This window comes from Paenibacillus sp. G34, assembly GCF_056856875.1.
This window is the reverse complement of the sequence record NZ_CM166469.1, coordinates 4,383,031-4,498,373: the sequence shown is the minus strand read 5'-3', so window position 1 is coordinate 4,498,373 and position 115,343 is coordinate 4,383,031. Positions and strand designations below refer to the sequence as shown.

Sequence of the window (115,343 nt, the reverse complement as noted above, 5' to 3'; positions counted from 1 at the left end):
TTAGACAAGGATCAGCCTATAGAGCTTTATTTGAACGAGGTTCGCAGCAAGCTGTTATCCTGCTATGAACATCAGCAATATCCATATGAAGCAATGGTTGAACAGCTCGATCTGCTCAGTGATTTGAGTCGTAATCCGCTTTTTGATATCGTCCTGAATTACATCAATATGGGTACGGATGAGCTTGAAGCCGGGACATTACAAGTTGAATCCTGGATGGATGGCAAGGTGGATGCCAAGTTTGATCAGACCTGGACGGTTGTTGAACACCAACAAAAGTATACGCTTGAGCTGGAATATCGTTCTGAATTGTTCAATGCCCAATCCATGGAGTTGATGATGAACAAGTTCCGCTATGTCTTGACTCAGATGGTCACAGGGGAGGTTGAGCGGGTTCGTCAGATCAAACTTACTGTGCCCGAAGAGGATGAATGGCTTTTGTTCGGCGTTAACGATAACCAGTTGCATTATCCGCGAGAGGCGACAATTCCTGAATTGTTTGAGGAACAAGTTCGACTACACGGACTGAAGACCGCACTGATTTGGGGAGAAGAGGTGTGGAATTACACTGATGTGTATGCTCTTGTTCAGAGGCTCGCATCCAGAATACTCGAACAAGGGGTGCAATCAGGCTCAAGTATTGCTTTGATCCTGGACCGCGGACCGATTCAGATGATCAGTATCCTTGCTACACTAACAGCAGGTTGTCACTATGTACCGATTGATCCGGCTTCACCGCCGGCACGAATTGAATATATTTTACAAGACTGCAATACGCCTGTTCTCTTGACTGAAGCCTCTTATGCCTCAACATGGAATTCTGTTGTTCCTTGTGTCATGATACCGTCCGAAGAACTGGCAACGGTTGTTTCAGGAGAGACTCTAGAGTCGGTAGTGCAGGTAAAGACTGCTGCTACGGACCCGGCGTATATCATCTATACATCAGGATCAACCGGAACGCCAAAAGGTACGGTCATGAGTCACCGCAACGTCATTAAAGTGATGAAGAAAAGCAATTTTGTGACGGTAGTGCCTGAGGATCGGGTGTTACAGGTATCCAATTACGCGTTTGACGGTTCGATTTTTGATATTTTTGCTTCATTAATGAATGGGGCTACCCTGGTACTCATTCCCAAAGAGATCATTCTTGATATGGCTCGTCTGGCGGCAGTGATTCGTCAGCAGCAGATATCCGTATTTTTCATCACTACATCGTTGTTTAATATGCTGGTTGATTGGGATGTTGAATGTCTGAAAAACGTTCGCAGAGTGATGTTTGGGGGCGAAGCCGCATCTGTAAGCCATGCGAATAAAGCACTTGCATGTGTAGGACCAGGTGTACTGTTAAATGGATACGGACCGACGGAAGCGACCTTCTTTGCCTCCTATTATTTACTGGAGCAAACAGAACCGTATACCGACTCGCTGCCTATAGGTAATCCACTGTCCAACACGGCCTTATATGTTCTCGATGAGGACATGAACCCTGTACCTGCCAATGTGCCAGGCGAATTGTATATTAGCGGGGATGCCGTAGGCATCGGATATCTGAACCGTGAAGAACTTACTTTAAAACATTTTGTAGATGATCCTTTCCGCCAAGGGGAACGGATGTACCGGACGGGGGATATCGTCAAGCGTTTACTCGATGGCAGTTTGATGTTTATTGAACGCTCTGATTTTCAAGTAAAAATCAGAGGTTTCCGAATTGAGTTATCGGAGATCCACAATTGTTTGGAGCGGCTTCCAGGAATTCGTGATGCTTTTGTAATGACAGCAACAGATGCATCTGGGAGTTTGTATGTTAGAGCATTTTATACGTGTGAATCTCATATTGAACGAACGGTTGATGATGTTCGAACAGAACTGCATAAAGGGCTGCCTGAATATATGGTACCTGCACAAATCTGGCGAATGGATCATCTGCCAATCAACGCTAATGGAAAAGTGGATCGTAAGGCTTTGTCTGATATGACAGAAGCACAGTCTGTGCCGACCGGTGAAGATTCTGCCCTGACAGATACGGAACGAACCATCCTTGCTGCCATGAGACAAGTGCTGAACAATCCTAACTTTGGCGTAACTGATCATTTCTTTCAGAACGGAGGACATTCGCTTAAAGCTATCGCATTTACGCAAGTTTTGTCAAAAGAAGGAATTGCCATCAGCGTGAGCGAATTATTCCAATATCATACAGCTAGAGCGTTGGCACGCTCCTTAAAAGGAATGGAATCATCAACGCTTTTATTGGAAGAAAGCCTGCAAATTCAGTCCCCCATCGCCAATCCCCAAGACATTACACTTCATGAGAAACAATTGGACAGCCTGGTATTACATGTCTTGAATAATTGTAATCAGGTTTCAAGTTTCATGGCGGGAACGCCTGTCATTGGTTGCTTCCCACTATCTCCAATTCAAAAAGCACATGCTTCTACAACTGCACGAGCAAGCGGTTTTACAACCATATTGGAGGGCAATTTAAATGAACTCACTGTGAAAAGACTGATTCTCGGGGTGATTGCCCGTCATCAGTTACTGCACAGCATTATATATGAGGAAGACACGTTACAGTGGCACCAGTGCGATTTGTTTGAAGCAGCCGATATGTTGCAACAGCTCATTCCGTATCTCGATGTTCGTCACTATACTCCTGCTACGCTGGAGAAAATGGAGCACAAACTAATTCAGTCTCTATTACACAGGTCGTATACACTGAATGGATTGCCATGGCGTCTGTGTATTCTGCGAACAGGAGATAAGGAGCACAAACTGATCTGGAGTTTTGACCACCTTGCCTTTGATGGTATGAGCGCCCAGATCATCAAGCAGCAACTTGAGTCCGCAATTGGCCGTAACCAGCTAGCCGGGATGAACGATACATCTGGTTCGTTGGAGGAGATACGGAAATACGAGGACTATGTAAACATGTTGTCTCGGGGGCCTGTTGGCGTTACGGAGCATGAACTGGAAGAGCAGTTTTCTATTCAGGCCTGGCAGCATGATAATAGCAATGTTATGGATCAATTGCTTATTACAGCAGGCCATTCATCGCCGTCAGCGCTGACTGTTGAACTACCGCGGACAGATACCACAGGTCAAGAGATCGAAGATGCTTGGTGGACCCATTTTAAATCTTTTGCCAGCATTCTTGCATCATATCTTGACATAAGTGAATTGCCCATTGCCCTGGTGCATTATGGCCGAGAGTATGGTCAAGAATCGTATTACGATCACGTTGGCGAATTCCTCGATCTGATTCCGATTCTTGTGCATGCTGACTTTACCCAGGAAGATTTGTTGCAGTACCTGGATTTTACGAAACGGCACAGCATTAATTTTATGGCACTGACAGATGATTCGGTCATGATATCCCCTTACTCAAATGTTCAAAAACAGTTGGTCGCAGCCTATAGACAGACGGGCCAGGAGCCAAGGAGGCTTATTTTGTTCAACTTCCAAGGCTTTATCTCCAGTGAGGAGAACATTCCAGAGCTTGAGCGGGTCGATATGACGGATTCTGAGCCGAGTCTAGCGTATATGGAATGGGTCATCCGATACGATGAAAATTGTGTTTACGTACATCTGGGCTGTCATGCAGGACTCGATATCGAGCGATTGAAGCAGCTGATGGAGAAGCAGATCGGCAGTGACGGGAATGTCAAAGTAAAAGTTCATAATGAGGCAGTGGAGGTGCAGCATGTCCAGTAAATCCATACAACGAGGGCCGGAGTTGATTGTGCAGGAGCATTATGCAACAGTTGCTGAACTTCTTATGTATATCGCTGACAAACATCCGGATAAGGGAATCACTTATATCAGTTCATCCGGCGAAGAACAGTTTGAATCGTATCCTGAACTGCTGAAGCAAGGACGTTTGTATCTCCAAGGTTTGCTTGAGAGCGGATTAGCCAAGGGGCAAGTCGTCATATTGGAAATTGATCATTCACAGCAGTTTTATCGTACCTTTTGGGCTTGCATCCTGGGCGGCATTATTGTCGCTCCGGTCAGTCCTCCTGCCTCGTGGGAGCCAGGCTCGGCTGGCCTGGAGAAATTCACGAAAATCTGGGGAATCCTTGGAAAGCCTGTTGTAGTCGTTGAAGAAGCATTTTTGCCAAAATACGAACAGCTTGCTGAGAGTCCGATTTTTGAGGGATTGAGTTGCGTTAGCGTCAGCAAGCTTCAGACAAGTTGTACACTTGCTGAAATAAGTCTGACTGCTCCTGAAGAGGTTGTATTCTTGCAATTTTCATCAGGAAGTACAGGTATCCCTAAAGGAGTACAGTTAACAAATCACAATATTATTGCGAACAGTATTGCGTGCAAAACGTTCCTTGGTGCTGAAGAAGGAGATAATGTGTTCACCTGGCTGCCTCATACACACGATATGGGAATGTTCGGGCAACATCTAACAACTGTCCTAAGCGCTGCTAATATGATGGTCATGTCTCCATATACTTTTGTACGATCCCCGTATTTGTTCCTGCGCAAAATTACGGAACATCAAGGGAAGTGGTTTTGCTGCACAAACTTTGGCTTTGAATGGATGGTTCAAAAGATTCCCGATTCCAAACTGGCGACGCTTGATCTGTCTTCGCTGCGCATGGCTTTAAACGGTGCCGAGCCGATATCGACCAAAGTCATTGAGCGCTTCGGTCAGAAATTCAGTTCCTGCGGTTACCGGACGAATATGATGTTCCCTGCTTACGGCATGGCTGAGGCAACCGTGGGTGTGTGTACCTGGAAGCTGGGAGAGGAACCTCGCATCGAACAAATATCCCGTAAAGTGCTTGTGCAGCAGGGAAAGGCAGTCCCAGTTGATGCTGATGCTCATGACCCGGCAGATCTGATTGAGTTTGTGCATGAAGGTTATCCCATGACGGGAATCCAGATTCGAATTGCCAATGAGCAGGGCGAAGTGGTAGATGAGCGCACGGTGGGTGAAATCCAGATTCGCGGGGAATCGGTGACTTCCGGATACTATAACCTGCCAGAAGTGAACAAGGAGTTGTTCGTGGACGGATGGCTTAAGACGGGTGATCTTGGTTTTATGGCGGAAGGCTCTCTGGTCGTAAGCGGACGAATCAAGGATATCGTATTTATCCGTGGACAAAATCATTACGCGCATGATCTCGAAGAGATTTTATATCACAATCCCAGCATCCCAAGAGGCAATCTGACGGTCGTGGGACATTTCAATAGCGTTTCTCAAACGGAAGAGTTGCTTGTATTTGTGAAATATAAATCGAGTACGCCGCAGTTCCTGGAAATCAGGCAGGACTTAATGGATCGGATGAGAGCCGGTCTGGGCATTGAGATCACTCATGTTCTTCCGATCAAGGTCATCCCCAAGACAACCAGCGGCAAAGTTCAGCGTTTCATGCTGAGAAACGAGTATGAGGGCGGCACATTTAACAAGGATATCGAGGCTATTGAAGACATGCTTCTTCAAAACAAACCGAAGTCCATTGCGGCTGCTGTTCATCCGGGTTCTTTGGAACAAGTGGTGCGGGCCGCATGGGCTGAAGTTCTACAAATACCTGTGCAGAAGGTTGCGGTTAATACTCCGTTTCTGGCTTTAGGGGGAAATTCCATTATTGCCTACCAATTACTTGATAAGTTGTCTGCACACATGGGGCGTGAACTTGGTCAGGAAGTGCTCGTTTTTGGCAGAACGGTACAGGAGATGGTGGAATATCTTCAGGAACTTCCCGAAGAGAACAGATCACTTGAAAAGGAAATCCGCTCGGATAATCAGCTGAATGTACATCGAGCGATTGCAATAACCGGCTTATCCCTTCGTCTGCCTGATGCAGATACCCAAGAGGAGTTCTGGGGCAATCTCGTTCAAGGTTTGGACAGTGTGGATCGGGTGAGTCTGGAACGGGCTACTCGTTCCAAGCGTCCGGATTGGGATGATTGGATTGGTGAATTAAAACATCCGGACACCTTTGACCATGAATTTTTTGAGATTCCATCGGAACAAGCTGTATTTATGGACCCGCAGCACCGCAAATTGCTAGAGGTTGCTTATGAGGCACTTGAGGATGCAGGCATGATTGTGGATCAGGAAGAGAAACGTGATGTTGGCGTATATGTTGGCATTAACCCCAGCTCCTACTTTGATCTTGTTGTGGACTATATGAATCGTAGTAAGGAATTCGAGGTGCACTCGCACGCGATGGTTGGCAACATGTCCAATATCGCAGCAGCATCCATTTCACACTTATACAATTTTACGGGTCCGGCGCTTGCCATCGATACAGCCTGCTCTTCCTTTCTCGTAGCCTTGACGCAAGCGGTAGCGGCGATTCAGGACAAGCGAATCTCTGGTGCAGTCGTAGGCGGAGCGAGCATTCTGGCAACACCTCATGTGCACCAGTTGTCGCGTAATGCAGGAATATGCTCTTCTACACAACATACCAAGGTATTTGATCAGGGAGCCGATGGTTCGGTTATTGGTGAGGGTGCAGTAGTTGTATACCTGGAGCCGCTAACAGAGGCAGTCCGAACGAATAAACATATCTATGGCCTGATCCGTGGCACAGCGGTGAATAACGATGGGTATTCGTTAGGCATTATGGCACCTAATCCTCAGGGGCAGTATGAAGTGCTACGTGCAGCATATAACGATGCCAATCTGAATCCAAAAGAAATTTCATATATCGAGGCACATGGATCAGGAACAAGAATAGGAGATCCCATCGAGGTAAATGCTCTACTCCGACTGTTTCAGGAGAAGGGATACGGGGAAGGAACTTCGATTGGTCTAGGCTCGGTCAAAACGAATATTGGACATTTATTTGCAGCATCCAGTGGTGCCAGTTTGGCAAAAGTTTTACTCAGTATGCAGCACAAGGAACTCGTTCCGAGTCTACATATGGATCAACCTAATCCGGCTCTTCGGCTGGAGCAGTCTCCTTTTTATATCGTTAATGAGCATAAAGACTGGACGGTACCCGAAGGGAAGACACGTAAAGCTGGGATCAGTTCATTTGGTCTTGGTGGCACGAATGCCCATATGGTGTTGGAGGAATGGAATGCACCGGCAGTTTGGGGAGCGGAGCCCGCAAGTGATCAATTGCTAACCTTCTCTGCCAAGTCAGAGCAGGCATTGCAGAAGCTGATTCATAATACCAAACACTACGTGCAAGAGCATCCTAATCTGCGACTGACAGATCTGTGCTTTACGCGCAACAGGTATAGAAAACATTATCGTCACCGTGCTGCTGTAACCGTAAGTGGTACCGGAGAATGGAGCCAGGAAGAGATGCAGTTTGGCTTCAAAACAAGAAGTCGAGCAGCCCGCGTGAGCATCATTATGGGAGGAAACAAGCTGGCTCAAGCTGATCAGGAATACTGGTTGAATCTGCTTGAATCGCTAGTGCGCGCTGTACCTTCCATCCAGGAGATTCGTGGCATTGATGACGGAGAACCAATGTTGTCGCAGTTGAAGCAGCAGGATCAGGTCGATTCTATCCCGACTTCGGATAAGAAGACACCCCTGCTCAGCAACAAAATAACATTCGGAGATATCCAGGACACGAGCTGCGCGATGCGCAATGCAGACATTGTTGTAGTGCTGGCTGCAGATGAAGCGATGAAACCGGCGGGAAGCACAGGCAAAGAGAGTTATATCCATCTGCCTGCAGCGACATCACTTGTTGTGGAAAAACAATTAGCCCTATTGCTGATGCAACTCTACGTGCGAGGCGCTTCACTGGATTGGGAACAGTTACACCCGGATGGATCTGGTCAGATCGTGCATCTGCCATCGCATCCTTTCGAGCCGCATGTCCATTGGGTAGATGTGAATCAGGGAACGGAGGTCTTGATATGACAAGAGAAGAGATTGAAAGATTTATCAAAGGCGAAATTGCTGCGGCACTGAAACAGGAGCCTGATGAAATTGATGAAGAGACAAATTTCCTGAAAATAGGTGTTTCTTCGGTTCAGGCGCTTAAGATCATTAATCGTACACGTAAACATCTGCAGGTGGATATTAGTCCTGTTGCGTTGTTTGAATACAAGACGATTGCAGAATTCGCTTCATATCTTCATGAATCGCTTCTTCAAGGGGAGGCAGTTGAATGATTGAACTGGATTCGAAGCAAGAACAAGAAATCCTTGAAGAAGCCGAGCTGTTTGCTGCTCGTGAGATTCGTCCGTATGCCTGGCAAATTCAGCAGCAGCAGTCCATTCCCCGTTCGTTGATTGATGCTATGGCCGAAAGAGGTTATTTGGCTGCATCGATCCCACATGAGTATGGGGGGATGGGGCTTGGCCCCAAAGCCTATGGACTTTTAACCGAAGTGTTTGGTAAAGCACTTCCGGCGGTTCGAAGCTTGTTGACGGTACATACTTCACTGGTGAGTGAAACTATAGTTCGTTTCGGATCACCTGAACAAAAGTCGTCCTGGCTGCCTAAGTTAGTCCGTGGAGAATGGATCGGAGCATTTGGTCTGACTGAGCCGGAGGTTGGATCGGATGCCAAAAACGTGCAGACCACTTGGCGGGAAGAAGCGGATTGTTATGTACTGAACGGAAAGAAAAAATGGATTACCTTTGGAAACGTAGCAGATGTGTTCATCGTTGTTGCCTCCCAAGAGGGCAGAAGTACAGCATTTTGGGTTGAACGTCAGTTTGACGGTGTCCAGACGCAAGCCATTGAGGGAGTAATGGTTGGCGGTGAGACAGGAATCGCTGAGATTGATCTTCATGAAGTTCGTGTACCCAAAAGCCATCTCATTGGGCGTATGCATGAAGGTTTTGAGTATATCGTAAGTGGCGCACTTGATCAGGGAAGATATAGCATCGCTTGGGCAGGTTTGGCGATAGCACAGGAGGCGCTTGACTCCATGGTAACCTATTCGCGTAAGCGGAAGCAGTTTGACCAGAAGCTTAGCCATTTTCAGCTTATTCGCGGCATGATTGGTGATGCAGTAACAAAAGTGCATGCAGCAAGAGCATTGTGTTTGCGAGCAGCCGAGCTTAGAGAGGCCAAGGCCCCGCAGGCTGTCATGGAAACAACGATTGCTAAATATTTCACATCCAAAATTGCAGTAGAAGTGGCTAATGATGCGCTTCAGGTTCATGGAGCCAATGGAATTAGCAGTGAGTATCCGGTATCCAGACTGTACAAGGAGGCTAAGATCCTGGAGATTATTGAAGGCTCCTCCCAGATGCAGCAGGAGATGATCTCACACTATGGGCTGAAAACCTATTACAAGCGTGGCGGTGGGCTATGACAATCTGCGCATTATTTCCAGGGCAAGGTAGCCAATATATCGGGATGTGCAGTGATCTCTTAAATAACGAATCGGAATCTCGGGTGATATTCGCTGAAGCAAGCGAAGTTGTCGGATTTGATCTGAGAACGTTGATTCTGGCAGGTTCCTTGGAGCAACTGACACAATCCGAATATGCTCAGCCTGCTGTACTTACAGCAAGTTATGCGTTGTTTGATTCCTTCGTTCGCCGGACTGGAATTACTCCAGATTATGCGATTGGCCATAGCTTGGGAGAAATCGCTGCCTTGGTGGCTGCTGGTGCATTAAGGTTTGCAGATGCAGTCCGGTTTGCGGCTTCACGGGGCGCTTTGATGCATCGGGCGATACAGGAGCAGAAGGGCAGAGCAGGCATTGTCGTTGATATGAGTCAAGCAGAACTCGAAAATGTCGTTGCAAATATCCGCAAGACTCATTACGTGACGATTTCGGGATATAACTCGCCTAACCAATTTGTTGTTGCAGGTGAGGCGGAAGGACTGCGTTTAATGGATGACATCGTGGATCAAGCCGGAGGGGAATTCATTCCCTTCCGCATGATGCCTATGAAGGCAGATGCGCCATATCATAGCGAACTGATGGAGTTTATCCAGCCTGAGATGGAAGCGATGGTATCCAAGCTTTCCTTCTCCAAGCCAGAATTTGCGATATGTTCCACAGTAAATGGAGAATTCATCCGAGCAGCAAATGATATTCCAAAGTTGCTGACGGCTCAGTTGTTGCAACCAATTCACTGGATTCAGGCTTTGGCACAAGTTCAACGTACGGGCGCAACGATTTGGATGGATGTCGGGCCAGGGCATAGTGTGAAAAATATGCTTGCTGAGTATGACAACTCAATCACTGCCTATTCGCTGGATGATCCGCAGGACCAGTCCAAGCTACTGGCAATATATGCGGCAGAAATTCAAACATACCGGGGAGGCGAAGCGTGATGATTACTACACATATGAGGGAGTATAACCAGCGGGTTAAACAGCATCTTCCTGGCGGTGTACATTATAATTTCCACCTTCCTTGGGAAGAGACACCACTGCACTTTACCCATGCTTCCCGAAGCAGGGTAACCGACATGAACGGTCGTGAGTATCTGGATCTTTATGCCCGTTTTGGTGCACTCATTGTGGGTCACGGCAACGAGGAATATAACGAGTGCCTGAAGGATACGATTGATCGTGTTTTGTCAGTAAGCCATTGTGATCTGGACGCTGAGGCACTGGAGTTAATCCATCAATATGTGCCTTCGGCTGAGATGATCCGCTTTGGGTTGTCGGGTACAGAAATTGTGCAAAATGCCCTCCGGCTTGCCCGCGCCTGGACAGGCAAGAACCGTTTTGTGCGTTTTGAAGGCCATTATCATGGCAATTCGGACAACATTATGGGAGGTAAAACGCCTCGGACAGGCTTGCCGGTACCTTCGGACTATCCTGGCGATATGAAGGGAACCCAGGGAAGGGCACGGGATATCATGGAATCCCAATCCTATCTGCTTCCTTGGAATGATGCTGTCCGTTTAGAAGAATTGTTTGCTGAACACGGTGATGACATTGCAGCAGTAATTATGGAGCCGGTTTGTGTAAACGGAGGCGGAGTCATGCCAGCTCCAGGTTATCTGCAAAAGGTCAGACAACTATGTGATCATCATCAGGTTGTGCTTATTTTTGACGAGATCATTACAGGATTTCGTATGGGACTTGGCGGGGCTCAGGAGATGTTTGGTGTTACGCCTGACCTGACCACGCTGGGCAAAGCGATTGCTGGCGGCGGTGTTCCCGTGTCTGCTCTAGTTGGCCGAGCCGATATCATGAAGCTGCTGGTGGACAAAAAAGTGATTCATGCAGGAACATTTAACGGTTATCCGTTAGGCACAGCCGCGGTGAAAGCAACACTCGAAATGCTGGGCCGCAATGGAGGAGAAGCCATGAACCGTATGAATCATCACGCCGAGATGATCCATGACATTCTGCGGAGAGAAGCAGCGAAGGCAGGGCTACCCCTTATTGTTCAAGGTCCGGCAGGTTGCGCATCCTATCATTGCTGCACTGAAGAGCTCAGCAGTACGGCTGATTATACGTTTGAATTGATGTCCTTTGATATTTTGTTGAACGGCAAGCTCGCGGAGCACGGCATTCTCGTATCTACACTCTCCCGCATGTATCCGAACATTATGCTGGACATGAAGGATGTAGCCTGGTTCAGTGAACGTGTGCCTGCGGCGATTGCTGAGATGAAAGAGATTTACGATGAGCTTGTCTAATGCCAGATCAACAGGGAGAGAGGTTAGGTATGCATAATCAGCTCATTGCAATCATTGGCGCAGGCGTTATGGGATGTGCTACAGCACTGGATGTTGCCAGAGCCGGATATCGGGTCGTTTTGCAGGATCATTCAGAGTCCGCAATAGCCCAGGCACCTGATGTCATACGACGTGAATACCGTTCGGCCTGTTTCTTGAAACGAGGATACGGCGAGGTAACACTCGATGTCATCATGGAGCGAATCACGTTCCAGATGCATGACGAAGGTCTGGAAGAGGCCAGCGTCATTATTGAAAATGTGACCGAAAATATAGAGTCCAAAAAAGAAGTTTATGCACGTTTGAGTCAAAAGGCCCGTCCAGATGCTCTTTACGCGTTAAACACAAGCTGTATTTCAGTAACCAAGCTGGCTTCCTTTTTACCTGATCCAAGACGCGCCATAGGTGTACATCTGATGAATCCGGTTCCGGTTAAATCGATGGTGGAGGTGATCAAAGGGCATCATACAACACCTGAGACAGAGCAAGAGATGGTGGCGTTTCTGGAGTCTCTCGGCAAAAATCCGGTCGTCATCGAGGATTTGCCGGGCTTTGTATCGAACCGGCTCTCTCATCTGTTAATGAATGAAGCAGCCTTTATTGTTCAGGACGGTATCGCGACAGCTGAGCAGATCGATACCATTATCAAGAAGGGGTTTAGTTATCAGATGGGGCCGCTGGAAACAGCAGATTTGATCGGTCTGGATACCGTCGTTCATTCGCTTAAAGTGTTGTACGACAGTTATCAGGATCCCAAATTCCGCTGTTGTCCGCTATTGCAGAAAATGGTGGATGCAGGACATTGGGGACGGAAGACGGGGCAAGGGTTCTATGCCTATTAACCAAAGGGAGGCATGTCCATGGAGCGGTTGAAGGATATCAAATGTATCGTATGGGATCTGGATCACACGATTTGGGACGGGGTCTTGCTTGAATCCGGGGAAGTTCAGCTCAGGGCGCGCATGAAGGAGGTGATAGAACAATTAGACCGCCGCGGCATACTACATTCCATTGCCAGTAAAAATGATGCAGGGCTGGCTTGGGCCAAACTTACTGAGTTGGGCATTGCCGAGTATTTTTTATACCCCGAGATCCACTGGGATGCAAAGTCCGTATCGGTTGGGCGCATTCAGCAAAATATCAATATTGGAATGGATGCCATCTTATTTGTGGATGACCAGCCTTTTGAACTGGAAGAAGTGAAAAGTGTACATGCAGACATCCAAGTTCTTCATGCAGATTACTATGAGACGATGCTGGATGATCCGAGACTGATGCCTCGATTTATTACGGCAGACTCTTCCCGTAGAAGGCAGATGTATCAGGCAGATACACTTCGAAAGCAGGCTGAAGAACAATATGAAGGTCCTTCGGAGAAGTTTCTGGCTTCACTTGGTATGAAGTTTACCATCTATGAAGCGACAGAGGATGATCTTCAGCGAGCGGAAGAACTCACGGTTCGTACCAATCAGTTGAATGCTACGGGGATCACGTATAGTTATGAGGATTTACATCAGTTGATGACTTCGCAGAATCACTTGCTATTGGTGTGTGAACTTGAAGACAAGTACGGAACATATGGAAAGATCGGGCTTGCGCTTATCCATAAGCAGCCGGATATATGGAGACTGAACATGTTGCTGATGTCATGCCGCGTCATGTCAAGGGGGGCAGGGAGTGTACTGCTTACTTATATCATGCGTGAAGCACAGCAACAGGGTAAGCAGATGCTTGCTGATTTCAGAGATACCGGTCGAAACCGGATGATGAATATCAGCTATCGTTTTGCTGGTTTTACACAGCTTTCTGCAGATCCTGACGGAAAGATTGTCTTTTCGCATGATTTGAAGCAGGTTGTGGAGTTTCCAGACTATATTGAAGTTTGTATGCCTGAAAGACAACATCAATAACAAGGGGGAAGAAAAGTGGATTATCGTCAGGAGATTCGAGAATTTATTGGAAACAACCTCACCATGGAACATGAGGACGCTCAAATTAGCGACAACGACAACTATTTTGAAATGAGATTTGTCAACTCACTCTTTGCCATGCGTTTGGTCGATTTTGTAGAGCGCAGATTCCAGATTGAGATTGGAAACGAAGATCTGGACTTGGCCAATTTCAGTACGATTAATCGGTTGCATGATCTAATTGAGAGAAAGCTTGCTGCGAAGGAGGTAGCACGATGATTACAGCAAATCAGCCATCTGTGCGTCCAATCGCGAGCCCTACAGCCAGTCCTTCCAATAAGTATATGTATCTGTTCCTGGCGATGTCATTTGGTACTTGCTACGGTATCGCTAGCTTGTTCATGTTCTTTCCTGATTTTATTGTACCCATCACTGGTGAACTGCATCTGATGCACCCGCTAGCCATGGTTGCTTTGTACTCTCCTTCCATTGCCGGATTAATTACATGTTATCTAATGGGGGGCAAAGACGCGCTAAAGGGCATGTTCCTGAAGCTGGTCCCGCGGAAAAAGGATCTGTTCTGGATTCCTGTGATTATCGGTATTTCCATCGTATTTGCTTCATCGATGCATTTTGGCTCCCTGCTATTCGGCATACCGGTTCCTGATCTGACATATAGTGTACCGGAAATGATCTGGCTCGGCATTTTGAACTTGTTCAAGGAGACAGGGCTCATCGGCGGTTTATTTGGATGGATTGGATTTTTACTTCCGTTCCTGCAAGGCAAGTTAAAAAACAATGTAACAAGCGGTCTAATTACAGGACTCCTGTTTGGACTATGGGTGCTTCCGGGATATCTGATTTCATCTTTTGGTACCTCAACCACATACATATATTACGTGGTGCAGCTTATGGCATTTATCGTATTTCAGAGCTATATCTTCAATGCTACCAAAGGCACGCTGTTATTTTACCTTTTGGCATTCTGGCTTGTGGCTACTGGAAGTCAAATCGATCTGTATTACTTCAATCCGCAAGTACAGATCATGCAGTTTTTCTTCTTCGTAACGTCGGCCATTATCATTCATATCATCTTTAAGCGTAAAAAAGTAGACACAACGCTCCAGACATTCCCTGCGTATGTTCTCGATGCGAAATAAAGCAATCAACGGTGGTGAAGATGGATGGCTCAGACATATCTTGAACGTCTGCAAAAGGGGCAGGGGAATAGGCAGGTAATCTGTTTTCCTTATCTGGGTGGACACTCTCGGAGTTTTTATCCTTTAGTGTCTCACCTCCTGGATACGGAAATATGGGCATTCACACCGCCCGGTCACGGGATGAATTCTGAAGCGCCTCTGGAACATATGCGGCAGCTTATAGACCTCTACACGAATGAACTGCTGCCTATAATCCAGCCTGGTGCAGTCTTGCTCGGACACAGCTTGGGTGGAATTACAGCTTATTATGTAGCCCAGCGTTTACAACAGGAGATTCCGGATGTAGCGAAAACATTGAGACTTGTGTTATCCGCCTGCAACACGCCTGCTGAATGTGGAATGAACCGTTATGATCAGATGTCCGATGATCATCTAATCGATCACCTCTTTTCCTATGACGGTTTACCCAAAGAACTCATCCACGAAAAAGAACTTTTGCATTATTTCATGCCTGTAATTCGGGCGGATTTTCGAATGCTGGAATCCGCAGCAACCCTTGAATGTCAACCTCTTTCACTGCCAGTGCTGTACCTGTGGGGAGAACGGGACAATGCCGTTCCCCTCCAGTCGGCGCTCAAGTGGGAACGTTATTTTGATGTACCGATGAAGCTTCAGACCATTAGAGAGGGTACACACATGTTCATCATGCACCAACCTTCAACGGTGGCGTATTACCTGACAAGCTTTATGACTCCAGAATTAGAACGACTGAACATAGTAGAGTAGATGAGAGGAGCCATGTTAGTTTATGCTGCTGAGAATGCTGAGAAACGACTTAATGAGGAAAAAAGGAATTACGGCTGCGCTGTTTATCTTTGTAATGCTTGCTGCATTGCTGGTATCTTCAGGTTCTCGAATGATCATGGAACTGACGAGTTCCATTCAGTACCTGTTCTCTGAATCGAAGACACCTCATTTTGTGCAAATGCACTCTGGAGAACTAGATCAGACCAAAGTAAACACATGGGCTGAAGGAAATGCAATGGTTGAGCAACATCAGATTGTCGAGATGGTTAACATCAATGGAGCCAACCTTTACCTTGGTGCAGAGTCGGAGAAAAATACCGTCATGGATATTGACTTCGTTACACAAAATCAGCAATTCGACTATCTGCTAAATCTGAACAGTGAGATTATTCAGGTTCGTGATAGTGAGATTGCTGTGCCCGTGTATTATTTGCAGCAAAATAAACTTAATATCGGTGACCAGGTTCGGATCAATAATGGGGCGTTTGAGCGTTCATATACCATTGTTGATTTTGTGCGTGATGCGCAGATGAATCCATCCGTAGTACACTCCAAACGTTTTATCGTAAGTCCGAGTGATCTGCAGCAATTAAAGCAGGGGGTCGGGGAGATGGAATATCTCATCGAGTTCCGTCTGCTGGATCCTTCCAAAACCAGTGAGTTCACCCAAGCCTATCAAAATGCAGGCCTGCCTAATGCTGGTCCGGTGGTGACGTATGGTTTGTTCCAACTGCTAAATGCGATGACAGATGGGATTATCGCGGCTGTCATTATTTTGGTCAGTCTGGTGCTGATTCTGATCGCAATGCTGTGTATTCGTTTTACCATGCTCGCGACGATTGAAGAGGATTACCGGGAAATCAGTGTAATGAAAGCAATCGGTATTGCGGAGAAAGATATCAAGCGTCTCTATCTTGCGAAATATGTGTTTATGGCAGGGGTCGCTTCCATACTTGGATACGTGGCTTCACTCGGAGTGAACCAGTTATTTGTATCGAACATTATGCTTTATATGGGCAAAGCACCGGCTACGTTGCTACATTTTGCTGTTCCTTTACTCGCAGCAGGTTTGATATTTGCGATGGTCGTCCTGTTCTGCCGGACGGTGCTGCGTCGTTTTCGTTCCATCTCAGCGGTGGAAGCCCTTCGTACGGGAAGTTTGGGAGACACAAAGATCACTCGCAATCGGTTAAGTTTGTCACGTAATCGCTGGTCTTCCGTACCTGTTTTTCTTGGGCTCAAGGATGTATTACAACGTGTTAAAATGTTCCGTTTATTGTTGTTTGTGTTCATCGTCAGCTCATTTATTATGATTGTGCCACTTAACTTTTTGAACACACTACAGGCTCCAAGCTTCATATCTTATATGGGTGTAGGGCAAAGTGATATTCGAATCGACCTTAGACACTCTGATGATGTAGAGCAACGTTATGCAAATCTCGTTAATCAAATTAAAAACGATGCAGATGTTAAGAAGTACTCGCCTCTCGTCACAAGCCAGTTCAAGATCCGTAATGCCGAAGGCAGCTACGATAACCTGAGTGTGGAGAGCGGAGATTTCAGTATCTTTCCGTTGTCTTATCTCAGCGGGAATGCACCGGCAACAGATCGGGAGATTGCTCTTTCAGATGCAAACAGCAGTGAACTCAAACTCAAAACGGGAGATCAGCTGACTTTGCAGGTAGGTGGTCAAGATCAGGTGATGACCGTCAGCGGCATCTACCAGGATGTGACAAATGGAGGAAAAACAGCGAAGGCACTGTTGCCATATAACAAGGATAGTGTGCTGTGGTATGTAGTCAGCCTGGATCTGAAAGATCGCAGTGTTATGGCTGCCAAAATTGCAGCATATGAGAAAGATTTCTCTCCAGCGCGTGTAACCGATCTTCAAGGATACTTGAATCAAACACTTGGTGGCACGATTCAGCAATTGAAGCTAGTGACAACACTCGCACTGACCATTGGCGTATTTATATCGATTCTAATCACCTCATTGTTCCTGCAGATGATGGTTGCCAAAGATAACAATGATATTGCTGTATTGCGAAGTCTCGGATTTGCGTTATCCAAGATCAAGCTGAAGTATGTGGTGATGTCACTTGCCATTCTGATTGTAGGTGTGGCAGCAGGTACAATCCTGTCCAACACACTCGGGCCAAAGCTTGTCAGCGGCATCATGTCTTCGTTTGGTGCTTCAGATATTGTGTTTGTAGTTGATCCGATGCAGGCATATGTATTATGTCCGTTGTTGCTGGCAGGAACGATTATTGTTACAGCTTGGATTAGTATTCAGTCGATTCGGGAAACTAGCATTTCGAAAATGATTGCGGAATAGGGAGGCATAACCATGACAACGATACTGGAAGCAAAAGATGTGAATAAATCCGTAGCGATTGGCGAGAATGAAGAACAGCGTATTCTGAAAGATATCAATCTTCAGCTGAAAAAAGGAGAGTTTGTTTCCATCATGGGCCCGTCTGGTTCGGGCAAATCAACCTTGCTCTATAACATCAGCGGTATGGATCAAATTAGCACAGGTAGTGTGTTTTTTAATGGCAAACAAATATCTGCATTTCCGGAGAAGGAACTAGCGAGTCTACGTCTGACCAGGATGGGTTTTATTTTTCAAAATATCCATTTACTCAAAAATTTAAATCTGCTCGACAATATCATTCTTTCGGCTTATCTGGCCAATAACAGCAACCGAGAGACTATTAATAACCGTGCCATGTCATTAATGAAAAAAATGGGGATCGACGAGCTGGCTGAGCATAACATTACCCAAGCTTCCGGGGGACAACTGCAGCGGATTGCGATCTGCCGGGCACTGATCAATAATCCGGATATTCTGTTCGGAGATGAACCGACTGGAGCATTGAACTCCAAATCTACAAACGAAATTATGGATATTCTCGGTGATATTAACGCAGCAGGAACTACGGTTCTGCTCGTGACACACGATGTCAAAGTTGCCGCCCGCTCGGAACGAGTGCTGTTTATGATGGACGGCAATCTGATTGCGGATAAAAACATCGGAAAGTATGACAAGGATAAACAGGATCTGAAGGCGAGAGAAAGTCGATTGGCACAATGGTTAACGGAAATGGGGTTCTAAACATAGAGCTTCATGACTAAAATAGACCGACAGTCGGTCGAGAAGTAATGGAGGACAGAATATGAGATTGATGAAAAATCCGGAGGAACGCAGAAACGAGATTTTGGATGCGGCCGAAATTCTGTTCGTGACCAAAGGGTACACCAAAGCAACAATTATGGATATCCTCCAGGCGTGTGACATCGCCAAAGGCACGTTCTATTACTACTTCCAGTCCAAAGAGGAGGTTATGCATGCCATCGTTATGCGTTTTATTATGAACGGCGAAGCGGCGGCGAGACGTGTCGTGGCAGATCCCGAGCTCAGCGCGCATGATAAAATTTTCCGCATCATTATGACTCAGAATCAGCCTGACGATCGGAAGCTTGGCGTAATCGAGCAACTGCACAGCGTGCAAAATGTAGAAATGCATCAAAAAAGTCTGGTTGAAACGGTTCTTCGTCTCAGTCCCATCTTGGCAGAAGTGGTGGAACAGGGCATTCAGGAAGGGGTATTCCATACCCCTGCTCCTCAGGAGAGTATTGAGTTTTTACTGGTTTCCTCGCAGTTTTTGCTGGATCAAGGTATTTTTCATTGGGAGGAAAAAGAGTTTCAGAAGAAGGTGAGGGCATTCAGTCAGATCATGGAACGGGTTCTGGGTGCCGAAAATGAAAGCTTTGCTTATGTAACTGAACTGTATTTTCCACATCAAGCTTAACAAGTAAAGGAGTCGTAACTATGGAACAAACTGCTCATAAATCGTTTGGTAAATTTCTTATCGTCTGGTTTGGTCAATTAATCTCGATGATTGGTATTGGACTGACTGCTTTCTCTTTAGGGGTGTACGCCTTCGAAAAAACAAATACGGCAACCAGCGTTGCGCTGATTACGTTATTCACATTTTTGCCGAACATTCTGCTTCGTCCTATTGGCGGTGTGTTGGCAGATCGATTTGACCGCCGTACGATGATGATCATTGGTGACCTTGGTTCTGCAGCCGGATTGGTTTTTATACTTTCCATTATGCTCACCGGGGATATCCAGCTATGGCATATCTATGTGGGTGTGGCGTTCAGTTCTGTATTCTCGGCCTTGCAAAGTCCGGCATACAAAGCATCAGCAACAGACCTGTTGGATAAAGATCAGTTCGCCAAAGGCAGCGGGCTTGTACAACTCGCGGAATCCTCCAAATTTTTATTTTCACCCATTATCGCAGGGATTTTGCTGAGTGTCACAACGATTGAAGTCATTATGATTATTAATATTGCGACGTTCCTGATTGCTATTCTAGCCGTACTGGTTATTCGCAAGAGCATGAAGGTGGAGCGAGAAGACAAAGAAGACCACAACTGGCTGACTGACATTAAGGAAGGCTGGAGAGAGGTCGTAACGAATAAAGGAGTGCTACTGCTCGTCATTATTATTTCCTTGGTTACCTTCTATCTCGGGTTTCTGGAGACGCTTATCGGGCCGATGCTACTTTCGTTTACCGATGCCAAAACTCTGGGAACGTTTCAGTCCGTTAGTGCGATCGGTATGCTGATTAGCAGCTTGTGCATCGGTATTTTCACCATGACGAAGAAATATGCAAGTGTGCTGGTTGCAGGTTTAGTAATGTGCGGTCTGGCTTTCTCGTTGCTGGGTGTTTCGACGAATATTTACTTTATTATCTTTGCAGGATTTCTGTTCCTTTCCTCACTGCCGTTTGTTAATATGAGCGCAGATGTATTGGTTCGTAACAATATTGCCAATGAAAAGCAGGGCAGAGTGTGGGGGATTATCGGTATCCTGTCCCAGCTAGGCTTCATTATCGCATACAGTTTGGCTGGATTTTTGGCGGACCATGTGTTTAATCCACTTATGATGGATGGGGGAGCGCTGGCCTCATCCGTGGGTCAAATTATCGGAACTGGGCCGGGCAGAGGCATCGCTTTGCTGTTTATCATTGCAGGCCTATTCGTTATCCTGATTGCGATTGTCACGTCGCGCCTGAAAATGATCAAATCACTGGAGCAAAGCAGTGATATCGCTTCACCTCCCGATGTGGGCGGACTTGCGCATGATTAATGTATTTTTCGTGTTGTAGGAAGCAAGATAGCCCTTGTCTGATCCGTGTATACCGTTCTTGACCTTAAACGGCGTACAGGTGGTTCAGACGAGGGCTTTTTTTTATATAAAAGCTACAATCCGGTCTAACCTTTCACTGCACCGGAAGTCAAACCTCCTACAATGTACTTTTGTCCGATGAGGAATACGATCAGAACTGGCAGCGAGGTGAGTATGATATCGGCGCTGACTAGATTCCATTTGGCGCTAAATTGTCCGAAAAAATTGTAAACCGCCAGCGTCATTGGCCACATCTCTACGGTGTTAAGCATATAGAGCGGCGCAGTGAACTCATTCCAGACACTCAGAAAATTCAGAACAAATACGGTAACCAGCACCGAGGTTAACAAAGGTACTATGATTCGAAGAAACAGCTTGATTCCATTGCAACCATCCATAATTGCAGCTTCATCCAGCTCTTTCGGAATGTTGCCCACAAACGCATACGTGATGAACAGGGAGATGGGAATGCCCATCGCGGTATAGAGCAGAATCATGCCTGCGTGGGAGTTGATCATCCCGAGTGATTTCATCACTTCCATGAGCGGAATATAGTTTAGTGGCAGTGTGATGCCCAGAATCAGAAAAAAGTATAAAAACTTGCTCAGTTTCGAATGATTGCGGGATAACGTGAACGCAGAGAACGCCACGACAAACACCAACAGCAGAGATGACACGCCCGAGTGCAGCAGACTGTTGAAAAAGGAACCTCCCAAGTGTCCTTGCTCATAGACGATTTTATAATTTTCAAACATAAATTTCTCGGGAAGCGTAAGCCTCAGTACTTTGGCCTCGGCGTCTGACTTGAATGAATTCAACAAGATAACAGAAAATGGAATCAGGACAACCAGACTTAATAGCCAGGCGAGTACATTTAACGTCAGAGAGATAATCTTTTTTCGAAACCGCATATCAGTATTCCACCTTTCGATTCATCAAACGAATGATGAAGAAAGAGATGATCGCCATGATGACAAAGAGAATGGTGGATAGCGCGCTCCCGAGCCCCCAGTACCCTTTGGCAAAAGATGAATAAACGGCCGTATTGATCACATCCGTAGCATTGCCCGGGCCCCCGTTTGTCAGAACGTATACCGCATCAAAGACACGCAGGCCATACGTAATATTTAGCACGGTGGCAATGGTGATGGTAGGCAGCAGCATCGGTATGGTAATACGGAACAGCTTTTGAATAAAGCCCGCACCATCGATGGATGCAGCTTCATAATAATCCCGTGGAATGGCGAGCAATCCCGCGATAAAAAGCACCATGATATACCCCATGCCTTTCCACGTATCGACAGCCATAATCGATGGCATCGCCCAAGTGAGAGAGCCCAGCCAGTTCTGGGCGAGTGCATCCAAACCGATGGAACGCAGTGTAACATTAACGAACCCGTTGTTCGGATCAAGCAGGCTTTTGAACACCAGACCTACAATCAGGAAGGAGAGGACTTGGGGCGAAAAGATAATCATCCGATGCCAATTGGCAGCTTTTACACCGCTGACCAGCAGCAGGGCAAGGAACAAGCCCAGAACGGTTTTGACGATGGAGGTAACCACCGTAAACAGCACTGTATTTTTAATGAAAAGCAGATAGGTCGGATCACCTGCCAGAATCGTGCGGAAATGTTCCAAACCAATAAAGTTTTTCTCCGAACTGTAGCTGTTCCAATCGGTGAAAGAATAATAGATACCCAGCAGGGCAGGAGCAACGATGAACAACAGATATAGTAAAATCGCTCCGGATGAGAAATACCAAGGGTAGATTTTGTTCGTATTCATAACCCGTAACACCAATCCTTCCTGCCAAACGGGAAGAAGCACCCCAGCGTTTGACCGATGGAGTAACTCCATTCCAGTTATGCATTTGTTTCCGAGATAACCTCCGGCTGTTACTGCCACTTCTCATCTTTCAGCACTTTGGCTTGTTCGGCGCGGCGTTTATCAATATTTTGCAGAATCTGATCAGGGGTCATCGCTCCCGCAAACATGCCTGACAAGTCTTTACCGATATCCATCCACTGTGGATCGATATATTTTACGGCAGCCTGCATGACGGTGCCCTTCTCATGATTTTTCTCATAATCAATGTAGTCCTGTGTCAGCTTCGGTTCGATCTCGGGCCAGCAGATCGTCAGATTTCCTTCGCCTCCATCAAACACCTGTTGCAGATGATCATGCTCGGTAATCCAGCGGAAAAACTTCAACACTTCTTCGGGATGTTTGCTGTTTTTGTTGCCAAACATGGCCGCTGAACCGCCGGGGTTCACACCAATCGTCTGATTGTCTCCCCATGGCATCACGAAGAATCCCATATTATCTTTCATCGCCGGATAGGCTTCAGAGACTTCCTTTTCCGTGCCCGGGGCCCGCAGCAGCATTGCAGCTTTTTCCTGTCCAAATGCTTCAATTCCTGCTTCTACTGTATTGGATAAAAAGTCTTTGCCGAAATAGCCAAGATCAGCAAATTCTTTCAATTGCTCGATAACGGTCTTCAATTGGGTCAAGTCTGCGACCTTCATCTCATTATTGTTCAGCTTTTCATAGGTTCCTGCGCCCTTCTGCTCATAGTTCGGCCCGGTCTCGAACAACGGTAGCACCTGATACCAGCCGCTCGCTGGAGCTTGATAGAATGGAATGATATCTTTATCTTTGATTTTCTGGCTAATTGCTTTGAATTCAGCATAGGTCGTAGGAGGCTCAATACCTAGGTCAGCAAAGATACGTTTGTTATAGTACACATACCAGATTTTCGTAGGGGCAAAAGAAACCCCGTATACCTTGTCATTATGACTGACGGTAGGCAAAATCTCTTCTGACATTCGTCCCGTAAACTCCTCATTGGTCAGATCAATTGCATTTTCTTCTGGTCTGACATTGGCTGGCATGCTCAGCGGGTCTACATCTACATTGAAAATATCAGGAGCCTCACCGGAAGCCAGTTTTACCTTGATCAGATCACGCCACTGCGCATCAGGAACCACCTGAAAATCAATTTTGACCCCGGTTTCCTGCTCGTATTCCTTCGCCATCGTCTGCATAATCCCCGTTCGTGGAATACCGGATTGGCTTGTGCCGAAGGTCAGTGTGACCTTGCCTGTGCCTTCCGCGTTTTTGTTCGAGTTGCAGCCAGCAAGCAGCAGGACAGAGAGAAGCAGCATACTTGTCATTGAAAAAAGAAATCGTTTTCTCATTTTGAACCTCCCTAAAATTCAATCATTTATGCACTTGCCGAAACGCTTTATGTAAGCGTATTCTTATGTGGATAACTTTACTTTGAATAACGAGTAGGCTCAATAGACAAAAGCGTTCTTCGAGGTGGACATTTTCGAAGTCATCGAAGATACGCAGATGTTGATAATGAAGACGGGGGTATGGAATTGCGGTATCGATTCAGAACATTACAACAGAGTTTGTTTGCGTATTATTCAGCGGTATTTATTACGTTTTCCCTTATTGTGGCTGGCCTGTTATATGTGTATCTCACCAGTGATATTCGTCATCGAAGTGAAGAGCAGCAAAAACAATTGGGGTTGTCCATTGTTAGTCATCTGGATCAGGAAGTTGTGAAAATGAACAATTTCTCCATGAATATCGTATATTCCAATCTGGTCAAGGAGCATTTCAGTCATTACTTGGCCCCGGCAGAGGGGGGTGAACGAACGATGACAAGTGACCCCTCGCTGTATAAGGACACGACTACACTAATTGATGTCATTATGGCGATTATTAGCAGCTCCAATACGGCCAAACAGGCTAACATTTACGATGTGAATGGAAAGATGCTGGGGGCGGGAGTATTCAACGGACAGCTTCCGGTAGATCTGAAGCAGCGCCCCTGGTATAAGGAAACCTGGGAACGGAGCGGCTGGCGTGTCATTCGTCTGTTACAAGGTGGTGCATTGCCCATGCCCACCGGGGAAGGGAGAACGGATCAACCCTATATCTCGCTTACACGGGTCTACAAGGACGGTAATTATGTCAGTCAGGGTGTCGTTGAAATTTTGCAGCTTGCCGAAGATCTATTCCAGTATTTGCACGAGCTGCAAGTAGGTAATAAGGAGCTTCGAGTCTATGTGCTGGATGAGCAGGATACCTTGTTGTACCCGCTTCCTTCAGCCACGTTAGCTGCTGATTCCTCTTCAGCTTCAGCTGATTATTCGGAAGAAATGAAGCTGATTCAACATCGTACATCCCCGCCTGAAACGATGCAGGAAGTCACCCATTCGCCTACGGGGTCAAGGCAGATGATGACGTATATGACATCCCAGGAAACCGGATGGACTGTTGTTGTCATGCAGTCCAAGCAGTCCCTTTTTTCCAATTTGAACCGGATGGCATGGATCTTTGCAGGTGCTACGCTAGCTACCCTGTTGATTATTTTGTTGTTTTCGTATCTGATCTCGAAAAGGGTTACCCTGCCGCTTCATCGGTTGCAGCGCATTATTCAGAAAACAGGTGAAAACGACCTGATGTCAGGTCAGGAGGCTGGTCAGTTGTTATTCAAGCTGGACCATCCTGCGTCCATCCGGGAGCTGGCAGAGCTGAATGATACCTTCATCCGGTTGAATCAGCAGCTTGTGCAGTCTTTTCAAGACCAGATGGCCATCAAAACCCGGGAGACAGAGGCGAGGTTGCTGGCATTGCAGTCACAGATGAATCCGCATTTTCTATACAACAACATTACCAATATAAGTATCATGGCGGAGGAGGGAATGAATAAACAGATCGTGGTGTTCTGCGATCATATTGCTTCCATGCTTCGTTATATTTCTACTTCTGGCATAAACGGCGTCCCGCTATCTCACGAACTTGAGTATTGTGAACGATATCTTGAATGTATGAAAGTTCGCTTTGAGGATGATTTACACTACGAGTTCTCGATCCCTGATGAGATGAAAGATATCCGGGTTCCGATGCTGATCATTCAGCCTTTGCTCGAAAATGCGATGAAATACGGTTTGAGTGATACGCTGCCATGGAAACTGCATATCACGGGTGAATTGCATATCGATCAGAAGACCTGGCAGATTCACGTTGAAGATAATGGCCCCGGCATGGAGCCTGAAACGCTTGCACAACTTGTGCATTATATCGATGAATCTCAGGAATGGGATCAAATGCCTCACCTTGAGATTAACGGGATGGGACTCAAAAATATCTGGGCTCGATTGAAGTTATGGTATGGTCCGGCAGCCAGGATGTGTATCGAAAACAAATCTACCGGCGGTGTCAGCATTCGTATAAGAGGTTCCATTCGAAAGGAGTAGGGTCGAACGTATGAATATGACGGTGAAATACAGAACCATAATTGTAGAGGATGAGGCGTTGATTCGTCGTAATGTTTCACGCAAGTTCAAAGAGCTGAATACACGGTTTGAAGTCATCGGGGAGGCGAGGAATGGTCAGGAGGCGTTGCAACTTATAGAACAGAATGTACCTGATCTGGTCATCACCGACATTCAGATGCCCGTGATGAACGGGCTTGAGCTGGCGAAATATCTTTATTTTGCTTACCCGCATGTTAAAATTGTCATCCTTAGCGGGTATCATGAGTTCGAATATGCACGGCAGGCGATCCAGTATAAAGTCGAAGATTATTTACTTAAACCGTTGTCGGAAGAACAGCTTCGTGCGCTACTGGATGCGATGGAGCTGAAGCTGGGAAGCGCTGTGGATTCATTGTCTCATGTAAGTATCGTGTTGGACGATCAGGTAAAGGCGGAAGATATTGCAGTGTCGGTCAAACTCTATCTCAAACAAAACTACATGCATGAGATTACATTGCAGGATATGGCAGCACAGATGCATTTTAGCGTAGATTATCTAGGGAAATGCTTTAAAAAGGTAACAGGGGAGACACCATTGAAATACCTGACGGGTCTGAGACTAAACGAGGCCAAACGTCTGCTTGCAGCGTATGAGCATATGGATAACAAAACCATTGGCGGAGCGGTAGGGTATGCGGATTCCCATTATTTTAGCAGGATTTTCAAAAACAAAACGGGTCTGTATCCGAGCGAATATCGGCAGCAGTGGCAGGTACAAAAAAAAGCTCTGTCCATGGATCAAGGCAATCCGGATGGGCTGAGCTGATTATTGCTGCAACGCTTCTTCGGTTATTTTGCGGATATCAAACGGGGAACGGTTACCTTCTTCAATGATATCAGGCAGAATGTGATTGAGGAAATAACGAACACAGTGGAGGTCGATATTTTTAATCTTGATCAATGCGTAGCGGTACATGACAATGAATTCTTTTTCCGTATTGCCGCGTTGCAACTCTGCAAATGCTTCATACACTTGGTCCATTTTATCAGCTACCTCAAGGATAAGCCCTTCCACGGAGTTGTCTTTGCCTTCGCGCAGTTGTCTGCGGAAAATATCTTGAAACTCAGGTGGGATATTCTCATGAATAAAATGGGATACCATGCCTTCTTCCACCTGTTGCAACATGGATCGAAGCTCCAGCGAGTAGTGTTTGACCGGTGTTTTGATATCACCAATGAAGATTTCGCCATAATCGTGGCTACTGGTAATTTCGTATAACTTTTTCCAATCAATGCTCACGCCTTGCTGTTCCTCGATGTCGGCAAGTGTCTTGGCATACTGTACGACTTTCCAGGAGTGGGCAGAAACACAATGTTCTTCGAATTTGAATTTGCCAGGAGTTCGAATGATACGTTCGAGGTCGTTCAGCGATCGAAAGTACGTATGGATTCCCATAGATGTGATCATCCTTTGCTAGTTTGGGTGGTCGATACACCGACTATACTGCTGTTATGTTAACCGGAGATTAAAGATGTATGCACCCTTTGTAAATTTGTAAAAGGAAGATCAAAAAGCCACGGGGGCTGAATCAGGTTCAGCATACCGTGGCTGTGAGATAAAGAACGATTGCCAGTAAAATTTCTTCATTTTAGTATCTATGTCTAATAGAAACGTAGGAACAATCATAACATTAAGCTTTTTTGCGTACCGGTGAAGTGTACCAATAGGCCATGCCGACAAACAGGGCGCCGCCGATGATGTTACCAAGTGTAACTGGAATCATGTTATGGAACCATCCAGCGAGAGAAATCGTATCCGGGTGGTTAGGCAACAGCCAAGCCAGGGACAGGAGTGTCATATTGGCTACACTGTGCTCATATCCGCTTGCGATAAAGGCGTACAGACACCACCAGATGAGAACCAGCTTGGCAATATCTTCTTTGGAGCGGGCAGACATCCAGATGGCCAGACATACGAGCCAGTTACAGAGAATGCCGCGGAAGAAGAGTTCAGTTACTGGAGCAGCCATCTTTTTGGCAGATACGACGAACAGCAGATGCTCCGGGGTAGCTGTTTTGAACAGGCCGCTTCCGACAATCAGCAGGCTGAGCAGGACGGCACCGATCAGATTGCCCAGAAAGACAAGTCCCCAGTTTTTCAGCGTATCATTTACGGTGGTCCGCCCGGCAAGTGTACTCATCGTGAAAAACATATTATTACCTGTGAACAGTTCCGATCCAGCAAAGATTACCAGCGTCAGGGCGAGTCCGAAGGACATGCCCATCAGCATCGTTTGCAGTGGTGAATGTGCCGCGAGCAACGGAGCCCCGATACTGAAGATCAGGATAATGCCAAGTCCCACATATGCACCTGCCATTAAGGCAGCGACCATGTAACGTGGCAAACTTGAATTCATCTGATCTCTCTTTTTGACGGCTGCTTCAATAATTCCTTCAACACTTGGTGTATACATCATGTTTTCCCCCATTAGTCAACATCAATCCGAATCCCCAATGTTACAGTAGAGCAGAGGTTATACAGCAATCCAGACCCGGTCGTTCTCCACTTTAACCGGATACATCTGCACTTGACCGTTGTCTGGTGCTTGCACCTGACCTGTTGTCAAATCAATTTTCCAGTCGTACAGCGGATCATAGAGATAGTGTCCAGAGACAATGCCTTCCGCCAGCGGCCCACCCTTAGGGTGGGGGTTATGGTTGTCAGCAGCAAAGATGGTGCCATCCGAAGCACGGAATACCGCAAGCTGAAGATCTTCGATCTCGACAACTCTGCCAATGCGTGGCAGAAATTCATCTATAGCTCCAGCCGGGAAATACGTGCCTGTTTGTTTGGTTGTCATCGTAAACCACTCCTTTTATATCCATTTATTTCTCTACTTGAATCCAACAACATATGATTTTGTTTATGGGCGAGCCGTAACTTCGATGCTATGGAACATTTTGCTTTGACCTTCTTCATCACGAATCGCTTTTTGCCATGGTTCTACCACTTGTGCAAGGGCAAACTCGATCCGTTCCATCAACGCTTTACGTTCCTCAACGTTATCCACAACAACCGAGCGGATGTGCTCTAGCCCCATGCGTTCTACCCATTCCGAAGTACGCTCCAGATAGTTACCTGTCTCGCGGTAATACTGCATGATAGCTCCGCACAATTCAATCAGTTCATCATCGGTTTTCACTTTGCACAGTGAGTCAGCGAGTCTTGCTTTGATCCCGCCGTTACCACCGATGAAGATTTCCCAGCCGCCATCATTACCGACGATTCCGATATCCTTCGTGCATGCTTCCGCACAGTTCCGAGGACAACCGTTTACAGCATATTTGAATTTGGCTGGCAGATCCAGTCGTTCGAATTTACGTTCGATTCTCTCACCCATGGCCATCGAATCCTGTGTGCCGAAGCGGCAGAATTGGGAGCCAACACATGTTTTAACCGTACGAAGCGATTTCGCGTAAGCGTAACCCGAAGGCATATCCAGCTCAGCCCATACTTTAGTCAAATCTTCTTTTTTGACACCGATGAGATCAAGACGCTGACCGCCTGTTACTTTAACCGCTTTGATATCGTATTTGACCGAAACGTCGGCGATCTTTTTCAGATCGGCTGGTGTCGTTACACCGCCATACATCCGAGGTACAACGGTGTAAGTTCCGTCTTTTTGAATGTTGGCATTCATACGTTCGTTAACAAAACGGGATTCTTTTTCATCCTCATGTGTGTCTGGATAGATCATGCCCAGATAGTAGTTGATGGCCGGACGGCATTTCGAGCAACCCTCAGGCTGGCTCCAGCCAAGTACGTTCATCACTTCTTTGCTTGTTTGCAAGCCTTTTTCCCGGATTTCAGCAACAATCTCATCCCGTCCGAGGGATGTGCAGCTGCAGATTCCCTGTTTGCCCCCGGCAGTGAAGCCATCTCCAAGCACATATTGCAAAATCTGTTCGACCACCGGTTTACATCCTCCGCAAGAGCGGGTTGCACCGGTGCAGGCTTTAATTTCATCAATTGTGGTAAGACCCTGATTGGTAATGACATCCACGATCGCACCTTTGGTTACGCCGTTACATCCACAGACGATTTCGTCTTCCGGCATTGTCTCAACAGAAGTTGTTTTTTTGTGACCGCCGCAGCCTGTACCCATAAGAGAACTATACAATTCATCTGTCATTTCCGTTTGGTTTTTGATCAGTTTCTGCAGTTCGGCAGAATCGGTAATGTCTCCGAAGAGAACGGCACCTACCATTTTGTTGTCGCGAAGCAGAATTTTTTTGTACGTTCGTTTCCAGTCGTCTTTTTGCGAAATCACGGTATGTTCCGGGCTGTCAATGAATTCACCAGTAGAGAAGACGTCTACACCCGAAATTTTTAATTTGGTGGATACAACCGAGCCTTCATACGGTGCTGTTTCGACCCCGCAAATATGTTTCGCAAGAATCATTCCTTGCTCAAACAGTGGCGCTACAAGTCCGTAACATACACCGCGATGTTCGTTACATTCCCCAACAGAGTAAACGTCTTTCAATGAAGTCTGCATGTAGTCATCCACGATGATGCCTCGGTTGACTTCGATACCACTTTCGCGGGCCACGGCTGTATTCGGTTTAATACCAACTGCCATGACTACAAAATCAACATTCAGCACAGAATCGTCGGCAAAACGAATGCCTTCAACCCGTTCACCACCCAGCAGTTCGGAAGTTTGGGCTCCCATTTTGAACTTGATTCCCTGACGTTCCAGTTCAGCTTTCAACATGGCCGAAGCCTGAGGGTCCAGCTGGCGTTCCATCAGATCATCCATCAGATGCACAACAGTAACGTCCATACCCAGTTGCACAAGTCCTTTGGCTGCTTCCAGACCTAGCAGTCCGCCCCCGATGACAGCTGCTTTTTTATATTCTTTTGCAGCTTCCAGCATGATATTGCAATCGGCGATATCACGGAAACCAACGACACCCTGCTTGTCATGTCCGGGTACAGGGAGGATGAAAGAACTTGACCCCGTTGCAATGATAATTTTGTCATACGGAGCACGGTGTCCATCTTCGGTTACTACTTCACGAGTCTCGGCATCAATGCGGGCAACCGTGGTTCCTGTGTGAAGCGTAATGCCGTAGTCCTCGTACCAGTGGAGATCATTAAGGACAATGTCATCCAGCGTTTTGCTACCTTCCAGTACGTAGGACAACATAATACGATTGTAGTTAGGATAAGGTTCTGTACCAAAAACCGTAATATCAAAGCGTGAAGTTAGTTTTAGAATTTGTTCCACCGTGCTGATTCCGGCCATACCATTACCGATCACGACTAATTTTTCTTTATTTCCGTTCATGTGTGTAGCCCTCCCTTGGATAAACCTGTACATTTACCAACATTTTTAATGGCTTATATTTGAATTATACATCGACTAACTCAATTGTAATGTGATTTATTTCACTAATTACGATAGATCATTCATATTAAAATAAGTGTGATGACCGTCACGAATGTAAAAATATTTTTCAGAAATAAGAAATACGAACTATTGTTCTTATATTACTTTTCGAGGTATGATCAGATTGGGGTCGGTTGCGTTCCCTATATTCTCGAAAGGACGTTTTTGCATCATGATGGGAAGATCCCACCTGATTATCAGTACAGGCGTTTCACTTTCAGTATTACAGCTGATGGGATTGCAGGTTACAGCTCCGGCAGTAACGGTAGCCCTGATTGGCTCATTGCTGCCTGATATTGATGAGCCTAATTCATTGCTGGTTTCTAAAGCCCTGCCGAGCAGTCTGATTCGGTTGCTGCAGACTATTCTTTTGCCTGCGGCTGTATTTGTGTATTTTTACGTACCCGCGAAACCGTGGAATTTGCTACTCGCCATATTGATTGGGCTTGTGTCGTTCCTGCCATCGCGCTCGCTGCGTAAAGTATTGATGTTTGCCATTGGACTGGGCTTGGTCTTTTATGGTCATGCTTTTGCTCCGTGGAATCTGATTGCAGGCAGCCTGCTTATGCTGTGCACGACACTTACACACAGGGGCTTAACCCATACCTTGTATGGAACAGCTGTTTGGACGGGGTTACTGTACAGTACAACGCAGCAGCAAGGCCCAGAAATTTGGGTAGCTGGAGGCTCCGCTTATGCTCTACATTTGATTGCTGATTCGTTGACCAATCGGGGGATACGGCCTTTGCCGCCGTTAAAGCTGCGCATCCGGGCAAACCTGATGAGTACGGGAACCAAGCATGGGGCAGTTGTAGAAAATGTCTGCGTAATTCTAACACTGATTTTGGCATGGTTTGCATTCTCGCCTTTATTTCTGTAGTGTAGGTAAATTTCCCGGGTTACGAATAAACGCCAGTCCAAGCCTTGGAACTGGCGTTTTTCATGATCTGATTGCTGTGGTATGTTTCTGATTTTATCATTACAAAGGTAAAGCCTTAGCCTTGTGATGGTGAATCTGTCAACGCGTCAATATCAGACGAGCCAAATACAAACAAAACGACCAAGATGACTACAATTAACAGCTCGGCAAATCCATTTCCGTCAAAGTCAGACATCATTCGAACCTCATTTCTTTGGCGTTAGGAGTTCATTCTTTGCTGGAAAGCACGTATGACGTCGTTAAGTGTCATATCGCCACCAATCTCATCCAGAAATTGCACCAGTTTGTCTTGATTGGACGGTGTAACTTTTTGCAGTGTTTTATATTGACCAACCAGTTCTACAACAAGAGTAGCTTCGCGAAACAAAGTCACCGCATCCACTCTTAATTTTCCGCTAACTAGAAGTGCTGCCACGATTAGCTCAAGATTTCTTCCTTTTATATTGCCACCCAAAAGGGAGTTTGCAGCATTTTGTTTTTTGGAACCTTTATTTGATTTTCCAGTCCTCCTCATTGCCATATAAAGGTCCCCCGCTGGTTGATGTGTTTAATATCTTATGTACTCCACTCCCGACATGTTCGAACAATTAATCTGTTTATATGTAATAGAAAAAGAGATACCCCGAAGAAAGATTCGATAAGGTATCTCTGTGTTTAAGCTCACAAAATTTTGTTCTATTCCTGGATCAAGCGTTATTGATAATGGTTTCCATCGTTGTGCGATCGAGACCCTTCACCAGTTTTACGATCAGCTCTTTGGCTGCATCATAATCATCCGTATGAATAATGGAAGAAGAGGTGTGAATATATCGGCCACAGATGCCAATGACGGTGGAAGGTACACCAATACCGCTCAAGTGAACCTGACCGGCATCAGTACCGCCTGGCGAGATGAAATATTGCATTTTAATCTGATTGGAGGAAGCTGTGTCCTGAACATATTCAACGATACCACGATGAGTGAACATGCCAGGGTCAAGTATGCGGAGTAATGCACCCTGACCGATATGACCAAAGGATTGCTTGTCACCTGTCATGTCGTTGGCTGCACTACAGTCCAGTGCAAAGAAAATGTCAGGTTGAATGAGATTCGCAGCTGTACGTGCACCGCGCAGACCCAATTCCTCTTGAACCGTTGCACCTGAATAAAGTATATTAGGCAACTTTACCTTATGGAGTTCTTCCATCAGTTCAAGGGCTAGTCCAACACCGTAACGGTTATCCCAAGCTTTTGCCATGATTTTCTTAGGATTGGCCATCGGTGTGAATTCACAGAGCGGTACGATTTGCATCCCCGGTTGAATACCCCACGATTCTGCCTCTGCCCGGTCATCTGCACCAATATCTAGATACATCGAATTCAGATCTACCGGTTTGTTGCGTTGGGATTCATCCAGCAGGTGAGTAGGTGTAGACCCGACAACGCCTGTAATCCGGCGCTCAGGTGTAATGATCTGAAGACGCTGTGATAGTACAGCCTGACTCCACCATCCACCCAGTGGACGAAATTTAACCATACCTGCTTCTGTAATACCTGAGGTCATAAAACCTACTTCATCAAAATGTCCGGCAACCATAACTTTAGGCCCAGATTCTTCTCCGCGCAGTACACCAAAAAGACTCCCCAGACGATCCTGTACAAATTCATCGGTATAGGCGGACATTTGCTCTTTCATCCAGCCGCGCAGCTCGCGTTCAAAACCGGAGGCGGAAGGGAATTCCGTTAACGTGCGGAACATGTCCAACGTTTTTTCGTTCATGTGTCAACAACTCCTCTGTTGATATGTAGATCAGCTCATAGTAGAACGGCTACTAGGCTGATGTCCTTTTTTCGTGCAAAGGACTTATTAACCACTGGTCACATTATAGTATGAACCTTGTACAAGTGATTGTCCATGTTTATGTTACGTTTTTAAGGCATGTTTTTTGTGGTTTTATTCAGGATTTTCCGTCTTTTCATCCGCTTTTGTCTCAGTCCTGTAACGGTCTGCTCGAATAAGATTATAAATGGGAGCCATATTCTTACGTAATCAGGCTGTCCGGTTAATGACGTTCAAGCTTAGGAAGGAGCCGAGATACAAGATGATGCCTCCTGAAGAAGGTAATGAGAAGGTGTTGTTCATTGTACTTTTTATTTTGCTCGTCATCATTCTTCTTTATTTATAGACTAAACAGGTTTTGAACCAATGAAGCGGCGCGATCTATATAACTTCCCCATCTCTTTCTCTTTGGAAACATATGCTGTCTCTCGCCGGATACATAACCTTCCCGATAATAACAAACAATGAATAGAAGTGCTCCACAATCGCCATTCAGCTATAACTGCAAACCATTCACATAAAGGAGGTCCTGTGCTTGCCAGAACAATCTGCAACTGGAAAGAAGAAAACTTCATCGCTGTCGATGGATGAGAAGGAATATAAAAAAGTCGCCAAAAAACATGAACCTTCACGTCCAATTTTCAAAAATTGTATCAAAGCTTTTCTGGTGGGGGGAACTGTCTGTTTGATTGGACAAGCGATCCAGGAAGCGTTTATGGCTGGGTTGGACATGACATCTAAGGAGGCTGCAAGTCCTACTGTCGCGGTCATGATCCTGATCTCCGTGATTCTGACCTGTCTTGGTGTGTACGACAAAATTGCGCAGTGGGCGGGAGCGGGTACAGGTGTCCCAGTCACAGGATTTGCGAATTCCATGTGCTCGGCTGCCTTGGAGCATCGTGCCGAAGGACTGGTGCTCGGTGTTGGAGCAAACATGTTCAAGCTTGCCGGCTCCGTCATTGTGTTTGGAGTCGTTGCAGCGTTTATTATAGGGATCGTGTATGCCTTTCTGGGATTCGGAGGTGGGCATCTATGAAACGGCTGGGCCGCCAGACATGGGAGTATGATCATCAGCCGCGAATTATAGGGAGAGCTACCGTTGTAGGGCCAGATGAAGGCAAAGGGCCGTTATCCTCTGATTTTGACTACATTTATGACAATCTTGAGATTGGTGAGAAAACGTGGGAAAAAGCGGAGAGGAAACTGCTTGAACAAGCATCCCAGCTAGCATTAGTGAATGCCAATCTCACCAAAGAAGAGCTGCATTATTTTGTTGGTGGCGATTTGATGAACCAGATTATCAGCAGTTCATTTTCGGCAAGGCAATTGGGTGCACCCTATCTGGGTGTATTTGGAGCCTGCTCCACCTCCATGGAAACGTTAGCGCTGGCTTCCATGATTGTGGATTCCGGTGCCGGCGACTACGTACTTGCCGGAACGGTAAGTCATAACTGCACGGTGGAGAAGCAGTTTCGTTATCCAACGGAGTATGGCTCGCAGAAGCCGCCTTATGCGCAGTATACCGTTACAGGCTCAGGGTGTGGTGTTGTTTCTCGCACGGGTGAAGGGCCGATTATTGCCAAAGCGACCATTGGACGGATCATGGATCTCGGTATCAAAGATCCCTTTAATATGGGAGCAGCTATGGCTCCCGCTGCGGCAGATACGATTATTTCTCATTTCAGAGATACCGGACTGGAACCTGGGTATTATGATTTGATTGTTACAGGAGATCTGGCATCTGTTGGCTTGCCGATTACCAAGGAGCTTTTGCATAAGGAAGGTATTCCAATGGAGCAGACGGTTTTCAACGATTGTGGACTGATGATCTATGATCGTGAGAAACAGACTCAAGTCGTTGCGGGAGGAAGCGGCTGCGGTTGTTCCGCTACCGTAACTTATGGACATATTTTGAACCGGATGCAAAAGGGTGATCTGAAACGAGTACTTGTGGTTGCAACCGGGGCACTTCTGTCTCCGCTCTCATACCAACAGGGTGAAAGCATTCCATGTATTGCACATGCTGTCGCAATTGAACAGGAGGGTTAAAAGATATGCAATTTCTCTGGGCTTTTATCGTTGGAGGTCTGATCTGTGTGATCGGACAGCTGTTGATGGATGGTGCGAAGCTGACACCTGCACATACGATGAGTACGTTAGTGGTGGCTGGTGCTGTAGCGGACGCATTTGGACTGTATGACCCTCTGGTGAAGTTTGCAGGTGCAGGTGCCTCGGTGCCCATCACGAGCTTTGGCAATTCATTGGTGCATGGAGCGTTGACTGAGCTGGAAAAAGAGGGCTGGATCGGCGTAATTACTGGTATCTTTGATCTCACGGCAGCTGGGATATCGTCGGCGATTATCTTTTCATTTCTCGCAGCACTGGTTGTTCGGCCCAAAGGTTAAAAATTAAATGAATCCAATGATAAGATGAGGCTTCGGATGAACATTATCCATAGCCTTTTTTTTGTCGTATTCATGCGTTAAATGCGGTGAATCAGACGACTGGAAACAAATTGTGAGTTCCTTCGAGTGTACTCGTGACACTAGATCATGTACAATAAAAGGAAATCTGTATGCTTTTTTAGGAGGTTAGACCACATGCCTGTGCGCAAAGAGTCGATCCAAATCATATCTGCAGTTCGTTCGAATCTGGAATCCTGCATTATGGGGAAATCCTTTGAAATTCAACTTCTACTCACAGCTTTGCTTGCAGGCGGACACGTTCTGATTGAAGACGTACCGGGAACGGGCAAAACACAGTTAATCAAAGCACTATCGAAATCCATGCGCGGGGAATACCGGCGTATTCAATGTAATCCTGATATTCTACCAAGTGATATTACGGGTGTTTCTGTTTTTCATCCTAAAGACGAGCGTTTTTATTTCCGACCAGGCCCGGTCATGACCAATATTTTGCTCGCGGACGAGATTAACCGTGCGACAACCAAAACACAATCAGCTTTGCTGGAAGTCATGGAAGAGCGCAGTGTAACCGTAGACGGTGACACTTACGATTTGCCACACCCTTTCATGTTATGCGCGACGCAAAATCCAATTGACTTTGAGGGAACATATACGCTGCCTGAAGCACAGCTCGATCGTTTTATGTTAAAGATCAGTTTGGGTTATCCTGACAAAGATATTGAAAAAACATTACTGAAGCAGCATCAATCGGGTCAGCCGGTTGATCGGCTTGAATCTGTCACTCATATGGATCAAATCTCGGCTATTCAGCAGGAGATCAAAGAGGTGTTCATCGGAGATCCTGTTATGGATTATCTTCTGGATGTTGTTCGCCACACCCGTACGCACCCGTCTGTATTACTGGGTGCTAGTCCAAGGGCGGCAATCTCTTTCATGATGGCGGTGAAAGCTTTTGCCTTCTTGCAGGAGCGAGACTACGTGCTGCCGGATGATGTGAAAACGATGGCTCCATATGTGATTTCTCATCGTATCGTTCTTCGTCCTGAATCCAGACTGGATAGCATGAGCTCAGAGGCCGTTCTGAATTCCGTATTACAACAGGTTCGTGTGCCTGTGTCGATGGGACAATAGTTCATGAGACCGCTTTTGACTACAGTCAATCGAGGCCTGCGCCACCCTCGCGTTTGGGGCATCGTAGTGGTGTGGATGTGCTGTCTGGCGTACGTTTTGTTTCAGGGAGGAAAGACCTCGCTTATGCTACTGTCCATGGTAACGCTACTCTGCCTGTATCTTGCGATTGCTGGATTCAGCGGCGTGAAAAGGGCTCAGGGCATACGTAGGCTCTCTTCCGGACAGGATCATGAAGAACTGCTTCACGCCGGTGATCAGGTTCAGGTGAAGCTGAGCTTGACCATTCCGGGTTTTCTCCCGCTTCCATATGTTGTTGTTCGTGAGATACTGCATCGGCACAATGGAGAAACATGGTCGTTTAAAGAAAGTCTGATTCCAAGTATGCGGGGTGCTGGTGAACTGTCGTTCCAAACACCTCCGCTTGAGCGGGGAAAGTATGTTTTTTCGGAAACAGAGTGTGCCAGCGAGGATATTTTCGGGCTGATTGAACATCGCGGAACATTTAAGGCACGCGGAGAGTTTCGTGTATTGCCTCGCACCGTGTTTATACCTTACTGGCAGTTGTATGATCGCAAGTCACGCTTGTCAGGGCCACAGACGGCCTTAACCCGTTCACGCAGGGAAACAACCCAGATTAACGGAGTGCGTGACTACGTGTATGGGGATCGCCTGTCTCGTATTCACTGGAATGCAACAGCCAAGACAGGCAATTGGAAATCTAAAGAGTTCGAACATGAGTCTGTGCCCAAAACAATCCTGGTCCTAGATGCACTGGCCGGAAGCTATCCGCACGGAGAAGCATTTGAACTGGCTGTTTCCACCACAGCGTCTTTGCTGGATTATGGTACAAGGGAACGAATGGGGATGGGGCTGTTGACTTTGTCTAACAAGTCTTCCTTCATGCCACCAAGTGAAAGTTTGATCGAGCGGCAGAAGATGATGCATCATCTCGTAGATATTCAGGACAATGGACAGGACGCTTCCCTACTTCCTGGAGTGGAGAAAATAGCCCGTCAGTTCCCGCAGGGAGCTTATTTTGTTGTCATCTCTCCACAGAAAGATGAAAAAATAATTGAATTGCTTCGCTGGGCGGATACACGTGGAATGACTCCATGTCACATCCTGATTGATTCGGCAGAATCCCGCCGAAGCGCTGAATGGAATGCCATGCTGCGCGGCAGGGGAACAAGATCATTTACCGTTGCCCACCTGCAGGAACTTCCAACGATTATGGGAGGAGGTTCGGTATGAACACCAAAGGACAAGAAAGCTTCGGGTTAAAACGATCCTGGTATCACGCGGCATCCTTGCTCTGGATATTTCTCATCGCTCTGCAGTGGATTTCATTTACTCAGGAATCCTGGTATACCGAGACGACTTCGCTGGTGCTCTGGACGCTGGCAGCGGTAAGTATTTTGGAAGTCATTCTCCCCTTCAAAGTAGTGTATCGAACGATAATCAAGGCCGTTGCGGTCTTATATATTTTGCATAAAACGTTGATTGATTACACGGTGTACATTCCTTACGGCTCGTTAACAGAGCGTATGGAGCAATTTATTGTGCATATGCCTCCATATATCTGGTTTTCCTTGTGTACATGGGTAATGTTGGAGGCGGCCCTTCGTCTTGTAAACTCTACCCGCCGCATTCTTGTTTTCTTGGGAGTTAATGTGATTTCAATGGGGATCTTGGATTCCTTCACACAGATTCCGCTGTGGGGTGAGATTGCCTGGGTGATGTTTGCTGGCATGGGCTGGCTCGTATGTCAGCACTTCCGTAACTATCAGCTGCAATACCCGCAAGGTTGGAAACGAATGATTCGGTATCCTTATAAAATACTGGCGAATATAGCTATCATTTTTTCATTAATCATTGTTGCCAGTGTGAACATGCCGGAAATTCCGCCAACCTTGACGGACCCGTACACGGCTTGGCGAAATTACACCGGAACATCCACGAGCCAATCGGGCAATGGGGTACTGGATATTCCAGCAGCTACAGAGTCGGGATACAGTCGGGAAGATAACCAGCTTGGCGGAGGCTTTAACTTTGATTACACGCCTGTAATGTCGATTACGACGAGTGATCGAAGCTACTGGCGCGGTGAGACACGTTCTGAATATACGGGCACGGGCTGGGATGAACCTGGACGTGCAGCTATGGAGAATGTGTCAGCCAATCAAGGCCTGGAAAATGAACAGGCTGGAAAAGTAAATACAAAACAGGTCACGCAGAAAGTGACAATGCTGAATGACACGGTATATCCGATTTTGTTTGGAGCGTATTCCATATCTCAAGTGAGCTCGGTCAACGGGGATGAGAGAGCTAGTCGTATGCTTTGGAATACGGAGCGTGCCGAACTTCACGTAGTAACATCGCGTCAACAGCCGCAGTATCCCAAAAACTATACGGTTGTATCCGAAGTGCCGATTATCGTGGAAGATGAGCTTCGTACCAAAACAGCAGATACTCTGTATTCAAGCAATCCGGCAGACGACAAGTATTTACAATTGCCTTCCCGATTCCCTGAAAGAGTAAAGGATCTCGCGGCCGAGGTTACAGCGTCTGCAAAAACACCGTATGAAAAAGTAGCATTACTGCAAAACTATTTACAACAAAATTTCAATTACACTAACAATCCGGATCTATCCCGAAAAGTAAGCAAGGATTTTGTAGAAGGGTTCTTGTTTGATATTCGTGAAGGGTATTGCGATTACTTTTCCACTGCGCTTGTGATGATGGCTCGGTCGGAAGGTATTCCAGCCAGATGGGTGAAGGGTTATGCACCTGGGCAGATGTCCCTTAACTCGGACTTACAGGCTCCTCGCCAGCCTGGTGCAACGATTGAAACAACGTACACGGTAACGAATGCAGATGCTCACTCTTGGGCAGAAGTGTACTTTGGCGAATATGGCTGGATTCCAGTTGAGGCAACCCCGGGCTTTGATATGCCTCTATTGACCGAAACACCTGAGGTTCAGCCTGCTGACCAGCCGGAAGAGCAGCCAGAGGAAGAACCTGTTCAAGAGGAAGAACAAACGCCTGCTCCCGAGCAGACGACTGCTGCCATTCCAACCTTTGTCATCTGGATTGCAGGTGCTGTTATCGCATTATGGGTAGCCTACATGTTCTGGCGTAACCGTCTTTCACTGCGCTTCTTACTGCTTCGCCTGCGTGCAGGCAGACCGCTGACACCTGAACAGAAGGTTCTGGCTGAGACGGGGCGCTGGATTCGTTATGCGAGAAAACGAGGTTTGACTCGTAGTGGGGACGAAACGCTTCGTGAGTCCGTAACTCGCTGGAGTCAGCTTAGACCATCCGCTCGAGCGACACTGGAAGAGTTACTGATGAAGTTCGAACAGACCCGTTACAGTCCGGCAACGGTAACCGCTGATGACTGGAAGGTTGTTTATCAGACGGCCTTGAAGCTGCGGAGGGAACTGAAAGCGGAACGGGCATAGATGTCGCCCGTCCCGTTTTTCCTTTTTTTATAATGATAAAAGGTGTTTGCATTTTCAGGAAAGACGGATTTGTGATATAGTGTGTCGTATGAAACTGAGGTGACTTCTTTGTTTAAAATGTTACTACCCAAGCTGCGTGTAGACACAGTTTTTGATATTAATCTGGAAGAGCTGTACGCTCAAGGGTATCGTGGAATCATAACGGACTTGGATAATACGCTTGTTGGAGCTAAAGCACCTGATGCCACACCCGAATTGATTGAATGGTTCGCGCGTGTAAAACAGGTAGGATTCCAGCTGATGATTGTGTCCAATAACAATCTGAATCGGGTGTCCCTGTTTGCGACTCCGCTAGATATCCAGTTTGTGCATAGTGCACGCAAACCATCGAATGTACCGTTTCGTAAAGCAATGAACATGATGGAGCTTGCTCCCGAGAAAACGATTGTTGTAGGGGATCAAATGCTCACCGATGTTTATGGAGGAAACAGACTTGGACTTTATACGGTCCTGGTGCTGCCGATTTCCATCGGAGATGAAGGCTTTATGACCCGCTTTAATCGGAGAGTAGAACGGATTGCCCTGTCGAATTTGCGTAAGAAAGGCTTATGGCTTGAGGAGGAAAAGAAGAAATGACAGAACCGCATAACGGCAATATTGCCGTAAGATGCAGTGGATGCGGCGTGAATCTGCAAACGGAAAATCCGGATCTGCCTGGATTTATTCCTGAGAAAGCACTTGATCGTGAACCGGTCATCTGCCAGCGCTGTTTCCGTATCAAAAATTATAATGAGTCATCATCTGTTACAGTAGATCAGGACGAGTTCCTTGCTCTGCTCAGCAAAATCGGGGATAAGGATGCACTCGTCATTCATATCGTTGATTTGTTTGATTTTGATGGCAGTATTATTTCTGGCTTGCAGCGCTTTGTCGGAAACAATCCGGTACTGCTTGCCGTGAACAAAACGGACTTGCTCCCCAAAGTAACCAACTGGAACAAGGTTCGGAACTGGGTGCAGAAGCAAGCCAAAGAACAGGGACTGCGAACGGTAGACGTTGTACTCTGTAGTGCGAAGCAAAATCAAGGATTCGACCGCCTGCTTGAGCTTGTGGGTACGCACCGTGGAGATCGGGATGTTTATGTTGTTGGCGGAACCAATGTAGGTAAATCAACATTGATTAACCGTTTGATTCGAGATTACAGCGATCTGGAGCAGGAACTGACAACATCACGTTATCCGGGAACAACACTGGATATGGTGAACATTCCGCTGGATGATGGAAAATATATTATCGATACGCCGGGAATTGTGTATCCATGGCGGTTCAGTGAGATTGTATCACGTAAAGATCTGGCTGCGATCATGCCGGAGAAACCGCTTAAACCTGCGGTATATCAATTGAATTCCGGCCAGACTCTGTTCTTCGGTGGTATGGCTCGGTTTGATTTTATCGAAGGTGATCGTCAATCGTTCACTTGTTTTATCAGTACTGCCCTGGACATTCATCGGACAAAACTGGAACGGGCAGATGATCTATACCGTGATCACCTGGGTGAATTGCTGTCTCCGCCAACGCGTGAGCACGCGGCCGAGATGCCGGAATGGACGAGACATGAATTCCGGATCAAACGTGGCAGTCAGTCGGACGTATTCATCTCTGGTCTGGGCTGGATCAAGGTTAACGGAGATAACGGTGCTCTGGTGGCTGTCCATGTTCCAAAAGGGATTCGGGTGCAGATTCGTCCTTCCCTGATCTAGTTTACAAGCATTCCATTCGAACAACGGATCAGATCGGAGGCGAATCGATGTCAGCAGAAAACAAGTTCAATTCTTCACTTCCTGTATTACTTGGGGTAATGGGTGACCCGATTGCTCATTCCAAATCCCCGGCTATGCATAATGCAGCTTTGCAGGCAGCAGGTGTGAACGGCATGTACATGTCGCTTCATGTGCGCCCTGATCAGCTCGAAGCTGCTGTTCGTGGCATTGTGGCATTAGGCTATCGTGGAGTGAATGTCACGATTCCGCATAAAGAACAAGTGATGCAATATCTAGATGTAATCGATGAAAGTGCTCGTTTGATCGGGGCGGTGAATACCATCGTGAACGAAAATGGCACGCTTACAGGTTACAATACGGATGGGATTGGATATGTGCGTTCTCTGAAGGAGGAAGCTGTTCCTCAGATCAAAGGAAAACGAATTGCTGTTCTTGGAGCAGGTGGCGCCGCAAGAGGTGTCATCTATGCCCTTGCACTCGAAAAACCCGAGCAAATCAACATCCTGAATCGTACAGCCGATCGAGCAATCACCCTTGCTGCGGATCTGCGTAGTTATGATTTAGGGGATATCTCCGGCAATGGCATGGAGGAGGCTCAATCTGCACTTGCCACAGCAGATATCGTTATTAATACGACTGCAGCTGGCATGCACCCACACATGGATGATGTGCCTATCGATCCTGCATGGATTCGTGAAGGGGCAGCCGTCAGTGATCTGATCTATAATCCGCTGGAGACCCGTCTGCTGCGTGAGTCACGTTTACGCGGATGTACCGTGCATGGCGGACTAGGCATGTTTGTTTATCAAGGAGCTGTCGCATTCGAACACTGGCTTGGCATTCCGGCTCCAGTAGGTACCATGAGGCAAGCGGTACTGGAGAGTTTTAAAAATAATAATAATTGAACGGTCAGATCCCTGAATCAGCTTCGCGCTGGACATGGGGTCTGCTCAATATAAGGAGTATGGAGTATTCATGTTAACTGGTAAACAAAAGCGTTTCTTGCGTTCAGAGGCTCATCATCTGACCCCTGTTTTTCAAATTGGCAAAGGTGGCACGAATGAACATTTGTTCCGTCACATCGAAGAGGCGATTGAGAAACGTGAACTGATGAAAGTACAAGTGCTGAACAACAATCTGGATGATAAAAATGAGATTGCAGCAGAGATTGCCCGTGAAACAGGCAGCGAACTTGTACAAGTGATTGGTAGTACAATTATCCTGTACAAAGAATCACGGGATAATAAACAAATCGAACTTCCAAGATAAGGAGAGTGGTGCGGGTGAAGATCGGCATCATGGGCGGTACGTTTGATCCGATCCACATGGGGCATCTGCTGGCAGCCGAAGCGGCGAGGGATTCGCATGCACTGGATGAAATCTGGTTCATGCCTTCCCATGTCCCGCCTCACAAACCTGGAGCAGGTGCAACAGGACAGCAGCGCCTCGAGATGACGGAAGCGGCTGTGAAGGATGCTCCTCAATATGAGGTTCTGGGCATTGAAATGGAACTTGGCGGCGTATCCTATACCATCGACACGATGCGTGAATTGTGGCGCCGTCACCCTGAACATGAATTTTATTTCATCATTGGGGCGGATATGGTGAATTATCTTCCCAAATGGGAAGAGATTGAAGAACTGGCGTCCAGATTGACCTTTATCGGTGTTGGACGCCCGGGCTTTCAACTACATCTTGATGATCTGCCGGATGCACTACAGAATCGGGTACTGCTTGCTGAAATGCCGCTTGTTGATATTTCTTCTACAGCCATTCGCAGACGTCTTGCGAGTGGACATTCGGTTCGGTTTATGATTCCTGATGCAGTTCATCAATACATTGTAGGGAGCGGTTTATATGGCACTAAGCCGTGAGGAATTAATCGAGGCTGTCTCTGCACAGATGCCCGCCAAACGCTGGAAGCACACGCAGGGTGTCATGGAATCTGCGGTTGCTTTGGCAGAAAAGTACGGTGCTGATCCGAAGAAAGCGGATATTGCGGCAATTTTACATGACGTGGCCAAATATTGGCCAGTAGCCGAGATGGAAGCCGTTATTCGTGATAACGGATTAAATATTGAACTTTTACAGCATGACAAGCAGCTTTGGCATTCGGAAGTGGGTGCCTTTGTAGCTGAACGGGATTATGGTGTGACCGATTCGGAGATTATTCATGCGATTCGGTGGCATACTTCAGGTAGGGTAGGTATGAGTCTACTGGACAAAGTCGTATGCCTTGCCGATTATATCGAGCCTGGGCGTGATTTCCCAGGGGTGGAGTATATTCGTGAGCAGGCTCAGCGGAGTCTGGAGGAAGGATTGATTGCGGGTTTTGATTCGACCATCAGCCTGTTGCTCTCCCAGCGCCGTGTCATCTATCCGCTCACGGTACTCTCACGTAATGATTTAATAGCACAATTATAGATTATGGAGGTTGGTTCATGACAGTATCATCGAAAGAACTTATGAACATGGTGGTTGCTGCCGCTGACGATAAAAAGGCATCGAATATTGTAGCTCTTGACCTGAACAATATCTCACTTGTTGCAGATTATTTTGTAATCTGCCATGGTAACTCGGATACACAGGTGCAAGCGATTGCTACAGAGATTCGCAAACAGGCTCACGCGGCTGGTGCGGTTATTAAAGGTATTGAAGGTATGGATTCCGCACGCTGGGTACTCATGGACCTTGGAGATGTCGTGGTTCACGTATTCCACCGCGATGAGCGCGAGTATTACAATATCGAGCGTCTGTGGTCTGACGCCAAAGTGGTGGAAACGGTATGAGTTTGATTGCAGGAACGGTCGTCTCGCTACCGGTTTCACGTGAAGTGTCTCCTTTTGGCTATTTTTTGACGACAGGATCGGAAGATGTATTACTTCACTATACCGAGTTGACTCGGGATATCAAGATTGGTGAAACGCTAGAGGTATTTGTATTTTTTGATACAGAAGACCGTCTGGCTGTTACGATGAAAAAGCCTTACCTTACGCTGGGTGAAATGGCTAAACTGGTCGTAGCTGATGTGCATCCGCGCCTTGGCTGCTTCCTGGAGATGGGTCTCGGACGCCAGTTGCTGCTTCCAATCCGTGAATTGCCTGAACTCGAAGAACTGCGTCCTCAAGTTGGGGATGAAGTGTTCGTGATGATGGAACATGACAAGCAAGGACGTTTACGCGCCAAATTGGCTGGTGAACGTGAACTTGCACCGCTTGCCTTCCACGCTCCAACTACATGGGTCAATGAGTGGGTTGAAGCACTGGTATACAAGCCACTTCAGATGGGGACGTTTGTACTCGTTGACGGGGGTGTACTCGGTTTTGGAGCGATTGGCATGATTCATTCCTCGGAGCGCAGTCATATGCTGCGTTTGGGTGAAAAGGTGAAATGTCGGGTTACGCTGGTGCGTGAAGACGGGCGTGTAAATCTGGCTATGACGCAGCGTAAAGAAGTTGGACGTAATGAAGATGCAGACAAGCTGCTTGCATTTATGAAAGAGCGTCCTATGGGCGGTATGCCGTATTCGGATGCTACACCGCCAGATATTATCAAACAACGTTTCGGCATCAGTAAATCGGCGTTTAAGCGTGCCCTGGGCAAGCTAATGAAAGATGGACTGGTGGTACAAAAGGAAAACTGGACGTATCTGTCCGAATCGGCGCCTAAACCAGAGCAGGAAGAGAAGTAGACCTGACGATCGATAACAGGGTACATCATTCATTAAAGTTAAATTCATTCATTCTGTACAACGTATAGTATGTTTTTATGAAGAGAAGCGGATGTATGATGCACCGATTTAGGTAAAGCAGGGCCAGACTGGGTGAACACCGGAATGGATGCCCTGCTTTTTCTTTGGATTTGATATCATTCGATAAGGAAAAATGAAATTGAAAGTGCGGTGCCGACATGTCTTACCGGAAATTTGCCTATGTTTACGATGAATTAATGGAAGATATGCCTTATCCGGACTGGATAAGGTTTGCAAGAACAGCCTGGGAACAGCATGGCATGCCTAAAAGTGTCGTTGAGCTTGGCTGTGGAACAGGTTCAATCACGATTCCGCTGGTGAACTCCGGCTTTGAAGTGACAGGTATTGATCTCTCCTCAGATATGCTGTCTGTTGCACGTAGCAAAATGGAAGCCACATCTCAGGGACATCGTTTGTACCGGGAAGGCAGTGTGCGCTGGGTGCAGCAGGATATGCGGGAATGGAGAGTGCCGGAACCGGTAGACTCGGTCATTTCGTTCTGTGATTGTGTGAACTATTTGCTGGAATCGGATGATGTGGTTCGTACATTTGAGCGTACGTATGAGATGTTGAAGCCGGGCGGTACGTTTCTGTTTGACGTACATCATCCGAATACACTGATTCGGTATGATGAGGAACAGCCTTTTGTGTTGGATGAGCGCTTTGTCTCGTATATTTGGACGTGTGATTTCGACCAGGAACGTTGTGAAATTGAACATCATTTGAGCATTTTCTCTCGCATGGATGGGGGAAGCAAGGATACCTATCAGCGATTTGAGGAAGTTCATGTGCAGCGTGCTTATGATCCGGACTGGATGAAGCTGGAGTTAAGCAAAGCAGGCTTTCGAGACGTGAAGGTGTATGCTGACTTTGAGTGGAAAGAAGCTGGGGAAAGCGCACAGCGGTTGTTCTACGTAGCCGTGAAATAGTATTCACTTATCATTAACAGGTTTGATTTATATTTATGATGATGAACTGTCCTTCTGCAGCATGCGAGTATGTTGCTAGGGGCAGTTTTTTTGAACAGATATGATATAAGGTATTGCTGCTTGAAGCAAAGCAAGCCATAATAAATAGGTATAGAAAGCGTTTTCTAAAGTGGATTTAATCTCACAATGGGAGGGGTACAGATATGGAAAGTACATATAAAACAAGATTGTCCAAAGAGCAGTTGGAGCAGATTATGAAGCATCATCTCGCTGTATCGATTCAAGATCATGAGGAAATGATTGAAGGCTGGGCAAACCAAGCTTATAAAATCACACTTGATGACGGACGGAAAGTTGTTCTTAAAATAGCACCTTTGGCTGCGACTAATCTGATGCGCTGTGAACAGAATTTAATGACGGCAGAAGTTGAGGCACTCCGGCTTGTTGCCGAACTGCAAGATGTCCCTGTACCCCAGGTGCTCGTTTATGATTCCTCGCTCCAGTTCGCACCGGCGCAATTTTTCATTATGGAATACATGTCAGGGAAACCATACAATCAGACCAAAACGCACTTTACTGCCGAGCAGCAGGAAGAGGTAGAACAGCAGTTAGGTCGTTACAATAAGCGAATCAACGAGATTCAGGGTGAACGGTTTGGTTATTTTTCCGGGAAAGACAGACAACGTGCCACATGGAGAGAAGCTTTCTTGATGTTAATGGAGGATATGCTCATGGATGGGCAAGAGGCGGAGGTTGACGTCGGGATTGATTACAACGAGCTAAGACGTCTGATCGAGGAGAGAGCGGATGCACTGGATGAGGTAACCGAAGCTGTTCTGATCAGCTGGGATTTATGGGATGGCAATGTGCTGGTGCAGGATACGCAGATTACGGGCATTATTGATTTTGAACGCTCGTTGTGGGCTGATCCGCTCATGGAGCATTATTTCAGTCATTTTAACTATACTCCAGGATTCCTCAAAGGATATGGACGTGAGATTACAACGGAAAATGAGCGAAAGCGCAGACGTTTGTATGATTTGTATTTTGATCTTGCGCTCCGGATTGAATGTGACTACCGTCATTATGATAACAAGGAGCATGTCGACGGGACAATCCAGAATCTGCAGGAGGGGATAGAACGTTTTCGGAAAAGCTAATCCGTAAACTGTTGCATGTGGTATGCAACAGTTTGTCATGTAAAAAGATGAAAGTGACGCGTCATATTGACTTTGAGCTTGCATTTTTATATAATGCTTCCTATATTGTATACATATTTCGATGATAAGGATCAGTAGTAAATGCTGTACATGACAGAGAGTCGGCGGTTGGTGCAAGCCGATTGACAGTATTTTGCGAACTCGCCTTGGAGAAATGCGGTGATTACAAAGTTCTATGCCTTGTGTGCAGAACTGGAAATCCGCATCGGTTAACCGCCGTTACAGGTCTAAAGGGAGTGGATGACGAAGCACGTTCATCCGCTAACTAGGGTGGTACCACGGGAATTCAACCTCTCGTCCCTAGCGCTGCAAACGCTACGGGATGCTGAGGTTTTTTTGTTGCTATAAATTGCTTATAACCTGAAGGAGGAATATAGATGAGTGAGAATCATCAGCCGAAGCACGGCTATCAGCCGCAAGTGATGGAGAAAAGTTGGCAGCAATACTGGGATGATAACAAAACGTTTAAAACAGGTGAGGACCCGTCCAAGCCGAAGTTTTATGCACTGGATATGTTCCCATATCCGTCCGGTTCCGGACTGCACGTAGGTCACCCGGAAGGATACACTGCAACGGATATCGTATCCCGTTACAAACGGATGCGTGGATATAATGTACTGCATCCGATGGGGTGGGATGCTTTCGGTCTGCCTGCGGAACAGCATGCACTGGATACGGGAGAGCACCCGCGTCACATCACATTCCGTAACATTGACAACTTCCGTCGTCAGATCAAGTCACTCGGATTCTCGTATGACTGGGATCGTGAGATCAGTACGACAGATCCTGAGTACTACAAATGGACACAGTGGATCTTTATTCAGCTGTACAATAAAGGTTTGGCCTATGTCGATGAAGTGCCGGTGAACTGGTGTGAAGCATTGGGCACAGTTCTGGCGAACGAAGAGGTTATTGACGGTAAGAGTGAACGTGGCGGACATCCGGTTGTACGTAAACCGATGCGTCAATGGGTACTGAAAATTACGGAATATGCGGAGCGTTTGCTGGAAGATCTGGAAGAGCTGGACTGGTCGGAAAGCATCAAGGATATGCAGCGTAACTGGATCGGCAAATCGACCGGAGCTGAAGTGGTTTTTGCCATCGAAGGCCGTGAAGAAGTGATTAAAGTATTTACAACCCGTGCAGACACATTGTTTGGTGCAAGCTTTGCCGTTCTGGCTCCAGAGCATGAATTGGTTGATGCGATTACGTCCGAAGAACAAAGCGAGGCAGTGAAAGCTTATCAGGAGCAGGCTGCGCGTAAGAGTGATCTGGAACGTACGGACTTGGCCAAAGATAAAACAGGTGTGTTCACAGGTGCGTACGCGATCAATCCGGTAAACGGGGCGAAGCTGCCGATCTGGATTGCGGATTATGTACTTGCTGGCTATGGTACGGGAGCTGTTATGGCTGTTCCGGGCCACGATGCGCGTGACTGGGAATTTGCGAAGCAGTTTGACCTGAATATCATTGAAGTTATCGAAGGCGGAGATGTTACAAAAGAGGCATATACAGGTGACGGCGGCCATGTGAACTCCGATTTCCTGAACGGGTTGAACAATGAAGAAGCTGGAGCGAAAATGATTGCTTGGCTCGAAGAGAACGGCAAAGGACAAGGGAAAACAACCTACCGTCTACGCGACTGGCTATTCAGCCGTCAACGGTATTGGGGAGAGCCGATTCCGATTCTGCATCTGGAAGACGGAACGATGAAGACAGTGCCAGAAGATCAATTGCCGCTGCTGCTGCCTGATATTGATCAGATCAAACCTTCAGGCACAGGTGAATCCCCACTGGCTAACGTGACCGATTGGGTAAATACAGTTGATCCGGAAACGGGCATGAAGGCTCGCCGCGAAACTAACACGATGCCACAATGGGCGGGAAGCTGCTGGTACTACCTGCGGTTTATTGATCCGCACAATGACAAGGAACTGATCTCACAGGAGAAACAGCAGCAATGGCTGCCAGTTGACCTGTACATTGGTGGAGCAGAACACGCAGTACTTCACTTGCTGTATGCTCGTTTCTGGCACAAGGTGCTGTATGATCTGGGTGTCGTACACACGAAAGAGCCGTTCTATAAACTTGTTAACCAAGGTATGATCCTGGGTACTAACAACGAAAAAATGAGTAAATCTCGCGGTAATGTCATTAACCCGGATGAGATTGTAAATGAATTTGGTGCAGATACACTGCGTCTTTATGAGATGTTTATGGGGCCGCTGGAAGCGACCAAACCTTGGAACGCAAACGGGGTAGAGGGAATGTATCGTTTCCTGTCCCGTGTATGGCGTCTGTTCATCAACGAAGACACAGGTGCGATCAATGAGAAAATTACGGCTGACGGCGGAACGGATGAGTTCAAACGGACAGCACACAAAACGATTAAAAAAGTAACGGATGATCTGGAGCATCTGCGCTTCAACACGGCGATCAGCCAATTGATGATCTTCATCAACGACGCGTACAAAGCAGAGACGCTGCCTCGCGAAGCGATGGAGAACTTCGTTCAATTGCTGTCACCTCTGGCGCCGCATATGGCAGAGGAACTGTGGAGTCGCCTTGGACATGAAGGTGGAATTTCTTACGTGGCTTGGCCTGAATACGATGAAACCATGACTGTGGATGCAGAAGTGGAAATCGTGGTTCAAGTGAATGGCAAAATTGTAACTCGTGCGACTATCGCGAAGGATCTGGATTCACAGGCAATGCAGGATTATACGATGGAACTTGCACCTGTGAAACAGGCGCTGGAAGGCAAGACTATTCGCAAAGTCATTGCCGTTCCAGGCAAACTGGTTAATATTGTTGCCGGTTAATTTCACTGGTACGAAACACCTCATCCAGTTTGACTAAATCTTCATCATATTTCTCATGTGTCGTGTGGATCAGGCTGTCAAATACGCCATCCAGATTATTTCTGAGCAGTGCAAGTGCCTGTGCGGTTATTCCGCCAGGTACGGCAACACGAGCCTGGAGTTCTTGCGGAGTATAACCTCCTTCGGTGAGCAGCTTGCCTGTTCCTAGTAGCATCTCACCGGCAAGAGCACAGGCATCAGCGCGTTTGATCCCTGTCAATCGCACAGCACTTTCAATCCATTGCTCCAAAAAGAAGGATATGAACGCAGGTCCGCAACTGGAGAAGTCGGATGTGATTCGGGTGCAGGCCTCATCTACTTGGTAGGGTTTGCCGATATGACTCATCAGGCCTTCCAGCACATTGCGGTCTTCGGCAGTCATTCGTTCGCCATGGATGAACAGGGTTGCTCCGCTGCCGACCTGGTGTGTAACACTGGGGATAACTTTGGAGACTTTGCAAGGAAGTGAAGATTCCAGATGGCGTAGCTGCACGGGGCTAGTGATCGACACAATTATGTGATTGGAATTCACAACTGGCAAGATGTCATCGATGACATGTCTGAATTCCAGCGGCTTCACACACAGGAAGATGATATTGCTGCGAATCACCGTTTCCCGATTGCTCTGTGATTCATGCAGCCCAGGGTAACGGAGGGAAAGCTGACGTACTTTCGAAGGGGTTCGATTGCTTGCAGCAATCTGACGGGGTTCGAGTGCACCGGATTGGATCAGGGCATAGATCAACAAGCTGCCCATGCTGCCGGTTCCGATAAATCCAACCTTCATTGGTTCAGGCCTCCTTTCATGCTTTACGGTAATGGCGCAGTATCTTCCCTCCATTGTATGCATGAGACGCTGGTCCACATGACATGAAAATATGTAACTGATATAAGCTAAAGAATTAACGGTTCGGAAGCACCGCCCGTGTTCGAAATGATCTCTATTTTGAATATGAGGGAGCGTGCGGAAGATGAGATGGAACAAAGCGATGTCCATTGCTGCAGCAGTGGTTGGAAGTATACTGATATTATGGTCGGGTAAAAGTGAACAGCCGCCTAGTGGCTGGGAACCGATGCTGCTCGGCGCCAAGCAGCCGACAAGTGAGCAGAGTCCCTCTGTTATACAGTCGGCTGCTTTGGTTACCGAGAATGTAGCTGATGCTGCGCCTAAAGGTGGGGTGAGCGAGAGGAAATTGGACGACGCAGCTCCAGCACAGGAGTCGAAGGTTCGGGAGCCTAATGTTGCTCCTACTGTGTCAAGCAATCAAGGCAATCCGCCGGCTCAGCCAGAGGCCCAATTAAATGAAAGCCGTTTATCTGTATCTGAAGCAGGAGCAACATCTAAACCTGCTGACGAAACAACCAATGAGACGGCAGATCACGGCAAGATCGATGTGAATACGGCACCTGTCACTAAACTCACGGAGCTTCCGGGGATTGGACAGAAGAAAGCTCAGGCCATTGTAGATTATCGCAATGCGCATGGTCCTTTTGCCAAAGTTAGCGATCTTACCAAGGTGAAGGGCATAGGTATGAAGATGCTGGAGAAGATGGCTCCCTATGTACAGATTCGGTAAAAGTTCAGCATAATAGTAATAGGTTCAAGGCGAGAGGAGAAAACTGCATGAGTGCAACAGAGCTTCGCAAGGACTGGGATACGTATTTTATGGACATTGCTTATATGGTATCGACACGTTCCCGTTGTCCTCGCCGGCATGTAGGGGCTGTGCTGGTTCAAGGAAAAAAACTGCTGGGTACTGCCTATAATGGTGCACCGATGGGGGTAGCAGATTGTTCCGAGGCTGGCTGCATGATATCGGAAGAATATGAACTTGTAGTCACGGACGGGCAGGAAGAAATGGTTAAAAAGCAACGCTGTATTCGTACCATCCATGCGGAGCAGAATTTGCTTTTATTCACGGATCGGATTGACCGCGAAGGTTCCTCTGTATATGTAACCGATGAGCCTTGCTGGACATGTGCCAACATGCTGGCGAACAGTGGTGTTACAGAGATTGTATTTCATCGCTCATATCCCAAAGATACGAGTAAAGTAAAAAATATGATGCATCAGAAAGGCATTTCGTTCCGAAGACTGGACAATTACCAGCCTCCACGGGAGACGATGATGACCGTAAGCAACTAACGAGCACTCCTAAGGTCAGGTTAGAGCATGTCAAGACGCATTAGAGCAGGTTAAAACAGGGATATGTTTTATAAGATGAGTTTCATAATTACGAGGAAGAACCTCCGGCTAGCCTGAATGGGCTTCGGGGGTTTTTTGTGTATTTATTTGCCTTGGCGATGAGAAGAAGGGAGAGGGACGGAATGAAAGGCAGACCATTACTTCGCTTTGCGATCTTCTGGCTGTGCGGAAGCGGCATGGCATGTGTGCTGACAGGATGGGCGCTAATTTGGGGAGTGGTGGGGGGGATGGCATGTCTTCCCCTCTTGCTGTATTTTATGAATATCCGTGGGTGGTCCATTCTTCTTTTAATCATCGCTTTTGCAGGTGGTATTATCCAATGGGAATGGAATGACTCTCGGAATTATAGTATATTGCCAGAATATTTACATTGTTTTACTGAAGTAATCGACGGGGCTCAGGCTAAAATGGAAGGGGAACTTGTATCTGATGTAAAGGTAGATGGGGATCGGGCTAGTTTTGAGATGCAAATTTCATCTCTGAGGCTACATGAAGGAACAGAGCAGGAAGCAGAGAATAAAGGTTCTTCGCCAGATAATCTGCCGCAATCTCCAAAGTCACAAGAGTCCTCGGACAAAATAAATGAACGAGTCATCGTGCAAGTTCGTTTAATGGAAAAGCAGGAACAAGAGACAGCAGCTTCTTGGAAGCGAGGAGACAAGCTGACGCTGTCCGGTTCTTTGGCTCTTCCAGGTGAAGCCAGAAATTTTGGGGGATTTGATTATCGCAGCTATCTAAGGACGCAGTATATTCATTGGATGGTCAAGGTGAAGGGAGCCAGTTCGGTCACTACTGTGTCTCCAGAAGGACTGGCGAAAATAAATATACTGCGTTGGACAGATTCAGCAAGGCAATTGCTCGGTTCAGCAGTAGATCGTTTGTTTCCTGAGCCACATGCCGGTTACATGAAAGGGCTGATCATCGGCATGGCGAAGGATGTTGATCCGAATACGTATGGTCAATTCTCTCAACTCGGACTCACCCATATCCTTGCCATCTCCGGTACACATGTTGCGGTGTATGTTGCTTCATTACTTATGCTCTTATCATGGCTGAGATTAACCAGAGAGACAGCTTTAACGATAGTGCTGATTCTCGTGCCAGCGTATGTATTGCTTTCGGGTGGGTCTCCATCTGTCATTCGGGCAGGCATCATGTCGATGATTGGTCTGTATATGGCGAAGCGCGGATTTGCCAGAGATGGAATTCAGATTATCAGTGCAGCGGCTTTGCTAATGCTTTGGTGGAATCCCTACTTTTTATTAAATGTCAGTTTTCAACTCTCTTTTCTAGTGACTGCCGGGCTGATGATTTATATGCCGCTTATTAACAGCTTGTTCAGCAAATGGCCCAAATCACTGGCGGCGACAGCTTCGGTTACGGTAACAGCGCAGCTGATTTCTTTTCCGGTGACGATTCTGTATTTCAACCAGTTTTCGTTGCTGTCCTTTGCAGCTAACTTTTTACTAGTGTCTTTGATTAGTGCTGTAGTGCTGCCTTTAGGGGCAGTTGCCATGATTTTTTCTTTTGTGTGGTTTCCGGTTGCGAAACTTCTGGCATGGATTGCGATTCAGCTGAATAAACTCACCTTTCTTAGTGTGGAGTGGATGAACAGTTTTTCTGGTTTTGTCATGATCTGGCCGACACCTTCGTTGTTGTGGATCGCAGCCTATTATGTAATTTTGTATGTGTTGCTTTATTTGCTTCATCAGAGGAACGCTACTCATAAGCATCATATCCATGCTGGAGAAGAGGATACAGCTCCGCTGGGTATGGGTATGCATAGACGAATCGCTGCTCAAGCGGCAGAATCGGGTCAAGGTTCACTCACTGCTCTCGGTGCCAGCATTGCTTGGCCTGAATATACGAGTGCTTTTACATCGAAGGGTGCAGGCTTCTATAGCGAAGTGCATATGAGCAGAGTTAAGCAATGGTTATGTGGTGTGCTTGCGATCAGTTTAGCGGTTGGATTATGGTGGGCATATCAGACGCCGCGGCCAGTGGGGACAGGTGTGGTGCAATTTTTGGACATTGGTCAAGGCGACAGTACTCTGATCACTACCCCAGATGGTAAACATATCCTTATAGATGGTGGTGGTACGGTTAATTTTGGAGGCAGCGAACATTCGTGGAAAACGAGGCGTGATCCGTATGAAGTAGGGGCTAAGGTCGTTGTTCCATTATTGAAAAAGAGAGGCATTCATCAACTCGATGCGGTTATTGTCACACATGCCGATCAGGATCATGCCGGAGGGCTACAGGCTGTACTCGAACAGATTCCAGTGAAAAGCTTGATGTTTAATGGAACGTCGAGTGGAAAAGAGAAGTTCGATCATCTGCTGAATACAGCCGTGCAACGCCAAATCCCGCTATTCGTTATACATCAAGGCATGACCTATAGGCCAGATCAGGAGACGGTTTTATATTTTATCTCACCGGAGCGGAGTGACTTGGGTGATCCATCAGAAGACGTGCCTGTTCTTGAGAATCAGAATGGTGAGTCAGTTGTTTTTTTACTAGAGATGGCGGGAACGTCTATGTTATTCACCGGAGATATGGAAGCAGCAACGGAACAGAACCTGCTGTATGATATTCAGGACGGTTCGCTTGCAAACTCATTTCAACAAGAAATTCAAGATTCGGCAGAGGCAGCAGTTCCAAATAACAAAATGGGTGCACGTGTTGTACCTGAATGGATGGATGGAGGAGCTGGCTTAGGTACAAATGATATTTCATCCTCAGTGGTTTCCGTATCGCGAGCATCAATAGATGTTCTTAAGGTAGCTCACCATGGTAGCAAAACATCCTCTACAGAAGCATGGCTTCAATATTGGAATGCCAAAGTGGCATTAATCTCTGCGGGGGTAAACAACACCTATGGTCATCCGAATCCGGGAGTGATGAAACGTCTGGAAGCGATGGGTTCCGAAATTTATCGAACGGACCAGATGGGAGAAGTACAGATGAGGGTGAAAGATGGGGAGATCGAAGTGCGGTATAAGCTGATACAGAATGAAAATGAAAGGGACGATTAGGATGACTATTGAAAATAAAATTCCTGATCCAACGTGGGCCAGACTGGGTTTTCCTGAACCTCCGGAATTTCAAACTTCGGGTCAACATGTCGGTGTAATTATTGTGGATCAAATAAGGCCACACCCAGCTATTCGTCATTTAGGTGATCGGCTCAAGTATATTACTGTGAATCATGATTTGTCTGTGCAATGCAACGATGATATTGCTGTGCAATCTGGCAACAGCTCTTTTTCGGATGGGGAAGATGCGGAGCTTGGAGTACATGGTTTAAAAACTCTACTGGCGTTATCCCATGAGCCATTTGATGTAAATGGAGAAATACATATAGGAATATCTCCCGCTGCTCATTTTATTGTGCTTGACCATGGTGCGTTTATGGAAGGGGAAGGTGAGCGTTTAAAAGCAGGGGTGGATTGGATATTGGAGCAGCAAGGCTGGAATATCAGAATTATTTTGTGCACAGGCTGGCATGCTTCGGATAACCTGGTTCTTTTGAAAAGAAGTCATGAGTATTCCACCGTGCAAGCATTACAATCTGCAGTCAAGCAAGGAGTCCTTGTGGTTTGTTCAAACGGAAACACACGTTTAGGAAATATTATGCCTCCAATTGACTATTTCACAGTGGGGGGGTATCACGACCGTGGGACCAAGAATCGTTATATGCATATCCCCTATCCAGATGAACCCTTTGGCAGGAATGGAGATGGACACTTCAGACCAGATATTTTAGCACCGCGGCTTCATTTGACTGTGCCTTTTTGTGAATCAACAATAACTGTGGGAGAGGTTTCGTATTACGGGGGGACTTCCGGTGCAGCAACGCTCATAGCAGGTGTTGCAGCCTATTTATTTTCGAAGTATTTCGAACTAGATGAAGTTGAGTTACGAAGTGTTTTAGTAAGAAATGCAGATCTGATTGAGGATTATGAGAACAGTGCACCAAGAATAAATGTAGGTAGGGTTATACATGCCCTGGATTCAAGTTTGCAAACGAAGGGGAGAAATTATCATGCATCCCGAATAAAATCAGATCCTCTCAAGTCGGCTATTATAACTATGAATGAAATCGAAAGAGGAGTAGAATTCTCTCGTTCTATCCAGCAAGCAGAATTAAGTAGAATGGAACTATGGGCACATTCCACAGACCCATGCTCTATCATTAGGAAAATAGCAGTTCATGCTCTGGGAAAGCCGAAAGATGCGGAGGAAAGGAGCATGTTTTGGGAACTGCTGAGTAAAGAGCAAGAAGGAGGGGTACGTGGTTGGTATGCTTATGGATTGTTACAAGATAGTGACGAATTGGAAGTTCTCTTTTGGATACCTTATGCTATCGATAGCAACTGGGCAGTACGATGGTGTGTGAGCGAATATCTCAACAAGTACGAACGGCGATTCCCACAGCTGGAAAAGACGGATGTTCCCGAACAGATACAGGAAAAGGCAGAACATATACTACAATGGCTGTCTCTTCGACAATGATGCTCTACAACCTAATGCTTATTGGAATTAATAAGTTCCTAAATGTGAATATATTGATAATGCATAAAACTTAGAGAGAAATTGGCCATTATTTTAGTTGTAAGAAAAAAAGCCCCTCGCCACTATTCTCTTCTAAAGAAGAATAATGGTAAGGAGCCCCTTTTTCATATCTGTTCTGTTGATTGAATATAAATGGTAATATTATTTATTCCACGCCGTCCTTGAAATGTTTATCCCAATGTTTGTCGCCTTTGTGCAAAATATCTTCAACCGTTTTTTCCAGTGTCGCCAGTAACTGTGCTCTGACATCCAGTACTGTTTCTCTGTACAAGCGTTCTTCCGATCCGACGATTTTATCGCCGTACAACGCCTGCGCAGCAACGTATTTCCGGTGTTCCTCAACCAAAGTATCAATGGATTGCAAGGCATGTTCCACAAAGTGGGAGATACTTTGATATTCCTTTGGCATTTGTTCTTTTAATTCTTGAATTCTTGCTAGAGCTGGCATGCTCATCACCTCGTCTTATGAATGTAAATTTACAATACACCATTTTCATGAAAAAAGCATTAAAATAAACTTAAATTTGGACAAATTTCGACTTTTTTTATTTTTAGCCTTCAAAAGTACTTAACCATAATGTATGCCATTGCATTTGTTTTGAGTCGTGTAAGTACTGGAATCCGTTATGACAGACGTTTGGTGACTACGTTTGCATTTTCTGTTATTCTAAGATAAGATTCGGCGGCCCTTATACATACAGCCGTTATTTTGTGATGAAAAATTAAAATATACTTAACTTTGCAACAATTTTATCGATGTTTACGTCAGTAAGGTTGCAGGGAGAGGGGGATCCTTTGTGGTAGAGCCGGAACTCATCAGAGCCGCTCAATCGGGCGATCGCGACGCTCTAATTACCCTATTGCGGGAGATTGAACAGCATGTCTATCGTACCGCATATTACATTCTAAATAATGAACAGGACGCCTTGGATGCTGCGCAGGAAGCGTTGATCCGAATTTACACCAAGATTAACTCTTATGAAGAAAAAGCCCAGTTCAAAACCTGGGTGCAACGCATCGTGACTAATATCTGCATCGACAAGTTCAGAAGAACCAAGCCATCCGTATCTATTGATGAACATGAAATGGTTTTTCAGGATAAGCAGGATGTAGAGTTTGAAGTGATGTCCACTTATGTAGCCAAGGACATACAGGAAGCGATCAACAAGTTGCCAGAGCATCATCGGACCGTCATTGTTCTAAGATATCTGCAAGATTTATCCTATAACGAAATTGCGGATTGTCTCGATCTTCCGCTAAATACGGTGAAGTCTTACTTATTTAGAGCCAGACAACAGTTACAAAATCTACTACAGGAGTATCAGAAAGGTGGTGTGACAGGATGAAATGTGAAGAGGTGGTGGAATGGATGCACCGGTATCTGGATCATGATCTGGGCGAGGCGGAAACGACGCAGATGCTACAGCATGTGGCCAAGTGTCCGGAGTGCGCTGAAAATTTTAGTATGCTCAGAGCTCTTTCCAGAGAACTGGAAGATTTACCGCAAGTGAGCCCTAAGTTCAGTCTGGTTGATGCAATTATGCCTCAACTGGATGCGATCGACGAAGCGCGTAAAGAACAGAGCAGTACCGTGCAAGAGATGAGTCCTGTCCCTGCGGCATTTGAGAATTTGCAGCGTTCAAGTTCAAGTGAGCAGAAAGCGAAGACAAAATGGTTTAATTCGATGGCAGGGCGTATGTCCGTGGGTGCGGCAGCAGCAGCTGTTATATTAGGATTTGCCATCTGGGGGCATCAGCCAGAGCAGATTGAGAATGCCGACTCTGTGATGATAAGATCAGGAGCCTCTCAAGATAGCAATAATGATGAGCAGTCTGCGCTGAGTATGCAAGTGAATAACGATCAAGCGGATTCAGCTAACCGAGCAGAAGGAAGTGCGATTGCACCTGACTCGTCAAACGATCCGGTGACGGAAGGTTCTATGCAACCCAAAGCCGATCAATCTGACGAAAGCAACGGAACCGAACTGAAAACTCCAGATGCTTCTAATAATCAAGAATCAGCTAAACCTTCTACTGAGGGTGCAGGTTCTTCCGATAAAGGCAAACAAGATGCAAATTCAAATCCTTCTTCAGACACGGGCAATAATCAAGAGAAAAGCATGAATCCGAATCAGGGAACGGAGCAAAAAAAGCAGGATGTAGAAGATGGCAATGCTTCCTCTCCAAATGAAAGAAGTGCGCCGGATTCAAACGAAAAGTCAGACGATACATTTACAGCTCAAACGATCATTCCTAACCAGGATGCCCCAGCCCAAGGCAATGAAGCTGATAATTCAGGTACAGGAACAGAATCTGGTGATGCTGCTGGAGCGCACCAGGGACTTGTTGCTCCTGAACAAGGAATTACGGCACCGACAACAACTAAAGAATGGAAGTCACCTGACGGTTCTTATGTTGTGATGCTGATGGGTGACCAGTTGAGCGTTTATGCAAAATCAGCAAATGATCCGGATGTTCTGAATCTAATTGAGCAACGGAATGTGGATGGTGCTCTAAAGTCGGGAAGTTGGTCCAAAGACAGCTTACAGTTTGAATATGAAATGGACAAAGACGGAACGATGACTAAGGACACTTTCAAAGTGAATGCATCATCTAATGTGCCGCCTGCAAAATAGTTCTGGATAAAGAGCTTCATTCTTTGAAATAGAATGAACCTTATGGAATGACAAGCATATACTGGATATAACTAAAGAACATCCTATCTCTGATCCAACATCTGACGTCGTATGACCGCGTGCCGGCTATTTCTAGAATGGCTGTGCCTGCGTTTATATAGATGCAGAACAGGGGGCCTTTATCCATAATCGGATGAAGGTCCCTTTGTTGTCTTGTGTTTTTTCTGGTAGGATAAGAGGGATAAGGAGGCACGGTGAATGGATATAAAAAGCGCAACAAAGGCAATACGCAGCGGAGACACTGCGCCAATTTATGTGCTGTATGGAACGGAGAAATACCAGATACAGCAATTTACGGAACTGTTAAAAACGCATGTCATTGAAGAGGAACACCAGGATTTTGCGGTTATTCCCTACGATCTCTCTGAAACGCCGATTGAAGCTGTTGTTGAAGAAGCAGAAACGGTCCCTTTTCTCGTTCCACGCAAACTGATTATTGTTAGAGACACCAGCTTGTTTACCGCAGGAAAAGAATCCAAAATAGAGCATCAGGTGGATCGCTTGATTACATATATGGATAACCCGGCTGATTACAGCACGATCGTTTTTCTAGCACCAGGAGACAAGCTGGATGAACGGAAGAAACTCGTAAAAGCGGCAAAGAAACAGGCCGTTGTTCTGGCTTTTGCGCCGCTGAGTGGGGAAGAATTGATCCAATGGATTGCCAAGCTTGCGAAACAACGGGAGGTAACCTTTGAACCCGGAGCAGCAGAAACATTGATTAGTTACGCGGGGACTGGGCTGCAAGCCTTATCTGCTGAGGTGGACAAACTTTGTTTGTTTACAGGCCAAGGGGGAACCATTCGGCGTGCAGATATCGAATCACTTGTGGCTCGGAGTACGGAGCAGAACGTATTTGCACTGGTGGAGGAACTGGCCAACTTGAGACTGGAAAAGGCATTGGCTCTTTTCTATGAACTTTTGAAGCAGCGGGAAGAACCAATTAAAATTGCAGCGCTAATTGCCCGTCAATTCCGCATTATGATTCAAGTGAAAGAGCTGGGGCAGCAGAGCTACTCTCAGCAACAGATCGCGAGTCAACTTGGCTTGCATCCCTATGCTGTCAAAATAGCCGGGGAGCAGGCTCGGAAATTCGAAACTGACCGTCTGAGAAAGATACTCAGTCACTTGAGTGAGCTCGATTATCAGATGAAAACAGGAGCTGTGGATAAGGTTCTTGGTCTGGAGTTGTTTTTGTTAAGACTTGGTGCATAACAGAATATTAAGATTCCCAAAAAAAACAAAAAACAAAACAAGAAACAAAAAACAACCTGAATGTTCTCCGTATGTTGATGTCCAACATAAGATCGGAGGTATTCAGGTTGTTTTTTTAAAGTATGTTCTTTTACTTGGCGGAACAGATGCTAAAAAATCCTGAAAGCCCATGCTGTTCAGGATTTTTCCATTGGTTCGTATAAGTAACGCTTCTTACGCTTGTGCGGAAAGAGCGTTCAGTTTTTTCGCCAAGCGAGACTTTTTGCGTGCAGCTGCATTTTTGTGAACCAGACCTTTAGTTACAGCCTTGTCCAGCTTTTTGGAAGCAGCTTGAATCGCAGCTTTAGCAGTTTCAACTTCGTTGCTTACCAGAGCAGCATCAGCAGCTTTAACAGCTGTGCGGAGTGCAGACTTCTGAGAAGCGTTGAGTGCGCGGCGCTTGTCGCTCGTTTTTACGCGTTTAACAGCGGATTTGATGTTTGGCATTACATTCACCTCCTGTAAGGCATTCGCATGAATACAAACGTTTCACAACTTAAAATATTCTATCACGCTAGCATATAAATTGCAACAGATTTTGCATCGTTGTTCGGCATGTTGCATAAAGCCCGCCTTTTTCCCACACAATATGCTCAAATGGAATAAGGGAGGCAGAGACACAGATGACACTGGATTTGCAAAATTATACTGTGCGTACGGATTTGGCCATCGATTCCAAAGAAATGGCCCAAGGTAGTCAAAGGCAGACGATTCCCGGACTGCGTGAAGATGTGGATTCCAAAGACGGCATTACCATCACCCGAATTGATGTATTAAATGATGAAGCAGCGAAAGCCATTGGACGTGTCAAAGGCCATTATGTCACACTCGAGGTGCCATCCCTTCGCAACGGGGATACTGAATTACAGGAACGAGTAGCCGCCGAATTCACACGGGAAATGGAAGCATTTATGACGAAGGCCGGTATTGGCAAAGATTCCAAGGTGCTGATCGTAGGACTCGGTAACCTGAAAGTCACTCCGGATTCTCTCGGTCCATTGGTAGTGGATAATTTGATGGTTACCCGTCAGTATTTTGAATTGGTACCGGATCAGGTTGCGCCAGGGTACCGTGAGGTTAGCGCTATTGCGCCGGGTGTACTGGGTACAACAGGGATCGAATCCAGTGACATTGTGCAGGGCATCGTGGAGCGAACCCGTCCGGATGCGATTATCGCCATCGATGCACTGGCTTCCCGCTCTCTTGAACGCGTGAATACAACGATTCAGGTAGCTGATATTGGTATCCATCCAGGTTCAGGCATCGGTAACAAACGACGTGGGATAACGAAGGAGATTCTGGGTGTTCCCTGTATTGCCATTGGTGTGCCGACGGTATGTTATGCTTCGACCATTGTGAACAACGTCATCGAAATGATGCGTTCCCACTTTCGTCAGGAAACAGATCAGACCAAGCAAATCATGGGCATGCTTGATGACATCGGTGAATCGGATCGTTTGAGTCTGGTAAAAGAAGTGCTTGAACCGCTAGGACATGACCTGATCGTCACACCGAAAGAAATAGACGAATTCATTGAAGGCATTGCCAATGTTATTGCAACCGGACTTAATGCAGCACTGCATGAGGCAGTTCATCCTGGCAACGTTGCAGCTTATACCCACTAAGAGAGTACCACCTTATACGGAACGGAGAAGAAGGTCCGAATCTATCGGACTTTCTTTTTTTGTTCTATATATCTTTCTACTTCCTGTTCTATCAAATTGCACACGCTCATAGAGTTGAAGTATAAGAGTTGTTCTGCAAGGGAAGGAGACATAAGAATGAACAAGATATTGACATGGAACATTGGCAAGTGGAAAAAAAGATGTCTGCACGTGCTGGCCATGGGCCGTACACTGTTGCTGCTTATGATCATATCCGCCCTCTTTTTTGTTGCACTTGGGCTCGGAGGCATGGCGGAGAAAAGGTTAAACACCTCTCCTGTTTCTTCAATGAAAGGATTTGCAGGTTCGGTCTCAAGCCGCTTCTTTGTGGATATGTTAGGTATGGAAGTGCCTCATCTTACCCAGAAGGAACAGAATGCCGCGATTTCCGGTGAAAACCTGACTTCTTTTGTGTTTCAATTGCTTACGAATGTGAATCCTCAAGATCCCAAAAGTTTAATCGCACGTGAAATGCCTGGCATGGGCGCAAATCAACCTGTTCTACTTCGTCCTGGCTCTGGCAATACGAAGGCGGAAGCGCCAGAAGATTATCAACCAGGTCCGGGGATTACGGAAACAGCTTCCTCTGGTGAAGGGAAACCGGGAAGTGGTTTACATGTCCCTCCAGGGCAGGATGAACCAGATGTTTCCGGAAAGGATGATCAAGGGAAAGGTGCAGTAGATGGAGAACCACCTTCTAGGGGAAGTGGACAAGACAAAGGAAACTCGGCAATCACTAAAAAGTCGGTGCTTATCTATCACTCTCATCCGCGTGAAGGATATAATCCACTGCTAGGCATTAATAGCGATAATCCGTCCTCTGGTAAGGCGACAGGTAATGTTTTTCAAGTGGGCACCTATCTATCGGATAGCTTGGAGAAGTTGGGTGTTGGTGTAGAACATGCAAAGGAAGATTATCAGACGAAAATCAAAGACTATAACTGGAACTTCTCTTATAAATATTCGAGACAGACTGTCAAAGCGGCGCTTGCTCAGAATGATGAGCTGACATATTTAATTGATATTCACCGGGATTCCCAGCGGCATAAAAAAACGACAACAACGATCGGTAACCAGAGTTACGCCAAGGTTTATTTTATTATTGGACATGAGAATCCGAATTGGCGTAAGAATGAGGCTTTTGCCGCAAAGATTCATAAAAAGCTTGAAGCCAAATATCCGGGAGTGTCCCGGGGAGTGTGGGGTAAAAATGGTGGAGGAGGCAACAATGGAGAATATAACCAGACCCTTTCCCCAAATAGCATTTTGATCGAGATCGGTGGCATTGACAATACGGCTGCCGAGTTGAAACGAACTTCCAAAATTTTAGCCGATATGATCGCGGAAGTATATTGGAACGAGCAGAATGTAGATAAAGCGAGTGCAAAGCCCGTATCCAAGGGTGGATAAGTCGTTTGAAAACGCGCAACACATAGAGAATGTGCAGGCATCCGATGAAACGATTTTTTTTAGATTAGCCATTCATCGAAAGGGGAGGCTTGTGAGATGTCCAGATTCGGCAAAAAAATGCTGTCTGTCTGTGTGCTTATGTTACTAGGTATTCTGCTTGGCATGCAGCTGGCAGGTAGTGGTTTTCAGCATAAAAACTCTGTAGAAAGTATCCCTGTCATGACAACCACAGAATCGGCTCCAGAGGAAAACAAGCCTGTATCATCCGAACCTGTGCAGACAGAGGTGAAAAAAACGTTCGTTCCTGTCCAGACCCCAAGCCAGGTGTTAGGTGCGGATCAGCACAAGGCCCCTGTGGATGTTTTGGCGGAGAAAACGGCAGGATTGCTGCAAAACTTGTCAAACAGCGGCATCAAATGGGTTGTCTCTCTTTTTGGCGGAGTGGATGAATAGAAGTAGACGAATTAAAGGAAAACTAAACCTTCGAGGCACTCTTCAAGTGACGTTATTATAAAAGTTAAATCATCATGGGATTGATGCACCTTAAAGCAACTGTTATAATGAAGTGATTGACACTAGGCTGTTTCTGGGGGTAAGGAATGACTGACATTCGGGAAAGACAACGTAAAATTCGTAACTTTTCAATTATTGCACATATAGATCACGGTAAATCAACACTTGCGGACCGGATCTTGGAGTACACAGGTGCGCTGACATCACGTGAAATGCAGGAACAAGTTCTGGATCAGATGGATCTGGAACGCGAACGCGGAATCACCATTAAACTGCAAGCGGTTGCCCTGAATTACAAGGCAGACGACGGTGAAGAGTATCTATTGAATCTCATTGATACACCAGGACACGTAGACTTCACGTATGAAGTATCGCGTAGTCTTGCGGCATGTGAAGGGGCTTTGCTGGTCGTTGACGCGGCACAAGGGATCGAAGCGCAGACATTGGCTAACGTATATCTTGCGCTGGACAACAATCTTGAGATTTTGCCGGTTATCAACAAAATCGACTTGCCAAGTGCTGATCCGGAACGGGTGAAGCAGGAAGTTGAAGACGTTATCGGACTCGATACCAGCAACGCTGTATTGGCTTCAGCCAAAGCCGGCATCGGGATCAAAGAGATTTTGGAGCAAGTGGTACAGAATGTACCCGCACCTGAAGGTGATCCGGATCAGCCGCTTAAAGCGCTGATTTTTGACTCGCATTATGACCCTTACAAAGGGGTTATCGTGTATGTGCGTGTTATTGACGGCAAAATCAAGGCGGGTTCCAAAATCAAAATGATGGCAACAAACAAATCGTTTGAAGTGATTGAAGTGGGAGCGTTTAAGCCGCGCATGACCATTGTGGACGAGCTGAACGTTGGTGACGTAGGCTTCATCGTGGCGGGTATTCGTCATGTAGGCGATACACAAGTCGGGGATACCGTTACTGACGCAAAAAAGCCAACCCTTGAACCACTGCCTGGTTATCGTAAAATTAATCCAATGGTATATTGCGGTCTGTATCCGATCGAAACATCGGACTATGTGGATCTGCGCGAAGCATTGGAAAAGCTGCAGTTGAACGATGCATCGCTCAGCTTTGAGCCGGAGACATCCAGTGCACTCGGCTTTGGATTCCGTTGTGGATTCCTGGGACTGTTGCACATGGACGTTATTCAGGAGCGGATTGAGCGCGAGTTCAACATTCCGCTGATCACAACAGCTCCGAGCGTAATTTACCACGTAACGCTAACTAACGGCGAGACGATTCAAATTGATAACCCATCCAACTACCCAGAGGTAGGACGGATTGATTACGTTGAAGAGCCTTATGTGAAGGCTTCAATCATCGTGCCTAATGATTACGTGGGGACGGTTATGGAACTGTGCCAAAATAAACGTGGCGAATTCATAAATATGGAATATATGGACACAACACGGGTTACGATTACATATGAGATCCCGTTGTCTGAGATCGTATATGACTTCTTCGACCAGTTGAAATCAAGCACCAAAGGTTATGCTTCGTTTGACTATGAGCTGTCCGGTTATCGCCAGTCCAATCTGGTGAAAATGGACATCCTGCTTAACAGCGAACAAGTTGATGCTTTGTCCTTCATCGTTCACAGAGATCGTGCATACAATCGCGGCCGTATTATCTGTGAGAAGCTGCGCGAACTGATCCCGCGGCAAATGTTTGAAGTGCCGATTCAGGCGTCTGTAGGTACCAAGGTTGTTGCTCGTGAAACCGTTAAAGCGATGCGTAAAAACGTACTTGCCAAGTGTTACGGCGGTGACATCTCGCGGAAACGGAAACTGCTGGAGAAGCAGAAGGAAGGTAAGAAGCGGATGAAGCAGGTCGGTAACGTGGAGGTGCCGCAAGAGGCATTTATGGCGGTACTGAAAATTGATGATTAAAATGCAATCTCTGGGTACATCAAGACCTTGCGTATCAGAGAATGCATTAATAATGCATTTTAGGTACAGCACAGATTGTGCGTATCGAATTACTGGTAATCAAACTATATAAAGTGAACTATTTTTACACATTAACGGAGAGGACAGAAAAAACCTGAAAAAGCGGAGCGTTCGCCTTTATCACCGGATTTTTCCCTTTTGGGAAAGGGAATCAAAAAAATCTGGGGATAACAGCGATTGGAAGGTTATTCTGTCATTGGAGTGGAATGTGTAAATTGTTAGATCACTTTATATAAATCACCATTTTAGCTGAAAGGGAAGCCAACTGGCTTTCCTTTTTTCAAATAGAGGGGGACTTGCCGTGACACTCGCAGCACACAACCAGAAAACAGGTGCGCCCCAAGCGGTGTACCTTCACATTCCATTTTGTACAAACAAGTGTTTTTACTGCGACTTTAATTCTTATGTTCTGAAGGATCAGCCCGTAATGCAGTACCTGGAGGCGCTAGAACGTGAGATGGAGCATACCGTTAAGGCCAATCCGCCGGGCGAGATCAAAACAATCTTTGTCGGCGGTGGTACGCCAACCGCATTGAAACCGGACGAAATGGCATATTTCTTGCGGTCGGTCAAAACCTATTTTCCGAATTGGGCTGACGATATTGAATTTTCAATGGAAGCCAATCCGGGAACGACGGATGCCGAAAAGCTGGCAGCGATGAAAGAGGGCGGTGTGAACCGTGTCAGCTTTGGCGTACAGGCTTTTCAGAATGACCTGTTGACAGGCATCGGCCGGATTCATAATACGGATGATGTATACCGAAGCTTGGAAAATGCACGCAAGGCGGGACTGGATAACCTGTCGATCGACTTAATGTTTGGACTGCCAAACCAGACGGTAGAGATGTTGAACGAGAGCATCGACAAGGCGCTGGAGCTGGATTTGAAGCATTACTCCATCTACAGTCTGAAGGTAGAAGAAAATACACTTTTCCATACACTGTATCAAAAAAATCAACTGCCTCTTCCTCATGAAGATGATGAGCTACAGATGTATCTTCTATTAATGAAGCGCATGAAAGAAGCGGGTTATGAACAGTATGAAATCAGTAACTTTGCCAAACCTGGCTTCGAGAGCCGTCATAATATCACATACTGGCGTAATGAGGATTATTACGGACTTGGTGCAGGCGCACATGGGTACGTAGGCCGTGAACGTCATATGAACATTAAAGGGATTAATCCTTATGTGGAAGCCTCACGTGCGGGACTGCCTCGTTTGGATCATTTCGAGATTGGCCGTGCGGAAGCGATGGAGGATTATCTAATGGTGGGACTCCGTATGTTGGAGGGAGCTTCATCTTCAAGATTCCATGATCAGTTCGGGGAATCCATGGAGGATGTATTTGCGAAACCGCTGGGCAAAATGTTGCATGCAGGATTGCTTGAGCGGACAGCAGACGGCTTTAAACTGAGCGAACAAGGTATTCTGTTCGGCAATGACGTTTTTGCGGAGTTTATCGGCTCTATATCGCTAAATTCGTAGCTTGAAATTCTATACGCTCTGTTGTATATTTATTCATATTGTTTTACAGGGCGTGTTAATTTAAACAACTACGAAGCTAGCTTTCCTCGGAAAGCGTCGTTATAGGAGGAGAGCTGGATGTCGGTTATATGCAGGAAAGCTGTACCGGAAGATGTTGAACCACTGTTTGAGATGATTAAGGGATATGCAGAGCGTGGGATCATGCTTCCGCGTTCACGGGAAGTACTGCGTAGGCAGCTGGAGCATTTTATTGTGGCTGAGGTGGATGGAGTTGTCGTAGGCTGCGGCTCATTATGTCGTCTGGGCAATGACCTGGTGGAAGTAAGATCACTGGGCATTTCAGAGGGGTATAAGGGGCTGGGCATCGGGTCCCGTCTACTTGACCGGCTTGTAGAAGAGGCGGAGAGACAACAGATTCCAAAGGTGATGGCTCTCACGTATGAAGTTTCCTTTTTTCTGAAAAATGGTTTTGCTGTTGTGGAAAAAGAAATCTTCCCTGAGAAAGTATGGACGGACTGCGTTCATTGCAGCAAGCAGGATTGCTGTGACGAGATTGCGGTTCTGAAAGAACTGAATGTGTCAGCGTAGTTATACGCTTATATGAATAAAAAGATAAAGATCACAGCCCAAGAAACCTAAGGTTTCAAAAGGCTTGTGGTCTTTTTTTGTGCTTCAGTTTTTTCATATACTTTTCACACACTTATTCCATTATTCTCACACATCCTCTTGTTAAGATGAACTTACATAAGCGATCTGCAGAAAAACTTCACAATGAAACAACTGGAGAACATGTATGGGAACAAGGTTTCCAACGTCTCCAGTGGGGAGTATGCAGATGGCTCAATCTTAAGAATGAGGTGACCGATCATGAAAAAATGGACAAAACATGTAGCAGCTTTGGTAACAGCAATGAGTGTAATTGGTGGAGCAGGAAGTGCCTTTGCAGCAACGCCTGTTGTGAATTCCGTGAAACCTACTGAAACACAAAAAGCTGGAGCATCGGCTAACTCAACAAGCAAACCCGTAACAAAATCAACAACGACTCCAGCAACCAAATCCGCTGTAACGCCGACGAAAACGACTGGAGCTAAAACGACTCCTACCAAGTCAACGGCTACAACGAAGAAGGAAACAACAACTCATAAAGCCAACACAGTGACGCATAAAGCAAAAAAGACTGCTCATAAAGCAAAAGTGGCGAAACATAAAGCCAAAAAGGCTGTACACAAATCAAAGGTTAATCATAAAGCAAAAAGAGCTTCACATAAAACCACAGCGATGCATCACAAGGGGAAAAAAACTGCACACAAAGTAAAAGCAGTAACACATACAGCAAAAACGACGTCTCACAAAGCAAAACAGACCGCACATAAAGCATCAGCGGCAGCAAAGGCTACAGCACACAAAGCAAAACAAACAGCACACAAAGCGAAAAAAGCCGCTCACAAAATCGTAGCGCACAAAGCAACAACTAAAAAAGCAGTGGGAACGAAAACCCCAGTAGCTAAAACGACTGCAAACAAAACAGCACCAAAAGCTGGAGCAAAAAAATCATCAACTGCAACAACTCCAAAAACGGCTACACATAAAACAACTGCTGTGACAACACACAAAGCACCAGCTGCAACTACAACACACAAAGCGGCTGCAACCAAAGCGCCAGCCAAAACCAATGTTACCAACAAAAACGATGCAGCAAAATCAAGCTCATCCCATAAATAAGAAGATGGCCTTGGATGTGTCCTAACTGTACCGGTTCAGTCTAACGAATGATGCATCAGTGACACAAGACACACAGCGGCATACAGGCGGAGTTTCTCTTATGGGAACCTCCGCCTTTGCTATGTTGGCTTTTGATATGAATTTAAAATTGGGTGCATTCATGAGAGTTTTGAAATGAAGGTACTGATTCTGGTACATTATTAGTGACATATTAAATAAGAAACATACCAGAAATGATATATTCGTGATTGAGGTGAACGCCAATGCCGCGTATTTTTGTAGTGGACGATGATCCATCTATTTTGCAACTCATTACAGGTTATTTGAAGAAGGAACAGTATGAAGTGACATCGTTTGCTCATGGCAGAGAGTTGGTGGGGGAAGTTCGTTCAAAAAAACCGGATTGTCTGATTCTTGATATTATGATGCCAGGGGTTGATGGGCTAACGCTCCTGACCGAGCTACGGACGTTCACCGAAATTCCTATTATTATGGTTTCTGCGCGAGGAGAAGAGATTGACCGTTTGAATGGTCTGGAACTGGGCTGCAACGATTTTCTAAGCAAACCCTTTAATCCACGCGAATTGGTGGCCAGAGTGAAAAGTATGCTTCGTTTGATACAAAGCAGTCGGTTGTCACAAGGCAGTGAATTAAAGGAAGCGATGCAGCCTGAGTCGAAGGATGGGACTTATTTTAGTATTGGCAACGTGCAAATTTCAGAAGATTTTCGTCGTGTCGACGTCCGCGGAGAAGAACTTGGACTAACAGGCAGGGAATATGAGCTTTTGTTATTTTTGTCCCAACATTTGGATCGTCCCTTCAGTCGGGAACAGCTCATACAACAGGTTTGGAATTATGATTTTTATGGTGAAGTACGCGTGGTTGATGATCTCGTGAAACGGATTCGCAAAAAGCTTGTACAGGTTCAAGCGACACTGACTATTGATACGGTGTGGGGGTTCGGCTATAAAGCAGCTGTACATGCGCGATGAAAACGATACGTAGCAAAATGCTGCTGGCCTTGTTTGCAAGTGTGCTCGTTACCGTGGCGTTTACGGTTCTGTTTTTTATCCACCTATTCGATGATATTCTGCTCAATCAAGTCAAGCAGCAACTACATGGTCAAACGCAAAAGGCCGTTAAGATCATTCGTGTAGATGACCTGGAGGATCTGGACAATGACAGTTTCCGTTTCTTTATTAAGGACATTCTTTTTTACGCGGACTATTTTGTGATCGATGGAGATGATAAAATTGTCGCCTCGAGCAGTGCAGGTCGTGTGGGAATGAAACTGGAGGGATTTCCGGGTACACATGAAGGGTATATGATTTTAAATGGGAAAAAGGTACTCTACAGTGAGGCTGAGCTGTCACATAAACAGTTCAGGGTGATTTTGTATTCTCCGCTCTCTTCACTCAGGGCGATGTATATTCCATTATTCCGGACAACACTTCTGTCTATTGCTGCAAGTTTTGTTGTCATCCTGTTAATCGGATTGTTCGCGGTATGGCGTACCGTACAACCGCTTAACAGACTCAAAGAAGCTGTAAGTAAATATGAACCTAATATGCCTGACAAGAAGCAATTTCTGCAAGCTGACCACACAGAGATCGGAGAATTGATCCATACCTTTCAATTGATGAGCAACAGACTCGATGACCATCACCGGCATCAGCTGGAATTTCTGCAAAATGTATCTCATGAGCTTAAGACACCGTTGATGTCCATTCAGGGCTACGTATATGCTATTCAAGACCAAGTGGTATCCACCGATCAGGGGCTTGATATTATTGCTGCACAGTCACAGCGACTCATCGATATGGTGGGTAAGCTAATCCAGCTCTCCAGACTGGAAACCGTAGAAGAAGAGTGGCCAATGACAGTCATTGACTTGAAGAGCATGGCTGATGAGGCAGTGTATCTGCTTATGCCAACCGCACTTCAACGGGGGGTTCGTTTGACAGCAGAAGCGAATTCGTGCATGGTTGAAACAGCTGGTGAGCAGCTATTTCAGATTCTGCTAAACCTGCTACAAAATGCAGTACGTCATACCCAAACGCAAGTGAAATTGACATTGGAGTACCCGGGTGACAATCATGCTGACTGGATATTTCATGTTGATGATGATGGACCAGGTTTGAATGAGCTTGACAGGCAGCATATTTTCCGACGTTTTTATACCGGGAATAATGGGGTCACAGGACTGGGACTCGCGATCAGCAAACAACTGGCAGTACATCTTCATGCAGATTTGGTGTATAGTGATTCTCCACTGGGAGGGGCACGTTTCAGCCTGAGACATTATCCTGTGGACCCAGAATTATAACACCAAGGTTCATAATATGCGTTATAAGTGAAGGTTATTGGCCTATACTATAAATAGATGATTTCATTCGGCAAACTCACTTGACAATGATCATGTCAGTTTGGTATTTTTGTATTACCGATTAGCACTCATCTAACTGGAGTGCTAACGACATGGGACAGTACAGTCAGAAGGAGGGAATACTCACCATGTTAACAGAGCGTCAACGAATGATTCTGAACGCTATAGTGGATGACTATATCCGTTCAGCTGAGCCCGTAGGGTCCCGAAGCATTTCCAAAAGAGGAGATGTTGGATACAGTCCGGCGACCATTCGTAATGAAATGGCCGATCTGGAAGAGATGGGTTTTCTGGAACAGCCGCACACATCGGCTGGACGAATTCCTTCTCACAAGGGCTATCGATATTATGTCGATCACTTGGTTCCTTGGAATCAGGTGGAGCCACAGGAATTGGATGATTTAAAGTCATTCTTTGCAGAAAAGCTGAATGTGATGGAACAGGTCATTCAACATGCATCCAACATTTTGTCTCATATGACGAATTATACTTCAATTTTACTTGGACCTGAGGTGTTTCACACGTCACTGCGTCATTTCCAGTTGCTTCCGTTGAATGAGAATGAAGCTGTAGCCATTATAGTGACGAACACCGGTCAAGTAGAAAACAAGACGGTTCAGATTCCGCCCGAAATCTCGGTTGCGGAGATGGAGAATGTGGTTCGTTTGTTAAACAGCAAATTGGTAGGCGTACCGATCTACAAGCTGAAATCACGTCTTTATACTGAGCTGGGTCAAGAGATGGAGCGTCATATCACACGTTATGAGGAAGTTATGCAGGTACTCAACAGTGCATTTGACAATGAACATGACAATCGTCTGTTCCTCAGCGGCGCGACCAATATGTTAACACAACCGGAGTTCAGAGATGTTGAAAAGGTTAAGGATATTCTGGACTTGTTAGATGAGACACCAACATTAATGAAATTGATGATGCCAGTGCCCGGCGGGTCTGGAATTCAGGTGCGAATTGGTACCGAAAATGATCACGAGGCCTTTGCGAACTGTAGCTTGATTACAGCTTCCTATTCATTGGACGGCGAAGCACTTGGCTCTATTGGAATTCTAGGACCGACCCGTATGGATTATGCACGTGTCATCCATATTTTAAATACATTATCCCGTGATCTTACGACTATGCTTACGACTCGCTTCAAATAAGCAAAGTGGGAATTACGATTCATTCTTATAAGGAGGTGAACATCTTGAAAGAGGAGCAATCATTCACAGAAGAGCAAGAAGTAACAGCCGCTGAGCAGGAGCCTGTCAATGAGGCTGCAGCTGCAGAAGCGCAGGCTGAGGAGATAACAGATCAGGAGCAAAATGAGTTGTCACGTTTGAAAGCAGAGGCTGAGGAAACGCAGCAGCGTTTGGTACGTGCGCAAGCTGATTTTGATAACTTCCGTCGTCGCACACAGAAGGAAAAAGAAGAGCTTGCCAAATACGCTTCGATGAAGCTGGTCACCGAACTGATTCCAGTGATGGATAATTTCGAGCGAGCTATGGCTACTGTACCGGAAGGTACGGAAACTGAATCTTTTGCCAAAGGGTTTCAAATGATCTTGCGTCAATTGGAAACCGTGTTGACGAACGAAGGACTGACTCCAATGGAAACGGTTGGACAACCGTTTAATCCTGAATTCCACCAAGCGATTATGCAAGTGGAGAGCGATGAGCATGAAGAAGGCATCGTTGTGGAAGAGGTTCAAAAAGGCTACATGTTGAAGGATAAAGTACTTCGTCCGGCTATGGTTAAGGTAAGTTCTTAATTTAAGCTGAGCAAAGGGACGAGTTTTATATACAGGTTTTGTACACATAGAGCAGATCACTTACTAACACAATAAGGCTGATAAGTGCCTATTCATTTTAAATTGTTGAGGAGGAAATTTTCCGATGAGCAAAGTAATCGGTATTGACTTAGGAACAACCAACTCATGCGTAGCCGTTATGGAAGGCGGCGAGGCTGTAGTTATTCCAAACCCGGAGGGTGCGCGTACCACTCCTTCCGTTGTAGGTTTCAAAAAGGATGGCGAGCGTGTCGTTGGTGAAACAGCGAAACGTCAAGCGATCACGAACCCGGATCGCACGATCATTTCCATTAAGCGTCACATGGGTACATCCCACAAAGAAACGATCGACACCAAAGATTATTCTCCACAAGAAATCTCTGCAATCATCTTGCAAAAACTGAAAGCTGATGCAGAGGCATACCTGGGTCAAACGGTAACTCAAGCGGTTATTACTGTTCCAGCTTATTTCAATGACAGTCAGCGTCAAGCAACGAAAGATGCGGGTAAAATCGCAGGTCTGGAAGTACTTCGTATCGTCAACGAGCCAACAGCAGCAGCTTTGGCATATGGTATGGAAAAATCCGAAGACCAAACCATTCTGGTATATGACCTGGGCGGCGGTACGTTCGACGTATCCATCCTGGAACTGGGTGATGGTTTCTTCGAAGTAAAAGCAACTAGTGGTGACAACCAACTGGGTGGCGATGACTTTGACCAAGTGATCATTGACTATCTCGTAAGTGAATTCAAAAAAGATCAAGGTATTGATCTGAGCAAAGATAAAGCAGCTGTACAACGTCTGAAAGATGCAGCTGAGAAGGCGAAAAAAGAGCTTTCCGGCGTATTGACTACAACGATTTCCCTGCCGTTCATCACGGTTGCTGATGGCGTTCCTCAGCACTTGGAATTGAACCTGAGCCGTGCGAAATTCGAAGAGCTTTCTGCTGGTCTGGTTGAGCGTACGCTTGAACCAACTCGCCGTGCACTGAGCGATGCGGGCATGACACCTAACGATATCGACAAAATCGTGTTGGTTGGTGGTTCCACTCGTATTCCAGCTGTACAGGAAGCGATCAAAAAACTGACAGGTAAAGAGCCGCACAAAGGTGTTAACCCGGACGAAGTTGTTGCCTTGGGTGCAGCTGTACAAGCGGGCGTACTGACAGGTGACGTGAAAGACGTAGTATTGCTGGACGTAACTCCGCTGTCCCTGGGTATTGAAACTGCAGGTGGCGTATTTACGAAAATGATCGAGCGTAACACGACGATCCCTACAAGCAAATCTCAAGTGTTCTCCACTTATGCAGATAATCAACCTAGTGTTGAGATTCACGTCCTGCAGGGTGAGCGCGAGATGGCAGCTGGCAATAAAACGCTTGGTCGCTTCATGTTGGGAGATATCCCTCCAGCACCACGCGGTGTACCGCAAATCGAAGTTAGCTTCGATATCGATGCTAACGGTATCGTTAACGTGTCTGCAACAGACAAAGGTACAAACAAAACACAAAAAATTACAATCACTTCTTCCAGCGGTCTGAGCGATGCTGAAGTTGAGCAAATGATGAAAGATGCTGAGCTTCATGCTGAGGAAGACAAGAAACGTAAAGAGCTTGTAGAAGCGAAAAACAGTGCAGACCAATTGATCTATTCTGTAGACAAAACGATCAAAGATCTTGGCGAAAAAGCAGATGCAGGCGAAGTAGAAAAAGCAAATGCTGCTAAAGAAAAATTGCAAGGCGTGCTGGCTTCCGACAATTTGGAAGACATCAAAGCGGCTACAGAAGAGTTGACTGAGATCGTTCAACAGTTGTCTGTTAAACTGTATGAGCAAGCTCAAGCTCAGGAGCAAGCAGCTCAAGGTGCTGAAGAGCAACAAGGTTCTGCGAAACGTGACAACGTCGTAGACGCTGATTACGAAGTTGTAGACGAAGATAAAAAATAATTAATTCGCGATAGCCTGCGAGTTAAAACATCGGTGACGTTCGGATTAAAGGGAAAGTCATAGCCGGGGCTCCCGTGCTTTGACTTTCCTTTTGTCACGATGTGCGATAAGGTGAATGTTATGGGGGTGGAAGAGTGGCTGAAAAACGTGATTATTATGAGGTACTCGGATTAAGCAAAAATGCAAGCGACGAGGAAATCAAAAAGGCTTACCGTAAGCTCGCCCGTCAGTATCACCCTGACGTTAACAAGGAAGCAGATGCGGAAGCCAAATTTAAAGAAGTAAAAGAAGCTTATGATGTCGTAAGTGACAGCCAGAAGCGTGCTCAGTACGACCAGTATGGTCACATTGATCCGAACCAAGGTGGTTTTGGCGGTGGAGACTTTGGTGGCGGCGGATTCGGCGACATCTTCGATATGTTCTTTGGCGGTGGTGGCGGGCGTCGTGATCCGAATGCTCCACAACGGGGGAACGACCTGCAGTACACCATGACCATTGAGTTCAAGGAAGCTGTATTTGGCAAGGAATCAGATATCACGATTCCGCGTACGGAGGGCTGTGATACTTGTCACGGTTCGGGTGCGAAGCCTGGAACGAAGCCGGAATCGTGCTCGGTCTGTCACGGCAGCGGGCAACAGGAAGTGGTTCAAAATACACCGTTCGGTCGTATGGTGAATCGCCGTGCTTGTTCGAATTGTAGCGGTACAGGGCAGATTATTAAAGAAAAATGTACAACGTGCAGCGGCAGCGGTAAAGTTCGCAAACAGCGCAAAATTCATGTTCGCATTCCAGCGGGTGTGGATGACGGTGCACAGTTGCGTATGACAGGTGAAGGCGAAGGTGGTCTTCGCGGTGGCCCGGCAGGCGATCTGTATATTGTCATTCGTGTGAAGTCTCACGATTTCTTTGAGCGCGAAGGCGATGACATCTACTGTGAGATTCCACTGACGTTTGCACAAGCAGCACTGGGAGATGAGATTGAAATCCCGACACTGACCGAAAAAGTGAAGCTGAAAATTCCGGCGGGTACTCAAACCGGAACATACTTCCGCCTCAAAGGCAAAGGTGTGCCACGTCTGCGCGGTATGGGACAAGGGGATCAGCATGTGAAGGTCGTTGTGGTTACGCCGAGTAAGCTGAGTGACGAGCAGAAAGAACTGCTTCGTCAAATTGCTGCACTGGACGGCGAACAAACCCATGAGCATGAGCAATCGTTTTTTGATCGAGTTAAACGCGCCTTTCGCGGCGACTGATTCATATATGAAGTAGTCATGAGGACACTTTCGATGATCTTTGATTATCGAGGGTGTCTTTTTTATGTGGATTAGTTGATTGGATGTGTTTCTAAGTGTCCAACGATCGTAAATTCGGTATATTCTGGGCTCGGTTGCGGAAAGATAGCATGGCGGGAACGATATGTTAAACAGATACAGGTTGGGAGAACTCAAGGAAGCAGGTGGAGCAAGTGACGGAGAAAAATATTTTGGCCTATTTTCATAGCCCGGAGCAGGCTCAGGGAGTGGTCAAAAAATTGGAGGCGCTACGAGTGGAAGACCTATCCATTAATCGTTTTAGCCGTTATGCGGGTGTAGGGCCGAGTGGTGCCTCCTACAAACCGGGTATCTCTGGAAGTTACTCATCATGGGTACCTGATGCGATGCAAACCAATGCCAGTTCAGGCATCATGGCTGCGGCAGACCCTGCTGCGAGCGGAATGAGTGATGGCGGACAAGGCGGCCCAACAGGAAGGGACATCTTATTAACTGTTGTTGTAGATGAAGAGGTACATCACCGAGCAATGTCGATTATCGAACAAGCCGGTGGAATGATCTGATTTGAGCAATAAGATCATTTACACAGCAACGGAGAGGACAGAAAAAACCTGAAAAAGCGGAGCTAAAAGCTTTCTGAAAGAAAGCTAGCATCGGAAGCATACGCTTCGCCTTTATCACCGGATTTTACCCTTGAAAAAGGGAATCAAAAAAATCTGGGGATAACAGCGATTGGAAGGTTATTCTGTCATCGGAGTGTATGTGTAAATACTAAGGGAGGAAGAACAACATGGCGAATCGACAACGACCAGGTGAAATTTTAACAAAAACAGAGAAGATGAAACGTCTGCAATCGGCAAAAAATGAGGATGTGGAGTTTAGCGCAGAAGCAGCTGATCATGAGGATATCGAAGCATTGCGCCGTAGTGAGGCAGCGGATCGTCGTCAGGGCCGAGAAATTCATGACTGAAGATCGCTCAGCGGTCACACTTGAGGCTGTGTTCACGAGTTGGTCAGAAGCCGAATCTGCACGCAGAGCATTGGAATTGCTGCATCCTAACCAATTGCGTGTCGAAAGTTTGCGTGAGAATGCAGATACACCTGGTTCAATTGGCATTCAGGATCAGGATAACTCGCCAACAGCGGTTGTTGGCGGTTTCAGTGGCGAACTAAATGTACTTGCTCTAATCAGTGATGAAACCGAGATGTTATCAGGAGGACAGGTCTATGACCTTCCAGCGGACGATGTAGCGGGAAGCAAAAAACAAGGCATTTTGTTGACGGTATCTGTCTCTCAGGAGTCTTTGCCACAAGCTGCAGAGATGATCACACAGAACGGCGGACGTTTTTACTAGTTGTGTTCCTGAGAAGATCGACAAGTACCGAAAAAATGGGACAGGATATTCGAGCAGTTTGACTGCGGATATCCTGTTTTGTTTTCTTTTATGAGTATGCTTTGTGCTTCGGCTTGCATGTGTAGTACAATAGTTGGGATGTTTAAATTATAAGCAGGCAAACGACGTTTTTAATTATTGAGGAGGCAAAACCACGTATGTTATGGCATGAACTAACAATACATACCACAGAAGAAGCTGTGGAGATGATTTCGAATTTTTTGCATGAAGCAGGTGCTGGAGGGGTGTCGATTGAAGAATCCGGTACTTTAAATAAAAAACGGGATACAACCTATGGTGAGTTATACGATGTTCCACTGAATGATATTCCTGAAGGTTTTGCCGTCATCAAAGGATATTTCTCCGAAGGTACAGACATGACTGCCTTGCAGGCAGAAGTAAATCCAAGAATTGAAGAGTTGCCCGAATTTGGAATTAATGTCGGGGAGGTTCGTTACGAAACGCGTACAGTTGATGAAAATGACTGGGCAACAGCTTGGAAACAATACTTCAAACCAGTACGTATATCGGATCGTTTGACGATCAAACCAACGTGGGAGGAATATACACCAGAGAGCGCGGATGAGAAAATTATTGAGCTGGACCCGGGAATGGCTTTTGGTACGGGCACGCATCCAACGACAACCCTTTGTCTGCGTACATTAGAAAAGGTAATTCAAGGCGGCGAAGAAATCATTGATGTGGGTACGGGTTCCGGTATTTTGGCCATTGGCGCGGTACATTTGGGTGCAAAGCACGTGCTCGCACTTGATCTTGATCCGGTTGCTGTAACAAGTGCGATGGAAAACGTGGAATTGAACAAAATGCAACAACAGATCACGGTCAAAGAAAGTGATCTATTATCTGTCCTAGGAAGCCAAGATCCTGCTCTGGGTGTCAAGCTACCGGTCAAAATTATTGTAGCCAACATCTTGGCTGAGATTATTTTGCTTTTCGTCGATGATGTGTATAATGCACTGGAGTCTGGTGGCATCTATATCGTTTCGGGGATATGGAAGAACAAGGAGCAGGTTGTACATGATGCACTGGTGGCATCAGGATTTGAAGTTCGCATGATTGAGCGTGAAGAGGACTGGCTAGCCTTTGAAGCCAGAAAGAGGTAGTCTATGGATTTCTTAGATCGGATTTTCCGTCTTCCGCTGGATCAACTGCCTTTTTTTCTGGTGACCATTCTGATTGCATTTACGATACATGAATTTTCACATGCGTATTTCGCCAACAAATTTGGCGATCCCACAGCCAAGCTACTTGGTAGGGTTACATTGAACCCCGTGGCGCACTTTGACCTGCTTGGGGTGCTTTTACTTGTGATTGCAGGTTTTGGATGGGCACGTCCTGTACCTGTAAACCGTGCGAACTTTGACAAACCGAGACTCATGGGAACGATTGTTTCTGTAGTAGGCCCACTGAGCAATCTGCTACTGGCTATTATCGGAGCAGTGATCTACGGAATATTGTTTGGATCAGGTGTACTGGGGAACATTGAAAACGAGCGGGTAGTTACAGCTGTGATGACATTTTTGCCGATGTTCAGTGTCACGAACTTTTTCCTGTTTATGTTTAATCTCATCCCTCTTCCGCCGCTGGACGGTTACCGTATCCTTGAAGATGTACTGCCGCCTTCGATTAGCCGCAAGCTGCAAGGGGTGGAACAATGGTCAATCATTGTTTTCCTGTTGATTCTAATTATTCCGCCATTACAGGCGGTCACAATTCAACCGTTATATCTGTTTGCGAACGATATGTACCGGGATTTAGTTGGTCTCGTTATTGAATTATATCTTTAAATATACGTTCATAAATGGTCAGTAATCGAACCGTAGTGCTGGTCAGAAGCACATAAAAGTTGTATGATCATCTGTGGCGACTGGATTCTTGCCTGTTTGCAGCAGGAAGAATTCCAGTCATAACAGGAAAGAATGGGTGGACAACATATGCAGCGATATTTTGTATCTGCAGAGCAGTTCAGTGAACATGCAGTGATGATTACGGGGGATGATGCCCGTCATATCGGCAAAGTTATGCGCGGCAAGCCAGGAGACAAGCTGATTGTCAGCGACGGAATCTCCAGAGAAGCATTGGTCGCCATCGAAAGTATTGAGGCAGGGGAAGTAAAAGCGACGATCCTGGAACCGCTAGTTATGGATCGTGAAGCAAGGTTGAATGTAACAGTAGCACAAAGCTTGCCCAAAGGGGACAAGATGGAGACGGTCATACAGAGATGTACAGAGATCGGCGCCGTATCCTTTGTGCCTTTTCTATCCGAACGTACGATTGTGCAATATGACGCCAAGAAGGAAGGCAAACGTCTGGAGCGTTGGCGGAAAATCGCCAAGGAAGCTGCTGAACAGAGCCATCGTAACCGCATTCCAACCGTTGGGCAGCCGCTTTCTTGGAAAGGGCTGTTATCTTCTTTTGGGGACTACGATCTTGTATGTTATTGTTATGAAAAAGAGGACGGCAAACAGCTTAGAGATGTTCTGAAGCCGTTCGTGCAGCAGCTTGCTTCTGACACAGGAGCAAACGTGCTGGTTGTTGTTGGACCTGAAGGTGGGTTTTCCGAAAAGGAAACGACTCAGGCAGATGAGGCAGGTGCGATATCTGTTGGACTTGGCAAACGCATTTTGCGAGCCGAGACGGCTGGCATGGCTGCACTAACTTGTGTTTTATATGAATCTGGAGAAATGGGGGGAATGTAATTATGCCATCCGTGGCGTTTTACACCTTGGGCTGCAAAGTTAACTTTTATGATACAGAGGCAATTTGGCAATTGTTCAAAAACGAGGGCTATGAACAGGTTGACTTCGACGAACAGACTGCCGATGTTTATTTGATTAATACGTGTACCGTAACGAATACAGGTGACAAAAAGAGTCGTCAAATTATCCGCCGTGCGATCCGTCGCAATCCGGATGCCATTGTAGCGGTAACCGGATGTTATGCACAGACATCTCCTGCGGAGATTCTGGACATCCCTGGCGTGGACCTGGTCATTGGAACCCAGGATCGGGATAAAATTTTGCCATATGTAAACGAAATTCAAGAATCCCGTCAACCTGTCAATGCGGTGCGCAACATTATGAAAACACGGGTGTTTGAAGAAATGGACGTACCGGATTTTGCGGATCGGACGCGTGCATTCCTTAAAATTCAAGATGGTTGTAACAACTTCTGCACGTTCTGCATCATTCCTTGGTCCCGTGGACTGTCCCGTAGCCGTGAGGCAAACAGCATCGTACAGCAGGCACACCAGCTCGTACAAGCGGGTTACAAAGAGATTGTCCTGACGGGTATTCATACAGGTGGGTATGGAGATGACATGGATAACTATGATCTGACCGACTTGCTGTGGGATCTAGACAAAGTGGAAGGTCTGGAACGTATCCGGATCAGTTCAATTGAAGCAAGCCAGATTGATGACCGGATGCTGGATGTCATTAAACGTTCGGATAAATTGGTTCGTCATTTCCACATTCCGCTACAAGCAGGAGATGACACAGTTCTGAAACGCATGCGCCGCAAATATACAACCGAAGAGTTTTACAACAAAATGTTGCGCATACGTGAGGCTATGCCGGATGTCGCGATCACGACTGATGTTATCGTTGGTTTCCCGGGCGAAACAGATGAGATGTATCGTAACGGTTACGAGTTGATGCGTAAAATCGGTTTCTCGGAAATGCATGTATTCCCTTACTCCAAACGGACAGGTACTCCGGCAGCGCGTATGGAGGATCAAGTAGACGATGACGTCAAAAATGAACGAGTCCATGAACTGATCGAACTGTCTGAGCAGATGCAACTGGAGTATGCTGAGAAATTCGTTGGACAAGTGCTCGAGGTTATTCCTGAAGGTGAAGCTAAAGGCCGCGAAGGCAGTGGCAAGCTGCACGGATACAGTGACAACTATATTCAACTGGTGTTTGATGGAACGCCGGATATGGTAGGCAAAGTGTGCCGCGTGAAGTTGACCGAAGCCGGTGCAAATGAAAGCCAAGGTACGCTGGTTCGTGTACTGGAAGAGAATGTGAAACCCGCCGCGATGTAATCATGGCGTTATGAACAAGGATTTCATTTCCTTGGGGAATATACCCGGGGAGATGAGGTCCTTCTTTGCCAATAAAAAGAATGGAAGTAGATGGGGGAGAACATCATGAACAAAAAAGAAATTTCAGCAGGCGGCGTTGTCTACAGAACAGGTGAGGATGGCCAGATCCAAATCCAGCTTATCGTAGACCGTTACGGTAAAACGACACTCGCCAAAGGCAAAATGGAAGATGGAGAAACGATCGAACAAACGGCACTCCGTGAAATTTTGGAAGAGACGGGTATGGTGGGGCGCATTGTGGAGCCGATTAATATCATTGCTTATACGTATCAGCATGCCGAGTTTGGACCCGTGGACAAGGAAGTACACTATTACCTCGTGGAAGCAGAAAGCGGTGACTTGCAGCCACAGATCGAAGAGATCAAAGGCGTGGATTGGTATGCTCCACAAGAGGCATGGTCCAACCAGCTGCAGAATGGATACGATAACAACGATGACATCTTGCGCATTGGCTTGAGCAAACTGGGTATTAACGTATAAAACAGCACGACATTAGGTTTGAATGATGGTCTACTTACCTATACATTCTGTCGGCAGTAATGCGGATATCGTGAGGACTTATTAAGCGACAGGTTTCTTTGCCGACGGGGCAAGCACAGGTGTTTTTTTGTGCCAGATGGGCAAGTAACAGAACGGTAAAGCCAGCAATGAACTGATGATGTTAAAAAGGGTCTGGGCATGCGCGATCTGTGCCCCGTGATCCGCTGACAACCAGGCTGATGCTGCATGTAGCTGGCTGATCAGCGGCATAAACAGCAGTGCTCCGGCAATGTTGAGAACAACATGGGAGGCTGCTACAAATTTGCCTGCGGAAGCCCCGCCCGCGGCTGCAATTACGGCAGTGATACAGGTCCCGACGTTAGACCCGATCACAATGGCGATGCCGATCTCTACAGGCAGTACGCCTGTCGCTGCTAGTGTAATCGCCATACTGATGACCGCGGCGCTGCTGTGAATCAGCGCGGTCAGCACCGCACCGGCAAGAAAACCCCACCATAGGCTATCGGTCGAACGCTCCAGAAACCATTGGAATACACCCATGCTCCGAAGTGGAACGGCGATGGATTGCATGACTTGAATGCCCGTCATGACGAGAGCAAAACCTGCTGCTGCAAGAAAGCTGAATTGGATTGTCGCTAAAGTACGGCGAGTACGTTCAGGAGCAATCTGGTTGCGTTCACCAAGGATAACAAAAACAGCCCAGCCTGTTAGAGATATAAGCAACAAAGGCAGTGCGGCACGTCCGATCTGAAGACCGACAAGCTCTGTCGTTAAGCAGGTTCCAATATTGGTTCCCAGGATAATACCGAGTGTGCGCCCATAGGTGATCAATCGTGCGTTTGCCAGCCCGATGGTTAGCACCGTCACGGCAGTGCTACTCTGCAACAAAGCGGTTGCACCTGCACTGAACGCCATGCCTTTCCATGGGGCAGAAGTGGCACGGTTCAACCATTCTGCCAACATCGGCCCTGCCATGCGTTGTAGCGTCGTTTCCATCAGCTTCATACCGCCAAAAAAGATTATAAGCCCATATAATAGAGGCAGAATAACTTCTCTGAACATCCCGAATCATTCCTCCCGTCCAATGCCTTATCACTTATCCTATGAGGAAGCAGAGACAAGCATGACAAGCACAGGGAGAAATGAATAAAACGGCCAACCCCCAATTCAAAAGATACGGTGATTCGGCAAACGTAGCGGAGGGGACGAAATTGAATTCGAAGAAGCGAAGCGCTCGCCTGAAAGCTTTCTGAAAGAAAGCTACATCGGAAGCATAGACTTGTCACTGGATTTTTCCGTTTGAAGAAAGGGAATCAGAAAAATCCGAGAACATCAGCGATCATGGGATCAATTCGCCTCCGGAGCGTCATAAGACTGCCAACCCCCAATTCAAAAGATACGGTGATTCGGCAAACGTAGCGGAGGGGACGAAATTGAATTCGAAGAAGCGAAGCGCTCGCCTGAAAGCTTTCTGAAAGAAAGCTACATCGGAAGCATAGACTTGTCACCGGATTTTCCCTTTGGAGAAGGGAATCAGAAAAATCCGAGGACAACAGCGATCATAGAATCAATTCGTTCCCGGAGCGTCATAAAACTGCCAGCCCCCAATTCAAAAGATACGGTGATTCGGCAAACGTAGCGGAGGGGACGAAATTGAATTCGAAGAAGCGAAGCGCTCGCCTGAGAGCTTTCTGAAAGAAAGCTACATCGGAAGCATAGACTTGTCACCGGATTTTCCCTTTGGAGAAGGGAATCAGAAAAATCCGAGGACAACAGCGATCATAGAATCAATTCGTCCCCGGAGCGGTCTTTGCCGCCCAAACCTATCTTTTCAACTAACTTACGAAAGAAGTGGATCAATCTTGCCATCCGTAACACTGGAACGAAACCGCAAAAAGCGGCTGGAACATGCTCATCCCTGGATTTTTAATAATGAAATTGCATCTGTAGAAGGAAACCCGGAACCGGGTGATATCGTCAACGTACTGAATCATCAAGGTCGCTACTTGGCGACAGGATATTATAATCCGGCTTCCCAGATTACCGTTCGTGTAGTCTCATACCAGCCTTTGGAGTTTGAACAGATGGATACCGCCTTTTTTGCGGCTCGTTTCCATGACTGTCTGCGTCACCGGGAACGCTTCATTCAGGATGGCGAAGCCTACCGTCTTGTTTATGGTGAAGCTGATTTCCTACCCGGATTGATCGTTGACCGGTTTGGCAGCATTTTAGTTGTGCAGATCCTTACACTAGGTATGGATCGTTGCCGTGAAGCCATTGTACAGGCTCTAATTGAAGTGATGCAGCCGGAAGGTATTTACGAACGCAGTGATGTATCCATTCGTGAATTGGAAGGTCTGGAGCAGGTCAAAGGGCCACTCTATGGAGAATGCCCGCGTCATGTGACTGTGACCGAAAATGGGCTACTTATCAAGGTGGATATTGTGGAAGGACAGAAAACGGGGTACTTCTTCGACCAGCGTGAGAATCGTGCGGCCATTGAGCCGCTAATGAAGGGTTGGGGATACAAAAGCGACATCACACTGCAGCAGATCGAGCATGAAGGAACTGAACAGCTGCTGCCAGTGAACAAAAGCGGCAAAGTGGTTACCTTCCCGTATTGGGACGGAGCAACTGTGCTGGAATGTTTCTCTCATACCGGTAGCTTTACCCTGAATGCGTGCAAATATGGAGCGAAAAAAGTAACCTGTCTCGATATCTCTGAGCACGCGATCGAAAGTGCACGAACCAATGTGGAGCTAAATGGATTCACAGATCGGGTCGAATTCGTGGTAGCCGACGCCTTTCAATATCTGCGTGAGCAAGTCAAAGGACTTGACGAGCGCAATGCACGAGCGCGAGCAGCGGAGCAAAAGGTAGATACCTCCAAAGCATTGTCCAGTGCTGGAAAAACGTTTGATGTCGTTATCCTTGATCCGCCTGCATTTGCTAAAACGAAATCGGCAGTAAAGGGAGCATGCCGCGGCTACAAGGACATCAACCTGCAAGGCATGAAACTTGTCAACGAGGGTGGATATTTGGTGACCGCAAGCTGCTCTTACCATATGCGTCCTGACCTGTTCCTTGAAACGATTGCGGATGCGGCTGAAGATGCAGGCAAAGTGCTGCGTTTAATCGACTGGAAAGCAGCCGGCAAGGATCATCCGCAAATTTTGGGCGTAGATGAAGGACATTACCTGAAATTTGCTATTTTTGAAGTGAGAAGCAAAAAAAATTAAGATTACTCTATTTATAGAATGACACATATACCCTGTGGGATAGACACTTTAAAAAGTCCATCTTATAGGGTATTTTATTTATGAGGAAAAGTTTGATCTTGGCGAACAGCTTCTATTATTGTTTGAGAATAATACAATTATTGGTCGAAAAAGGATACAGTGTTCAGTCTTCGTCCTGACTCATTTTGTCTACGTTGGCAACCGAAGGATTTAATCTAAAAAAGGAGGAGGTCTGCTCGCTATGTTACGGATAGGTTGGTTGAAACGCGTAATTATAGACGTAGCAGGCGCACATTGACATGCGAAATCTAAAAGAGGGAATTCGAAAACAGTTTTATACTGAATTAGGGAAATTCATTGCACCAGAGGGGTATGTGGAATATAGAGAGCCTGATTCTAGCCCGACGGACTATGCGTTCAAGAAAAATGTCAAGCCGGGCATTGTTTGGAGCTTACATAGTCATCTGACTCATTCAAAACCTCCGTATGCTGTGTTTACAGTCATGGCCTGCCGTTATGAAGCTGCCACTGAACGATTACGTACATTTCTGGGAAAGCATCAAATAACGTTTATCTCAAATGCTCCAGTCGGCTTCGGCAATAGTGTTGAAAGGTATACACAGCAAAAACATTCTGTTCTTGTTTCCTCTGAAAATATACAAGAAGCTGCTCAGCAAACAGCAGACAGGTTCAAGGAAGCTGAAAGCAAGTATTTGCTGCCGCGCATAGATCAAGCTGTTGCTGTTGATGAATATTTGACCAAACGACCGCATCACTGGCCTACGGGTGATCTTTTTAACTGCTGTGTAACGATTTTAAGCTACGGATTGCTTACCAATGATCAGGTATTAGTGAACAAGGGGATCGAACGTACATTTGAGATTTTGAACAAGCCGGGATACAGCCAGAGAAACAGGGACTTTTTTGAGGCTTTGCAAAAGGCTGTAGAGCATGAATTCATTTAGCTGATTTGTTAACTTAAAAACTGCGAATAGGTTTATTTGTCACCGAGCTTGGCAAAAACCTTCATTCCATAACTGATGCTGCCGGCTGTATTGTACAGGCGGCTTTTGTAATTCTATTTATTTTGTTTAAAATGGTAGTACCTATTATTCTTATTTCAACATCAGTTTTGCTTCTTCTTTTTTAATACCAATATTATGGTCTTATTAGGTGGATCATGGCAAACGTATGTTCCGAATCAGATCAGGTATGGTATACTGGGAATTAAAATCTTGTACGTGCAGTTTGGAGGATGACACATGTCCGTACGCTTTGTCATTGGCCGGGCAGGCAGTGGTAAAAGTACACTGATTACCCGAGAAATCATATCCCTGCTTAGGCGGGAGCCTCAAGGAAAACCGCTAATTCTGCTTGTTCCGGAACAGAGTTCGTTTCGCACAGAGCAGGCGCTCGTATCTTCTGGAGGTATTAAAGGCACGATGCGTGCCGAAGTACTTGGATTTCGCCGTCTTGCTTATCGCGTTATGCAGGAGGCTGGAGGTTCTGCTCGTATTCCGATTGGAGCGGAAGGCAAGAAGATGCTCTTATATAAAGTCATCCAGCGTAGGAAAGAAGAATTACGGCTGTTTGCTGCTTCGGGCAGCCAGCTTGGGTTTATTGGGGAATTGACTAATTTATACAGTGAGTTTAAACGATATGAAGTTCATGCTTCGGCACTCGAAGAAGGACTTGCAGAATGGAGTATTGCATCGGCTTCACCTATTTTGGAAGACAAACTGCATGATTTGAATCTGATCTACCATGATTATGAGCAGGAATTGGCTGATTTATATATAGATGATGAGGATACGCTGAACGAACTGACGGGCCGTTTGCCAGAAAGCGCATGGTTACAGGGAGCTGAAGTGTGGATTGATGGATTTCACAGTTTCACTCCTCAAGAGCTAAGTGTTATTGGACAATTGATGTTGCAATCTTCGTCTGTAACCATTTCCCTAACGCTTGATGGTGCTTACGAGCAAGGTATGCTGCCAGGAGAACTGGAATTGTTCTATCCAACCGCGAGTGCTTATGCGCGCCTTAAAGGCATGGCTGATCATTTGGGTGTGTCCAGCGATACAACGATACTGCATGCTGAAGTGTTGCCAAGATTTAAGGAGCGGCCTGGACTTGCCCATCTGGAGGCTGGTTTTGATCGGCGAATTCGCTGGAGAAGTCAGGGCGAGGATTCGGGTATACGCTTGATGGCTGCGGAGAATCGCCGGGCAGAGCTGGAAGGTGCACTGCGTGAAATGCGCCGTCTGGCGCAGGAGGATGGAGCGAGATATCGGGACATGGCGGTGTTAGTTCGCGGATTAGAGAATTATGCTGATATTGCGGAGCCGTTATTCAGAGATTATGACGTTCCGGTCTTTCTGGACCGAAGACGGAGTGAACTGCATCATCCGTTGGCTGAGTTCATTCGTTCCGCACTGGATATCGTTCGGCGCAACTGGCGGTACGAAGATGTTTTTCGCTGTGTCAAAACGGATCTGCTGCTTCCGCTGGATGGTTCCATCACGCGTGAAGATATGGATCAATTGGAGAATTATGTGCTTGCCTGTGGTATCCATGGATATCGCTGGACGGATGGCAAGCCGTGGAAATATGTGCCGAGTCTCTCGCTGGAGGACAACGGGCAGGATTCACGCAGCCGAGGGCGCGATGCGGTGTTATCGCTGATGGAAAGTTGCAGAGCCTTGATCACTTCAGCACTGGGCACGTTTGAGAAGCGAATAAAAAAAGCCAAAACGGCTGCTGCTCAGTGTGAGGCGTTATTCGGCCTGTTAGAGGATGCGGACATCGCACACAAGCTGGATCAGATGTCTGCTCAGGCCAAAGCACAAGGGGATCCGGAGCGGTCCAGAGAGCATCGGCAAATGTGGGGTGCTGTGCTGGATCTGATGGATCAGATAGTTGATATGATGGGCAATGAACGTCTGGATATCACTTTATTTTCGGGCATGATGGAAACGGGATTGACTGAACTCAAGCTCGGGCTTGTTCCACCAGCGCTTGATCAGGTGCTGTTTGGTTCCATGGATCGCACACGTCTGCGTGATATTAAATATGTATTTATTCTTGGGGCGGTTGATGGAGAATTGCCAGCCATTCCTCAGGACGACGGTGTATTAACCGAGCAGGAAAGGTCGCTGCTGACAGAGAGAGGCATGAGTCTTGGACCTGGTGCAACGAGACTGATGCTGGATGAACGCTTTCTGATTTATACAGCTCTGACAGCTGCCAGCAAGCAGTTATGGCTCAGCTATCCGGTTGCAGATGATGAGGGGAAATCATTACTCCCTTCCGAAATAGTGCGCCACGTACGCAAAATGTTTGGATTGCAGGACCAGCCTTTGCTCGCTCAGCCACCGGTTTCGGATTCGGAAGCTGCACACCTCTCATACGCGATTCATCCAGAACAGAGCTTATCCATGCTGATTGGACAGCTGCGCAGATGGCGCAGGGGAGAAGACATCCCCGAAATATGGTGGGCAGTCTACAATTGGCATGTAACGCGCGAAGAGAGCCGTCCTGGGCTGGAGCGGCTACTGGGTTCTGTCTTTTATCGTAACCGTGCCCTGCGGCTGCAAACATCAACCAGCCGCAGGCTTTATGGTACGGAGGTACGGACAAGTGTTTCACGGATGGAGCGGTTTGTCGCTTGTCCATTCTCTCATTTTGCTTCACACGGACTGAAACTTAGAGAACGCCAACTATATCGTCTTCAAGCGCCGGATATCGGTCAGTTGTTCCATGCTGCGCTGAGTCAATTGGCCATGCGACTGCGCGAGGAGAATCGGAGCTGGGGCAGCCTGACACCGGATCAATGCCGTCAGGAAGCAGAGCAAACAGTGGAGCAGATTGCTCCGCAGCTCCAAGGAGAAATTTTACTAAGCACGAAGCGTTATGGTTATATTTTCCGAAAATTAAAAGATATCGTCAGCCGAGCATCCGTTATTCTGGGTGAGCAGTCCAGACGCGGCAGCTTTGAACCGATTGGGCTGGAACTTGACTTTGGTCCGGGGAAACCTCTGCCGCCGTTGCGTTTTGAACTGGAAAATGGGTGTGTGCTGGAGATTGTCGGCCGGATTGACCGTGTTGATGTCGCTGAAGGAGAGAATGGTCTGTTGCTGCGAGTAATTGACTACAAATCCAGTCAGACGGATCTCAAGCTTCATGAGGTGTATTATGGGCTATCGCTGCAAATGCTCACCTATCTGGAAGTGTTGCTAAGTGCTGCTGAGGAGTGGTTAGGTGAAACGGCGATGCCAGGAGGCACCCTCTATTTCCATGTGCATAATCCACTGTTACAATCCGCAAACGGGATGACATCGGAACAGGCAGGACAGGAACTTCTGAAACGGTTTAAAATGAAGGGTCTGCTACTCGCTGACCGTGATGCCGTTGCTCAAATGGATAACACGCTTGATAAAGGACATTCGGCGATTATTCCAGTGGCATTAAAAGCAGATGGCAGCTTTTACAGCAGTGCCGCAGTGGCGACTCCAGAACAGTGGGATACGCTACTTGCTGCTGTTCGTGGCAATATCCGCGAGATCGGAACTCGCATTACGGATGGAGATACAGCCATTGAGCCGTATCGGATACAGCAGGAGATTGCATGTACCTTCTGTCCATTCAAACCGGTCTGTCAGTTTGATGAAAATATTGAGGGGAACGGCTATAAACTGCTGTCCAAACCGGCCAAACAGCAAGTTTGGGATATGTTGTCTCACAGCAGGGAAGGAGAAACGTTATGATGCATATGCCTAAACCGGAAGGCAGCTTCTGGAGTGATGATCAGTGGAGCGCTATTTCCGAACATGGAGAAGATATTCTGGTCGCCGCAGCTGCAGGGTCAGGAAAAACAGCGGTGCTGGTCGAGCGGATTATTCGCAAAATTGCAGACCCTTCCCAAGGATTCAGCGTGGATCGATTGCTTGTAGCTACGTTTACTAAAGCTGCGGCTGCCGAGATGAAACAGCGCATTCGGGAAGCGCTGGAGCGCGCGCTTGAAGAGCAGCCGGAGGATGAGCATTTGCGCAGGCAATTGTCACTGCTCGGACGAGCCTCCATTACAACGCTGCACTCCTTCTGTATGGAAGTCATTCGGAGGTATTATCAGCAGATTCCGTTAAACCCGGCGTTCCGTATTCTGAATGAAAATGAGGCTGAGATGCTTCGTCAGGAATTACTTGAGGAGCTGTTTGAGGAAAAGTACGGCGAAGAAGATGAGGGCAGCACATTCCGCGAACTGGTGGACTGGTTCAGCGGAGAGCGAAATGATGATGCGATGCATCGACTGGTACAACGTTTGTACGATTTCTCACGAAGTCACTCCTGGCCAGATCACTGGCTGATGGAGATGGCGAATGCTTTTCAAGTGCAAAGCGTAGATTCGTTGGGGCAATCTGCTTGGGTACAGAGTATTTTACGTGATGCGGCTCTTGCTTTGAGCGGAGCGGCAGGTGTGCTGCGACAAGGGATTCAGATTTCATTGCAACCTGAAGGTCCTGCTCCTTATGCGGAGACACTTCAAGAGGATTTGGCGATGGTTGAAGAACTTTTATCTTCTGTTGAAGTCATGTCTTGGGAAAGGTTGCCTGAGGTATTCCAGCCAGCTGCATTTGGCAAATTGAAGCCTTGTAAAAAAGATCAGACCGACCCAGGGCTGCAGGAGCAGGTGAAGGAGTTGCGGGAAACGGCCAAAAAGGCTGTTGCCGATCTGAAAGGTTCACTTTTTGGAAGGAGTGCGTTCTCCTTCTGGCAGGAGCTGGAACAGGCTGCTCCGCTGATGCAGGAGCTTTCCCGTCTTGTCATCACCTTTGGCGAACGTTATCTCCAGGCGAAGCAGGAACGTGGACAAGTTGATTTTAACGATCTGGAGCATTATTGTCTGCACATTTTGCGGCATGAGGATTCCACTCCTGAACATTCGATGCCATCGGATGCGGCGATGGAATATCGTGCACGTTTTGATGAAGTGCTGCTGGATGAATATCAGGATACCAATACGGTTCAAGAGGATATTGTTAGGCTAATCTCCCGAGAAAATCCGGGTAACCGATTCATGGTAGGTGATGTCAAACAGAGTATCTACCGTTTCAGACTGGCTGAACCAGGCCTTTTTATGAACAAATATCGTAACTACACGCCGAGTATTCATGTGGTTGCGGATGACAATGGACAGTATGGAGAGCACAGTACAAAAATGGGGATCGAGACGGGAACGGGAAAACGAATCGACCTTGCCCGAAATTTCCGTAGCCGTGCCGAAGTGGTGCATTCCGTCAACGTTATATTCAGACAGCTGATGAACGAAGGGGTGGCCGAGATCGCCTATGATGAACGGGCTCAGCTGGCTTACGGTGCTTCCTTCCCGTCAGAGACACTTGGGAGTGAAGCGTACACGCCTGAGCTTGTGTTAATTGATCGCCAAGGCAGCGGAACGGATTTATCGGAAAGTGCGGAAGAGAGTGTGGATGCAGTCGCAGCGGCAGAACTGGAGAGTGCTGAACTTGAAACGGCTCAACTGGAAGCACGCGCCATCGCTACGCGAATCCGAGAAATGGTTGGAGATACAGATAAACCTGCACTGAACGTGTATGACAAGGCTTTGCAAACGATGCGTCCGGCACGTTATGGAGACATTGTTATTTTGCTGCGTTCGACGCTGATGTGGGCACCGCTGATGATTGAGGAATTCCGGCAGCAGGGCATCCCTGCAGGTGGGGAGCAGAGCAAGGGATATTTTCAAGCGACAGAAGTTGAAGTGATGTTATCTCTGCTGCAGCTCGTGGATAATCCAAGACAAGATATTCCTCTGGCCTCCGTGCTTCGTTCTCCCATGGTTGGATTAAATGAAGAAGAGCTTGCTCAGATTCGTTTGGGGGATAAAAGGCAGTCCTTCTATGATGCCGTTGTTTCTGCGGCAGGAGAGTGGAGGAATGAACCGGATGCGTTCGGTCAGCGTTCGCAGTCGGGAAGAGATTCGAATGTTGACGGTTTGGTTCAGATGCAGTGGCCAGAAGGTTGGTCAGAGATCGAACAGGCTCAGCGCGAATCCGCCGTTACTGCCGAGATGGAAGTTGATTCTGTAGATCATGTGCGAACAGAAGCACATGGACAGGATGCGGGCTTTATGGGTGAAAAAGAATTTGCTCACCCGCATCTGCAACAGAAACTGATATATTTCATGCGTCAACTGGAACAATGGAGACTCGAGGCAAGACAGGGCAGTTTAAGTGAGTTGATCTGGCGCATTTACAGGGAGACTGGATATCTGGACTGGGTTGGTGGGCTTCCTGGAGGTCAGCAGCGTCAAAGTAATCTGAAGGCACTGTATGATCGGGCACGTCAATACGAGGAAGCAACTGCAAACCGCGGATTGTTTCGTTTCCTGACCTATGTATCCAGATTGCGGGAAAACGGCGGTGACCTCGGAACGGCAGCCAGTGGTTCAGGAGAACAGGACAATGCGGTACGGATTATGACCATCCATCGGAGTAAAGGTCTGGAGTTCCCGATTGTGTTTGTCGGCGGCATCTCCAAACTGTTTAATCAGCAAGATCTGCATGCACCGTTTCTGATGCACAAGGAACTTGGCTTTGGCCCGAGATTTGTGGATCGTGACAACCGGGTGGCTTATCCTACGTTAGCCAATCTGGCTATACGTCGGCGAGCTCAGTTTGAACTGCTGGCGGAAGAGATGCGGGTGCTGTATGTCGCCTTAACCCGGCCAAAAGAAAAAATGGTTCTGGTAGGTACCGTGAAGGATGCCGTCAAAAAGGCACAGGCCTGGTCACAGGTTAAAGACAGTCCAGAGCTGGCGCTGCCAGATTATTTACTTGCTGCTGGGCGAAATTATCTGGACTGGATCGGACCTGCACTGATCAGACACCGGGATGCTGGGGTGCTGCGTGAGCTTGCAGGTGATCGTGATACTTATGCGGCTTGTCTGACAAGTGATGAATCACGCTGGAACATATCTGTGGTTGCTGCAGATCGGGTGTCTCGTGAACAGAACTTAGATATTCAACAGAACGATGAAGATGGGTTAACCGAATTACGAACAGAACGTGTCACAGCTCTGCAAAATATGCAGCCGGTTCGTTTGAATTCATCGGCAGCAGTAATTGAGCAGTCAGAGGGAATGTCAGATAATGCTCTTTCAGAGATAGATGAACGCCTTTCCTGGACGTATCCATATGAATCAGCTTCACAGGTGGCGGCGAGCACTTCGGTGACCGAGATTAAGAGTATGTTTTCCATGCAAGAAGATGTTTCGTACCCCGTGATGGAAGAGTTGCGGGAGCAAGCCGAAATTCTTCAGGAAACTCAAGCAGGGCAATCTTCATTCAAATTACATTTGCGCCGTCCCAAATTCATGGGCGAGAGACAACTGACGGGAACAGAACGGGGAACCGTATACCATACGTTGATGCAGCACCTTCCTATAGATGGATCTGTTATTGATGCATCTATTGTTGATCAGACCATTTCCCGTCTGCTGGCACTTCAAATTTTGCTTCCATATCAGGCGGAAGCAATTGAACAAAGTGAACTGACTGCCTTTTTTGATACGCAGCCAGGAACCGAGATGCTTCGTGCGGCATGGATCCGAAGGGAAATTCCATTTACTTATGGCCTTCCTGCACATCAGTCTCCTGCAGAGTGGGTTCATGGTTTGCATCAGAACGAAGAGCAGGAGGTATTTGGTGAAAATAGTAAAGTGCAGGCTGTTCTCGATAACGAAACGGTGCTCGTAAGGGGAATCATTGACTGTCTCTATGAGGTCGATGGTGAACTTGTTTTGCTGGATTACAAGACGGACAGGGTGCTGGAACATCGCGGGGGACTGGAGCCGCTGGTTGAAAACTATCGTTTTCAACTAGAATTGTACGGACGGGCGATTGAGGATATATTGAGTCGGAAAGTTGATCACACGTGGCTCTACTTTTTTGATGGTGGTCATGCGGTTAAATTATAAAATGATAGAAGAAACAAATAGAAGAAATGATAGAAGAAACGATAGATGAGTTAGGAAAGAGAGGTGGAACGGACGATGCGTATCTTGCATACGGGGGACTGGCATCTGGGAAAAACGCTGGAGGGACGAAGCCGGCTACGTGAACAGGAGGACTTTGTCGATGAACTCGTCAAACTCGCCGATGATCAAAAGGCCGATGCTATATTGATGGCTGGAGATGTCTACGATTCTGTTAATCCACCAGCCTCGGCAGAACAACTTTTTTATGAGGCGGCAGCACGTTTGACCGAGCATGGCAGACCACTCGTTGTTATTGCGGGCAATCATGATCAACCTGAAAGGGTGGCATCCGTAACACCGCTCGTGAACAGGCAGGGGATTACGCTTGTGGGAACACCGGTGTCTGAAGCCGTTACCATTCATACAAGACGAACCGGAGAGACAGCACACATCGCCGCTTTGCCGTACCCGTCAGAAGCGAGATTGAATGAACTGTTGACGACAGATGGAGACGAGAATGTGCTTCGTCAAGCATACAGCCGCAGAGTGGGTATGTTAATGCAGCGTTTGGCGGCTTCCTTTCGTCCGGATACTGTGAATCTCGCCATGAGTCATATTTATGTATTAGGCGGGTTAGAGAGTGATTCTGAACGGCCTATACAGGTGGGGGGAGCTTACACGGTAGATCCTTCCGCTTTGGCGACAGGGGCACAATACACTGCTCTGGGGCATCTGCATCGAGCACAAGCCGTCAAAGGAGACGGTGTGATTCGGTATAGTGGTTCTCCGCTGGCGTACAGCTTCTCGGAAGCAGGACAAAGTAAATCGATAACAATGGTGGATCTCACGCCGGGCGGAACTGCACAAGCGGAAGAGGTGCTGCTTACCTCAGGTAATCCACTCGTTCGCTGGAAAGCGAGAGGTGGTCTGGCTGAAGTGTACCGCTGGCTGGATGAGGGACGTGATTCTCAGGCATACATCGATATGGAGGTCTGGCTGGAGGATGCCATGTCTCTCAAGGAAATTCAGCAGTTGCGCAAAGCTCATGAAGGCATTATTCATATTCGTCCTGTATATCCCGAGATGGAGGCAGCTGGGCTAATAGAACAGCGCTCAGAGTTGCCTGTACATGAACTTTTTCGTAAGTTTTATCAACGTCAAACCGGTGGAGCACAGCCGGAAGACAGCCTTGTACAGCTGTTCCTGGAGCTTGTGGATGAAGACGAGCCAGGTGCGCGTGAGGAGGTCGAAAACAGATGAGACCGATTTTGCTGAAAGTTGCCGGATTGCAAAGTTATCGCGAGATGCAGGAAATTGATTTTACGGTGCTGACCGAGACGGGCTTGTTTGGTATTTTTGGGCCTACGGGTAGCGGAAAGTCTTCCTTGCTTGATGCAATCACACTTGCTATGTATGGTAAGGTGGAACGTGCTGTAAATGGTACGCAGGGCATTATGAACCATGCCGAAGATTCGCTCTCGGTTGCTTTTACTTTCGAGCTGGCTTCGGCCGAGACAACTCGTAGATTCCGGGTAGAACGGCGCTTTAAACGTAACAATGAAGTGTCTGTCAGCAACACGGTCAGCAAGTTTATTGAGACGATTGATGGGGAAGATCAAGTGCTTGCTGACAAACTGGCAGAAGTCAATCGATGCGTTGAAGATGTGATTGGTCTAAAAATGGACGATTTCACAAGGGCGGTGGTTTTACCGCAAGGGAAATTTGCCGAATTCCTTTCACTGAAAGGCAGCGAGCGGAGGCAGATGCTGCAACGTCTCTTTCATCTGGAGAAGTACGGAGATCAGCTTGCTATTAAATTAAGTCGGCGGGTCAAAGATAATGATATGGCACATCAATCCCTTGCGGCAGAGCAGCAGGGACTTGGCAATGCCAGTAAAGAAACGCTCGAAGAAACGAAAGTTTTACTTCAGGCGGCAGTTCTGCATGCGGAAGCATCGCGCAAAGTGCTGGATTCAGCAGTGAAGGAAGCGGAGCATTTGGGCCGAATTCGTGAATTGAGTCAGGAACGGCAAACACGAATGGAAGAACAGCAGTTGCTGCAATCCAAGGCGAATCAGATTGAAATGGACGAAGAACGGTTGAAGTTATCGGCAGCAGCTGAAGCGATGCTGCCTGCGCTTCAGACGGTACGTGATGCATCTGCAACCTCGAAGAAGCGCCAGATGGAAGCTGAGGCGGCCCGGAAGCAGGCAGTGGAACACGAACATTTGGCTGTTCAGGAAGCTGGAAAGGCAGAAGAGGCCAGGCAGCAACTGGCGACAGACGAGCCCAAATTACTTCTGCGCCTGGATCAGTTGGAGCAAGCCAAGGAGTTGCAGCGGGAACGTGATGTTTTACAGACGGATTGTTCAAGGCTTGCACAACTGATGGAGAAAGGGCAAGCCGAACAGACAACGCTGGGACAACAGCTCGATAAAGAGCGAGAACTACAGCTGCGAGGACGCAAACGGCGTGAGGAATTGCAAGAGAGTCTTAAGCCGAACGAAGTGAAGTCCGAGGAACGCAGACTTCTGCAAGCAGCGCTTGAACTGAAACATCGGATGGATACAGCGTTTGAGCAAGTGAACCAACATAAAGCGGATATGCAGACCTATCAGCAGTCTGCAGAACAAGGGGCCGCCAAGCTGGAAGCGGCGGTTGCGGAAGAGAGACGCCTGACCGAACAGCGCCAGCAATTGATGGAACAGGCGTCATCAGGTCTTGAGGCCTTGCTTGCCTGTGAGCAGGATATAGGAAGCGAACAGCGCTTGCTGGCCCGGGCGGAGGAACAGCTGCGCAGCACGATGCGTGAGCAGGAGATGCACCGACTGTCCGCCGCCTTGCGCGCCGAGCTGCGCGATGGCGAGCCATGCCCGGTGTGCGGCTCCGCACACCACCCGCTCCCGGCTGCGCAGCCGGGAGAAGGTCCGCACGCAGACGATGCGGACCTGGAACTGCTGCGCAGCCTGCACGCGGAGCTGCAGGAGCTGCGCTTCGGGCTGCGCCAGCAGCTGCACGAACGCCGCAGCCTGCTGACGCAGCTTGGCGCCGCGGCCGGCGATGCCCCGGCCGCAGCCGAGGCCGCGCCTGCGGCAGCGGAGCCCGAGCCTGCCTTATCGCCCGATAGCGGGCGATCCATGGCGGGCTGGGCAGCGCGAGCCGCTGCGCTGCGCGAAGCCGCGCAGACGCTGGCTGCCGCAGCAGCGCCACTGCAGGGCGAAGCCGCCGCGTTGCAGCAGGCGGCTGCGGACGCGCAGCAGCGCCGCATGGAAGCGGCAGCTGCGCAAGAGGCCGGCCGTGCCGGGCTCGCCCAGGCGGAGCGCAAGTTGGCCGAGAGCGAAGCCGCTGCGGCCGCATTGCAGAGCCGCTGGGCCGCAGAGCTGCCTGACATCGCGCAGGAGGAGGCCGCCGGCCTCTATCAAGCGATGCAGGAGCGCGATGCACGCGCTGAAGACATCAAGGAACGTCTGGCCAAAAGCGTGACGTTCCTTGAGGAGAAGGAGCAGCTTGTCCAGTCATTGCAGCAGAAGCTGGTGGAATTGGACAAGCAGCTGATCCAGTGGCAGACCGAATGGCAAGGAGGCAGCAAGCAGCTTGCCGAGAAAGAAGAACGACTGCGCCAGTGGGTTGGCGAACAGCGTGTTGAAGATCTGATTCGCAAGGCACAGGCTCGCCTGGACGAACTGCGCAAGGCTGCGGAGGAAGCTGCTGGGCGCTTCAAGCAAGCGGATGCGCAGAAACAGGAGTCGGTGAAGCGAGATGTGATGACACAGCAAGCTGCCGTCTCGGCTTCGGAACATTTGGAGCTGGCACAGGAACGCTGGCGGCAGCTCTTGGAGCAATCCGCGTTCGAAACAGAATCCGCCGTTACACAGGCGGCAATGGTTGCCGAGGACGCGGAACGGTTGAAGAACGAAATTCAGCATCATCGTGAACGTGAGCGCGAACTTGCTTCTCAGTTGCGTGAGCTGGAGCAGAAACTGAACGGCGCTGTTGTTACGGAAGAGCAGTGGATCGATTGCACAGAACGTTTAAAACACGCCAGATCTGAGGATGAGACAGCGCTGCAAGCGAAAGCACGTGCCGAGCGGGATCTGGAGGATGTGCAGAAACGCCATGTTCGCTGGACGGAGCTGGAGACGAAACGATTGGAGATTAGCCATCAAGGCGAGTTGCTGAGCAAGCTGCAGGCTGCATTCAGGGGGAACGCATTTGTCGAATATATCGCCGAGGAGCAGCTAATGCAAGTAAGTCATGCGGCTTCTCAGCGTTTGCGTTTCCTAACTAAACAGAGATATTCTCTGGAAGTGGATTCGGGCGGCGGCTTTGTGATTTGTGATGATGCTAACGGTGGCGTGAAACGTCCAGTATCTACCCTTTCCGGGGGAGAGACATTCCTGACCTCATTGTCACTGGCTTTGGCGTTATCCGCCCAGATTCAGTTGCGCGGCCAATATCCGCTGCAATTTTTCTTCTTGGATGAAGGGTTCGGCACACTGGATCCGGAATTGCTGGATACGGTCATCACATCGTTAGAAAAACTGCATGACGATCGCTTGGCCGTAGGTATCATCAGTCACGTTCCCGAACTGCGCGCGCGTTTGCCGCGCAAACTGGTTGTGATTCCAGCAGGTGATGCTGGTGCAGGATCCAGGGTTGTGTTGGAAAGTTTGTAGCCCTGAATTTGTAGCAATGATCAATTTGTAAAAATATTTCTTTTTTTTGATAGATGAGACAACGAGTGAATTTCATCACAGATACAGGTTCATCAGGCTGTTATACTACAGTCAAGCCGACAAACATTTTTGAGCCCCCCGCCCGGACATCTGTTCAGGAAGCTTCCTGTATAGATGTCCGTGTAGCCGGACTTCTACCGAAGACCGCTCGCGAGGGGCTCCTTTTTTGTATCCTTTTATCTAAACCTCTTCAATACAGTGTCAATTCGCCCAGATCTGAATACGATGAAGGGTGAAGAAGAGCTGAAATGGGAGGCGATTGGCGTGGATAAAGTAGCGGCAAAGAAACTCTGTAAGGATCATATCCATCGTTATGTATGTATTCAGATGAATGATGGTTCCTATTATGATGGCATTGTGGAGAATGTGGATGATGAAATGATTTATTTGGCTGTTCCGGTTGGGAATGAAGTTATGGCAGGCCATGCAAATGCAGCTCCGAATATGATGCCTGTAACTCAATATCCAGCGAACACGGCTCGTGGATTTTATCCTGGTTACGGCTACCCTGCTCCTTATCCTTATTATGGATATGGTCGCAGAAGATTTAACAGGCTGGTTCTGCCTTTGTTTGCTCTGACTGCATTAACCTTACTGCCTTATTATTAAAAAAAGTCTAAGTCACATTCATTCGAATTAGTGGGATGAACGACAACAAATCCAATTAGAGTCAGACCCAGGCAATGTATATTGTGCCTCCGGGTGTGGCTTTTTTTGACAACTAAAGATTAAATGCATAAGGAGACCATCTCGTGTAACTCTTATGGAATCCATAGCTACCTTTCTACGCAAGTGTTAATGTTAATACATGTTTTTTCAATGGATCATGTGAAATAAAACTTGTCCCCGCAGTATTGGACGTGCGAATTTACTTTTAGTATGATATAAGGGTATACATAATTTGAGTCGAAGGAAGGAGGGATTGTACGATGGATTGCTTATTTTGCAAAATTGTAGAGGGCACCATTCCCTCCAACAAAGTACTGGAGAACGACCATGTGATCGTTTTTCATGACATTCAGCCTGCGGCACCAACACATGTGTTGGTTGTGCCAAAGAAGCATATCGCTTCCATGAATGATGTAACGACAGAAGATCTGCCCTTGATTGGAGAGATTCATGCAGCTGCACAAGAGGCAGCCAAGCGGCTTGGTGTGCAGGAAACGGGATATCGATTGATTAACAACTGTGGTAGAGACGGCGAACAAACCGTGCACCATTTGCATTACCATGTGCTGGGCGGAACCCGGCTGGGTGCGTTAACAAGTTTGTCTGATTCACACAAATAAGAGCGTAGGTTAATGTTACTCAAGTTGTGGAATTGTTTTTGCACTTGAAAAAAAACTGTAACTCAGCTAATATTAAGGGATCACGTTAAGGTTGACACTTTTATTGCCTTTCGCCTATAATGGAAGATGATGAACCGTGTTATTGCTCTTGGACGGTCTGGTCGGAGGGAGGGAAAACTGGTGTCTGAAACTAAAGTTCGCAAAAACGAGACTATTGATGCTGCACTTCGCCGTTTTAAACGTTCCATCGCTAAAGATGGCGTCTTGGCTGAGGTGAAGAAACGTAAGCATTATGAGAAGCCAAGCGTAAAGCGCAAGAAAAAGTCCGAGGCTGCTCGTAAGAGAAAGTTTTAGGAGGATTTTAACTACATGAATCTTAGCGAACGATTGAACGAAGATATGAAGCAAGCGATGAAGAGTAAGGACAAGTTCAGACTCTCCACCATTCGGTTGATTCGTTCGACGATCAAGAATCTTGAAATAGATTTGAAAAGAGATTTGGATGACAACGAAGTGCTTGATATCCTGAGTCGTGAAATCAAACAGCGCAAAGATGCCCTCCAAGAATTTGGCAAAGCAGGTCGCGAAGAACTCGCGGCAAATGCCGAAGCGGAAATTGAAATACTTATCCAGTATCTTCCTGCACAGCTTACCGAAGAAGAAATTAAAGTTATTGTACAGCAGACCATCCAGGAAACCGGTGCTTCTTCGAAAGCCGAGATGGGGAAAGTGATGGCGGCCCTTATGCCGAAAGTCAAAGGCAAAGCGGACGGCAAACTGGTTAATCAAGCAGTTCAACAATTTCTGCAATAAAGCAAATTCAATAAACACCCCCTGACTTGTCAGGGGGTGTTTTTTTATTGTTATATTAATCGTCTTTCATCCTTATCTTTTGATTATCATGCAAAACCTTTCGAGAACATTGTATGTAAACAAACGGCCTACGATGATGTATAGACACTTGGTATTACGATGAAGGAAGCAACATGGTCCTCGCTCTCCTTTCACAGTAAATACATGAATTTTTATAAATAATGGTTATAAAACATGTTTGTGGGTATTATTTCTTGCATTTGAGCGAATATTCAAATATAATTTTAAGTTTTTGAAACGTAATGTTGCATTGTACGTAATAAATACCATAAGCTGGACAGTATAACATTATTGGAAAAGGGGGGACTAATGTGAAGGGAAAGCGCCGGAAGAGGCTTACGGGGTCACTGATGCTCTTGATGCTGCTGACGCTTTTACTTCCTGCCTGGATTGGAATACCGTCAGCGCATGCAGCTGAGAAAAGCGGCGCCGTATATATTATTCCGGTGGATAAACCAATCGAGCAGGGATTAGGCAAATTCATGGAGCGCGGATTCAAGGAAGCAGAGAAGATGAATGCCGGCTTGATCATTCTTGATATCAATACGCCGGGAGGCCGTGTGGATACTGCAGATGCGCTAGGCACGATGATTAAAGACAGCCCTATCGAAACGTTGGCTTTTGTTCGTGGTGATGCTGCATCGGCAGGAAGTTTTCTTGCGCTGAATGCAGATAAGATCGTAATGTCACCAGGCAGCATGATTGGTGCTGCGGCCATGGTAGACAGCACAGGCAAACATGTTGACGATCCCAAGCTGGTTGCATACTGGACGAGTAAAATGGAGGGTGCTGCCCAAAAGAGCGGCCGGGATGGTGATATTGCGGCAGGTATGGCCGACGTCAATATGGTGGTAGAAATGCCAGAGATCAATAAAACCAAACAAAAAGGTGAAATTATTGCTCTCTCCGCAGAGGACGCGCTGAAAGTGGGTTATGCCGACCATATCAGCAACACACCTGAGGAAGCAGCAACATGGCTTGGTTACAGTCAAGAACATGTGTTCAAATTGGAGCGCACTGCTGCAGAGAACATTTCGACATTTTTGACCAATCCGATTGTGATGACGGTGTTGTTGTTTATTGGTATTGCCGGTGTCATCATTGAACTGATTGTGCCTGGATTTGGCGTTCCGGGAATCGTCGGGATTGTATGTTTTGTGCTTTATTTCTCCGGAAACTACATTGCGGGGTTTGCCGGGGCGGAGACATGGGTATTATTTACGGTCGGGCTTGTCATGATGATTCTGGAGATGTTTATTCCGAGCTTTGGTATTCTAGGTATTTTGGGATCCATTGCGCTGGTAGCCGGGGTTGTCAGAGCGGCTTATGACACGAGTGATGCGTTTGTGTCCCTAGGTATTGCTTTTGGAGCTGCACTGGTTGTTATCGCGATCATCGCTGTGGTATTCAAGGATCGAGGAATATGGAATCGATTCATATTAAGCGACAAGTTATCGGCTGATCGTGGATATTCTTCTGCTACAGAGCGTAAAGAGTTGATTGGCTTGCAGGGCATCAGTCTTACACCGCTTCGTCCATCAGGAACGGCGATGTTTGATGGTGAGCGCATCGATGTGGTCACAGATGGCGGATTTATTCCAATTGATACGCCGATTATTGTGATCAAAGCAGAAGGTACAAGGATTGTTGTACAACAGGCTTTGCCGGTGTAACCCTGTGGTTGCCGAAGCGATGATAACGCTTCGGCAATGTACATAACCTGTTGCCAGGCTGCGGGCAATATGGTGGATTCATGTTTCAGCAGCGGATTCATTAGCGTCAGTTCTGATGCTCTATTTTACAAAAAACATATTGCAAACGGAGGAATTTAATCTATGGATCCAATGATTACGATTTTGCTCATCGCGGTGCTAGCTATTATCGTCCTGAGCGTATTTTTCAGCTTTTTCCCGGTTATGCTCTGGATCTCGGCTATTGCATCCGGCGTGCGTGTAGGTATCATTACACTCGTGGCGATGAGATTGAGACGTGTAACACCAAGCCGAATCGTTAACCCGTTGATCAAAGCAACAAAAGCGGGCCTTGGCTTGAATATTAATCAACTGGAAAGTCACTTCCTTGCTGGTGGTAACGTTGACCGTGTTGTTAATGCGCTTATTGCTGCTCAACGTGCAAACATTCCACTCGAATTCGAACGTGCTGCGGCTATTGACCTTGCAGGTCGTGACGTATTGCAAGCCGTGCAAATGAGTGTAAACCCGCGTGTTATTGAAACGCCTATCGTATCCGCGGTTGCCAAAGATGGTATCGAAGTTAAAGTTAGAGCACGAGTTACGGTTCGTGCCAACATTGATCGCCTCGTCGGTGGTGCTGGTGAAGAAACAATTATTGCCCGTGTCGGCGAAGGGATTGTAAGTACGAACGGTTCTTCGAACTCTCACAAAGATGTCTTGGAAAATCCAGATTTGATCTCTCGAACTGTATTATCTAAAGGTTTGGATGCAGGTACTGCGTTTGAGATCCTGTCTATCGATATCGCGGACGTAGATGTTGGTAAAAACATTGGTGCCTTCTTGCAAACCGAGCAGGCTGAAGCAGATAAACGTATTGCACAGGCAAAAGCGGAAGAGCGCCGTGCGATGGCCGTAGCTCAAGAGCAAGAGATGAAAGCGCGCGTTGTTGAGATGAGAGCGCGAGTCGTTGAGTCCGAGTCCCAAGTCCCACTGGCCATGTCAGAAGCGCTTCGTAGCGGAAAAATTGGCGTGATGGATTATATGAACCTGAAAAACATTGAAGCGGATACTCAGATGCGTAATACTTTGGGAAAACCTGCTGAAGGTTCGAATTCCAGCGATCAAGGTGATTCCAAAAACGGAAGATAGGCGGTGAGTGCATATGAGCCTATTCGAATGGATATTTAACAATCTGTATGTAGTAGCGGTTATTGCTTTTGCCCTCTTTTCGGTTCTTGGAAAGCTCGGGAAGTCTGCAAACCCGAATCAGAAGCGTCCTGGTAACGGGATGCCGACATTTGGTAATGGCGAGGATGCGAATCGTCGCTCAGGAAATGACTCTCCGCAGCAGTCATCGAGGACGGATGAGCAACGTTACGATCAGCAGCGTAATGAGCGTTATGACGACGAGCGCTATGATGATGAACGTTACGACGAACGTTATGATCAGCCTTACTCAGAGCCAGAGACTGTAGCATCTTCTCGTTCAGGAGATGATTTCAGACGTGAGCAATCTCTGGGTAACATGCAAAGTTCGGTCGATGAGCAGATGAGATTGATGGAAGAACAGCAACGCATGATACAAGATAGACTGAATCGTATTTCTTCAGCAAGTTCTCCATCGGTGTCGAATTCTAGCTTTGAAGATACGGATTCAACGAATTCAGGGCCTTCCCGTCTTCGTCCGGAAGATATCCGAACAGGGGTACTCTGGGCAGAAGTGCTTGGTTCGCCACGTTCGAAGCAGCCTTTTGGTACAAGAGGCAAGCTGTAGACGGCGGTAATTCATTCAAATATTGAACACGGAACGAAGCCTTTTCTGGTGTGCATACTGCCTCCAGAGAAGGCTTTTTTCGTATGCCTGTATTTTTAGCAAAATATGTACGTAACCGCTCACCAATTCTTCATAATTTCCTGAATTTGCGCATAAGTTGAACTGTAGAGGAAGGGGGAAGACCTTCGAATGACCCGGATCAGCCGCAAGCTGCGCAGATGGACTAGTGAGGTGCTGGATCTGCCGCAGGATGTGCTTTATGATATGCCACGGTTAACCCTGATCGGCAGTAAGCAATTGTATATAGAGAATCATCGCGGTGTGATCCACTTCACGCCGGATCGCATCGTACTGGCTCTGTCACAAGGCCAATTGGAGATCAAAGGCAGCGCTCTGGTGATACGTAACATTTTGCCGGATGAAGTAGCTATAGAAGGTACGATTCTGGATATTCATATGAATGGAGTGGAGGGAGACGGATGAAGCAGCCCAGTCTGTACAAATTGCGGGGAGCATTGCGGATCAAGGTAACAGGCGGAGATATAGAGACATTAATCAATACGATAACCGAGCAACGGCTTAGTGTATGGGATCTACGTGCGCAGGATGGACGCGAGGCGGAGATGAGCATTTTGCTTCCGCATTTTTTCAGGCTGCGGCCCATAGTAAAAAGGACAGGCTGCAGAGTGAAGATCATGCACCGCAGCGGTTTTCCTTTTTTTCTGGCGCGTTTATTCCGCAGAAAGTTTTTTGTGGGGGGCATGCTATTTTTTGTAGCAGCACTATTTGCGCTATCGTCCATGATTTGGGACGTGGAAGTTAAGGGGAACGTAACGATTCCGACTGACGAGGTACTGGCTGCGGCCAAAAAGGAAGGTCTTTATCCTTTTCAATGGAGTTTTCGAATGAAAAGTCAGGACAAGCTTTCCAGACATCTGGCGCTCGCGCTGCCAGATGTGACCTGGATTGGCGTAACCAAAGAGGGAACAAGGGTTACGATTCAGGTTGTCGAATCGGCGCAACCTAAGCGTGAACCGTTGCTGAGCCCAAGACATCTGATCAGTAAATCGGATGCGGTTATCACCCATATTTATGCCGAACAGGGACGGCCCGTGGTACAGAAGGACATGCGTGTTAAGAAAGGACAAGTGTTGATTTCAGGCATTCTCGGTGATGAGGAAAATACCAAAACGATTGTTGCCAAAGGAGAAGTCCGGGGAATGGTATGGCGAGAATACAATATACAGGTTCCTCTCATTCAGAAACACCAAACGATGACGGGAGAGAGCAAAGAGCGTTTTTACGTGGTGCTTGGGGATTGGGCAATTCAACTATGGGGATATGGGAATACACCCTATAGTTCATATGATACGGAAACTTACCATAAACCTCTGACCTGGCGTTCATTCACCTTGCCTATGGGATGGATGACAGAGAAGGATATGGAAACGAATTTCCATCAAGAAGAGCAGAGTGTAGCGTGGGCCAAAACGAAAGGGTTGGAAGGGGCGCGAAATGATATTTTAGCCAAAAACGGTAAAGGCACGAAAATTTTAAGTGAAAAAATTTTGCATGAGAAGAAAGAGAATGGTAAAGTTTATATGAAAGTATTATTTGAAGTGGAAGAAAGCATCGCGGAAGAACTTCCGTTAGTCCATAGTCAAGGAGAATGAGGATATTTGTCAGATCAAACACGCAGCATACAAATCTCGCTCCAAAGTGCGGGAGAGGGGCAATCTCTCTTTGGCCCCCAAGATATTTTTCTGAAACTGATTGAATCCGAAATTCCTGCCCAGATCGCTTCACGCGAAGCAGAGATTAATATCTTTGGTACTGTGCAGCAGGTGGAATCACTTGAACAACTATTTGATGTTTTATTGCAGTTGATACGCAATGGATATGTTTTAACCGAAAGAGATGTCATGTATGCGATAGAGCTTGCCAAAGATATGCGTGCAGATCAGCTTCTCGATCTGTTCAAAGGCGAAATTACGACCACATACCGTGGTAAACCGATTCGTGTGAAAACGATTGGACAGAAACATTACGTAACTACGATTAAAAAGAGGGATATTGTTTTCGGAATTGGACCTGCCGGAACGGGTAAAACCTATTTGGCTGTAGTGTTGGCTGTTGCCGCAATCAAAGAAGGCAGTGTCAAACGGATCGTGCTTACACGACCTGCAGTTGAAGCAGGAGAAAGTCTGGGTTTTCTGCCGGGTGACTTGCAGGAGAAGGTAGACCCTTACCTGAGACCACTGTATGACGCTCTGTATGACGTTATGGGGCAGGAACAAACGGCGAAGGCACTTGAACGCGGATTAATTGAAATCGCTCCCTTGGCCTATATGCGTGGGCGTACGTTGGATGATTCTTTTATCATCCTGGATGAGGCTCAGAACACAACACCTGAACAGATGAAAATGTTTTTGACTCGTCTTGGTTTTGGCTCCAAAATGGTCATTACCGGAGATGTGACGCAGATTGATTTACCACGTGGCAAAAAATCAGGACTTGTAGAAGCGAGTGCGATCCTGAGTGAAGTTCAGGAGATTGGGTTTGTACATTTTGCTGAACAGGATGTTGTACGTCACTCCCTTGTCCAGAAAATCATTGTGGCTTACAACCACGCCGCAGAAAATCAAGCATAGAAAGGGATTGTCTAAAGTGACCTCGAAAGAAATGTCAAAAGGCAAATCTTTTCATAATAGAGCGACAGGATGGAAGTATAGCGTGTGGGCACGCTATCTTCTCTTTTTGTTTTTAGTGATCCTCTTTTACGTGAGTCTTTCTTCCAAACTCTTACCTGAACGGTATGACATTCAGGAAGGAACACGAAGTGAAGTGGATATTGCTGCGCCTATGCAGATCCCGAATAACAAGGCAACACTTAAGGCACAAGAAGAAGCAGCCGAGCGTGTACAGCCGATCTATCAGATCGTGCAGATGCGTAACGAAAATTTGATGACAACGCTGCTGGATCGCATTGACCGTTTAAATCAGGATGATCAGATCTCAAGTCAGGACAAAATTGATATTTATCGCGATGAGATTCCGCAGCGTCAGAAAGACTTTGTATCTAATTATATCAATAACAATCGGAAAACCGGTACATACTCCGATACGTTGCTGGAAGAGATTCGAAACGTTGTGCAGGAACAAAGCTACCGCATTCCTGAAGAAACGTACATCAAAATCTCGCGTCTGACTTCGGATGATATTCAAGAGATGAAGCCTGTTGCGCGTGATATTGTAGCAAGACTGATGACGGATCAGGTCAGTGAGGCCACAACAGCCCGTGCAAAAGTGGCGGAGATGGTCAGCGCAAGCTCACTTAGTAAACGTACACAGCGTGAAGTTGTACAGGAGCTTACGCGACTGGTGGTAACGGCTAACCGTTTCTATGATGAAGAGGGTACCAAAGAAGCGAAAGTCCAAGCGCGTGAGAACACACCGACGGTGTTTATCAAGCAAGGAGATACACTGGTTTCTAAAGGGGAGATCATAACCCCGGAAATGTATGCGCTGCTTAATGAGAATGATTTGCTGAAAAATGAAGTCAACTACTGGCCGCAGCTGGGATTACTTTTGTTCTCCTGTATGCTGTCAGCTGCGATTTTAATGTTTATTCAGCAAGGCAGTGGAACACATTTCAAATATAATAATGCCCAGCTGCTTATGCTTGTTATCATCTTTATTATTTCAATTGTTGTAATGCATGTGACAGCCTTGATTCAGACCAATGAGCGTCCATTTATCGGTTTTTTAGCACCGGTGGCTGTTGGAGCGATGTTGATCGCGTTGCTACTGGATACATCGCTTGCATTTGTATGCTCGATTCTTATCGGCATACTGTCCAGTATTATTTTGAATACACACCAGGGTCAGCTTTTTGACTTTGAACTTGGCTTCTTTGCCGTTGTTGTTTCGTTTGTGGCGATTTTTGCAACGCACCGAGCAAGTCAGCGATCAACCATCTTAAAAGGAGCTATCATGGTCTGTCTGTTCGGATCTCTAGCTGTCTTTACACTGGCTTTAATTGACACAGGCGATTGGAACAGAACAACAACGCTGTATGGCATTGGATACGCCTTTGCAGGCGGGGTACTGACAGCTATTCTGGTTATCGGGCTAATGCCGTTTTTTGAAACGTCGTTTGGCATTCTATCCGCGCTTAAACTGGTTGAGCTTTCGAATCCAAATCATCCATTGCTCCGCAAGCTGCTTACAGAGACACCGGGTACGTATCATCATAGCGTTATGGTTGGTAATCTGTCTGAAGCGGCGGCTGAGGCTATAGGGGCTAATGGGTTGTTATGTCGCGTGGGGTCGTATTATCATGATATCGGGAAAACCAAGCGGCCTGTCTATTTTATTGAGAACCAAAACAACATGGAGAATCCGCATGATTCCATCGATCCGAAGCTAAGCAAGTCAATTATCGTTGCGCATGCACGGGATGGCGTTGAGATGCAGAAGGACTACAAGTTGCCGAAGCCGATTCGGGATATTGCTGAGCAGCATCATGGTACAACGTTCCTTCACTACTTCTACCACAAGGCGCTCCGTCAGGCAGAAGAAGCGGGAATCGAACCCGATTTCACAGAAGAGGATTTCCGTTATCCGGGGCCGAAGGCACAGTCTAAGGAGTCTGCGATTGTAGGCATTGCTGATAGTGTGGAGGCAGCGGTTCGCTCACTACGCAAGCCGACTGTGGAGCAGGTAGAGTCGATGATAGAAAAAATCATCAAAGGCCGTCTGGATGATCATCAGTTCAACGATTGTGACCTTACGATGCGTGAACTGGATATCGTCGCCAAAACATTAAAGGAAACGGTTATGGGCATTTTCCACTCCAGAATTGAGTATCCGGAAGAGATCAAGAAACAAAAGCCGACGTCGCCAGAAGCTGGCTGACTTATATTATGAGTAGACAGGAGTTATGAAAGAATGAGTCTTAACCTTGCATGGAATAATGAACAAGAGGATAAAGAAATTACAGAGCCAATGATCGTAATGCTGGAGCAGTTGCTGGCTCTTGCTGGCGAAGCAGAGGGGATTACCGACGGAGAAGTTGCTCTGACGTTTGTAAATGATGAGCAGATTCACGAGCTAAATCGCGATTATCGTGGCATCGACCGTCCTACGGACGTGTTGTCCTTTGCAATGAATGAAACCGTAGACGAAGAGCTAGATATCATCTACGAGCTTGATGAGGATGAGGAAATGGAAGAGATGCCGGATGTGCTCGGTGACATTATCATTTCTGTTCCACGGACGATCGTGCAAAGTGAGGAATATGGACATTCATTCGAGCGTGAGCTTGGCTTCCTGTTTGTTCATGGCTTCCTGCATCTGCTTGGTTATGACCACCAGGATGAGGCTAGTGAGGCGGAGATGATGGGGAAACAGGAAGCTGTTCTCGCCCAGGCTGGGTTGACACGATAATGAAAAGGCGCTCCTGGGGTCTGGTATTCCTTAATGCTATGGAAGGAATTGCATACGGCTTGCGTACGCAACGGAATGTTAGAGTTCACACGGGAGTTGCCGTTTTGATGTGTGTAGCCGGATTTTTTTTCCACATTTCGAGAACGGACTGGATGTTTGTACTGACAGCTGTCTTCATGGTTCTGGTCACGGAACTGATGAATACAGCCGTAGAAGCCGCTGTTGATTTGGCCCAGCCCGATATTCATCCGCTCGCAAAAGCGGCAAAAGACACCGCGGCTGGGGCAGTTTTGCTGGCTGCGGTGTTCGCCGTCATCATAGGATGTATTGTTTTCCTTAAACCAGTTTTTGCTTGGCTAAAACTACTATTGGTATAACAACAATTAAAAGGTTATTCTGTCATCGGAGTGACTCAGTGCAATCAACTGGTTTAAGGTTTTCATTGCAAACCATCAATGAAGTTGTGCTTCTGCTTTTAAGTTAATTTTCCTGAGATTACACAAGAACGGAGAGGACAGAAAAAACCTGTAGAAGCGAAGCGCTCGCCTTTATCATCGGATTTTCACTTTGTAAAAAAGTGATTCGAAAAAATCCGAGGATAACAGCGATCGAAAGGTTATTCTGTCATCGGAGTGTCCAGTGTAATCCAACGGTTTTCATGTTTTAAATGCACACTACCAATTAAAGTGTGCTTCTGCTTTTAAGTTGATTTCCCAGAGATTACACAATAACGGAGAGGACAGAAAAAACCTGTAGAAGCGAAGCGCTCGCCTTTATCATCGGATTTTCACTTTGGAAAAGTGATTCGAAAAAATCCGAGGATAACAGCGATCGAAAGGTTATTCTGTCATCGGAGTGACTGAGTGTAATCAAACGGTTTTAATCAACTTAACTCAAAGAGCACACCTTTATACACACCCTAAGGGAGAGAAATATTAATGGATAATGGCTTATTGATGCAGGAAGCAATAAAGGCACGTACAAAAGCGTACACGCCATATTCCCATTTTGGGGTAGGCGCAGCATTGCTGGATAGCGAAGGACATGTGCATCATGGATGTAATATTGAAAATGCGGCGTACACACCGGGTAACTGTGCTGAGCGTACCGCGATGTTCAGTGCGATTGCCGGAGGGCACAAGCCGCGCAGTTTCAAGGCGATGGCCATCGTTGGTGATACCGAAGGGCCAATTGCTCCATGTGGCGTATGTCGCCAAGTAATGTTTGAACTGTGTGAGCCGGATATGAAAGTCATTTTGGGTAATTTGAAAGGCGACTTGTTAGAAACGACAGTTGCTGAATTGCTGCCATGGGCATTTGGTCCCTCAGATCTAAACTCTGCTAAAAAATAAATTTCAGGCCTAGGCGCCTGAGGAGGAACATATGAAAAAACAAGCATTTAAATCCGGATTCGTTGCAATCATCGGACGTCCTAACGTAGGTAAGTCTACTCTGATGAATCAGGTGATTGGTCAGAAAATTGCAATTATGTCGGACAAGCCACAGACAACGCGTAACAAAATTCACGGGGTGTACACATCCGAAGAACAACAAATTGTTTTCCTGGACACGCCGGGAATTCACAAACGTCAATCCAAGCTTGGGGATTACATGAATGAAACCGCCTTGAATACACTTGGTGAGGTTGAAGCTGCTTTGTTTCTAATCGATGCCTCGGAAGGTATGGGAGGCGGAGATCGATACATTGCCGAACAATTGAAAAATGTGCGTACACCCGTTATTTTGGTTATGAATAAAATCGACAAAATTGCCCCGGAAGCGTTGCTTCCGCTGATTGAGGAATATCGTAAACTGCATGATTTTGCAGAAATCGTGCCTGTCTCTGCTATGCTCGGTAGCAATGTTAGCACGTTGCTGGAGCAGATCGGTAAGTATTTGCCGGAAGGTCCGCAGTACTACCCGGACGATCAAGTAACGGATCACCCTGAGCAGTTTGTCTGCGCCGAGCTGATTCGTGAGAAAATTTTGCAAATGACCCGCGAAGAGGTTCCACACTCCATCGCCGTGACGATTGAAGATATGAAAGTTCAGGATAACGGCGTTGTTTATATATCTGCGGTCATCTTTGTAGAACGTGATTCACAAAAGGGAATCATTATCGGTAAGCAAGGGGCGTTACTCAAAGAAGTAGGTAAGCGTGCTCGTCAAGATATTCAAAACCTGCTCGGCTCCAGAATTTTTATGGATCTATGGGTTAAAGTGAAAAAAGACTGGAGAAATCAGGATCGTGTTCTACGTGACCTCGGTTTCGGCCGCGAGTAGTCGTTACGACGCAGTGTGATATCGGGGCAAATGTTTATCCATTAATTGCAACACATAGTTTTCCTTGCAGGACTCCATCCTATCGGGTAGAACCAGACGTCATTTCCGAAGAGAGAGGATGAATTTCCGATGCGGGATTTTTCATGGAAGGTATTTGCAATGACAGGGGACGTTGAATCCTATTTGTTATATACCGAGACGTGTAACTCGTCAGGACAGGAGTCAGACACTGCAAGGGAAGTGAGTGAAGATGAAGAAGCTACAGAATAAAGGGCTGATTCAGGAATGGTTAGGTGACGAGGCATGTTATATAGGGTGGAGGGCATTGTCATCCGCAGCATGGACTACGGTGAGGGAAATAAAATTGTAACGCTTTGTACCGAAAGTGGTGGAAAAGCAGGTGTACTC

General features: G+C 46.8%; 100 protein-coding genes and 1 other annotated feature (2 of these 101 only partly in view). Of the genes, 86 read left to right on the top strand and 14 right to left on the bottom strand.

Annotated elements, in window-relative coordinates:
* The 15 genes from AC1VYS_RS20535 to AC1VYS_RS20465 all read left to right on the top strand — a co-directional run.
* Nucleotides 1–3,708 carry the 3' end of an amino acid adenylation domain-containing protein gene (locus tag AC1VYS_RS20535; RefSeq protein ID WP_482915077.1) on the top strand. Its footprint begins 13,050 nt before the window's first position, so 3,708 of the gene's 16,758 nt are visible here — the last part of the coding sequence; its start codon lies beyond the left edge, outside the window; its stop codon occupies nucleotides 3,706–3,708.
* Nucleotides 3,698–7,837, top strand: a complete 4,140-nt coding sequence (locus AC1VYS_RS20530) for a beta-ketoacyl synthase N-terminal-like domain-containing protein (protein WP_482911226.1) — start codon at nucleotides 3,698–3,700, stop codon at nucleotides 7,835–7,837. The genes AC1VYS_RS20535 and AC1VYS_RS20530 overlap by 11 nt, the downstream gene beginning before the upstream one ends.
* Complete coding sequence (locus tag AC1VYS_RS20525) at nucleotides 7,834–8,091, top strand: acyl carrier protein (RefSeq protein ID WP_482911225.1); 258 nt, start codon at nucleotides 7,834–7,836, stop codon at nucleotides 8,089–8,091. The genes AC1VYS_RS20530 and AC1VYS_RS20525 overlap by 4 nt, the downstream gene beginning before the upstream one ends.
* The gene (locus AC1VYS_RS20520; RefSeq protein ID WP_482911224.1) at nucleotides 8,088–9,245 is read left to right on the top strand and encodes an acyl-CoA dehydrogenase family protein; all 1,158 of its coding nucleotides are present in this window, start codon (nucleotides 8,088–8,090) and stop codon (nucleotides 9,243–9,245) included. The genes AC1VYS_RS20525 and AC1VYS_RS20520 overlap by 4 nt, the downstream gene beginning before the upstream one ends.
* Nucleotides 9,242–10,219: an ACP S-malonyltransferase gene (locus tag AC1VYS_RS20515; RefSeq protein WP_482911223.1), complete on the top strand. Its 978-nt coding sequence runs from the start codon at nucleotides 9,242–9,244 to the stop codon at nucleotides 10,217–10,219. The genes AC1VYS_RS20520 and AC1VYS_RS20515 overlap by 4 nt, the downstream gene beginning before the upstream one ends.
* Nucleotides 10,219–11,541, top strand: coding sequence for an aspartate aminotransferase family protein (locus tag AC1VYS_RS20510; RefSeq protein ID WP_482911222.1), 1,323 nt, complete (start codon nucleotides 10,219–10,221; stop codon nucleotides 11,539–11,541). The genes AC1VYS_RS20515 and AC1VYS_RS20510 overlap by 1 nt, the downstream gene beginning before the upstream one ends.
* Complete coding sequence (locus tag AC1VYS_RS20505) at nucleotides 11,541–12,422, top strand: 3-hydroxyacyl-CoA dehydrogenase family protein (protein ID WP_482911221.1); 882 nt, start codon at nucleotides 11,541–11,543, stop codon at nucleotides 12,420–12,422. Before AC1VYS_RS20510 ends, AC1VYS_RS20505 begins: the two co-directional genes overlap by 1 nt.
* Before the next feature lie 18 nt (nucleotides 12,423–12,440).
* Nucleotides 12,441–13,490 carry an HAD-IIIC family phosphatase gene (locus AC1VYS_RS20500; RefSeq protein ID WP_482911220.1) on the top strand — a complete coding sequence of 350 codons (1,050 nt, stop codon included), beginning with the start codon at nucleotides 12,441–12,443 and terminating at the stop codon, nucleotides 13,488–13,490.
* Nucleotides 13,491–13,505: 15 nt separating this feature from the next.
* Entirely contained in the window at nucleotides 13,506–13,769 is a 264-nt protein-coding gene (locus tag AC1VYS_RS20495) for an acyl carrier protein (RefSeq protein ID WP_441929348.1), read from the top strand.
* A complete protein-coding gene (locus AC1VYS_RS20490; protein WP_482911219.1) occupies nucleotides 13,766–14,650 on the top strand; it encodes a hypothetical protein in 885 nt (294 codons plus the stop codon). The genes AC1VYS_RS20495 and AC1VYS_RS20490 overlap by 4 nt, the downstream gene beginning before the upstream one ends.
* 24 nt (nucleotides 14,651–14,674) lie before the next feature.
* Complete coding sequence (locus AC1VYS_RS20485) at nucleotides 14,675–15,436, top strand: thioesterase II family protein (protein ID WP_482911218.1); 762 nt, start codon at nucleotides 14,675–14,677, stop codon at nucleotides 15,434–15,436.
* Between the two features lie 22 nt (nucleotides 15,437–15,458).
* Entirely contained in the window at nucleotides 15,459–17,792 is a 2,334-nt protein-coding gene (locus AC1VYS_RS20480) for an ABC transporter permease (protein ID WP_482911217.1), read from the top strand.
* 12 nt (nucleotides 17,793–17,804) lie between these two features.
* Complete coding sequence (locus AC1VYS_RS20475; protein WP_482911216.1) at nucleotides 17,805–18,572, top strand: ABC transporter ATP-binding protein; 768 nt, start codon at nucleotides 17,805–17,807, stop codon at nucleotides 18,570–18,572.
* A gap of 61 nt (nucleotides 18,573–18,633) precedes the next feature.
* Entirely contained in the window at nucleotides 18,634–19,269 is a 636-nt protein-coding gene (locus AC1VYS_RS20470; RefSeq protein ID WP_482911215.1) for a TetR family transcriptional regulator, read from the top strand.
* A 20-nt stretch (nucleotides 19,270–19,289) separates the two neighbouring features.
* Complete coding sequence (locus tag AC1VYS_RS20465; protein WP_482911214.1) at nucleotides 19,290–20,618, top strand: MFS transporter; 1,329 nt, start codon at nucleotides 19,290–19,292, stop codon at nucleotides 20,616–20,618.
* 125 nt (nucleotides 20,619–20,743) lie between these two features.
* On the opposite strand, the gene AC1VYS_RS20460 is transcribed toward AC1VYS_RS20465, so the two are convergent.
* The 3 genes from AC1VYS_RS20460 to AC1VYS_RS20450 all read right to left on the bottom strand — a co-directional run bounded on the left by AC1VYS_RS20460 (nucleotide 20,744) and on the right by AC1VYS_RS20450 (nucleotide 23,854).
* Nucleotides 20,744–21,568, bottom strand: coding sequence for a carbohydrate ABC transporter permease (locus AC1VYS_RS20460; protein ID WP_482911213.1), 825 nt, complete (start codon nucleotides 21,566–21,568; stop codon nucleotides 20,744–20,746).
* Between the two features lies 1 nt (nucleotide 21,569).
* Nucleotides 21,570–22,442 carry a carbohydrate ABC transporter permease gene (locus tag AC1VYS_RS20455; RefSeq protein WP_482911212.1) on the bottom strand — a complete coding sequence of 291 codons (873 nt, stop codon included), beginning with the start codon at nucleotides 22,440–22,442 and terminating at the stop codon, nucleotides 21,570–21,572.
* A gap of 110 nt (nucleotides 22,443–22,552) precedes the next feature.
* Nucleotides 22,553–23,854 carry an ABC transporter substrate-binding protein gene (locus tag AC1VYS_RS20450; RefSeq protein ID WP_482911211.1) on the bottom strand — a complete coding sequence of 434 codons (1,302 nt, stop codon included), beginning with the start codon at nucleotides 23,852–23,854 and terminating at the stop codon, nucleotides 22,553–22,555.
* A 180-nt stretch (nucleotides 23,855–24,034) separates the two neighbouring features.
* On the opposite strand from AC1VYS_RS20450, the gene AC1VYS_RS20445 reads away from it, so the two are divergent.
* Both AC1VYS_RS20445 and AC1VYS_RS20440 read left to right on the top strand, forming a co-directional pair.
* Nucleotides 24,035–25,930 (top strand): cache domain-containing sensor histidine kinase, encoded by a 1,896-nt coding sequence (locus AC1VYS_RS20445; RefSeq protein ID WP_482911210.1) that lies wholly within the window; start codon nucleotides 24,035–24,037, stop codon nucleotides 25,928–25,930.
* 16 nt (nucleotides 25,931–25,946) lie between these two features.
* Nucleotides 25,947–26,756, top strand: a complete 810-nt coding sequence (locus AC1VYS_RS20440; RefSeq protein ID WP_482934538.1) for a response regulator transcription factor — start codon at nucleotides 25,947–25,949, stop codon at nucleotides 26,754–26,756.
* On the opposite strand, the gene AC1VYS_RS20435 is transcribed toward AC1VYS_RS20440, so the two are convergent.
* The 4 genes from AC1VYS_RS20435 to nirB all read right to left on the bottom strand — a co-directional run bounded on the left by AC1VYS_RS20435 (nucleotide 26,757) and on the right by nirB (nucleotide 31,284).
* The gene (locus tag AC1VYS_RS20435) at nucleotides 26,757–27,386 is read right to left on the bottom strand and encodes a YfbR-like 5'-deoxynucleotidase (protein WP_482911208.1); all 630 of its coding nucleotides are present in this window, start codon (nucleotides 27,384–27,386) and stop codon (nucleotides 26,757–26,759) included. It abuts the gene before it with no gap.
* 235 nt (nucleotides 27,387–27,621) lie between these two features.
* Entirely contained in the window at nucleotides 27,622–28,404 is a 783-nt protein-coding gene (locus AC1VYS_RS20430; protein ID WP_482911207.1) for a formate/nitrite transporter family protein, read from the bottom strand.
* 60 nt (nucleotides 28,405–28,464) lie between these two features.
* The gene (gene nirD / locus AC1VYS_RS20425) at nucleotides 28,465–28,791 is read right to left on the bottom strand and encodes a nitrite reductase small subunit NirD (RefSeq protein ID WP_482911206.1); all 327 of its coding nucleotides are present in this window, start codon (nucleotides 28,789–28,791) and stop codon (nucleotides 28,465–28,467) included.
* A gap of 63 nt (nucleotides 28,792–28,854) precedes the next feature.
* Nucleotides 28,855–31,284, bottom strand: a complete 2,430-nt coding sequence (gene nirB / locus AC1VYS_RS20420) for a nitrite reductase large subunit NirB (protein ID WP_482911205.1) — start codon at nucleotides 31,282–31,284, stop codon at nucleotides 28,855–28,857.
* A 274-nt stretch (nucleotides 31,285–31,558) separates the two neighbouring features.
* Between nirB and AC1VYS_RS20415 the strand changes: the two genes are divergently transcribed.
* Nucleotides 31,559–32,266, top strand: a complete 708-nt coding sequence (locus AC1VYS_RS20415; RefSeq protein WP_482911204.1) for a metal-dependent hydrolase — start codon at nucleotides 31,559–31,561, stop codon at nucleotides 32,264–32,266.
* Between the two features lie 115 nt (nucleotides 32,267–32,381).
* Here AC1VYS_RS20415 and AC1VYS_RS20410 read toward each other — a convergent pair whose 3' ends face one another.
* From AC1VYS_RS20410 to AC1VYS_RS20400, 3 genes are all read right to left on the bottom strand, one after another.
* Nucleotides 32,382–32,504: a hypothetical protein gene (locus tag AC1VYS_RS20410; RefSeq protein ID WP_445645804.1), complete on the bottom strand. Its 123-nt coding sequence runs from the start codon at nucleotides 32,502–32,504 to the stop codon at nucleotides 32,382–32,384.
* A gap of 21 nt (nucleotides 32,505–32,525) precedes the next feature.
* Complete coding sequence (locus AC1VYS_RS20405) at nucleotides 32,526–32,846, bottom strand: hypothetical protein (RefSeq protein ID WP_482911203.1); 321 nt, start codon at nucleotides 32,844–32,846, stop codon at nucleotides 32,526–32,528.
* Nucleotides 32,847–33,012: 166 nt separating this feature from the next.
* On the bottom strand, nucleotides 33,013–34,086 hold the full coding sequence (locus AC1VYS_RS20400; protein ID WP_482911202.1) for a M42 family metallopeptidase: 1,074 nt from the start codon (nucleotides 34,084–34,086) through the stop codon (nucleotides 33,013–33,015).
* Nucleotides 34,087–34,729: 643 nt separating this feature from the next.
* Here AC1VYS_RS20400 and spoVAC point away from each other — a divergent pair.
* From spoVAC to leuS, 17 genes are all read left to right on the top strand, one after another.
* Complete coding sequence (gene spoVAC / locus AC1VYS_RS20395; protein WP_123062868.1) at nucleotides 34,730–35,182, top strand: stage V sporulation protein AC; 453 nt, start codon at nucleotides 34,730–34,732, stop codon at nucleotides 35,180–35,182.
* The gene (spoVAD, locus tag AC1VYS_RS20390) at nucleotides 35,179–36,195 is read left to right on the top strand and encodes a stage V sporulation protein AD (protein WP_482911201.1); all 1,017 of its coding nucleotides are present in this window, start codon (nucleotides 35,179–35,181) and stop codon (nucleotides 36,193–36,195) included. The genes spoVAC and spoVAD overlap by 4 nt, the downstream gene beginning before the upstream one ends.
* A gap of 5 nt (nucleotides 36,196–36,200) precedes the next feature.
* On the top strand, nucleotides 36,201–36,551 hold the full coding sequence (gene spoVAE, locus AC1VYS_RS20385; protein WP_090914950.1) for a stage V sporulation protein AE: 351 nt from the start codon (nucleotides 36,201–36,203) through the stop codon (nucleotides 36,549–36,551).
* 195 nt (nucleotides 36,552–36,746) lie between these two features.
* The gene (locus tag AC1VYS_RS20380) at nucleotides 36,747–37,703 is read left to right on the top strand and encodes an AAA family ATPase (protein ID WP_434750040.1); all 957 of its coding nucleotides are present in this window, start codon (nucleotides 36,747–36,749) and stop codon (nucleotides 37,701–37,703) included.
* Nucleotides 37,704–37,706: 3 nt separating this feature from the next.
* The gene (locus tag AC1VYS_RS20375; RefSeq protein WP_482911200.1) at nucleotides 37,707–38,954 is read left to right on the top strand and encodes a DUF58 domain-containing protein; all 1,248 of its coding nucleotides are present in this window, start codon (nucleotides 37,707–37,709) and stop codon (nucleotides 38,952–38,954) included.
* Nucleotides 38,951–41,164, top strand: coding sequence for a DUF4129 domain-containing transglutaminase family protein (locus tag AC1VYS_RS20370; RefSeq protein ID WP_482911199.1), 2,214 nt, complete (start codon nucleotides 38,951–38,953; stop codon nucleotides 41,162–41,164). The genes AC1VYS_RS20375 and AC1VYS_RS20370 overlap by 4 nt, the downstream gene beginning before the upstream one ends.
* Before the next feature lie 108 nt (nucleotides 41,165–41,272).
* A complete protein-coding gene (locus tag AC1VYS_RS20365; RefSeq protein ID WP_482911198.1) occupies nucleotides 41,273–41,800 on the top strand; it encodes a YqeG family HAD IIIA-type phosphatase in 528 nt (175 codons plus the stop codon).
* Nucleotides 41,797–42,924: a ribosome biogenesis GTPase YqeH gene (gene yqeH / locus AC1VYS_RS20360; RefSeq protein WP_482911197.1), complete on the top strand. Its 1,128-nt coding sequence runs from the start codon at nucleotides 41,797–41,799 to the stop codon at nucleotides 42,922–42,924. Before AC1VYS_RS20365 ends, yqeH begins: the two co-directional genes overlap by 4 nt.
* Before the next feature lie 47 nt (nucleotides 42,925–42,971).
* Nucleotides 42,972–43,850: a shikimate dehydrogenase gene (gene aroE, locus AC1VYS_RS20355; RefSeq protein WP_482911196.1), complete on the top strand. Its 879-nt coding sequence runs from the start codon at nucleotides 42,972–42,974 to the stop codon at nucleotides 43,848–43,850.
* Nucleotides 43,851–43,920: 70 nt separating this feature from the next.
* A complete protein-coding gene (yhbY, locus tag AC1VYS_RS20350; protein WP_434750046.1) occupies nucleotides 43,921–44,214 on the top strand; it encodes a ribosome assembly RNA-binding protein YhbY in 294 nt (97 codons plus the stop codon).
* Between the two features lie 14 nt (nucleotides 44,215–44,228).
* A complete protein-coding gene (locus AC1VYS_RS20345; protein ID WP_482911195.1) occupies nucleotides 44,229–44,819 on the top strand; it encodes a nicotinate-nucleotide adenylyltransferase in 591 nt (196 codons plus the stop codon).
* On the top strand, nucleotides 44,803–45,369 hold the full coding sequence (gene yqeK / locus AC1VYS_RS20340; RefSeq protein ID WP_482911194.1) for a bis(5'-nucleosyl)-tetraphosphatase (symmetrical) YqeK: 567 nt from the start codon (nucleotides 44,803–44,805) through the stop codon (nucleotides 45,367–45,369). The genes AC1VYS_RS20345 and yqeK overlap by 17 nt, the downstream gene beginning before the upstream one ends.
* A 17-nt stretch (nucleotides 45,370–45,386) precedes the next feature.
* Nucleotides 45,387–45,734 (top strand): ribosome silencing factor, encoded by a 348-nt coding sequence (gene rsfS, locus AC1VYS_RS20335; RefSeq protein ID WP_111272169.1) that lies wholly within the window; start codon nucleotides 45,387–45,389, stop codon nucleotides 45,732–45,734.
* Nucleotides 45,731–46,636 (top strand): CvfB family protein, encoded by a 906-nt coding sequence (locus AC1VYS_RS20330; RefSeq protein WP_482911193.1) that lies wholly within the window; start codon nucleotides 45,731–45,733, stop codon nucleotides 46,634–46,636. The genes rsfS and AC1VYS_RS20330 overlap by 4 nt, the downstream gene beginning before the upstream one ends.
* Nucleotides 46,637–46,854: 218 nt before the next feature.
* On the top strand, nucleotides 46,855–47,625 hold the full coding sequence (locus tag AC1VYS_RS20325) for a class I SAM-dependent DNA methyltransferase (RefSeq protein WP_482911192.1): 771 nt from the start codon (nucleotides 46,855–46,857) through the stop codon (nucleotides 47,623–47,625).
* Nucleotides 47,626–47,828: 203 nt separating this feature from the next.
* A complete protein-coding gene (locus AC1VYS_RS20320) occupies nucleotides 47,829–48,785 on the top strand; it encodes a phosphotransferase family protein (RefSeq protein ID WP_482911191.1) in 957 nt (318 codons plus the stop codon).
* Between the two features lie 112 nt (nucleotides 48,786–48,897).
* Nucleotides 48,898–49,150: a binding site (T-box leader), on the top strand.
* A gap of 72 nt (nucleotides 49,151–49,222) precedes the next feature.
* Nucleotides 49,223–51,667, top strand: coding sequence for a leucine--tRNA ligase (gene leuS, locus AC1VYS_RS20315; protein WP_482911190.1), 2,445 nt, complete (start codon nucleotides 49,223–49,225; stop codon nucleotides 51,665–51,667).
* Here leuS and comER read toward each other — a convergent pair.
* Nucleotides 51,648–52,493 carry a late competence protein ComER gene (gene comER / locus AC1VYS_RS20310; protein WP_482911189.1) on the bottom strand — a complete coding sequence of 282 codons (846 nt, stop codon included), beginning with the start codon at nucleotides 52,491–52,493 and terminating at the stop codon, nucleotides 51,648–51,650. The two genes, leuS and comER, sit on opposite strands and share 20 nt — an antisense overlap.
* 184 nt (nucleotides 52,494–52,677) lie before the next feature.
* Between comER and AC1VYS_RS20305 the strand changes: the two genes are divergently transcribed.
* The 4 genes from AC1VYS_RS20305 to AC1VYS_RS20290 all read left to right on the top strand — a co-directional run bounded on the left by AC1VYS_RS20305 (nucleotide 52,678) and on the right by AC1VYS_RS20290 (nucleotide 58,427).
* The gene (locus AC1VYS_RS20305; RefSeq protein WP_482911188.1) at nucleotides 52,678–53,283 is read left to right on the top strand and encodes a ComEA family DNA-binding protein; all 606 of its coding nucleotides are present in this window, start codon (nucleotides 52,678–52,680) and stop codon (nucleotides 53,281–53,283) included.
* 47 nt (nucleotides 53,284–53,330) lie between these two features.
* The gene (locus tag AC1VYS_RS20300) at nucleotides 53,331–53,852 is read left to right on the top strand and encodes a deoxycytidylate deaminase (RefSeq protein WP_482911187.1); all 522 of its coding nucleotides are present in this window, start codon (nucleotides 53,331–53,333) and stop codon (nucleotides 53,850–53,852) included.
* 182 nt (nucleotides 53,853–54,034) lie between these two features.
* Entirely contained in the window at nucleotides 54,035–56,947 is a 2,913-nt protein-coding gene (locus AC1VYS_RS20295; RefSeq protein WP_482911186.1) for a ComEC/Rec2 family competence protein, read from the top strand.
* A complete protein-coding gene (locus tag AC1VYS_RS20290) occupies nucleotides 56,925–58,427 on the top strand; it encodes a S8 family serine peptidase (RefSeq protein WP_482911185.1) in 1,503 nt (500 codons plus the stop codon). The genes AC1VYS_RS20295 and AC1VYS_RS20290 overlap by 23 nt, the downstream gene beginning before the upstream one ends.
* 205 nt (nucleotides 58,428–58,632) lie before the next feature.
* On the opposite strand, the gene AC1VYS_RS20285 is transcribed toward AC1VYS_RS20290, so the two are convergent.
* On the bottom strand, nucleotides 58,633–58,935 hold the full coding sequence (locus tag AC1VYS_RS20285) for a hypothetical protein (protein WP_441929377.1): 303 nt from the start codon (nucleotides 58,933–58,935) through the stop codon (nucleotides 58,633–58,635).
* Nucleotides 58,936–59,284: 349 nt separating this feature from the next.
* On the opposite strand from AC1VYS_RS20285, the gene AC1VYS_RS20280 reads away from it, so the two are divergent.
* From AC1VYS_RS20280 to holA, 3 genes are all read left to right on the top strand, one after another.
* Complete coding sequence (locus AC1VYS_RS20280; protein ID WP_154983218.1) at nucleotides 59,285–59,833, top strand: RNA polymerase sigma factor; 549 nt, start codon at nucleotides 59,285–59,287, stop codon at nucleotides 59,831–59,833.
* Nucleotides 59,830–61,122, top strand: coding sequence for an anti-sigma factor family protein (locus tag AC1VYS_RS20275; protein ID WP_482911184.1), 1,293 nt, complete (start codon nucleotides 59,830–59,832; stop codon nucleotides 61,120–61,122). The genes AC1VYS_RS20280 and AC1VYS_RS20275 overlap by 4 nt, the downstream gene beginning before the upstream one ends.
* Nucleotides 61,123–61,380: 258 nt before the next feature.
* Nucleotides 61,381–62,397 carry a DNA polymerase III subunit delta gene (gene holA, locus AC1VYS_RS20270; RefSeq protein ID WP_482911183.1) on the top strand — a complete coding sequence of 339 codons (1,017 nt, stop codon included), beginning with the start codon at nucleotides 61,381–61,383 and terminating at the stop codon, nucleotides 62,395–62,397.
* Nucleotides 62,398–62,610: 213 nt separating this feature from the next.
* Here the strand turns inward: holA and rpsT are convergent, their stop codons facing one another.
* The gene (gene rpsT, locus AC1VYS_RS20265; RefSeq protein ID WP_090914815.1) at nucleotides 62,611–62,883 is read right to left on the bottom strand and encodes a 30S ribosomal protein S20; all 273 of its coding nucleotides are present in this window, start codon (nucleotides 62,881–62,883) and stop codon (nucleotides 62,611–62,613) included.
* A gap of 176 nt (nucleotides 62,884–63,059) precedes the next feature.
* Here rpsT and gpr point away from each other — a divergent pair, with 176 nt between their 5' ends.
* The 21 genes from gpr to AC1VYS_RS20160 all read left to right on the top strand — a co-directional run bounded on the left by gpr (nucleotide 63,060) and on the right by AC1VYS_RS20160 (nucleotide 84,583).
* Nucleotides 63,060–64,061: a GPR endopeptidase gene (gene gpr, locus AC1VYS_RS20260; protein ID WP_482911182.1), complete on the top strand. Its 1,002-nt coding sequence runs from the start codon at nucleotides 63,060–63,062 to the stop codon at nucleotides 64,059–64,061.
* A 156-nt stretch (nucleotides 64,062–64,217) separates the two neighbouring features.
* Nucleotides 64,218–65,510, top strand: a complete 1,293-nt coding sequence (locus AC1VYS_RS20255; protein ID WP_482911181.1) for a stage II sporulation protein P — start codon at nucleotides 64,218–64,220, stop codon at nucleotides 65,508–65,510.
* A gap of 96 nt (nucleotides 65,511–65,606) precedes the next feature.
* The gene (locus AC1VYS_RS20250) at nucleotides 65,607–65,963 is read left to right on the top strand and encodes a DUF3679 domain-containing protein (protein ID WP_482911180.1); all 357 of its coding nucleotides are present in this window, start codon (nucleotides 65,607–65,609) and stop codon (nucleotides 65,961–65,963) included.
* A 146-nt stretch (nucleotides 65,964–66,109) separates the two neighbouring features.
* Nucleotides 66,110–67,924, top strand: a complete 1,815-nt coding sequence (lepA, locus tag AC1VYS_RS20245; RefSeq protein WP_482911179.1) for a translation elongation factor 4 — start codon at nucleotides 66,110–66,112, stop codon at nucleotides 67,922–67,924.
* 361 nt (nucleotides 67,925–68,285) lie between these two features.
* Complete coding sequence (gene hemW, locus AC1VYS_RS20240; protein ID WP_441929384.1) at nucleotides 68,286–69,470, top strand: radical SAM family heme chaperone HemW; 1,185 nt, start codon at nucleotides 68,286–68,288, stop codon at nucleotides 69,468–69,470.
* 117 nt (nucleotides 69,471–69,587) lie between these two features.
* On the top strand, nucleotides 69,588–70,058 hold the full coding sequence (locus AC1VYS_RS20235) for an N-acetyltransferase (protein ID WP_464677836.1): 471 nt from the start codon (nucleotides 69,588–69,590) through the stop codon (nucleotides 70,056–70,058).
* A gap of 279 nt (nucleotides 70,059–70,337) precedes the next feature.
* On the top strand, nucleotides 70,338–71,192 hold the full coding sequence (locus tag AC1VYS_RS20230) for a hypothetical protein (protein WP_482911178.1): 855 nt from the start codon (nucleotides 70,338–70,340) through the stop codon (nucleotides 71,190–71,192).
* A gap of 263 nt (nucleotides 71,193–71,455) precedes the next feature.
* Nucleotides 71,456–72,184, top strand: a complete 729-nt coding sequence (locus AC1VYS_RS20225; RefSeq protein ID WP_482911177.1) for a response regulator transcription factor — start codon at nucleotides 71,456–71,458, stop codon at nucleotides 72,182–72,184.
* Complete coding sequence (locus AC1VYS_RS20220) at nucleotides 72,181–73,518, top strand: sensor histidine kinase (RefSeq protein ID WP_482911176.1); 1,338 nt, start codon at nucleotides 72,181–72,183, stop codon at nucleotides 73,516–73,518. The genes AC1VYS_RS20225 and AC1VYS_RS20220 overlap by 4 nt, the downstream gene beginning before the upstream one ends.
* 188 nt (nucleotides 73,519–73,706) lie before the next feature.
* Nucleotides 73,707–74,738: a heat-inducible transcriptional repressor HrcA gene (gene hrcA / locus AC1VYS_RS20215; RefSeq protein ID WP_090914795.1), complete on the top strand. Its 1,032-nt coding sequence runs from the start codon at nucleotides 73,707–73,709 to the stop codon at nucleotides 74,736–74,738.
* A gap of 41 nt (nucleotides 74,739–74,779) precedes the next feature.
* The gene (grpE, locus tag AC1VYS_RS20210; protein WP_482915076.1) at nucleotides 74,780–75,346 is read left to right on the top strand and encodes a nucleotide exchange factor GrpE; all 567 of its coding nucleotides are present in this window, start codon (nucleotides 74,780–74,782) and stop codon (nucleotides 75,344–75,346) included.
* Nucleotides 75,347–75,470: 124 nt separating this feature from the next.
* Nucleotides 75,471–77,309 carry a molecular chaperone DnaK gene (gene dnaK / locus AC1VYS_RS20205; protein WP_482911175.1) on the top strand — a complete coding sequence of 613 codons (1,839 nt, stop codon included), beginning with the start codon at nucleotides 75,471–75,473 and terminating at the stop codon, nucleotides 77,307–77,309.
* A 134-nt stretch (nucleotides 77,310–77,443) separates the two neighbouring features.
* A complete protein-coding gene (gene dnaJ / locus AC1VYS_RS20200; protein ID WP_441929392.1) occupies nucleotides 77,444–78,562 on the top strand; it encodes a molecular chaperone DnaJ in 1,119 nt (372 codons plus the stop codon).
* Nucleotides 78,563–78,774: 212 nt separating this feature from the next.
* Nucleotides 78,775–79,143 (top strand): hypothetical protein, encoded by a 369-nt coding sequence (locus AC1VYS_RS20195; RefSeq protein WP_482915075.1) that lies wholly within the window; start codon nucleotides 78,775–78,777, stop codon nucleotides 79,141–79,143.
* A 227-nt stretch (nucleotides 79,144–79,370) separates the two neighbouring features.
* On the top strand, nucleotides 79,371–79,550 hold the full coding sequence (locus AC1VYS_RS20190) for a YfhD family protein (protein WP_123062588.1): 180 nt from the start codon (nucleotides 79,371–79,373) through the stop codon (nucleotides 79,548–79,550).
* Complete coding sequence (locus tag AC1VYS_RS20185) at nucleotides 79,543–79,935, top strand: hypothetical protein (protein ID WP_482911174.1); 393 nt, start codon at nucleotides 79,543–79,545, stop codon at nucleotides 79,933–79,935. The genes AC1VYS_RS20190 and AC1VYS_RS20185 overlap by 8 nt, the downstream gene beginning before the upstream one ends.
* A 197-nt stretch (nucleotides 79,936–80,132) precedes the next feature.
* Nucleotides 80,133–81,098: a 50S ribosomal protein L11 methyltransferase gene (prmA, locus tag AC1VYS_RS20180; protein ID WP_482911173.1), complete on the top strand. Its 966-nt coding sequence runs from the start codon at nucleotides 80,133–80,135 to the stop codon at nucleotides 81,096–81,098.
* Between the two features lie 3 nt (nucleotides 81,099–81,101).
* The gene (locus AC1VYS_RS20175; RefSeq protein ID WP_090914779.1) at nucleotides 81,102–81,782 is read left to right on the top strand and encodes a site-2 protease family protein; all 681 of its coding nucleotides are present in this window, start codon (nucleotides 81,102–81,104) and stop codon (nucleotides 81,780–81,782) included.
* A gap of 147 nt (nucleotides 81,783–81,929) precedes the next feature.
* The gene (locus tag AC1VYS_RS20170; RefSeq protein WP_482911172.1) at nucleotides 81,930–82,694 is read left to right on the top strand and encodes an RsmE family RNA methyltransferase; all 765 of its coding nucleotides are present in this window, start codon (nucleotides 81,930–81,932) and stop codon (nucleotides 82,692–82,694) included.
* A 2-nt stretch (nucleotides 82,695–82,696) separates the two neighbouring features.
* The gene (mtaB, locus tag AC1VYS_RS20165; RefSeq protein WP_482911171.1) at nucleotides 82,697–84,043 is read left to right on the top strand and encodes a tRNA (N(6)-L-threonylcarbamoyladenosine(37)-C(2))-methylthiotransferase MtaB; all 1,347 of its coding nucleotides are present in this window, start codon (nucleotides 82,697–82,699) and stop codon (nucleotides 84,041–84,043) included.
* 102 nt (nucleotides 84,044–84,145) lie between these two features.
* On the top strand, nucleotides 84,146–84,583 hold the full coding sequence (locus AC1VYS_RS20160) for an NUDIX hydrolase (protein ID WP_482915074.1): 438 nt from the start codon (nucleotides 84,146–84,148) through the stop codon (nucleotides 84,581–84,583).
* Between the two features lie 81 nt (nucleotides 84,584–84,664).
* On the opposite strand, the gene AC1VYS_RS20155 is transcribed toward AC1VYS_RS20160, so the two are convergent.
* Nucleotides 84,665–85,666 carry a Na/Pi cotransporter family protein gene (locus tag AC1VYS_RS20155; RefSeq protein ID WP_482911170.1) on the bottom strand — a complete coding sequence of 334 codons (1,002 nt, stop codon included), beginning with the start codon at nucleotides 85,664–85,666 and terminating at the stop codon, nucleotides 84,665–84,667.
* 800 nt (nucleotides 85,667–86,466) lie between these two features.
* On the opposite strand from AC1VYS_RS20155, the gene AC1VYS_RS20150 reads away from it, so the two are divergent.
* The 23 genes from AC1VYS_RS20150 to recO all read left to right on the top strand — a co-directional run.
* Nucleotides 86,467–87,843 (top strand): class I SAM-dependent rRNA methyltransferase, encoded by a 1,377-nt coding sequence (locus AC1VYS_RS20150; protein ID WP_482911169.1) that lies wholly within the window; start codon nucleotides 86,467–86,469, stop codon nucleotides 87,841–87,843.
* Between the two features lie 299 nt (nucleotides 87,844–88,142).
* Nucleotides 88,143–88,808, top strand: coding sequence for a hypothetical protein (locus AC1VYS_RS20145; protein ID WP_482911168.1), 666 nt, complete (start codon nucleotides 88,143–88,145; stop codon nucleotides 88,806–88,808).
* A 297-nt stretch (nucleotides 88,809–89,105) separates the two neighbouring features.
* Entirely contained in the window at nucleotides 89,106–92,609 is a 3,504-nt protein-coding gene (addB, locus tag AC1VYS_RS20140) for a helicase-exonuclease AddAB subunit AddB (RefSeq protein ID WP_482911167.1), read from the top strand.
* A complete protein-coding gene (gene addA / locus AC1VYS_RS20135; protein WP_482911166.1) occupies nucleotides 92,606–96,838 on the top strand; it encodes a helicase-exonuclease AddAB subunit AddA in 4,233 nt (1,410 codons plus the stop codon). The genes addB and addA overlap by 4 nt, the downstream gene beginning before the upstream one ends.
* Before the next feature lie 75 nt (nucleotides 96,839–96,913).
* Complete coding sequence (locus AC1VYS_RS20130; protein ID WP_482911165.1) at nucleotides 96,914–98,098, top strand: exonuclease SbcCD subunit D; 1,185 nt, start codon at nucleotides 96,914–96,916, stop codon at nucleotides 98,096–98,098.
* Complete coding sequence (locus AC1VYS_RS20125) at nucleotides 98,095–101,514, top strand: AAA family ATPase (protein ID WP_482911164.1); 3,420 nt, start codon at nucleotides 98,095–98,097, stop codon at nucleotides 101,512–101,514. The genes AC1VYS_RS20130 and AC1VYS_RS20125 overlap by 4 nt, the downstream gene beginning before the upstream one ends.
* A gap of 285 nt (nucleotides 101,515–101,799) precedes the next feature.
* Entirely contained in the window at nucleotides 101,800–102,183 is a 384-nt protein-coding gene (locus AC1VYS_RS20120; RefSeq protein ID WP_482911163.1) for a hypothetical protein, read from the top strand.
* Nucleotides 102,184–102,503: 320 nt separating this feature from the next.
* Entirely contained in the window at nucleotides 102,504–102,863 is a 360-nt protein-coding gene (locus AC1VYS_RS20115) for a histidine triad nucleotide-binding protein (protein WP_482911162.1), read from the top strand.
* 180 nt (nucleotides 102,864–103,043) lie between these two features.
* Nucleotides 103,044–103,217, top strand: coding sequence for a 30S ribosomal protein S21 (gene rpsU, locus AC1VYS_RS20110; RefSeq protein WP_005547957.1), 174 nt, complete (start codon nucleotides 103,044–103,046; stop codon nucleotides 103,215–103,217).
* Between the two features lie 15 nt (nucleotides 103,218–103,232).
* On the top strand, nucleotides 103,233–103,676 hold the full coding sequence (locus AC1VYS_RS20105; protein WP_090914751.1) for a GatB/YqeY domain-containing protein: 444 nt from the start codon (nucleotides 103,233–103,235) through the stop codon (nucleotides 103,674–103,676).
* A gap of 410 nt (nucleotides 103,677–104,086) precedes the next feature.
* Complete coding sequence (locus tag AC1VYS_RS20100) at nucleotides 104,087–105,409, top strand: NfeD family protein (RefSeq protein WP_482915073.1); 1,323 nt, start codon at nucleotides 104,087–104,089, stop codon at nucleotides 105,407–105,409.
* 162 nt (nucleotides 105,410–105,571) lie between these two features.
* Nucleotides 105,572–106,579 (top strand): flotillin-like protein FloA, encoded by a 1,008-nt coding sequence (gene floA, locus AC1VYS_RS20095; protein ID WP_123062573.1) that lies wholly within the window; start codon nucleotides 105,572–105,574, stop codon nucleotides 106,577–106,579.
* Between the two features lie 13 nt (nucleotides 106,580–106,592).
* On the top strand, nucleotides 106,593–107,204 hold the full coding sequence (locus tag AC1VYS_RS20090) for a hypothetical protein (protein WP_482911161.1): 612 nt from the start codon (nucleotides 106,593–106,595) through the stop codon (nucleotides 107,202–107,204).
* Nucleotides 107,205–107,393: 189 nt separating this feature from the next.
* Nucleotides 107,394–107,687 carry a sporulation protein YqfC gene (yqfC, locus tag AC1VYS_RS20085; RefSeq protein ID WP_441929409.1) on the top strand — a complete coding sequence of 98 codons (294 nt, stop codon included), beginning with the start codon at nucleotides 107,394–107,396 and terminating at the stop codon, nucleotides 107,685–107,687.
* Entirely contained in the window at nucleotides 107,684–108,877 is a 1,194-nt protein-coding gene (gene yqfD / locus AC1VYS_RS20080; RefSeq protein WP_482911160.1) for a sporulation protein YqfD, read from the top strand. Before yqfC ends, yqfD begins: the two co-directional genes overlap by 4 nt.
* A gap of 6 nt (nucleotides 108,878–108,883) precedes the next feature.
* The gene (locus AC1VYS_RS20075) at nucleotides 108,884–109,855 is read left to right on the top strand and encodes a PhoH family protein (protein ID WP_441929411.1); all 972 of its coding nucleotides are present in this window, start codon (nucleotides 108,884–108,886) and stop codon (nucleotides 109,853–109,855) included.
* A gap of 16 nt (nucleotides 109,856–109,871) precedes the next feature.
* The gene (locus AC1VYS_RS20070; protein WP_482915072.1) at nucleotides 109,872–112,121 is read left to right on the top strand and encodes an HD family phosphohydrolase; all 2,250 of its coding nucleotides are present in this window, start codon (nucleotides 109,872–109,874) and stop codon (nucleotides 112,119–112,121) included.
* A 33-nt stretch (nucleotides 112,122–112,154) separates the two neighbouring features.
* A complete protein-coding gene (ybeY, locus tag AC1VYS_RS20065) occupies nucleotides 112,155–112,652 on the top strand; it encodes an rRNA maturation RNase YbeY (RefSeq protein WP_482911159.1) in 498 nt (165 codons plus the stop codon).
* Complete coding sequence (locus tag AC1VYS_RS20060) at nucleotides 112,652–113,029, top strand: diacylglycerol kinase family protein (protein ID WP_482911158.1); 378 nt, start codon at nucleotides 112,652–112,654, stop codon at nucleotides 113,027–113,029. The genes ybeY and AC1VYS_RS20060 overlap by 1 nt, the downstream gene beginning before the upstream one ends.
* Before the next feature lie 561 nt (nucleotides 113,030–113,590).
* Nucleotides 113,591–114,004: a cytidine deaminase gene (locus AC1VYS_RS20055; RefSeq protein WP_441929415.1), complete on the top strand. Its 414-nt coding sequence runs from the start codon at nucleotides 113,591–113,593 to the stop codon at nucleotides 114,002–114,004.
* Nucleotides 114,005–114,035: 31 nt separating this feature from the next.
* The gene (gene era / locus AC1VYS_RS20050) at nucleotides 114,036–114,935 is read left to right on the top strand and encodes a GTPase Era (protein ID WP_482911157.1); all 900 of its coding nucleotides are present in this window, start codon (nucleotides 114,036–114,038) and stop codon (nucleotides 114,933–114,935) included.
* Nucleotides 114,936–115,064: 129 nt separating this feature from the next.
* Complete coding sequence (locus tag AC1VYS_RS20045) at nucleotides 115,065–115,205, top strand: YqzL family protein (RefSeq protein WP_434750099.1); 141 nt, start codon at nucleotides 115,065–115,067, stop codon at nucleotides 115,203–115,205.
* Nucleotides 115,206–115,238: 33 nt separating this feature from the next.
* Nucleotides 115,239–115,343 carry the beginning of a DNA repair protein RecO gene (gene recO / locus AC1VYS_RS20040; protein WP_482911156.1) on the top strand. 648 nt of this gene lie beyond the right edge of the window, so the window shows 105 of its 753 coding nt (coding positions 1–105); it begins with the start codon at nucleotides 115,239–115,241; the stop codon falls past the right edge of the window.

Bases quoted from the DNA above. Each gene is read 5' to 3' on its own strand.
- AC1VYS_RS20530 (WP_482911226.1), top strand. From the start codon at position 3,698: ATGTCCAGTAAATCCATACAACGAGGGCCGGAGTTGATTGTGCAGGAG.
- AC1VYS_RS20525 (WP_482911225.1), top strand. From the start codon at position 7,834: ATGACAAGAGAAGAGATTGAAAGATTTATCAAAGGCGAAATTGCTGCG.
- AC1VYS_RS20520 (WP_482911224.1), top strand. From the start codon at position 8,088: ATGATTGAACTGGATTCGAAGCAAGAACAAGAAATCCTTGAAGAAGCC.
- AC1VYS_RS20515 (WP_482911223.1), top strand. From the start codon at position 9,242: ATGACAATCTGCGCATTATTTCCAGGGCAAGGTAGCCAATATATCGGG.
- AC1VYS_RS20510 (WP_482911222.1), top strand. From the start codon at position 10,219: ATGATTACTACACATATGAGGGAGTATAACCAGCGGGTTAAACAGCAT.
- AC1VYS_RS20505 (WP_482911221.1), top strand. From the start codon at position 11,541: ATGCCAGATCAACAGGGAGAGAGGTTAGGTATGCATAATCAGCTCATT.
- AC1VYS_RS20500 (WP_482911220.1), top strand. From the start codon at position 12,441: ATGGAGCGGTTGAAGGATATCAAATGTATCGTATGGGATCTGGATCAC.
- AC1VYS_RS20490 (WP_482911219.1), top strand. From the start codon at position 13,766: ATGATTACAGCAAATCAGCCATCTGTGCGTCCAATCGCGAGCCCTACA.
- AC1VYS_RS20485 (WP_482911218.1), top strand. From the start codon at position 14,675: ATGGCTCAGACATATCTTGAACGTCTGCAAAAGGGGCAGGGGAATAGG.
- AC1VYS_RS20480 (WP_482911217.1), top strand. From the start codon at position 15,459: ATGCTGCTGAGAATGCTGAGAAACGACTTAATGAGGAAAAAAGGAATT.
- AC1VYS_RS20475 (WP_482911216.1), top strand. From the start codon at position 17,805: ATGACAACGATACTGGAAGCAAAAGATGTGAATAAATCCGTAGCGATT.
- AC1VYS_RS20470 (WP_482911215.1), top strand. From the start codon at position 18,634: ATGAGATTGATGAAAAATCCGGAGGAACGCAGAAACGAGATTTTGGAT.
- AC1VYS_RS20465 (WP_482911214.1), top strand. From the start codon at position 19,290: ATGGAACAAACTGCTCATAAATCGTTTGGTAAATTTCTTATCGTCTGG.
- AC1VYS_RS20460 (WP_482911213.1), bottom strand. From the start codon at position 21,568: ATGCGGTTTCGAAAAAAGATTATCTCTCTGACGTTAAATGTACTCGCC.
- AC1VYS_RS20455 (WP_482911212.1), bottom strand. From the start codon at position 22,442: ATGAATACGAACAAAATCTACCCTTGGTATTTCTCATCCGGAGCGATT.
- AC1VYS_RS20450 (WP_482911211.1), bottom strand. From the start codon at position 23,854: ATGAGAAAACGATTTCTTTTTTCAATGACAAGTATGCTGCTTCTCTCT.
- AC1VYS_RS20445 (WP_482911210.1), top strand. From the start codon at position 24,035: ATGGAATTGCGGTATCGATTCAGAACATTACAACAGAGTTTGTTTGCG.
- AC1VYS_RS20440 (WP_482934538.1), top strand. From the start codon at position 25,947: ATGACGGTGAAATACAGAACCATAATTGTAGAGGATGAGGCGTTGATT.
- AC1VYS_RS20435 (WP_482911208.1), bottom strand. From the start codon at position 27,386: ATGGGAATCCATACGTACTTTCGATCGCTGAACGACCTCGAACGTATC.
- AC1VYS_RS20430 (WP_482911207.1), bottom strand. From the start codon at position 28,404: ATGTATACACCAAGTGTTGAAGGAATTATTGAAGCAGCCGTCAAAAAG.
- nirD (WP_482911206.1), bottom strand. From the start codon at position 28,791: ATGACAACCAAACAAACAGGCACGTATTTCCCGGCTGGAGCTATAGAT.
- nirB (WP_482911205.1), bottom strand. From the start codon at position 31,284: ATGAACGGAAATAAAGAAAAATTAGTCGTGATCGGTAATGGTATGGCC.
- AC1VYS_RS20415 (WP_482911204.1), top strand. From the start codon at position 31,559: ATGATGGGAAGATCCCACCTGATTATCAGTACAGGCGTTTCACTTTCA.
- AC1VYS_RS20410 (WP_445645804.1), bottom strand. From the start codon at position 32,504: ATGATGTCTGACTTTGACGGAAATGGATTTGCCGAGCTGTTAATTGTA.
- AC1VYS_RS20405 (WP_482911203.1), bottom strand. From the start codon at position 32,846: ATGGCAATGAGGAGGACTGGAAAATCAAATAAAGGTTCCAAAAAACAA.
- AC1VYS_RS20400 (WP_482911202.1), bottom strand. From the start codon at position 34,086: ATGAACGAAAAAACGTTGGACATGTTCCGCACGTTAACGGAATTCCCT.
- spoVAC (WP_123062868.1), top strand. From the start codon at position 34,730: ATGGATGAGAAGGAATATAAAAAAGTCGCCAAAAAACATGAACCTTCA.
- spoVAD (WP_482911201.1), top strand. From the start codon at position 35,179: ATGAAACGGCTGGGCCGCCAGACATGGGAGTATGATCATCAGCCGCGA.
- spoVAE (WP_090914950.1), top strand. From the start codon at position 36,201: ATGCAATTTCTCTGGGCTTTTATCGTTGGAGGTCTGATCTGTGTGATC.
- AC1VYS_RS20380 (WP_434750040.1), top strand. From the start codon at position 36,747: ATGCCTGTGCGCAAAGAGTCGATCCAAATCATATCTGCAGTTCGTTCG.
- AC1VYS_RS20375 (WP_482911200.1), top strand. From the start codon at position 37,707: ATGAGACCGCTTTTGACTACAGTCAATCGAGGCCTGCGCCACCCTCGC.
- AC1VYS_RS20370 (WP_482911199.1), top strand. From the start codon at position 38,951: ATGAACACCAAAGGACAAGAAAGCTTCGGGTTAAAACGATCCTGGTAT.
- yqeH (WP_482911197.1), top strand. From the start codon at position 41,797: ATGACAGAACCGCATAACGGCAATATTGCCGTAAGATGCAGTGGATGC.
- aroE (WP_482911196.1), top strand. From the start codon at position 42,972: ATGTCAGCAGAAAACAAGTTCAATTCTTCACTTCCTGTATTACTTGGG.
- yhbY (WP_434750046.1), top strand. From the start codon at position 43,921: ATGTTAACTGGTAAACAAAAGCGTTTCTTGCGTTCAGAGGCTCATCAT.
- yqeK (WP_482911194.1), top strand. From the start codon at position 44,803: ATGGCACTAAGCCGTGAGGAATTAATCGAGGCTGTCTCTGCACAGATG.
- rsfS (WP_111272169.1), top strand. From the start codon at position 45,387: ATGACAGTATCATCGAAAGAACTTATGAACATGGTGGTTGCTGCCGCT.
- AC1VYS_RS20330 (WP_482911193.1), top strand. From the start codon at position 45,731: ATGAGTTTGATTGCAGGAACGGTCGTCTCGCTACCGGTTTCACGTGAA.
- AC1VYS_RS20325 (WP_482911192.1), top strand. From the start codon at position 46,855: ATGTCTTACCGGAAATTTGCCTATGTTTACGATGAATTAATGGAAGAT.
- AC1VYS_RS20320 (WP_482911191.1), top strand. From the start codon at position 47,829: ATGGAAAGTACATATAAAACAAGATTGTCCAAAGAGCAGTTGGAGCAG.
- leuS (WP_482911190.1), top strand. From the start codon at position 49,223: ATGAGTGAGAATCATCAGCCGAAGCACGGCTATCAGCCGCAAGTGATG.
- comER (WP_482911189.1), bottom strand. From the start codon at position 52,493: ATGAAGGTTGGATTTATCGGAACCGGCAGCATGGGCAGCTTGTTGATC.
- AC1VYS_RS20305 (WP_482911188.1), top strand. From the start codon at position 52,678: ATGAGATGGAACAAAGCGATGTCCATTGCTGCAGCAGTGGTTGGAAGT.
- AC1VYS_RS20300 (WP_482911187.1), top strand. From the start codon at position 53,331: ATGAGTGCAACAGAGCTTCGCAAGGACTGGGATACGTATTTTATGGAC.
- AC1VYS_RS20295 (WP_482911186.1), top strand. From the start codon at position 54,035: ATGAAAGGCAGACCATTACTTCGCTTTGCGATCTTCTGGCTGTGCGGA.
- AC1VYS_RS20290 (WP_482911185.1), top strand. From the start codon at position 56,925: ATGAAAATGAAAGGGACGATTAGGATGACTATTGAAAATAAAATTCCT.
- AC1VYS_RS20285 (WP_441929377.1), bottom strand. From the start codon at position 58,935: ATGCCAGCTCTAGCAAGAATTCAAGAATTAAAAGAACAAATGCCAAAG.
- AC1VYS_RS20275 (WP_482911184.1), top strand. From the start codon at position 59,830: ATGAAATGTGAAGAGGTGGTGGAATGGATGCACCGGTATCTGGATCAT.
- holA (WP_482911183.1), top strand. From the start codon at position 61,381: ATGGATATAAAAAGCGCAACAAAGGCAATACGCAGCGGAGACACTGCG.
- rpsT (WP_090914815.1), bottom strand. From the start codon at position 62,883: ATGCCAAACATCAAATCCGCTGTTAAACGCGTAAAAACGAGCGACAAG.
- gpr (WP_482911182.1), top strand. From the start codon at position 63,060: ATGACACTGGATTTGCAAAATTATACTGTGCGTACGGATTTGGCCATC.
- AC1VYS_RS20255 (WP_482911181.1), top strand. From the start codon at position 64,218: ATGAACAAGATATTGACATGGAACATTGGCAAGTGGAAAAAAAGATGT.
- AC1VYS_RS20250 (WP_482911180.1), top strand. From the start codon at position 65,607: ATGTCCAGATTCGGCAAAAAAATGCTGTCTGTCTGTGTGCTTATGTTA.
- lepA (WP_482911179.1), top strand. From the start codon at position 66,110: ATGACTGACATTCGGGAAAGACAACGTAAAATTCGTAACTTTTCAATT.
- AC1VYS_RS20235 (WP_464677836.1), top strand. From the start codon at position 69,588: ATGTCGGTTATATGCAGGAAAGCTGTACCGGAAGATGTTGAACCACTG.
- AC1VYS_RS20230 (WP_482911178.1), top strand. From the start codon at position 70,338: ATGAAAAAATGGACAAAACATGTAGCAGCTTTGGTAACAGCAATGAGT.
- AC1VYS_RS20225 (WP_482911177.1), top strand. From the start codon at position 71,456: ATGCCGCGTATTTTTGTAGTGGACGATGATCCATCTATTTTGCAACTC.
- AC1VYS_RS20220 (WP_482911176.1), top strand. From the start codon at position 72,181: ATGAAAACGATACGTAGCAAAATGCTGCTGGCCTTGTTTGCAAGTGTG.
- hrcA (WP_090914795.1), top strand. From the start codon at position 73,707: ATGTTAACAGAGCGTCAACGAATGATTCTGAACGCTATAGTGGATGAC.
- dnaK (WP_482911175.1), top strand. From the start codon at position 75,471: ATGAGCAAAGTAATCGGTATTGACTTAGGAACAACCAACTCATGCGTA.
- AC1VYS_RS20190 (WP_123062588.1), top strand. From the start codon at position 79,371: ATGGCGAATCGACAACGACCAGGTGAAATTTTAACAAAAACAGAGAAG.
- AC1VYS_RS20185 (WP_482911174.1), top strand. From the start codon at position 79,543: ATGACTGAAGATCGCTCAGCGGTCACACTTGAGGCTGTGTTCACGAGT.
- prmA (WP_482911173.1), top strand. From the start codon at position 80,133: ATGTTATGGCATGAACTAACAATACATACCACAGAAGAAGCTGTGGAG.
- AC1VYS_RS20175 (WP_090914779.1), top strand. From the start codon at position 81,102: ATGGATTTCTTAGATCGGATTTTCCGTCTTCCGCTGGATCAACTGCCT.
- AC1VYS_RS20170 (WP_482911172.1), top strand. From the start codon at position 81,930: ATGCAGCGATATTTTGTATCTGCAGAGCAGTTCAGTGAACATGCAGTG.
- mtaB (WP_482911171.1), top strand. From the start codon at position 82,697: ATGCCATCCGTGGCGTTTTACACCTTGGGCTGCAAAGTTAACTTTTAT.
- AC1VYS_RS20155 (WP_482911170.1), bottom strand. From the start codon at position 85,666: ATGTTCAGAGAAGTTATTCTGCCTCTATTATATGGGCTTATAATCTTT.
- AC1VYS_RS20145 (WP_482911168.1), top strand. From the start codon at position 88,143: ATGCGAAATCTAAAAGAGGGAATTCGAAAACAGTTTTATACTGAATTA.
- addB (WP_482911167.1), top strand. From the start codon at position 89,106: ATGTCCGTACGCTTTGTCATTGGCCGGGCAGGCAGTGGTAAAAGTACA.
- addA (WP_482911166.1), top strand. From the start codon at position 92,606: ATGATGCATATGCCTAAACCGGAAGGCAGCTTCTGGAGTGATGATCAG.
- AC1VYS_RS20130 (WP_482911165.1), top strand. From the start codon at position 96,914: ATGCGTATCTTGCATACGGGGGACTGGCATCTGGGAAAAACGCTGGAG.
- AC1VYS_RS20125 (WP_482911164.1), top strand. From the start codon at position 98,095: ATGAGACCGATTTTGCTGAAAGTTGCCGGATTGCAAAGTTATCGCGAG.
- AC1VYS_RS20120 (WP_482911163.1), top strand. From the start codon at position 101,800: ATGAAGGGTGAAGAAGAGCTGAAATGGGAGGCGATTGGCGTGGATAAA.
- AC1VYS_RS20115 (WP_482911162.1), top strand. From the start codon at position 102,504: ATGGATTGCTTATTTTGCAAAATTGTAGAGGGCACCATTCCCTCCAAC.
- AC1VYS_RS20105 (WP_090914751.1), top strand. From the start codon at position 103,233: ATGAATCTTAGCGAACGATTGAACGAAGATATGAAGCAAGCGATGAAG.
- AC1VYS_RS20100 (WP_482915073.1), top strand. From the start codon at position 104,087: ATGCTCTTGATGCTGCTGACGCTTTTACTTCCTGCCTGGATTGGAATA.
- floA (WP_123062573.1), top strand. From the start codon at position 105,572: ATGGATCCAATGATTACGATTTTGCTCATCGCGGTGCTAGCTATTATC.
- AC1VYS_RS20090 (WP_482911161.1), top strand. From the start codon at position 106,593: ATGAGCCTATTCGAATGGATATTTAACAATCTGTATGTAGTAGCGGTT.
- yqfC (WP_441929409.1), top strand. From the start codon at position 107,394: ATGACCCGGATCAGCCGCAAGCTGCGCAGATGGACTAGTGAGGTGCTG.
- yqfD (WP_482911160.1), top strand. From the start codon at position 107,684: ATGAAGCAGCCCAGTCTGTACAAATTGCGGGGAGCATTGCGGATCAAG.
- ybeY (WP_482911159.1), top strand. From the start codon at position 112,155: ATGAGTCTTAACCTTGCATGGAATAATGAACAAGAGGATAAAGAAATT.
- AC1VYS_RS20060 (WP_482911158.1), top strand. From the start codon at position 112,652: ATGAAAAGGCGCTCCTGGGGTCTGGTATTCCTTAATGCTATGGAAGGA.
- AC1VYS_RS20055 (WP_441929415.1), top strand. From the start codon at position 113,591: ATGGATAATGGCTTATTGATGCAGGAAGCAATAAAGGCACGTACAAAA.
- era (WP_482911157.1), top strand. From the start codon at position 114,036: ATGAAAAAACAAGCATTTAAATCCGGATTCGTTGCAATCATCGGACGT.
- AC1VYS_RS20045 (WP_434750099.1), top strand. From the start codon at position 115,065: ATGCGGGATTTTTCATGGAAGGTATTTGCAATGACAGGGGACGTTGAA.